Raw genomic sequence first — 103798 nt, 5'->3', positions numbered from 1 at the left:
TTTTTTTGATTATATTTTCTTTTTAGGAACCAGTCTTTTTCTTTTTATTTTTTATAGGACACTAGTGGTTTAAAATATATTTTTTACTAAGAACAAAAGATAAACAACTATCCTAAATTAAAAATCCTTGTTTGACTTGAAATAACTACAGTTCTATTATTATTCATACTTGTTTATTGGAGGAGAAATACCAAATCATTTCTTTTCTAAGCGCTATTTAACTAATATTTTTTTTTCAATTAACAGCCAACAGAAACCAGGTAATTATGGAGCGTAAACCATTCTTTTTGAATTGTTACGACTAATCTTATGTTGAGCATCATGTGTGGTGAGGGCGATGAATCTGCCCAGATAGACCTGACAAAAACAGAAACTGCAGGAAAGGCGCGTTCATCGAACTGGGTTACGATTTTCGTAATGGCGGTGTTGGCGCTCACCGTGCTCATCATCGCAAACACCATAGGCGGTTACGGGTATTTTCGGGATGAGCTCTATTATATCGCTTGCAGTAAACATCTCGATGCGGGATATGTTGATCAACCGCCTCTATCGATTTTCGTCTTAGCAGTAGCGTGCAGTCTCTTCGGTGATTCAGTGTTTGCCATTCGCCTCGTACCTGCTATTCTCTTCGGCGTGTCCGTTGCTCTAACGGGCATCCTCGCCCGGCGAATGGGAGGAGGCCGCGCCTCGATCGTACTGGCTTCGCTGGCGTTATTGGCCGCTCCGCAGATGCTGAGTCTCCACACTTACTTCTCGATGAACAGCCTCGACGTCATGTTCTGGCTTTTGGCGGTCCATGCGCTTATCGGAGCAGCTGAAAGCGCCAGGTTCAAGGCATGGATCTGGCTTGGATTTGTTCTTGGCCTGGGACTTCTCAATAAGACAAGCGTTCTATGGCTTGGAGCAGGCGTTTCCGCTGTAATTTTATTCGACAGGCGATTGCGCTTTCAGCTCAAGACCCCTGGGCCATACGCGGCGGCAGCTGTTGCTCTCGCGATTTTCTCACCCTTTGTGATCTGGAATGCCCTGAACGGCTGGCCACACATCGAGTTCATGCGGAACGCTTTGGAGCAGAAGTATTCATCACTCACCCGGTGGCGCTTTGTCGTCGATCAGTTCTGGGGAATGAATCCGTTTACGTACTTGGTTTCACTGCCGGGTCTCGTGTGGTGTTTTACTCATAAAGATGAACGTTCGCGACGGCTCATCGGTATAATGTTCCTCACTGTGTTTGGAGTACTTATCGCCAACTCTCATACAAAATCGGAGTACATCGTTGCAGCCTACCCGATGATATTTGCTTGTGGCGGTGTCTGCCTCGGCACGGCTAAATTCCCATGGCGCTGGGGCGTTCCAACGATCCTCGTCCTATCGGGAGCGGTTCTCGCGCCGTTTGCTATTCCGATCCTGCCCGTGAATTTGTACCTGAGTTACTCAAAAGCGCTTGGTGTAGCGCCGAACACGCCGGAAAACCAGGAACTCGGGGATCTTCCGCAGTTCTTCGCCGACATGCACGGGTGGGAGGAGCTTGCGCAGAATGTATCGAAGGCTTATGTCTCTATTCCAGATACCGAACGGGCCACGACGGTTGTCTTCGTCACGAATTACGGCGAGGCAGGTGCGCTGGAGTTGTACGCGCACAAATATCTTCTGCCGCGTGTGATATGCAACCACAACTCTTACTGGTTTTGGGGTGTCGGCCCAATGCCGGTGACGACATTTATCCGGCTGGGTGGAAACCGGGAAGATTACTTCGAGTCCTACGGCGACGTCATGCAGGCCGGTCTGCACACGTGCATGCATTGCATGCCAGAGGAGAATAATCTGAAGATATTTATCGTACGCGACCGGCATGTCCCGATCGACCGCGCCTGGGCGGAGTACAAGCACTTTGAATGAGAGGAATCACGATCCTCCTCTTTTAGATTTTGCCGGTGCAGGCGTTGTGCGGACGCGCTGTCGCGTGCTCAAAGAATAATTGAATTACTTGAATGGAGAATGCAATGCAGTATCATCCAAAGCGTTTACGTAATGAAATTCTGGATCAAAGTGAAATAAACAAAATAATAAAAATTGGAAATCATATTTCACTTGCATTGTCAGTAAATGATAATCCCTATATTGTAACTTTGAGTTATGGTTTTGATAAAAACAGGAATTGCTTCTATTTTCACTGCGCGAATAAAGGCGATAAACTTGATTATATAAAAATGAACAGCAAAGTATGCGGAACAATAATAGAGGATAAAGGCTATTTGGAAACTCAATGTGATCATGATTATTCTTCACTTATAGTACGCGGCAATATATTTATTGTTTCAGACCTGGAAGAAAAGAAACATGGACTCCAGATTTTATTGAACCATCTTGAAAAAGATCCAAAGCCGATATTTGAAAGAAACATAAAGAATGATGAATCGTATAATAAAGTGACAATACTGAGATTGGATATTGAATCTATTATAGGAAAGAAATATATTGGTTAAATTGCGCAACAACCGTTTCAAACCGGAATCATCCAGAGATAGCGACCTCAGCTTGAGAGAAAATAACTATCTCTGAAGTTGTTTAAAATATTTTTCATCGTTCAATTTTTAGAATGAATAGTGCAAATGCTTGACTCGAAGAATTTAATGTCATTGCATTAGATTAAATCCAAATAATGAAACAGAAAAAATAGACTGAAAAAGAATAATTCAGAATTTGACAACAACTCTTCACGGTTTTAATATAAAATAACAAACCTCACTGAAGGGGAAATGCAAGAACCTGCCTTAGGAACATCCTGTCTCGTAAACATAATTTTCCAGTAAAAGAATGATGAACTCAAGGGATACAAAAGCTTCAATGACAGAAAACAGTTTAGACCTGTCAATCGTACTCTCTGGTCAGGCCGGCCAGGGTATACAAACCCTCGAACGTCTTTTATTGAGGATGTTTAAAATTTCAGGAAGATATATTTTTTCATACAGTGAATTTATGTCGCGGATTAGAGGAGGCAACAACTCAACGTTAATTCGAGTTTCTTCACAAAGAAAAACCGCATTTACCGACAGAATAGATATATTTATTCCATTCGGTGAAGGGGCTATGGACCGGTTCAAAGAGAGAATCGGTTCCGATACAGTTATCATTGGTGAAGCAGTCTTTATTAATGATATTTACAAAAATGAAAATTATACTTTTATAGATATTCCTTTTACAGAAATGGCGAAAGAGTCCGGAGGGAAACAATACCTGAACCTTTTAATAATGGGACTATTCGCCGCCCTTTTTAAAATTGATCGTTATATGCTTATAGATCAGGTGCAATCCTATTTCTCATCTGCCGCCTCCGATAAAATTGATAGTAACATTAATGCAGCTTCCGCGGGATTTGAAAAAGGGCAGGAATTATTCAACAACCGGCAGGTAATCCGGATTCCGGATCCAGCTCCGGCGCTTTCACAGGAAATACTGTTGAATGGTGCAGAGACAATAACCTACGGGTCCATTGCCGGAGGATGCAACTTCATTTCTTCTTATCCGATGTCGCCCTCGACTGATGTTCTTGTAAATTTCGCGAAACATTCAACAGAATTGAATATAGCCGTTGAACAGGCTGAAGATGAAATTTCCGCGATCAATATGGCAATCGCGTCCTGGTATGCAGGAGGCCGCGCAATGGTCACCACATCGGGAGGAGGCTTCGCGCTGATGGCAGAGGGCTTAAGTCTCGCGGGCGCCACCGAATCCCCTGTGGTAATTCACATCGGACAAAGACCCGGACCCGCAACAGGATTACCGACGAGAACCGAACAAAGCGATCTCCTCTTCACACTTTTCGCCGGTCATGGCGAATTTCCACGGGTAATATACGCTCCGGGAAACTTCCGTCAGGGTTTATTTCTTGCCGCGAGATCCTTTCACATTGCCGATAAATATCAGGTGCCGGTCATTATCCTGACAGATCAGTACTATCTTGACTCATACACCACCATCCCTGAAATAAAAATGGATGAATTTTCTAACGAAAACATTATTGTTGAAACTGATGATAAATATCAGCGATACACAATTTCAGACACCGGAATTTCACCCAGAGGAATTCCCGGATACGGCACAGGGATAGTCTGTGTTGACAGCGATGAACACGATGAAGGAGGATACATAACAGAAAGTTTTTCTGTCAGAACTGCTCAGGTAAACAAAAGAATGGGGAAAATTAAAGCTATGGAACCAGATATTATAGCTCCCGATCTTTATGGCCCAGAAAACTACACAACACTCATTGTTTCGTGGGGTTCGACACTTGAAACGGTACTTGAAGCACTCATATCTTCGGGTGCAAAGGATACGGCTCTCCTGCATTTCACCCAGCTTTTCCCTTTACACAGGCAGACAGAAATATATTTAAAAAAAGCGAGCAAAACCATAATCGTCGAAAATAATTTCTCGTCACAATTCGCCCTGCTTATACGGATGCTTACAAGCTTTGAATTCGACAGGAAGATTACTAAATATAATGGAATGCCTTTCAGCGTGGAAGAACTGACACAAGAATTCATAAACCCGGCAGAGAGGTAAATTCATGTCATCCATTTTTGATTTTAATAGGGAAATTGATATCGCGTGGTGCCCGGGATGCGGCAACTTTGATATACTCAAAGCGCTAAAAGGGGCTCTTGATGACCTGAAGATTCAAAGAGATCAGCTTGTTATGGTTTCTGGCATAGGTCAGGCCGCGAAAATGCCTCAATATATTAATGTTAGTTTCTTCAACGGTCTTCACGGCAGATCACTGCCGGCGGCGACAGCCATAAAGGCGACTGATCCCAAACTGACTGTTATTGCTGAAAGCGGCGACGGATGCACTTACGGCGAGGGTGGAAATCATTTTCTGGCAACAATCCGCAGAAATCCGGATATAACCAACCTTGTTCATAACAATATGGTTTACGGCCTCACAAAAGGGCAGGCTTCTCCGACAAGTAAACGTGGCTTCAAAACTCCCGTTCAGACTGCCGGTGTATATCTTGAACCGTTTAATCCTGCCGCTGTTGCTGTAGCAATGGGCGCTTCATTTGTCGCCAGGGCTTTTTCCGGGGATGTTGATAAAACCAGAGAGATTATAAAAAAAGCGATAATCCATAAAGGATATTCTTTGGTTGACATACTGCAACCCTGCGTTTCATTCAATAAAGAAAATAATTTTCGCTGGTATCGAGACAATACATACTATCTGGATGAATCCTGGGATTCAACAGACAGAGACAAGGCAATGCGCAATGCACTTGAAAACAATAAATTTTCTCTCGGAGTTATTTATAACACTACAGAAAATACTGTTTTCGAAGAAAACCTTTTTCCGCAACGAAAAGAATCCGTACCTCTTTATAAAACAAAACCCGGCATAGATAAACTGAAGAAAATACTGGATTCAAAAAAAGTGTAATACTGTGGCATAAGTTACAGCTCTATATCAACTTCTTTCGTAACCAGCCGAAATATTATTGTTGAGAAAAATATTGTCTCTGAAGTTTTTGAATCATTTTTTTTACTCGGTTTTCATGTAGAATGGCTCAAAATATGGACTTAACGAATTTAAGCCATTACATTAGAATAAATCCAAAAAATGAAATAGAAAATATAGACTGAAAAGAAATGATTCAGTATTTGACAGCTCCCATATGCAATTTTAATATTGAGATACAAAACCACTGAAGGGGTAAGGACCAATTATTTCTTTACTGCGGGTCATTCACCAAAATAAATCTTCAATTAGCATTCAACTTAGGATAGACAATGATTGAAAGCAACGCATGCTTTGTCATTAGTAATCCTAATCTTATGCCGGGTCTGTGACAAAAACACAATCAGGAGATATTAAAAATGATGAAACTGGAAGAAATCAAGAGACAAATCGCACAAATCGTTGATATTAACAAATTCTTTCTACTTTGCAATGAAAACACAAATCCGCCAACCAAAAATTGGCTTTTTGCGACCCTACCCCTGGAGAAATCTTTCGATACGTTCATGCAGCAACTTGCCGAACTCGACCGAAGTACAGCTATCCTGTTCGCAACCTTCTTCGCACGCTATGCGTGGGATTATGTTTTTGAAAACCATCTTGTTCAAGTCAAAGACCTCGGTTTTGCCTTTCTAGAAACCGACCCATGTCTCGATGGGGAGACTATTGAGAAACAACTCAAGAATGTTGAAGCCTGGCTGAAAGAACCCACGCAAGAAAATACACAAGTTGTGAAGAAGGGAATCGATCACAGCCGACAGGTGGAGGTTTGGGAAGAAGACCTTTTCCCTCCTGATGATCAAATGTGGTTATGGATCATTGAAAACACGCAACTGCTTTCAATGGCCGTTGTTGCAGGAGACTTGGAAATCAATGATGATGACCCTGCTCAAAGTCCATACAGTTGGTCCTATAAGGCTTGTATAGCGAGAAGTGCTCTTTGTTCATTGAAGTCTATTGCTGCTGAGAAGCGGAATCTGGAAGAAGACCTAATCAGTTTATTTGGAAAAGTAAGAGAAGAGTGGTGAGGCAAATAGATTCAGTTGAACAGGCAGTGGAATCATTCAGCAGAGAAATTTATGCAGAATGAGAAAATATACGGCGAAAGAATAAAGCAGTTTATAGAAAGACTCGGCAAAAAAGTCTATTTTGATGCCATTCCCTTAAAAGCTTTCTACATTAATACCAAAAATATCCCGGTGAGTTATGAAAAGATGCAGACCATGGATTTTCAGCAGATTCAAACCGGAGAAAAATGGGGGGAGGTCTGGGATTGCGGGTGGTTTAAGTTTTACGGAACAATACCAAAAGAATGGCAGAACTCCGATTTCGGTGTCTATCTCGACACTGACGGAGAATCGTGCGTCTTTGAAAACAAGATTCCGGTCGCCGGACTTACAAACAAAATACATTGGGATCTCAGGGCAGGAAAATACTATTACCCCTTAATAAAACCGGCAGGGGATAAATTTGAACTTATTCTTGAGACTTCGGCCAATTCGCTTTTCGGAGAAGCAGGCAAAAAGGATTATTTTTTGAATGGGTCTGATCTTGTCCGTTTTGACAAGAAAATTTTTGAATTATGGATGGATATGCGGGTGCTCTACGAGATCGCTGAAAACCAGAAAAACGGTTCGGTCCGCAGAAAAAGAATTTTCTCGGAGCTCAACAAAATTTTAAATCTGCCGGATGAAAACTGTTTTATAGAAAATTCCCTGAATATTACCAAATCTCTTCTGGCTGTGCCGGCATCCTGGTCGGCTCTGACAGTCTATTCCATAGGTCATGCCCATCTTGACATGGCATGGCTCTGGCCGGTCAGAGAAACCAGACGGAAAGGGATTAGAACATTTGCAACGGCTTTGCAGATGATGGAAGAATATCCCCTGTACAAATTCGGAGCCAGTCAGCCTCAGCTCTACGAATGGGTCAAGCAGGATCAGCCCCTGCTTTTTGAGAAAATCCGCAGAGCCGTCGAGGAAGGCTGCTGGGAATTACAGGGAGCCATGTGGGTGGAGCCGGATATGAATCTTTCCGGTTCGGAATCTCTGGTCAGACAATGTCTATACGGAAAAAGGTTTTTCAGGGATGAGTTCGGAAAGGAAATCAACAATCTTTGGCTGCCCGACGTTTTCGGTTACAGCGCCGCCTTGCCCCAGATTCTAAAAAAGTGCGGAGTTGACTATTTTATGACAATGAAGATATCCTGGAATGAAACCAACCGCTTTCCGCATCATCTTTTCAACTGGCAGGGCATTGACGGAAGTTCTGTCATTGCGCACTTTTTGCCGACTGACGACTACAATGTTGCCAACACTCCCAAAGAACTTATTAAAGGTGAAGAAAAATTTTCTCAGAGCGACATTGCCGACGCTTTTTTGAATCTCTACGGAAACGGAGACGGCGGCGGCGGACCGGGAAGAGAACATATTGAATACGGCCTGCGCCAGCAGAACACCGACGGTGTACCCCGGTTCAAGTTTGCTTTTGCACAGGATTTTTTCAAAAAAATCAGCGAAATTGATAAAAACATCCTGCCGGTTTGGGTGGGAGAGCTTTATCTTGAACTGCACAGGGGAACTTATACTACACAGGCCCTGATGAAAAAATATAACCGCAGACTTGAGCAAAGACTCAGAGATATAGAATTTCTTTCGGCGATAAACGGAGGAATTTTTGTAAAAGAACTGGAGAAAATCTGGAAAAACACTCTGCTCAATCAGTTTCACGATATTCTGCCCGGTTCCTCAATAAAACAGGTCTATGAAGACGCTCATGCTCTCAGTGAGAAAAATTTATCTCTATTGGATGAAATTCAGACCCAAATATTGAGTGAATTTTATGATGAGGAAACTTCCGGCAAGTATCATGTTTTTATGAATACCCTCAACTGGGAACGCAGGGAGACAGTTGAACTTCCGGTTGATAAAGAACAAAACGAGGTTTTTACAGAGACAGGAGAAAGGTTTTTTGCCGAAAGGCAGGATGACAAGCTGATCTTTTGCCTCGATTTGCCTCCAATGGCAATGATCGCCGTGACAACGGGAACCACGGAACTCAAAAAAGATACATTTAACGAACTATCTTTTAAAGACAATGTACTGGAAAACAGCTTGGTCAGAATCAGACTGGAAGACGATGGAAGCATTGGATCCTTTTTTCATAAAGAATATGATTACGAATTTCTGAGCGGACCGGCAAACCAGTTTTTGTTGTATGACGATGAACCGCTCAAATGGGAAGCATGGGACATCAACCATTATTACCGGGAAAAGCCTCCGATAAAACCAAAACTCCTGGAACGAAATGTTATTGAAATCAACCGATTCAGAATTAAAATACTGCAAAAGCTTAAAATTGCGGAGAGTCTCATAGAACAGGATATAACTCTTGAAGAGGGATCCTCTCTTTTGAGGTTTGACAATACTGTTCATTGGCAGGAAAAGAGAAAAATGCTGAGGTTGTCAGCCGAAACGTCAGTTCTCTGCAATGATTCCATATCGGAAATTCAGTTTGGTTCAATCAGCCGTCCCAATAATAATAACACAAGCTGGGATACCGCACGTTTTGAAATCTGCGCTCACCGTTATGCAGGATTGAGCAACCACAGCTACGGTTTTGCCGTGCTCAACGACTGCAAATACGGTCATTATATTAAAGGTTCGACTATTGACCTAAATCTTCTGCGCTCTCCCGTCATGCCTGACGGCAATATTGCCGATCAGGGAATCCATGGATTTGCTTTTGCTTACTATGTTCACAAAAACCGGATAGAGGTGAGCGACACCTGGAAAAAGGCTCATGAATTCAATACTCCACTTCTCAGGTTTTCAGCCAAAATAATTCCTGACTTTCAAAACCCTATGACAATTATTGGTGACAGCGGAAATATTAAAATAGAGGCAATTAAACCGGCTGAGAAAGGGAAAGGAATTGTCCTGAGATTTTACGAGACCTGCGGTCGCAACGGCGAGTTTATCTTTCAGCCCAAAGCTAATTATAAAAATTGTTCTGAAACCGATCTCCTGGAAAATATAACTGAGCAACTCGACTTTGAAAATTGCGGATCAATCAGCTTGAAATTCAAACCATTTGAGATTAAAACCATAAAATTGAATTAGAGTAAAAATATTTTTAAATTTTAGACCCTACCGGCAACAAAGGATATGTGATTTTTATTCATGACTTTTCCATAATCGATGTTTGAAGGTTTAGTTAAAATATTGACAGAATCTATACCATGATATATACTGTTGCCGGAGGTGAGAAAATGAAAAACGCAAAACTTTTTATAAATGGCAGAAGTCAGGCCGTTCGTTTACCCAAGGAATTCCAGTTTTCAGGGAAAGATGTTCTAATCCAGAAAATTGGTGACGCCGTTATTCTTCTCCCGCACGATAAATTATGGGAAGTATTCCTTCAAGGTTTGAATGGTTTCACTGATGATTTTATGAAAGAAGGCCGTAATCAAGGGAAAAATCAAATACGAGAAGAGTTTTGATGTATCTGCTGGATACGAATATTTGTATCTATATCATAAAGAAAAAGCCTGCAGATGTTTTAAAGACATTAAAAATAAAATCTAAAAAAGATATTTATATATCAGCAATAACAATTGCTGAATTAGAATTTGGAGTTTCAAAAAGCCAATTCCCTGAAAAGAATAAAATAGCTTTGATTGAGTTTTTATCAATCTTCAATATTTTAGCATTTGACGACAAAGATGCAGTTAATTTTGGGATTATTAAAACAGATTTGGAAAAAAAAGGTAAAATAATAGGTCAAATGGATTTATTGTTGGCAGCTCAGGCAAAAACGAAAAAGCTCATCCTTGTCACAAATAACATAAAAGAGTTTGAAAGAGTAGATGGAATAAGAATTGAGAATTGGGTAAAAGAATAAATATAAACAAGCAAAGTATATTAATTTAGGAAAATTGTCATACATTGTACAAATATAGATAAGAAATTTAAAAGACAGGAATTCAGTTAATTATGGAAAAAATCATTGAGAAAATAAGAACAGAACTGAGAAAAAACATTGATGAAAAAACTGAGTTAACCAGTCAGAAATTTTTTAAGGAAAAGATAAAGTTTTACGGGGTAAAGGTTCCAATTGTAAATAAAATAAGCAGGGAATATTTCAAATTTATCGAATCAAAGACAAAATCTGAAATATTTGACATTTGCGAAAGGTTATGGCAATCCGGATTTATTGAAGAATCGTTCATTGCCTGCCATTGGTCTTATTATATCCATAAGAAATTCGAACCTGAAGACTTTCAAATTTTCGAGAAATGGGTAGACAAATATGTCGATAACTGGGCTTCATGCGATACTCTTTGCAATCATACGGTTGGAGAATTCATTGTAATGTATCCCAAGTATTTATGCAGATTAAAAGACATGGCCAAATCAAAAAACAGATGGATGCGCCGAGCGTCGTCCGTGTCATTGATTATACCGGCAAGAAAGGGAAAATTTCTAAAGGAAATTTTAGAAATTGCTGATATTCTGCTTTTGGATAAAGATGATTTGGTTCAAAAAGGTTACGGCTGGATGCTCAAAGCTGCTAGTGAAGCCCGTCAAAAAGAGGTGTTTGATTATGTAATAAAAAACAAGAGTCAAATGCCACGAACCGCTTTACGGTACGCCATTGAAAAAATACCGAAAGATTTAAAAATAAAAGCTATGGAGAGGTAAATTTAATTCATGACAAAGATGAAAATGAAAAGCATAGTAATATTTGACGAAACGAGGAGTAAATAAAATGAATAATGATTTACTTGATTGGTTTATGAAAGGCGATCCCTCAGTAATTTATCAAGTTAAAAGAGACCTGCTCGATTTCGAAGAGATTGAACTCACACAGGACAGATCCAAAATATTAAAAAAAGGGTGGGGGAAAGCGTTTATGGATCTGCGTGATGATAATAGCTGTACATGGGGAAACGGTATTTATTCTCCGAAGTGGATTTCGACGACTTATACTTTGCTGGATTTGATCAACATGGCTCCCCCTCAGGACAAAAGGATATTCCAAAGCAGTAAACTGTTGTTGGAAAAATTGTGGAGAATACCGGAAAAGAAAAAAGAACGATATTTGGACCTTTGTATTTGCGGCATGCTGTTGTTTATTTGCTGTTATGTTGAATTGAATGACAGCAGACTATCGGAAATAATTGATTTCATTCTTGAAAAACAGTTTCCAGACAGCGGTTGGAATTGCCGCTGGGAGTTTGACACAAACCACAGCTCTCTTCACACGACAATAAATATCTTAGAGGGATTAAAGATGTATATCGACAATAATTATATGTATAGAATAAAAGAAATAAAAAAATCAATAATACAGTCGCACGAGTTTATTCTTATGCATAAATTATACAAGTCTGATAAAACCGGAAAAGTAATAGACAGAAAAATGACAATGCTTTCATATCCGACGAGATGGAGATACGATATTCTTTGGTGTCTGGACTATTTTCAAAGCGTCGGTCAAAAATTTGACGACAGAATGGAAGACGCGTTAGAAATAATAATGTCTAAAAAACTAAAAAATAATACTTGGCCCGTTCAGCAAAAACATCCCGGACTGATTCATTTTGACATGGAAGAGACCGGAAAGAGCAGTACATGGAATACGCTGAGGGCTTTACGAGTATTAAAAAAATACAAAAAATCCATATACACTCAACTGTTTCAATAACCTTTGCCCGTTTCTCCAACTTCGGTCGCTTAATCCTAATTGGCATTTATGATATAATATTTGCGGTTGTTATCCAACTGTTGAGACCCGGTATTGGGAAAAATAAAAATCCACAGATAATATTGAAAATCTGGGAAAAATAAAAAAGACGGTTTTGATGCTGACTCATTTATTGAGAGTATTCATAGGACAACAGTTAAAACTTTACCTGTTTAAAAAAGCCACGGGTTTTTTACCTGATTTCAACGATCGCGATGTCGGATTATATGTTCATGTACCATTTTGCAAAGCATTGTGCGATTTTTGCCCCTATTACAAGGAAACCTTTGAAAAAGACAAGTTTAGTGCATACTTAAAAGCGCTTTCTGTTGAAATTGATATTGCCGGTAGAATTATCGGGAATTCTGAAAACAAATTTACAACTCTCTATTTTGGAGGTGGAAGCCCGGCCCTGGCAGTTGATTATCTTGAAAATATTCGCAGAGAATTAGATGACAGATATGTAATTAAGGGATTGGCAGGAATAGAATTACATCCACAAGATATTGAAAAAGATACGTCAAAAAAACTTTTGGGCGCGAACATTGATATGGTAAGCGTCGGGATTCAGTCGTTTGACGAACAACTGCTGAACAATCTGGGTAGAGAATATACAGACGGTGCCAAACAGTTAAAAAAACTATGTTCTCAGAAGTTCAAAGCCGTTGATATAGACCTAATATTCGGAATCCCGGGTCAGACTAGACAAAATATTCAAGAAGATTTTTCCCGCGCAGTAGATCTTGGCGCAACACAAATATCAGCATATCCGTTTATTGATTTCAGTTATGCTAATAATCGGAACAAACCCTTGGGAAACAGCCAGAAAAAGGATTTGCTCGATGGTTTGTTGGAGATTGCCTGGGCCAGAAATTTTATAAGAACGTCTGTCTGGACGTTCGGGAAAAAGGACTCTCCGAGATACTCTTCCGTGACCCGTGATTGTTTTTTGGGGTTTGGGCCAAGCGCCGCTTCTCTAGGAAATGATGCTTTTAAAATGAACACCTTTTCTGTTGATTCGTATATTGATTCGCTGAATAAGGGCAGGATTCCGACCGTGTTGAAAATGGAGTTTACGCCGAGGACAAGAAGAGCGTATTGGTTGTTCTGGAACTGTTATAATGGCGTGTTAAATGAAGATTCTTATTTTAAATTATTTGAGACAAGATTGAAAAATGATTTTTCTTTCTACTTGAAATTGGGGGAGAAATTAAAATTGTTTAAGCGAACAAGTAATGGGTGGGAATTGACGATGTCAGGAAGTTACTATTTTCATATTGTCGAGCAATCGTATACACATCAATACATCGATAAGACATGGCGTGCATCCATGGAAACCCCTTGGCCCAAGGAAATCAGGCTCTATTGATTTCATTCTTGGGTTATTTGACATTAATATTTTTCAGATATAAAATACTAAAAACCTCATAGAAGGGGAAAAGCCTGAAATCATCTCTGTGCCCAAACATTTCGAAATATTTTTTCAATCAACAATTTATTGACAACAAAAAAGTTCTTTCTCGCCGGTGAAGGATGAGGGTGGACAGGGAAATTTTTTCAAGATTAACTCTTAACCAATAATTAATGAAGGAAAACCACTGCTTTTTAATTAACTACTTGTTAATGTTAATGGTCGTTATTGTGTCGTATTTTGCATACACTCTGATGATGTGAAAAAGAAAAATCATTGATCAGTTGGATTGAAAATGTTTGAACCGAATCATGGAATCCGAAATTTCGTCATAAAGCCGTGCAACCGAGTTTTTTATTGTGGTTAAGAAAATTTAAATAGGAAGAAATGACATGAACCGGTTAAATTTAATTTATTGAGATCAAGTGATGAAAGAAAATCAGATTGAAATACGAACGGGTACAATAGAAGACGTTGCGGTTATCACTGATCTTATCAGGAATATGGTTCTTGAGATGGAAAATTACAGCGGCCATAGAGTTGATAAATCTAATTCAGTATGGATAGCAATGGAAAAAAATGTCAGGTCAAATATTTACAGTATAGAACATATATTTCTCATCGCTTATCACGAGTCGCAAAAAGACGATGTAATCGGTATGGTTTCAGCGGACATCGAACCTTTGGACAGCATATTTGTTGAAAAAAAGCGTTTGCATCTGAGCGCTGTATATGTTGAACCTAATGCACGTCGAAAAGGAGTTGCGGAGCAACTGATTGGGAAGATGTTGGAATGGGGTCAACAGATGAACGTGGAAGAGGTCGATCTTAACGTATTAGTGTCAAATCCCGCCAAGCAATTGTACGAAAAGCTTGGTTTTAAACCGAATGAAATATCACTGGTAAAGAAAATGGGAAAATGACTATATGAAAATCAGTTGTCCAGGCAGTGAGTTAAGTCAACTTTTTTTGATCAAAGATTTTGACACTTTTTACACTGACCATGAATTGAATCCATTGATTTACCAATTGAAGTAAAGTGAATAGACTTACCCTAAATCTTCTATGTTGTACGCGCTGTAAAGGAAAGCTGGACGAAAAGCGAATACGGGTCCGGAAAAATGAATTGATTTCAGGGAGTCTTTGCTGTAAAAAATGCTCTGAAAAATTTCCCATATTCCACGGCAGGCCAATACTTTTGTCCGATGATAAAGTTCACGATTGGATTGCTCCGATTGACGAAGTGCTGTCTCCGGGAGAGATACGTAAACCCGATGGTCCCTTCTCACTTTATCGTCTCAAAGGGCTGGGGATTGAAAACGCAATAAAATTAATTAAAAAACCTGAGGGAAAAACTGCTGTCCCATCACGGGATATACTTCCGGACCTGAAAAAGCAGGAAGGCAGGATCAGGTATATCCAAAGAGGTCGTTGGCTGTCTGCCCGGAACAGAAAAAAGAAATTTTTAGAAGTCCTCAAATATCCGGCAGAACCGGTACAAGAATTCATTAGGTCCATTGTATCCCTAAAACCCAGAACTCTGCTTGATTTTGCTTCAGGAAGCGGCAGTTCCGTGACGTCATTGGCTCATAATCTCTCCGCAGGTACGCGCATATTCGCCGTAGAGAGAGACCTGAAATGTCTCTGGATCATCCAGGAGAAGTTCAGAATGATAGGTCGCTCTTCAAATTGTGAGGCAATAGGCGGGGACGTGCGGGGAATGCCTTTTCCGGACGAATCAATGGACGTTGTCAGTTCGGTGATGGCACTTCAGGAGATCACCGGAATCAGCTCTCTATTAAGAGAGGTCAAACGTGTATTGAGTAAAGATGGATCCTACTTCGCGCTTTTGAACAGAGAACCGTGGTTGAACCATATCATTTCTCTCGATGAATACAAGGCGTTTGCGGAAGCTGCAGATCTTTTTTCCGGGATAGATGCTCTGTCAATTCTTGCCGGAAAAACCGGGTTGACAGTTTCAGATCTTAGGGAATTTAAAGACGGAGAAAAGGATCTATGCCTTGTCGAAATGAGGAAAATATAGTTATAAGGGTTGCTGACAATGGATTTGAATAAAAGGTTATTAAAAATGAGTATTGATTTGAAAAGAAAACAATAGGAGTACAACATGGAACGTACGTTAAAATTCCTTAAAGGCGCCGGTGTTTTTTATGTCGCGACTGTCGACGGGGATAAACCCCGAGTAAGACCTTTCGGAGCTTTATGCAGACATAAGGACCGTCTTTATATCTGCACAAATAACAAGAAAGACTGCTATAAACAAATGATAAATAATTCGAATATTGAAATATCTGCTATGAATGACAAGGCATGGATTCGGGTGAGCGGAAAAATTGCGAAAGATGACTCGGAAGACGCGAGGAAGGTAATGCTGGAAAATAATCCCATTTTAAAAGGCACGTACAAAAGTAACGATGGATTGTTCGAAGTCCTGTATTTTAAAGAAGGTGTGTCAAAGTTTTATTGCTTTGGCAAAGAACCGGAAGAAGAAAAATTATAGAATTGATTTAATGTTTGTGTATCATGTGATGTTATTCTGAGTGCAAAAGAGAAGAGAAATTATCACAGCGGGTAACCACAGGGAGTTCGGAATATTATTACCGGCGGTAATAATCTGAAAGAGTATGAAGATCCAGGCTTGTATGACTGTGAGAACAACAGTTTTGAACCTGACGGGCCGTTTTACCTTGCTATCGCCAAAAAGCTTGGCGGAGCGGCGCTCGAACTTGGATGCGGCACCGGCAGAATAACAATCCCTCTGGCCCAGTATGGAATTGACATTACTGGTCCGGACATTGTACCTGGAATGCTGGAACGAGCCAAAAAAAGCTGACGGCCTGCCCATCCGATGGATTGAAGCATGAGTCCATATTTGTTTGGTATTCTCCTGGGTAATTGGAAAATCAGATCGGATCCAAAGCAAATGATTGAACTCATAAAAAATCATTTTACAATTACCCGGTTTTATGTTCCCGATTTTGTTATTTCCAACCGGCAAATAATCAGATAAACTTACCGGCTTTGCAAAACGAATATGATAATTGTTGATGCAAATATTTATTAATATCATCAAGACAACAGGAATGGATGAACCCTTCTTATAAAATGTAAAAAGGATTAAAGGAAATGGGAAAATTGCTAATAACAACTGAACGGCTTAAAATACGACACCTCGAAATGAAAGACCTCTATGACTTTCACTTTTATCGTTCAAATCCGGAAGTTACAAAGTATCAGGGATTTGATACAATGACGACAGAACAGGCTGAATTGTTTATTACTGAAAATTCAACCAGGTATTTTGGAAAAGCCGGAGAGTGGGTACAATACGGAATTGAAAACATTGAATTAAAAAAGCTTATAGGTGATTGTGCAATCAAACTTGACCGGAACGACATAAGGATTGCGGAAATTGGAATTACCGTTTCACACCTTGAACAAAAAAAGGGATATGCGAAGGAAACTTTATTGGGAATTTTGACTTTCCTGTTTGACACAAAAAAAATTCATCGGGTCCAGGAAATTGTCGATGCTGAAAACATTGCTTCAATCAACTTGCTGAAAAGTACAGGATTCAGGCGGGAAGGACACTTTATTGAGAATGTATTTTTCAAGGGAAAATGGGGAAGTGAATTTCAGTATGCTTTGTTGAAACGGGAATGGGACGAAAGAAAATAGAAATATTTTTATAAGATGATACTCTTGACAATATGAAGAATATTCAATATTAAAGGATAATGAAACACTTTCAAATACTTTTAATTCTGTTAATCCTGCTTTTTGATAGTTCCTGCAAAGAAAATCCGCATAACAGAGAAATGATTCCGTATCCTGAAAAATATGAGCACGACGGATATTCACAACTGCCGGATTCCTTAAAACCTGTTTTCATTCCGGACACTTCCATAGGCGGAATAAGTTTGATGAATTCTGAAAACATTTCAGAATATTTGGGTGATGACGTTTTGGATAAGTTGAACCAAAATGCACTGTTCTCTGTCGAAGTCTTGTCAAATGACAGAAATCAGCGGATGAAGGTTTATTTTCATACCACTGCTGATAGAGCAGATATTTCCGGTTTTGAGATAAAATACAACGACGGCAGCGGGAGAGAATTACAAACAAGCCGCGAAAGCGAGTTTAAAACAGAAAACGGCATCAAACTGGGAATCTCTATAGGAGATCTGAGGGCAATAAAAGGTGAACCGGACAGTGTCGTTTTCGATGAGACAAGTATCTATTTGTATAAAATAGATGAATCCAACGGTTCCGGATTTCTTGAAAGATACAACGTGCCTCAATATAACGCCGTTTACGAATTTGACAACGGATATCTGATTCGGTTCAGATTCGGATTTGAAAACCCTTGATTTTTGAGGATTCGTCGTGATTATTCAAAAATATGACAAAAAATGGCCCTATCAGTTCGAACAAATCAGAATTGAAATACAGGAATATGTCAAATCAAATCACCGGATGTATCACGTGGGCAGTACATCAATACCCGGAATGTACGCAAAACCTGTAATAGACATAGACATGGAAATAGACGACGTTCAAAGTTTTGATGCCGTTAAACGGGAACTTGAAATGATAGGTTATAACCACAACGGAGATCAGGGGATCGAAGGAAGAGAAGCTTTTAAAAGAAAAGGCGGAGCCTGCAATGAAATTCTGGACTCGATCAGACACCATCTCTATGTGTGCGTAAAAGGAGCGAGAGAACTCACCCGTCACATTTTGTTCAGGGATTATCTTATAAAGCACGTAGAATATGTTGAAAAATACAACTTGATCAAGATGCAAATATTAAAAAATTTTTGTGACGACAACTTGGAAAAATATGTAGATGTTAAAGAAAATGAATACAAATGGTTTTTTGAAGATGTAATCAGAAAAAGCGCGGAGGAAAATGGAACACAAGTAATATACAAGATTCAAACATGCGCAAAACATCAGCAAAAACCCTGAAAATACTCAAAACAGTTCTTTATTATTTTCTTGTATTCTGCAGTTATATTTTGTTCACTTACACCGGATACGATATTTCTTTAATAGGCTCGTTTCTAATAATAGGGTTGACGCTTCTTTTTTGGCAGAAAAAATGGGCATATAAACTCGGTTTAAAGCTGAAATTCACTGACTTGGTTGTATTCATAGTAATTTTTTTACTAGTTTTCATTTCATCGTATTTCATTATAATGTCAATTTGCCATCAGAAAGACTTGCTTTTCAACAGAAAAATATCCATACATTTTTCAATAATTCAAACGATCGGCCAAACGTTCAACGAAGAACTGGTTTACGGAGCGTTGCTGTTTTTGCCAATAATAAGAAGATTTCCAAAAAAATATTCCATATCAGCATCTTTAATAATGGCAGTTGTTTTTGCTTTGTTTCATCTTCTTTTTTACAGGATTTGTATTGGTCAAAACAGAGGCTATCTGTCGTTTTTAACGATTTTTAATTTGTTTTTGGCTGGATTCATCCGGAACAATTTAATAATATATTCAGGTCATATTTACTGGGCCTGGGCGCTGCATCTTGCCTGGAACATGTTGTTTTTTGGATATTACATCGTTCACGGATTCAACGAGCCTGAATTGTTCAATAATTTTGTCGGAACAATACAGATGTTGGTTTTTCTCGGTGGCTTGTCAATAATTAGTTTTATATTGATAAATTCACAATCTAAAAGAATGTTATCGGAGCATCAATGAAACTTTTTTCTTCCATAATTCTGGCGTTTATACTATTTTCACCTACCGTTGAGTCTTCCGTACCAGATTTGTCTCTTGAAAACCGGCATAGCCGGGTGCGCCTGTCCCTTTTATATGATCCAAACCTGACTATGATAAGTGGATGTGAAAACATTGGAGCCGTTCATTTTGCGATAACGAGAACTGAAGATGAATTAATAAAAGTCAAATGGTTTGACGAGAATACAATTCCGGGTAAATCAGCAGGATTGCTGGTTCGGTTCGCCAAATACGCGATACTCGACGTTCCAGTGGATTATTTTTCGGTGGTGTTTGCTCATGAATTTTTCGGACACGGTGCACGCTATCGAGAATTCGGCATCGACAATGTCCATTATGCATACGATGCGCCTCCCCCTTACGGCAAGGGCGGAGGAGAAGCTTCGGTCAGTATTTCCGGAAACATCATCAGCCAGCACGAGCTGCTGGGAATATGGCAGGGGGGAATCGAAGCGCACAGCATCTTGAACCGGAATCTCGGACTAAGATGGATGGCGACGAAGTCAATTCACTATCGTGAGGCGATGCAATATTTCTGGTCATGGCAGATTAAGTTCAGATATATTCAAGACGCAGAAAATGATTTAACCAAGAATGTACAGGATACAGACCCGCGTGCTTATGTACGAATTCTCAACGAAGTTATGGGCTATTCCGATCCCGCTGTTCCGCTGTTTACTGTCGAGAAACTGAAATCCATGTCCCGGCTCGACATGATCAATCCTTTTGTCGTTTTTGCTCTCTTCATCGGATTGAAGACATATCTGTGGGACGGTAATGTTTCAAGCGGTTTTCCGGCCATCCGTTTCGGAAAAATCGAGTATGTTCCTGTCGTCAGAACAGGATTGACTCCTTTTGGTCTTGAATACCATCTGGAAAACTATCTCAGTATCGGACACAGAATTTTATTGATGGATTTGAGAATTGGAGACCACACATTTTACAAATCTTGGGGAGGCTTCGGAGTCGTTTTTCGGAATATCTACTCGCGCGACAGATTTTCTGCAGACTTAAATCTGGATCTTTGGAAGCAACCCGATCTCAGGTTTGACAGCATTCCGGGTATTGAAAAAGGCGGAGGCGTCGGTGGAGCGTTTTCTGTTAGAGGCTATTATGACTTTACGGAAACAGACTACCCTATTTCAGCAGTTCTAGAACTTGGATACAAATCCGTAGGTTTTATGGAAGGTTATCAGCTGGACGCAACTGTTCTGTTCAGGACAGGCATAGGAATTAAAATATAAGTTATGAAAATATCGAAATCTAAATACATCATTGCTTATGATGATTTTCAAAAGACGTGAAAGAACTCGAACAGATATATTTTCCCGATAAAATTGCCTTTCTGAATTGGCTTAAAAAATATTACGACAATAGCCCGGGCGTCTGGATCATTTTCTATAAAAAGCACACAAATATGGAATGTATAGAATACAGGGATGCACTCGAAACTGCTCTCTGCTGGGGATGGATTGACAGCATTGTCAAAAGAATCGACGAAGAAAAATATGTAAGAAAATTCACTCCGAGGACAAACACGGCTAATTGGTCTTCAGTCAACAAAAAGATGGTAGCCTCTCTAATAGACAGAGGTGAAATGACAGAGGCCGGTCTGAGAAAAATAGAATCGTTCATAAAAGGCGGCAAAGTCATTTTGAAAAGTAAGAAAACATCTGAAAAACCCCGAAATGAATTTTCCGCGCCTGTTTTTGTCGTTGAAGAGTTCAAGAAAAACCAGCCGGCTCTGGAGAATTTCACCAAACTTGCCCCGACATATCAAAGAAATTTCATATATTGGATAACAAGCGCAAAAAAGGAAGATACCAGGCGTAAAAGATTAAAAGAATCCGTACAATTGTTGAAAGAAAACAAAAAACTTGGCCTGAAATGATGATAATAAAAACGTTTGCGAGATAAAACGATTTGTGCAAAATCTATATTGCCGGCTGAACAAATAAAAGAGGCAACTGTGATAATAAATAATTTCAGGAGGACTCAATGAAAAATGCTGAAGAGACAATTGGTAACATAATTGATAAATCCAGCGTCACAATTATCGGTTCGATAGACAAAGATGGTTTTCCGAACATGAAAGCCATGCTGTCTCCTAGAAAAAGAAAAGGTATTAAGGAAATATATCTGACTACGAATACATCTTCCATGAGAGTGGAACAGTATACATCAAATCCCAAGGCGTGTGTTTATTTTTATGATAAAAAGTTTTATAAAGGCGTCATGCTAATAGGAGAAATGAAGGTTATGCATGATTCCAGAAGCAAAAAGATGATTTGGAGAGAAGGCGATGAGATCTATTATTCAAAAGGAGTTTCAGATCCGGATTATTGTGTGCTGAAATTTACCGCCCATAAAGGGCGATATTACAGCAATTTTAAATCAGAAACTTTTTTGATAGAATAATGAATCGTAAGAACACTAATTGGACAAACAAATTTTAATCAATCGGTATAGGTGTTGCGATTTTGGATTAAGAGGCATTAATTGAGTGTTTGAAAAAGTAAAAAAACAATCTTGAATTTATGAAAAAAAAAATCAATTCATATAATTATTTCTTTTTAGCGACGAGAAAATTTTTTACAAAGGATTTTCCTCCTGATTTATATTTGCTGTGCAAAACTCTAACTGTCTTGATTACCGTCTTTCTTGGAGAGAGAAGAAGAAGAAAGAAACAAGAGGCTTATAATACACCAGTTCCTCACGTGTGCATTTTATCCGTGACATGGAAGTGCAATTTGAACTGTCTTGGATGTTACGCCAGGCATTATCCCAAAGAAAACCAAATCGAAATGAATGATGTTGAAAGAATTCTGGAACAAGCGAAAGACCTGGGAATTTACATATTTATCGTCGTTGGAGGAGAGCCTTTGTTGTTTCCGAGCTTGGTTGAGAAGCTGTCTGAAAAGAAAGACATTCTGTTTTTTCTTTTTACAAACGGATCGCTGTTAGATCGTGAAAAGACGATTAGAATAAAGAAAGCAAGAAATATTATACCTGTTCTCTCCTGGGACGGAGATGATTCATATATAGATCACAGAAGAGGTTTTGGTATGGGTGAGAAAGTGTCAAAAGCCTTGTCTCTTTTCAAAGAGAATAATGTCGCTTTCGGCTTCTCTTGCATGATTACACATAAAAATTTGAATGATGTTCTGTCATATAAATATGCGGATTCTCTTCTAAGGTTCGGCGCGAAATTTGGATTTATTATAGATTATATTCCTATGCCGAAGACGTTTCGCGGGGAATTGATACTTGATGAAGACGATATAAAAATAAAGAGAATGAAGATACAGAAGCTTAATAAAAGGGCGGGGATTACTTTTTTCAGTTTCCCGGAAGACGAGTACAAAAAACCGGGGTGCATGTCAGCCGGAAACGGTTTCATTCACATAAACGCAAATGGCAATGTCGAACCATGCCCGTTTTCACACTATGCCGTTGACAATATAAGGGATAAATCCATTCTTGATATATTAAATTCTGAATTTTTCAAACAGTTGAGGAATACTTTTCACGATAAAGAAAACCCTCTAAAGAACTGTATGCTCTTTCAACACGATGACATTGTCAGAAAAATTGCATGGCAGACAAATGCTTTTTGCACGGAAAGACAGTGATTGTCAGGTTTAATACATTTAATAAGGCGGTTTTTTGAAAAATATTCTCAATACAACAGGCCATGAACTGTTGTTTAAAAATATAGTGAGGGCTGAGAATTGTTCGGTTTTCGATTCCCATGGAAACAGATATTTGGATCTCGAATCCGGTATCTGGTGCATGCCGCTTGGACACTGTCATCCGGATATTACAAAAATCATCTCCGAACAGGCGGGTAAAATTATTCACACGGGTTACTGCTATCTCGATCCAGTAATAGATCAAACAGCAGGAAAAATACTTGAAATAACAAAACTTAATTCCGGAAAATGCGTGTTTCTAAGTTCAGGAAGCGAAGCGGTCGAGTTTTCAGTTAAACTAGCCAAAAGCATATCGAATAAACCGTATTTACTTACGATGAAGAATTGCTACCTGTCGGCATTTGGAACAACAGGAGAGAGATGTTCAAAACAATGGATAAATTTCGATTGGATGAACGGTCAAAAAATTGATGAAATTGATTTCGGAAAAATATCCGCTTTTGTATTTGAACCGGGCAGTTCAATGGGACTGGTCGGTTTCCCGCCAAACGAACTGATATCAGAAATAACATCTAAGGTGAGGGAAAACGGCGGGATGGTAATAGCAAATGAGGTCACCACAGGAATTGGAAGAACCGGTTATTGGTTTGGTTGTGAACACTACGGAATAGTCCCCGATATAGTCGCCATGGGCAAGGGTCTCGGAAACGGATATCCCGTAAGCAGTGTTGCGATTTCCGATGAAATTATAAAAAGGATCGATTTAAAAAGCTTTCATCATTCCCAGTCTCATCAAAACGACCCGCTCGGAGCGGCAGTGGCAGGCAAAGTGATTGAAGTTATTGAAAATGAAGACCTTTTATCAAGGAGCAGATCCATTGGAAAGAAGATAAAAGATGAAATTGACGTCATTAAGTTCAGGCATGGAAAGATAAAAGAGGTCAGGGGAAGAGGATTGATGATTGCTGTTGAATTTGAAGAAAGGCACTTTTACGCAAATCATGTTTTTGAAAAATTGATAGAGAAAAAAATAATTCTCGTAAAAAGGCCGGACTTTGAAGTTTTGAGGCTGGACCCTGCCCTGACAATCACCTTAGATGATGTGGATTTTTTTCTTCAAAGCATGGATGAAGCCCTGACAGTAATATGAAGAGGGCGAATGATAAAGATATTTAATTTTGAAATTTCTATGAAATGTGAAAAGGTTCAGGTAGATTTATACATGTCACCTGTTAAAGAGAGGTTTTTATGAAAGCGCTGAGAATATTTTCGGTTATTGTTTTTGTTTTAGCCTTCATGAAAGTTAATTTGAATTCTAACACGCTCGGCAACAGTGAAATAATTATAGACGAACGTCAATATACTTTGAAGACAGATTCAATTGATTGGTCGTTTTGGAGTGGAGAAATTTTGAAATGGCAGGCAAAAGGAGCATGCCAGGCTCAAACAATGGAAGATGCCGGACGTGATTTCACAACAGATGGAGTCCTAACTCTGATAGCCCAGTGGCAGTGCCCGGGCAATGTTTTTTCTGCTGGACAATTGCGTGTATACGACCTCAACAGCGACGGACAGGATAATCTTGTCTACAGCAATTGGGGCGAAACGACATACGTCTATAAGTCACTGTCCGACAATCAGTTTGAATGCGCATTCGTATATCCGAACCCGGTGGGATCATATTTTACATATTTTTTATGTGCTGGCGACGGAGATGAAGACGGAAAACCGGAAATGGTCTTTGGAACAGGAACAAGCGGCGTACCCCGGGATCTGTTTTTTGTAGAGTCCCGCGGAGCCGGATTATACCCTGATTCTGTCGTTCTGGTTTTGCCTGAAAACAACATCGGTGTCAATTACATGTTGATGGATGATCTCGACGAGGATGGCTACAGGGAATATATAGGCGTGAGTCAGGGAAACCACGATTGTCTTCTGTCCATTTGGGAAAACAACGGAGACAACAGTTTTGTACAGGTTTATACGCTTAGCTATGGGTATTACGATGTATGCGGTCAGTTTGCAACGGGAGATTTTGACGGGGACGGGAATAGAGAAATAGTGCTGGTCGTAGCAGGCGACAATGTCGGATCCATTCATGTAATAGAATGTACGGGTGACAATCAATACCAGGAAGTATGGAGCGATTACAGTATTCCGACCAACAATCTTTATTGGGTGACTTCAGGCCCGGACCTCGACAGAGACGGAAAAGGGGATTTTGTAGTCGCGGGAGGAGAAGGGTTCCCTACAGCGGTGTGGTCTTTTTTGGTGTACGAGTCGGCGGGCAATGATTCTTTTCAGCTCGTTTGGACACATCAACGAACATCCGGAATCGTCAATGGCGGAGTTGTGACGGGAGACATAGACGGCGACGGCTTTAACGAGCTGATGTGCCAGGTACCCAACTATACACAGATATTCCAGTACGCAGGCGACGACAGCCTCGAAATTTACTGGGAGTTGGGAACTACTGCCGTGGGTCAAAGCGGCTTAAGACTTCTCGGATCAGATTTCGATAGCGACGGAAAAGGTGAAGCTGTATGGTGGACGACAAGCGATCCGGGCAATCTGGTGATATTTGAAAATGTCTCGACAGATGTCGAGGAAGAGCCTGTATTGTCTGAAGGTATTTTGGATTTTGAAAGCTTTCCGAATCCTCTCAGAGAAAAGGCAGTGATAAGGTTCTGTCTGTCCGAAATCTCATCGGTCGGTTTGAGTTTGTACGATCTTACGGGCAGGGAAGTAAGACGTCTCTTGAACGGACAGATATACGGTCCCGGAAGTCATGAAACGATTATTGACGGCTCCGATCTTCCTCCCGGCCAGTACGTCTGCCGTTTGACTTGCGGAATAGAGACACGGAATTATTTGCTGGTTCTGACAAAATAACGGCAACAACAAATTTCAGTGTTAAAACTTTAAAATAAATATGCCGAAATCGAAAATTCACAGATTTCCCAAGACGAGAATAGCCACGATAGACATATGTTCGGTCGGCCTGCAGAAGCACCACATTGCTGCACTCATCGAAGTTGACGTCACGGCGGGAAGAGAGAAAATCAAAAAGTATAAACGGGAAAGAGGTAGAATCTCTTTCACGGCATGGTTGATAAAAGTGATATCCAAGACGATAAAAGAATACGAACTGGCTGCTTCATATTTGGAAGGAAAATGCAGTGCCCGGATTTTTGAAGATATAAATGTCTCTTTAATAGTCGAGAAGGAAATCTTAGGACAAAAAGTTCCGGTTCCTTTGATAATTGAAAAGGCAGATAAAAGGAACGTCGAATCCATAACCGAGCAGATAAGCGAAGCGAAAGATAGAATAGTTACTGAAAAAGACATCGTCCTACAGAGAAAGACAAGTTTCTATGAACGCATTTACTATGTCCTGCCGGGTTTTGCCCGAAGGTTTTTCTGGAATTACGTTTTAAAGCATCCCAAAACTGCTTACTCGAAAATGGGGAACGTCGCTTTCACTTCGATAGGTATGATGGGAAATGTAACGGGATGGTTCATTCCCGTATCGGTGCATCCGATTTGCTTCGGAATAAGCACTATTACAAAGAAACCGGTCGTAGTAGGCGACAATATCCAAATAAGAGAAATTCTCAACATGACGATTCTCATGGATCACGACGTTATAGACGGTTCACCAATGGCGAGGTTTCTGAGCGACATATCGCAGAACATTCAAAAGGGATCATTCATTGATGAATAATTAGGTAACAAAATGCATATATTAAGCAGGAGTCAACATGAAATTTAAAAATATCGATGGTTTTAGCGGAGAAGACCTTTTGAGAGAAATTGCAGCCGGAGGGAAATTTCTTGTTTTTCAGTACTGCGTATCCATCGTTATTCTAACGTTTAAACGAGTGTCGGCGATTTATTTCGTCAGGGGAAACGAAAAGAAAATAAAATATTCTTTCAAGTATTCACTGTTGACCTGGCTTTTCGGCTGGTGGGGAATTCCGTGGGGGCCGATTTACACAATACAAAGCCTGTATCTGAACGGCAAAGGCGGTAAAGACGTAACAAAAGAAGTTATTTCCGCTGTTTCAAAGCTCAATAAAAAACAATGATTTTTGAACTGAAAGAAAGAGAAAAGATTCTCGCCTATTAATTTCAGAATGTTAAACTTTTTCTCAACTTTTGCAAAATATGGAAACTAAGTTTTGTAAATTATGATTGGTAAAGACAAAAATCTATATAAGCTTATACCAGATGCATCAATATTTATTATCGGAAGCCTGCTTCAATATATAACCATTTACCTGGCTGTTCCGATTTTGAGCGAACGCAAAGTCAATAATCTTTGTGCGTGGATGATTTTATCCGTACCCATGATATTTGTACCTGTTATTACAGGAGGAATACTGATTTTACTGTCGGAAAGAAAAGTGCAAAACTTAAAGGAGAGGCTGAGGATTCGAAAACTTACAAAATATGATTTGAAACAGACGTTTTTCGGATTTTTGGGGATCATTGTAGGCAGTGGAATTGCATTTACGTTTTGCCGTTTACTGAAACTGGATACCAATCCCCCTTTTGCGAGGAACGCGGAGGCATGGACGAATGGGCATTTATGGATGTTCGCTCTTTGGGCTTTATACTGGCCCGTAAATATTCTGGGTGAAAATTTTGTCTGGCGCGGAGTCGTTCTGCCGAGGATGGAAAGAAAAATTGGAAAATCCGCTTGGTTGCTCAATGCGTTTTTGTGGGGTTTATTTCATCTTGCTTTCGGATTAGGAAATTTGATCATTCTTTTACCAACATTAATAATCGTTCCTTTTATTGCTCAAAAAACACATAATACATGGACGGCAATAATATTGCATGCATGTTTATCCGGTCCAGGTTTTATCGCTTTGGCATTTGGATTGATGAAATAAAAAATAGCATGTGAAGTAAGAAGGGTGTAGGAAGTATGCATATAACAGCGTTTCAGTTGCCGTGTACTTCGCTGAAGCGGCCCTGGCGCCAGGCTTTCGTCGTATTGCTCCGCAACAAAACGAGCTACATTGCAGTTGTTAAATTAAAATAATGATGTAAAGTCAATGATAGTATGAATAAAAAAATTTAGATATAGTTGAAACGATGGAAAATTTCATCAATCGCATCCGGCCAAAGGAAGAAATTCGCGACAGGATTGATATCGCTTATAAAATTGAAAAACAAAGCATAATAATTTTTGAAATTCGATCTTCTTTGCGTGATCCTATGCTGAAAATTGAACACCCGATTGCAAAGACGGTCCACGTAAAATCAAAAAATCAATGGAAAATATATTGGATGAAAAGAGACTTGAAATGGCATCCTTACGATCCGGAACCTGTTGTTAAGACCTTGAAAAAGTTTCTCAAAATCGTAACAGAGGATGAGAAAGGCTGCTTTTGGGGGTAAGTAACTGATAGATGAACGAAACCATTTTACAATGCGGAGTGTTATAAAAGAATTGTTGACAAAACGATAGAATTTTCTTACACTGCTACCCAAAAAATTGCCGTTACAGACGCCGAAATTCATGAAAACGGCCATGAATACGGGGGACCCAATTTTAGGGGCGTATTCCTGAAACAGGATAGGGTACTTCCAAACCCGAGCCCGTCAGCTAACCTCGCAGGCTTTTGGAAGGGCAAGAATACCCAAACATAACCGTTTTTGCGGTCTTGTTTATCCTTGCCCTGAAAAAGTAAGGATAGACATGGAAAAACGCAGTATATATCGTCAAAAACTACATCCGTACGAAGTATTGGTCGCGGGTTATTTCATTATAACTTTAATCGGTGCTTTTCTACTCGGATCTCCCCCGGCGATGAAAAACGGGCAATGGCAGAGTTTCATAGATTCGTTTTTTATGGCTTCATCCGGAATAAGTACGACAGGTCTTTCGGTGGTTGATATTGGGAGAGATTATACTTTGTTCGGGCAAATTGTTTTACTCGCTATTTTTCAAATTGGTGGCCTTGGCTACATGACTTTTATCATTTTTTTTATGTATATCTTGGGTGTTAAATCTGACCTGTGGACTCAAATTGTTGCAAAAGAATCGCTGTCTGGAACGAATCTCAGAATACTCGGGAAATTATTTTTCTCTGCAATGATTTTAACGATTATATCCGAGTTTATCGGGGCACTAATTTTATCTCTGTTTTGGATTGGCAGGTTCAGCATTCTCAGTTCACTGTATTTTGGTACGTTTCATTCAGTGTCCGCTTTTTGCACGGCGGGTTTTTGCTTGTTCCCTGACAGTTTGATTGGATATCAAAACAGCGTCATTGTCAACCTGACCATAAGCATTCTTTCCCTGTTAGGAGGAATAGGATTTGTTGTTTTGTTCGATTTGTTATCGTATTTTAAAAATAAATCATCAAAAATAGGCAACCGGCAATTAACTGTGCACACCAAGTTCGTATTGCTTGTCACTACGGTCATAATTTGCGTCAGCGCAATTTTTTTGATCGCAGCAGGAAAATGGGGCTCGGAAACCACTCTAGGGCAAAGATTTCAATACTCTTTTTTTCAAGTTATCTCGGCATCAACTACGGACGGATTCAACACGATTAATATTAAAGAAATGAATAATGTAAGTATGGTCTTGATAATGATTCTCATGTTCATAGGCGCCTCGCCGGGAAGTACGGGTGGAGGCATTAAAACAAGCACTGCCGGTGTTATATGTCTTTTTGTTTTATCTATCATAAATGGAGGTGAAAATGTTACGGTCAATGTTCTTAAACGGAAAATATCCAACGATGCTGTAAACAAATCAATGGGTGTGTTTATGCTTTTTATACTTTTCATTGTAGTGAATCTGTTGATTCTGACTATAACTGAGAAAGGAACGTTTCTTCAGATCTTATTTGAAATTGTATCCGCTCTGGGAAACGCGGGTCTTTCTACCGGTATTACTTGTGGTTTGAGCAATACCGGTAAGATAGTATTATCTGTAACCATGTTTGTCGGACGCATCGGTCCGCTGACTCTCGGTTTTTTGATAATGAGCAGGAAAAAACCACGTTCATTGAAATGTCCTGAAGAAGAAATATACATAGGATAGGAGCATTAACGTGAATAAATATGCAGTCATAGGGTTAGGAAGCTTCGGTATGAATATTGCTGTTAGCCTAGCAAAAAATGGTCATGGCGTTGTTGCCGTTGATTCAGACAAGGAAAAAATAGACGTCATTAAAGATCGCATAACATTGGCTTTTCAAGCGGACGTGACGAATATAAAAGTCTTGAGGGATTTAAACATTAAAGAGTTCGACGGTGTAATTGTCAGCGTAGGACCCAGAATTGAAACGAGCGTTCTTATTGTTCAATATTTAAAGACTCTTGACGTTAAAAATATATTAGTCAAGGCTTTATCCGATGACCATTACAATCTGCTTCAGACAATCGGCGTCAAAAGGATTGTTTATCCTGAAAAGGATGAGGCGCAGCGACTTTCTTTCCTCTTAAGCATGAAAAATGTTCGCGAATACATTCCTTTTTCGGAGGAGTTCGTACTTCAGGAAGTGATTTGTCCTTTGTCTTTGACGGGGAAAACGCTTCAAAAACTTGACATCAGAAAAAAATTTCAGATTCTTATAATAGGTGTCAGAAACGAAAACAAAGACAATATAATTGAAATACCCGATTCACAAACGGTTTTAAATCAGGGAGATTCATTGTTTATAATCGGAAAAAAAAGTGATTCGAATAAATTCTCGAAAATGAAATCTTAAGAAAGTGAATTCCAAGGAGAGGACTGAAAACAGAAAGGAATTTCGGGATGAAGTCATTCCGGTGTTCGGCTCATGTGTTTATAATGGGTATAAAATGTGTTTACAAAAAATTACTAACGAAGCTATCATTAGGGACCCGTCTTCAAGGAGGAATGATTTTATGGATAGTGATTGTAGCGGCTGTCGGTCTAAAAATATTTGATTGTTGCCTCCGAATAAATATTGTTTTACTCACAAATCTTTTTGGAGGCGATAAGCCGGAAGGATTGCAAGGAGTGAACAATGATAAAATTCTACAAAATTTTCAACGAAAAAGATATCAAGGAAATCGGCGAATTCCAGGAAAATTGCTGGATCAATGTTGTTGATCCGGATGAATCAGAAAAATCATGGCTCATTGAAAAATTCGAAATTGACGGAGAAAACATATCAGACATACTCGATATTGACGAACAGTCGAGATACGAAAAAGACGAGAATTACACATTGTTTATAATGAGGGGTCCCGCCTTCGATAAAAACAGGGACGTATCATATTTTACCGTTCCTATAGGCGTCATTTTTCATGAAAAATGCCTGATAACCATATGCCTTCAGGACAATATCGTGATAAGAAATGTATTGTTTAGCAAAATGAAAAATATAAGGATTACAACAAAAAACATTTTTCTTTTGACGTTATTTTTAAGGTCATCAATAAATTTTCTTATCTTTTTGAAAGCATTGAACAAAGAGACTTCTTTGATAGAAAAGGACCTGAAAAAATCAATAAAAAACACGGAATTGTACGATCTGTTGACAATAGAAAAATCACTCGTATTTTTCACGACTGCATTGAGATCAAATGAACTGTTGCTTGAAAAGATTCAAAAAGGAGTCGTACTGAAATTGTACGAAGACGAAATTGAGGCGCTTGAAGACGCTATGACCGAAAACAAGCAGGCGATTGAGATGGCGAACATACACAGCAATATATTGAGCGGGATGATGGACGCTTTCGCTTCGATAATTTCTAACAATCTCAACGTCGTGGTAAAAAAACTGACTGCTATTTCCCTGGTTCTCATGATACCGACACTTATTGCGAGTATTTACGGCATGAACGTGGGACTGCCCTTTCAGCACAGTGTCTATGCATTTCTAATTGTAATTCTGGGATCCGTTCTTTTATCTGCGGGAGCTCTGATATTCTTTGTCCTCAAGAAATTCTTGTAAAGAATAATCAATCGTTTTACATTAATTTTAATTCTGATAAAGAACATAAACGAACCGGGAAAGGAAATTTGTGCTCTTGACCGTTGTATTACTTGTTTTGGGAATAATCTTTCTCACGGGAGGAGCAGAATTTCTGGTCAGAGGAAGTTCAGGACTGGCAAAAAGGTTGGGGATTTCTCCTCTGGTCGTTGGGCTGACGGTTGTCTCGTTCGGAACGAGCAGTCCGGAACTTGTTGTCGGTGTAAAATCAGCTCTATCAGGATATGCGGGCCTTGCCGTAGGAAATGTTCTGGGGTCGAACATCGTGAACATAGCTTTAATTCTCGGCATAGCTTCTCTCATAAATCCGCTGAGAGTACACCTCAAGGCGGTAAAACGGGATTCTCCATTTCTCGTAATTATGTCGGCGCTGGCCTTTGTGTTTCTATTCGACAGGAAACTTTTCAGAGTGGAAGCTGTAATACTGGTATTTTTCTGCGCCATGTACATTGCTTTTACCATTTTCATGGCTGTGCGGGAAAAAGACGCCGAAAAAGAAGACAGGAAAATCTGCAGAACTCCCTGGTTTTTACTTGTAATTTCGATGGCAGGCGGTCTGTCTGCTTTGCTGATAGGGGCGAATCTGCTGATTAAGGGAGGAATCGATCTCGCTCGGTTTTTCGGAGTCAGCGAGGAAATAATAGGTATTTCCATTGTCGCTGTCGGCACAAGCCTGCCCGAACTGGCGTCGTCCGTAATCGCTTCTATAAGAAAAGAGGCGGACCTTGCCATTGGCAACATAATCGGCGCGTGTACTTTGAATTTAGGTTTCGTCCTCGGGATTTCAGGAACCATTTCATCTTTTTCGTTTCCTCTATTAAAGATAGACGATCTTTTGGTCATGTTTCTCGTCGGATTGTTACTCTTCCCGTTTCTGAAATCAAATTTCAGGCTGTCCCGTAAGGAAGGCGCAGTCTTCGTCATGATTTATATTGTCTATATTTTCTTTTTGTGGTTGTGACGACAAATTCTTTAAAAGGTTTTGTCTTCAACCTATTGGTTGTAAAGAAATGCTCCATATAATTCTTTCGTATTTGACAATTTAGTATTTTTTTACATAATTTTGAAAAGGTCAACAACCTTCTCCGCTATAATTTCGACAAATACAGGAAAAACGGCAATATACCTTAGCCCCGCAGGGAATATGCCCACGTCAATCCTTGGTTCCGCCAACCAATGCACAGGTTCGGCGTCTGGGGGGGAAGCATAATAATCGCCGTTGCGTGCCTTGAAGGCTTCTTGGACCAGACAGTGGAAAACTCGAAAATTATGATAAAACCGGAAAAAGCTGTGACAGAGCGGTCCGACTAAGACGGTTTTGCCAAAACCCTCGCCTTTGTCGGTTACTTTATTGACCTGAGCAAAAATGAGTGTCAGAAAATTTAACCGACGAAAAGTTGACATAAACCTTAAAGAGTCTTAAAATCCTGTGTTAATAGAAACGGGGAAATATGTTTTATAAGGAAAATCCGTTAAATTGATGAGAACGGAAACGGTAATCACAACAAAACTAACAACAGGTATATTGAAAAGACGTTAAAGTTTAATATTTATAATCAAGATGTTTGTGAAAAATTCATTTCACCAGATAAATTTTCGATAACACTTTCCTGGGATTCGGGAGCACACACCCTCTGTAAGCAGATACAATACTAAGAAGGAACAGTTTATGAATCAAAGTATGCCAATATTAAAAATAGGAAATCTTGAAGCAAAGATACCGATAATTCAGGGGGGTATGGGAGTCGGTATTTCGCTTTCGGGTCTGGCAGCCGCGGTGGCAAAAGAGGGTGGGATTGGTGTCATTGCCACAGCGGGAATCGGCATGCTTGAACCCGATTTCCTGACAAATTACAAAGAAGCGAACATAAGAGTTTTAAAAAACGAAATCAGAAAAGCGAGAAAACAGACAAACGGCCTCATAGGCGTCAACGTCATGCTGGCTCTTTCGGATTTTGATGATTTGGTACTTACTGCGGTAGATGAGGGAATTGATTTGGTTTTAATGGGAGCGGGACTTCTGTTAAAAATACCTGAAACACTGACGCTTGAAAGAATTAAAAATATTCCGACAAAATTTATACCAATAGTGTCATCGGCAAATGTCGCTAAAATAATATTTCACCATTGGGCTAAAAAATACAATCATGTTCCTGATGCGGTGGTCGTCGAAGGGCCTTTGGCCGGAGGACACCTCGGTTTCAAAAAAGATCACATCTTCGACCCGGATTATCAATTGGAAAAGATATTACCTGAAGTATTATCTGTATTAAAAGTATACGAACAGCAGTTCAGTAAAAAAATCCCAGTGATCGCCGCCGGCGGTATTTACACGGGAGCGGATATTCATAAGTTTATTCGAATGGGAGCCCAGGGAGTGCAGATGGCGACAAGATTTGTCGCAACCCATGAGTGTGACGCGTCTGACGAATTTAAAGAGGCTTACATAAATTGCAAAGAAGAAGACATTGTCATAATAGACAGTCCTGTTGGTTTGCCGGGAAGAGCCATCAGAAACAAGTTTATAAAAGACGTATTGGACGGCCATAAAAAACCCTTCAAATGCCCGTGGACGTGTTTGAGAACGTGCGATTTCAACAAAGTGTCTTATTGCATAGCTCTGGCCCTTACAAACGCCAAAAAAGGCAACCTCGATGACGGATTCGTTTTTGCGGGAGCTAATGCCTACAGAGTAAATAAAATCATTTCTGTTAAAGAATTAATTGGAACCCTTGTAGATGAATATGAAAAGCAGGAACGCTCAGATCCGACCGTTGTCTGATGAAAAACGCATTCCAATAGCAAATATTATTCTTGACCCCATGCCTCCCGGTTTAAAATAAATTTTCCCGCGCTGTTTGTTTTTATGTCACTGAAGGCTTTATCAAAGTTTAGAAATCAAAAGATATAAAATATCGAATGATTCATGTCTGCATTTGAAGTATGATTTCATCGATGATTCTGAAAATTATTCCTCCCCGACTTATAAATTGATGTAAAAGGGAAACATTACATGAAAGACATGACAAGCGGAAGCGTCACAAAAAATATTCTGATTTTCAGCGTGCCTATGCTTCTCGGAAATGTATTTCAGCAGTTTTACAATGTTGTCGATTCTATTGTAGTCGGTCGGTTCATAGGAAAAGGGGCGCTGGGCGCTGTCGGTGTTTGTTTTCCCATAATATTTTTCATTGTAGCCCTGATCATGGGAGCTACCATGGGTTCTATGGTTCTCGTCGCGCAGTTTTTCGGAGCAAAAAATTATGAAAAACTCAGGGCGACAGTAGACACGACATACATTGTCATGTTTTTGACGGCCTTGCTCATGACCTTCATAGGACTTTTGACGAGCGGGTATATACTCAGGCTTTTAGGCACTCCCGCCGATGTCATAAAAGACGCTAAAACTTATCTCGATATAATATTTGCCGGACTCATATCAATTTTCGGATACAACGGGCTCAGCGCTATAATGAGAGGAGTCGGCGATTCCAAAACGCCTCTGTATCTGCTCATTGTTTCAAGCTTGATAAACGTAGCTCTCGACCTTATTTTTGTGCTGGTTTTCAGATGGGGAGTCGCCGGAGTCGCTTGGGCGACGGTGATAGCTCAGACGATTTCGTTCGTGCTCGGAGTCGTCATATTAAATATGAAAAATCCGCTGCTGTCCCTGAGGATAAGAAACTGCAGATTTGACAAAAAAATATTCACGGAGAGCATAAGAATCGGAATCCCGTCTGGTGTACAGCAGATGTTCGTATCCCTCGGCATGATGGCTTTGACTAAAATAGTCAACGGTTTCGGAACTAACGCCCTGACAGCTTTCACGGCAGCGGGTAGAATTGACTCCTTTGCGATGATGCCCGCCATGAATTTTTCTATGGCTCTTTCGACTTTTACAGGCCAGAACATAGGAGCGAAAAAAATGCAAAGAGTCTCCAAGGGCTTAAAAAGTACGCTTTTAATGTCGATAATATATTCGCTTGCAGTGACTCTGCTAATTTATTTCAAGGGCGGAGACTTGATCAGGATTTTTAACACCGATCCGGAAGTCGTCAGCATAGGAAGAGAATATTTGTTGATAGTCAGCTCTTTTTATATCGCCTTTTCCGTTATGTTCGCTTCAAACGGGCTTCTCAGAGGCGCCGGCGACACATTGATACCGATGATAATCACCCTTTTCTCTCTCTGGGCGTTCAGAGTTCCGCTTTCATATTTTTTGTCGAGGTTTATAGGTACATCAGGCATTTGGTGGGGGATACCTGTCGCATGGTGTTTCGGAGCGTTCGCCTCGCTCCTCTATTACAAAAGCGGCAACTGGAGAAAGAGAATTGCCATTAAAAGTTTTGACGCAAGCAAAGTAGTAGAACAGGAAATAATCAACGAAGTTGAATGCGAAGATTTGGAGAAAAAGGAATTCAGACCGTAAACTTTGAAAGTTATAAAGGCAAAAGGAAGGGCGACATGAAAGACGGCTCGATAATAATCATCGGAGCGGGATTCGCCGGAATGTCCGCAGGCATATATGCTCAAATGAACGGATACAAGACAGAAATATTCGAATCGCACAATCTGCCCGGAGGTCTTTGCACCGCCTGGAAAAGGAAGGGATACACCATTGACGGGTGCGTCCACTGGCTCGTAGGTTCTTCTCCCAAAAGCGGCATGTACAGATTTTGGCAAGAAGTCGGAATAACCGGAGGAAGCAAATTCATAGATTTGGATGAATTCATGCGCTACGAGTATGCTGACGGAAGAAAACTGATTTTCTACTCAGACGTGGATAAATTCGAAAAACAATTGCTTGAATTTTCTCCTGAGGACGAAAAACCGATTAAAGATTTCACAAACAGCATTAGAATGTGCCTCGGTTTTGACAAACCTTCCGACGCCGATCCCTTTTTCAAGAAATTGGTGAACTATGCAAGAATGGGTCTTCTCTTTGTTACAAAGGGAAGAAAAATAAAACATTTGATGAATGTCAGCACGGAGGAATTTATAGAAAACTTCAAAAATCCGGCTCTTCGCGAAGCTTTTCGTCATATCTGGATACCTGAATTTTCAATGTTTTTCATGGTTTTTACGTTCGCTTTTCTTCACAACAAAAATGCCGGATATCCTGTCGGCGGTTCAATGCCTTTGTCGCGAGCGCTTGAAAAGAGATACAAAGATTTGGGCGGAGTCATTCATTACGGAAAGCGAGTGGATAAAATCTTGACAGAAAATGACAAAGCGGTCGGAGTGAAGTTATCAGACGGGACAGAACATAGAGCGGAAAAATTTATTTCGGCGGCAGACGGGCATACTACGATATTTAAAATGCTGGACGGCAAATATACGGACGAGAAAATCCGGGAAACCTACGAAAAGTGGAAAATTTTTCCTCCTCTGGTATATGTCGGATTGGGAGTGAACAAGTCGTTTGAAAACGAACCGAAAACGGTCTCTGGTATTTGCTTTCAATTGAAAAAACCCGTTGAAATTGGCGGTTCGATGATTAAATGCCTTTCCGTTCATATATTCAATCAGGATGCTACCATGGCTCCCGCCGGCAAGACTTGTCTCACCGTCATGCTGTCGAGCAGTTACGAATACTGGAAGGAAATCGCCAGGGATAAAACGGCTTATCAGCAGAAAAAAGAGCAGATAACAAAAATTGTCATCGAAGCGCTCGAAGAACGATTTGCCGGAATATCAAACCAGATAGAGATGTCCGACGTCGCTACACCTCTGACTTTTGAAAGATTTACGGGTAATTGGAAAGGCAGTTTCGAAGGCTGGCTGATAACGCCTGAAAATTCCCATGTTGTCATGAAACCTATGAGCCAGACGTTACCCGGATTGGCCGATTTTTACATGTGCGGACAGTGGGTAGAACCGGGAGGCGGTCTGCCGACCGGTGTCATGTCGGGGAGAAGACTTTTGAAAGCGATTTGTAAAAAAGACAGAAAGAAATTTAAATCAACAATTGCGTAAATTATACCTGAGGTAAAAAATGAGTATTCGTGAATGGCGCGATGAAGATCTTTCGGACCTGATGAATCTATTGAAAGAATTGTCGGAATCCATAGATTGTAATTTTCACAATGATTTTCAAGTCTTAAAAAAAAATTCGACGAGATGTATACGAGATCAGAGATTTATAAAGCATTTGTGTACGAAAAAGAAGGAAAGGTAATCGGTATCTGAATTCGGGAATTTGACTGATTTTAATATTCTTTTCGTGTATATTTTATGTCTGCAAAAACAGGAAGGTATGACATGAGCATTAAAATTTACAATACTTTAAGCAGGTCTTTGGAAGAATTCAGGCCAGAAGATTCAAACAACGTAAAACTTTATGCCTGCGGTGTGACCGTTTACGACGAAGCTCACATCGGTCACGCCAGCCAGGCAGTTTTTTTTGACGTCATAAGAAGTTATCTCGAATACAGAGGCTTTAAGGTTTTTTATGTAAGAAATTTTACAGACATAGACGATAAAATAATAAATAAAGCTTTTGAGACAGGTAAATCCGCGTCTGAAATCAGCAGTCATTACATTGAAGAGACCCGGAATGATTTACAAAAGATAAAAGTCAGATCCGCGACGGCAGAACCAAAAGTCACCGACCACGTCAAAGACATTATAAAATTTATAGAAGAATTGATTGAAAAAGGTTTCGCATACGAATCGCGGGGAGACGTTCTTTTTTCAGTAGATAAATTCAAAGGATACGGAAAACTGTCAAACAGGAAAACCGAGGAATTGCTCGAGCAGGAACCTTCTGAAAGCAAGAAAAATCCGGCAGATTTCGCCCTGTGGAAAGCCGCTAAACCGGGCGAGCCGTCATGGGAATCCCCCTGGGGAAAAGGAAGGCCGGGCTGGCACATCGAGTGCTCGGTCATGGCCCGTGAACTTTTGGGAGATACGCTGGATATACACGGCGGAGGAGTTGACCTGCTTTTCCCTCATCATGAAAATGAAATAGCTCAAAGCGAGAGTTTGACGGGAAAACCGTTTTCCCGCTACTGGATACACAACGGCCTGGTGATGGTCAACAACCAGAAAATGAGCAAGAGCCTCGGAAATTTCTATACAATAAAGGAAGCTCTCGAAAAATTCGAACCCGATGTGATCAGATACATTATCCTGTCGCATCATTATTCTTCAAACATCGATTTTTCCGAGGACGCATTCAAAAACGCAGAGAAGAGAGTTTTCTATTTTTACAAATCGCTCCTTTCTGTAAACCGTTTTCTGGAAAGCGCTTCAGATATTAAAAGGCCTGAGCTGCAATCAAAAGGCAATGGATTGAAAGAACTATTTGAACAGGGCATGGACGACAATTTCAACACGGCAAAGGTCATTGCCGAATTATCAAACGCCTTCAGCGAAGCAAACAGGATATTGTCGGACAAAAAAACGAGTGAAGAGGAAAAAGTGAAAATAATTTCGCTTTTCAAAAAAGACTTCGAAGTCATTTCAAAAGTGCTTAATTTATTAAACGACGACCCCCGTGATGTGGTTGAAAAAATAAAATTAAAGTATTTAAACAGGTTGAATCTAAAGCAGGAAGAACTCCAAAAAACAATCGACGCCCGGAATGAGTTCAAGAAAACAAAAGATTACACTTCAGCCGACGGCATAAGGGCTGAATTAATGAGCAAAGGAATCAAGCTTCTCGATTATCCGAACAGAACTGATTGGGAACTTTTGATATGATAATCGAAAAGCAGTGTTTTAAAGTATTAATGAGTATAAATGTCTTCGGTGGAGATTTTAAAAGTTGTTATGAGGGAGTATAGATGTCTGTTTTCTACGAAGATTCATATTGCGGTCTTTTCTGCGGAGCTTGTGAAATTTTACTCGCTTACAAAAGAACTTCGGAAGAAGGCCGGTGTTTTGAGTGGGCTGATTTTCCCGAACCGATTAAAAACCACATAAGTCCAGCCAGGATTGAGTGCAGGGGTTGTAAGTCTGATCTGGTTTTTGAGGGCTGTAAAAAATGTAAAATGCGGGAATGCGCTAAAAACAAACAGGTTCAATTCTGTTTTGAATGCCCGGATTTTCCCTGTACTCTCTTAAAAGAGATGAAGGTGGCTGTTGATTCGTTAAAAGTCTCACTGCCTCATGTAAGATTCATAATAAACAATATGATGGATATAAAAAGACTAGGCAAGGACGAATGGTTGAAGTCTCAAAATGAATACTGGAAGTGCAGAAAATGCGGAAAGAGGATGGGCTGGTATGATGAGGCATGCCGTTCGTGCGGAGAAAAAATCCCTCGAAGATATTAAAAAACATGAAATTACGGGGTGAGACTAATGAATAAAAAAAAATGGTATGAAGCTTTGTTCGAAAATTACGGAGACACTTACGACAAAGAGACTTTTACAAGAGGAACCATCGGTGAGTGCGATTTTATTGAAAAGGAGTTGAACAAAGATAAATCGGTCAAAATTCTCGATGTCGGATGCGGGACAGGAAGGCATTCAATCGAGTTGACCAGAAGAGGTTACAAAGTCAAAGGAATAGACATGTCTGAATCCATGCTCGTAAAAGCGAGAGAAAAAGCCGAAAAATCGGGTCTCAGGATTGATTTTTCGAAGCACGACGCGAGAAATCTTCCTTTTGAAGCAGAATTTGAATCAGTCATAATGCTCTGTGAAGGCGGTTTCCCTCTGATGGAGACCGACGAAATGAACTATGAAATTCTTAAAAGTGCTACGAAGTCTCTTAAAAACGGTGGGAAATTGATATTCACGACATTAAACGGACTTTTTCCTCTGTATCATTCTGTCGAAGAGTTTTGTGCCAAAGATTCGGCGCAGGGCAACGCGACATACAGGAGCAACACTTTCGATCTCATGACATTCAGAGACCACAACATAACTGAACTGGAAAACGACGAAGGAGCGAAAATATCCCTGGAGTGCGACGAAAGGTATTACGTACCGAGCGAGATAACGTGGCTTTTAAAGACCCTGGGGTACAAAAAAATCGATATATTCGGCGCGAAACTCGGCGCTTTTTCGAGAGATGACAAACTGACGACGGAAGATTTTGAAATGCTCGTTGTGGCTGAAAAATAGATAATTTGTTTCTATATATTTTTTTTGTAAAAACTTTTCAAAGCTTGATCGAGGATGTTTAATGATAACTAAAGCACTGATAACTGCAAAAGAAATATTCAGAAAAATAGTAATAGAAAAGAATCTTATGGATTGTAATATCTCGATACTTGTTAAAACCCTGTCACCGGAAGAAGCCATAGGTTCGCCGGGAAGGAGGGATTTCCCTATCCTGATCGGTAAAGAAAGAGTAATTGAGGCTGATTTTGTCGGGTCAAAAGCGCACGTATTTACTGACACGCCAAGGGAATTTACAGGAAAGTTGAAAGATGTGTTAGAAATGTCGCTTTCTGACAACAGCAGACGTGCTTTGTTTATCGCCGCAATGAACTCTGTTTTGAAACATCTTTCAATTGTGAAAAACACCATCCACTGCAAAGACGAGGATCCGGAAGAATGTGCTCAGGAAATATCTTCATTCATTAATAATGAGTTTTCTTCTTCCGTCGTTGGCCTCATAGGATTGAATCCCGCCATACTGGATTCCCTCCGCAGAAATTTCGGAACCGGGAACATAAGAGCAACCGATCTAAATCCTGCGAATATAGGAGTGGAAAAGTATGGAACAATAATTTGGGACGGCGAAACCGAAACTGAAAGACTCATCAGGGAATCTGACGTTGTTCTTCTCACAGGTACAACTTTTGTAAATGACTCGTTTGACGGTATCTGGGAAAAAATATGCCGACACAATAAAAAGTATATAATTTTCGGTGTCACATGCGCAGGAATATGCGAATTGTTGGGATTGAACAGAATATGCCCGCGGAGCAGAGAAAAGGCGTCAACATGAAAATTCTCAAAGAAATAATATCCGACCTTGAAAAGGGAGTGAAAGTAAGCGCAATAAGAAAAGGCTCTCTTTGGACGGGCGTTGTCAGCAGGCGATGCGGATTATCTTCTGCTTTAAACGGAAGAAATTGCGGGAAATACGGACATGAAAACTTTGCCGATAAATATTCGGACATGTCCGCCGATAAACTCGCTTCATTATCTCTTTCGGACGATATTGCCGAAGCATCACTCGGTATGGCCGCGATAAATTCTGTCATTGACATTGATATTGAATCTTGTGAGGAATTTAATTCCAAGGATTTCATTATAAAATCAGGAAAAGGGAAAAACGTGTCTGTCGTAGGTCATTTTCCTTTTGTCGATGAACTCAGGAATGTCACTAAAAATCTGTGGGTTATTGAAAAAAAGCCTAAGCCGGGAGACTTTCAGGAAGGCGACAGCAAGACATATTTACCCGAGTCGGACATCATTGCCATAACGAGCACAACTTTTATAAATCACACTTTATCGAATCTTCTAAAGCTTTGCCCGGATGAAAGCGTTAAAATTTTATTAGGGCCGACCACTCCATTGACGAAAATTCTTTTCGATTATGGTATAGACGTTATTTCCGGTTCGTATGTCACTGATACTGATCTCGTTCTTGAAAATATAAAAAAAGGTATGAGCTTCAGTGCGATGAAAAAATGCGGAGGTATAAAGCTTGTTAATCTTGTAAGGTGTCAAACAAAAATATTCCCGACAAGCGATTGATTTCTACGTATGCAGGATCAATGTGAACATTTAAACAAGTACCCCAAATAAAGACAACATTTTCGAATCATTTATTCTGTAAAAAAAATTATTTTTTTAATTCTCATAATAAAAGTATTCTTGTATAATATGCCGTCTTTTTTCAAAATAAATTTTTATTTACGTACGCTGAACTTGGTGGAAAGCAAACAGTAAAGGAAAAGGCATGAAAACAGAGACGAAAGAGAATTTTGAGAAAATAACCGGCAAATATCCGAAGCCGGAATCGGCTTTGTTGCCGGTTATGCAGCATTTACAGAAAAAAAACGGCAATTACATGAGTCCGGCGTTGATTGAAAAAATATCACGTATTACCGGAGTGAGCAAAAGCCGTGTTTTCAGCATCGCCACATATTATTCGATGTTCAATACGGTTCCGGTGGGGAAATATCACCTTCAGGTTGATACTTGTGTTCCCGGCTATCTTCACGGTGCAGATAAAATAGTAAAATATCTCAGTTCAAAACTCGGAATAAATGTCGGTGAAACCACAAAAAACGGAATGTTCACATTGTCCACGGTTCAGGACCTGGCTTCATGCGCAACGGGTCCGGTGATACAGGTCAACGACAGGTATTTCGAAAATATGACAGTAAGTAAAACTGAAAAGCTTATTGAATCTCTGAAAAAAGGCAAAATACCGGAAAAAAGCTCAAAGATGAGAGTCGTTTCGGAGTGCAATATACTTTTGAACGATCGTTCCAAAAAGGATTGCCGCACTTTATCATATTATAAGTCCAACGGCGGGTACGAAGCGCTGACAAAAGCCCTGAATATGAGGCCCGAAGAAGTTGTAAATGAAGTTAAAGAGGCTCAAATCCGCGGAAGAGGAGGAGCCGGTTTTCCTGCAGGAACCAAGTGGTCATTTCTTCCAAAAAATGATCCGCGCCCTGTTTACCTTATTTGCAATGCCGACGAAGGGGAACCCGGAACCTTCAAAGACAGGCAGATCATGGAATTTAATCCCCATTTGCTTATTGAGGGTATAGCCATCTGCGTTCACGCGATTAAAGCGGCCAAAGCATTTGTCTACATAAGAGGGGAATTTTCCTGGATAGCCGATATCCTCGAAACGGCAATTGAAGAAGCCAAAAATGACGGTCAGATAAAACACATAGACATAGTGGTTCACAGAGGCGCAGGTTCATACGTGTGCGGAGACGAAACCGCACAGATTGAATCATTGGAGGGGAAAAGAGGAAATCCGAGATCCAAGCCGCCTTTCCCTGCGAACTTCGGTCTCTACGGATGCCCGACAGTTGTCAACAATGTCGAAACTTTATCTTGTGTTCCATACATTGTCGGAAAAGGAGCGGCCGAATTTAAAAAAATCGGAACAAAAGACAACTACGGACCCAAAATATTCGGAGTTTCCGGACACGTCAGCAATCCCGGCGTGTTCGAATATCCTCTTGGCACAAAACTCAGCGTTATTCTCAAGGCGGCGGGAGGAGTGAAAGGGAAAATGAAAGCGATAATCGTCGGAGGACTTTCTGTGCCTGTTCTCACAGCCAAAGAGGCAAAGAACCTTTTGCTCGATTACGATTCATGCGCTAAAGCCGGGACTGCTTTGGGTTCGGGCGGAATAATAGTGATTAACGACACTGTGTCTATACCTGCTTTAGCCCTGAGAACCATGGAGTTTTATCACCACGAATCCTGCGGACAGTGTACGCCCTGCAGAGAAGGTTCTCTCGTAATTGTCAACAAACTGCGCGACATAGTCGAAGGCAGAGGGTCAAAATCAGACATAGACCTTATTGTTAATCTTTGTTCGAACATAAAAGGGCTGACTCTTTGCCCAACCGGTGAAGCGTTTTCCTTACCCATAAAAGCCATGGTAGAAAAATTCAGGTCAGAGTTTGAGGCTCTGGTGAATAATTGAAAAAGGAGAATCTCTGATGAGCAAAAAAATGATTATCGACGGAAGAGAGATAACCTTTGAAGGTGATAAAACAATACTTCAGGTTGCGAGGGAGAATGATATTTACATTCCATCGCTCTGTTATCATACCAAAATCGGTCCTGCGAGCATGTGCAGAATATGCGTTGTAGAGGTAGAGGGCATGAGAGGACTGCAGACCTCATGTTCGCTGGCGGCGGCAGACCAGATGAAAATCAGGACGAATACTGAAACAATTATTGAATCTCGCAAGATGATAGTCAACCTGCTTTTAGCCAACGGGAATCACAACTGTCTGTCGTGCGAGCGCAACGGAGACTGCGAACTTCAGGACGCCGCTTATCATCTTGGAATTGAAGTACCTGCTTTTTTGGTCGAACAGAAAGAGGAGAAGGACGAAAGCGCCGCGTTCATAATGAGAGATTTCGGCAAGTGTATTCAGTGCGGACGCTGTATAGAGGGATGTAACAATCTTGTGGTCAATGAAGTTCTTGATTTTGGATACAGGGGCGGACACACAAAAGTAGTTTGCGATGAGGACAGTCCGATGGGAGATTCAACGTGCGTTCAGTGCGGGGAATGCGTTCAGTTATGCCCTGTAGGAGCCCTGGTGGACAAAAAAGGCATGGGAAAAGCGCGGGCCTGGGAGATAGAAAAAGTACGAACTACATGTCCATACTGCGGTGTGGGCTGTCAGCTTGAGTTGTGGGTTAAAGGGGATCAGATTGTAAGAGTCAAAGGAGTTGATGAAGCGAAACCGAATCAAGGGCATCTTTGTGTCAAAGGGCGCTACGGTTACGACTTCATTTATGATAAAGACAGACTTACGACTCCTCTGATAAGGGAAAAAGACGGCAAGTTCAGGGAAGCAGACTGGGACGAAGCTCTTTGTCTGGTCGCTGACAAATTCAAGCAGATTTTGAAAGAATCCGGTCCCGATGCTCTCGCTGCTGTCAGCTGTGCGAGGAGCATAAACGAAGACTCCTACAACATGCAGAAGCTTTTCAGGAGCGTCGTAGGCACAAACAACATTGACCATTGCGCACGAACTTGACACGCTCCGACAGTTGCCGGTCTGGCAACTACCTTCGGTTCCGGTGCGATGACAAATTCTTTCGGTGAATTTGAAAACGCCAAGATGTTTTTCCTGATCGGCACAAACATGACGGAAGCGCATCCCGTGGCTTCGTATTTCGTCAAACGCGCAAAGAAAAAAGGCGCAAAGCTTATCGTAGCCGATCCCAGAAAACACGATCTGGCTAAGAAGGCGGACATTTTTGCACAGATAAAGGTGGGTTCGGACATTGCTTTTCTCAATGGCATCATGAATGTTCTGATAACCGAGAATCTCTACGACAAGAAGTTTGTCGAGGAAAACTGCGAGAATTTTGAGGAACTTAAAAAAACGGTCATGAACTATCCGCCCGAAAAAGCCTCAATTATATCCGGTGTTCCCACCGAGAAAATCATAGAAATAGCCAAAACGATGGCGTCTGTCAAACCCGCCATGCTCTGTTACACGCTCGGCATAACAGAACACACATGCGGAAAAAACAACGTCATGTCTACCGCCAACCTCCAGATGCTTTTAGGAAACATGGGCAAAGAAAGCGGCGGAGTGAACCCGCTTCGCGGTCAGAACAATGTCCAGGGCGCCTGCGACATGGCGGCTCTACCGAATGTTTATCCTGGATACCAGGCGGTTACCGATCCGAAAAATAAAGAAAAGTTCGAAAAGTTCTGGAACGTTTCAAATCTTTCTGACAAAGTGGGACTGATGCTTCCCGATATGATGGCCGGACTTCCGACAAATAAAGTCAGGGCTTTCTATATATTCGGCGAGAATCTCGCAAATTCTGAACCTAACATCACACATGTCGAGCATGAACTCTCTTCCGCAGAGTTTATTGTATGCAACGACATATTCCCGACTGAGACCACACGGTTTGCCCACGTCATACTTCCAGCGGCGGCCTGGTGTGAAGACGAAGGAACATTCACAAATAGCGAAAGACGTGTCAACCGCGTGCGCAAAATCAAGGAAGCTCCCGGAAAATCAAAACCGAACTGGTGGATTTTCAAGGAGATTGCAAAACGCATGGGGCATGACTGGCAGTCCAACAGCGCGCAGGAAATCTGGGACAACGAAATCTCGGTGTGCGCCCCTGCTTACGGCGGGATAAAATATAACCGAATAGAAAAAGACGGACTTCAGTGGCCATGCCCGACAGTGGAACATCCCGGAACGAAGTTTCTCCATAAAGAAGGAAAATTTTCCCGGGGTAAAGGACTGTTCAAAGGTGTCGAATGGACGCCGCCTGCGGAGGTCGAAGATGCTGAATATCCCTTCGTTCTCAGCACTGGGCGCCGACTGTTCCACTATCACACGAGAACACAGACCAAAAGAGTGGGGCTGGACAAGATCCTGCCTGAAGAAACAGCCGACATTTCACTTGAAGACGCAAAAAAAATGAAAATCAAAGACGGTGAGTACATAAAAGTAAGCTCCCGCCGTGGATCGGTGAAAGTCAGGGCGAAAGTGACGGAAAAAATTCCACCCGGTCTGGTCTGGATGGCTTTTCATTTCAGGGAAGGAAATGCGAACTGGCTGACAAACAACGTGTTTGATCCTGACACGAAAACCGCCGAATACAAAGCTTGCGCGGTAAAAATAGAAAAAATCTGAGCTTTTAAGAGATATGATATCCGGGCTCAAAAATGCCCGGATATTATATTGGTTTGTGAGTTTTTTTATGCCTTAAATGTTATGTGACAAATATCGGAGACGCTATAAAATGAAATTAAAATCGTTATTTTTTGTATTTTCAATTGTCAGTATTTCTGTTCTATCATTTACCGGTTGTGAAAAAAAAACTGAAAGTATTCAGGTCGCGGTCGCGGCAAACTACACTCAGCCCTTCGGTGAGATTGAAGCCGCTTTTGAGAAAGAGACCGGTATAGAAATAGAGGCGACGTTCACATCCTCAGGAAACCTTTATAATCAGATAATCAACGGTGCTCCTTACGACATTTTTTTCTCTGCCGACGAAGAAAGACCGGAATCTCTTTTCAGCGCAGGGCTTTCGGAAAAACCTTTTATATATGCCCGCGGCAAAGTAGTGCTCTGGTCGGCTGACGCGAATTTCGCGGATTCCGGAGACTGGAAATCAGCCATGGCAAGGGAAAATATATCAAAAATTGCTTTGGCCAATCCTGAAACTGCTCCATACGGGACTTCTGCTTTGATAGCTTTGGAATCTGCAGGATTAGCCGAAACTGTGTCAGATAGAATTGTAACTGCCCAGACGATCGCCCAGGCCTTTCAGTACGCATCCACTGAAGCAGTGGACGCCGGTTTCTGCGCTTACTCTTCTGTTTTTTCCTCCGAAGGAGAGAAGGGAAGTTATTTCTTCGTTGAAGAAGCTCCTCCCGTCATACAATCCGCCTGTTTGCTTGTCAGAACTGAAAACAGAAGAGCGGTCGAAGAGTTTATTAAATTTTTGTCGTCGAATGAAGTAAATCAAATAAATGTCAGATACGGTTACGAATAGATGGATCTACTGCCTCTATACGTCACACTGAAGCTTGCGTTTACAACAACTGCCGTTTTGATGGTCTTAGGAGCTCCTCTCGCTTATTTTTTGGCTTTCAACAGATTCAAAGGAAAACCGTTCATTGAATCGTTTCTTTATCTTCCGACCGCTTTGCCCCCGACAGTGATAGGATTTTATCTGATAATGGCAATGGGGCCGAAAGGTTTTATAGGCCGTATCTGGGAAAAAGCGACGGGAAGTACTCTTCTTTTTACTTTTATTGCAATTACAATAGCCACTGTGATATACAGCTTGCCTTTCGCGGTTCAGCCGATGAAAGCTGCGTTTCAAAAAATCGACACGAGGCTCATTGAAAGCGCAAAAGTGCTCGGTTTGTCGGAACCGAAAGTTTTTTTCAAAGTTGTCCTGCCGAACAGCATCAGCGGAATCGTCGCTGCAGCAGTCCTTGTTTTCATTCACACAATGGGAGCTTTCGGGGTAATAGTCATGGTCGGAGGAAGCATAAGAGGCGTCACGAAGGTTGCATCTATAGCTATTTACGAAGCGGTTGAAAAGATGGATTACTCGACCGCGGGAATTTTGTCTTTGAGCATGATCCCGATAAGTTTTGTGTTTTTACTGGTTGTCAATAAACTTACTGAAAAAAGAATATGTCATTAAGCGTATCTTTAAAGAAGAAACTTTACCATTATGTAATTGACTTATCTTTTTCCTGCGAAGAAGGCAAGATAGCAGTGTTGATTGGACCTTCCGGCAGCGGCAAGACAACTGTCGTTCGAATGCTCGCAGGACTCGAAAAACCGGACACGGGAAAAATATCCGTAAGCGATGATGTATGGTTCGATTCTTCCGCCAAGCGGTTTTTATCTCCGCAGAAAAGAAGAACCGGATATGTGTTCCAGGATTACACACTTTTCCCGCACCTCAGTTTATTTGATAATGCTGCGTTTGCCGCCGTCGATAAAAAAGAGGTTTACGACCTTTTTGATGCGTTTAAAATAAGCCATATTTCAGACAGAAAACCTTATCAGGTGTCTGGCGGCGAAAGACAGAGATGCGCCTTCTGTCAGGCGCTCGCGAGAAAACCGAAGATTCTTCTTCTGGACGAGCCGTTCTCTGCCCTGGATTTTGTCACGCGCCGCAGTCTCAGAGAGGAATTGAAAAAATTAAAGCAAAGTCTTTCTGTTCCGATAGTTTATGTCACTCACGACATTAACGAAGCATTGTTCCTCGCGGATGAGATGTTGCCGATTGTTGACGGGAAAATTGACAAGGAATGGGATCAGCAATTATTAAATACAGAAGCAGACGAGGGAAAAGTAAACAAAGCGGCGAGGGAGCCGAAACTGGCATTGGCATACTGAAAATGGAGATTTCAGGCAAGTGAACATAGGGAAATACTCATACGAAGAATATATCAGACTGGTCGAATCTTTTCACGGCAGTCTGGCTCCCGGTTTGCTGATAGGCGGCTTTATTATTGATTTAGCCATGAAAAATCTTCCCGAAGGAGATTTTTTTGACGCCATTTGCGAAACTCAGTCATGTCTTCCCGACGCCGTTCAGATACTCACTCCTTGTACAATAGGCAACGGATGGCTGAAAGTTTTTGATTTTGGAAAATTTGCCGTTACATTATATGAAAAAAAATCCGGCAACGGCGTGAGAGTTTATCTTGATGCGGAAAAATTGATAAATTGGCCTGAAATCAACAGTTGGTTTTTTAAGCTTAAACCAAAAAAAGATCAAGACAAAGATCTTTTGCTGTTTCAGATCAAAGAAGCCGGCCAAAATATTCTAAGCCGGCAAAATGTGCTTGTCGATTCGAAAAAATTGACAAGAGAAAGAGGCGGTCCCTCAGGAATTTGCCCGGTTTGTAAAGAAGCATATCCCGTCAAACACGGAGACAAATGCAAAAATTGCTCCGGTGAATCACCGTATTTAAAAGTATATCCCCGAAAAGACATATAGAAACTTACACACTGAGTTCAGGAAGCAAATGATTGTCAAATTATTGAGAAATTTTGCTTGTAGCAGAAAAACAGACAATCAGTCCTGTTGAGATGACGCTTATCCTGTTTTAGTGAATTCCTCCTATAAAGCACCAAGCGACAGTTTCAATGTTTCTTGAAAGCAGAATGTGAGGAAATTCAGAATTAAAAACAAGCGTGTGTTTCTCAAATCCTCCGTATTTAGTAAAGGCTATAACTGATATTTCAACTGAATTTTCAGTCATTATAATTGAAGGAGTAAGGTCGGTCTCGCGCGCTGTTTTAAGTGCGTCCGGCGGAATCTGGAATCCTTCGGACAAAAGGGTGTTGATAAGTTCATCGAGACCACTTTGGCTGCAGATGATGACATCGTCTAACTCCAGGGAATGCCAGAAAAGGCAGAAATGATTGCCCATAATTCCGAGAATGGCTAGCTGGAAAAAGGCTTCCGGTGAACCGTCGGTTCGAATGTGTTCAAAGAATTTATCGTAAGCCGCGTTATTTTGCCATTCTTCCTCTGTAAATATATCTCTGAATTTATCAGCGAATTCATCGATGGACTGTGATACAGGTATCGAAACCAGAACAGGTTGCCCGCCTCCGGCGACAGGCATGTAAAGGAAATCCAGGCGATAGCCGCTGTCCATGGAAAGGAGGTCGAGGACTAGTAAGAAATTTGTAACGTCAAATCGTTTGTCCGGATCAGTTTCCTCGTAACAAAAATACGGCTTAATAAGTTGATTAAATTCGTCTACTTTATTTTGACAGTAATTGCTGTCAAGATTTGCTTTTTGAAGGTTGGAACAGGCTGACAAAGAAACAAAAATAAGAGCAAAACAATTCAAGGCACTCATAAAAACTTAATCCTTTATTAGAGTGTTGAATAATAATCTCATTAATTATAACAAGAATGACGATTCAAACAAACATCATTAGATTAGGCTTCATAGTTGCTTATGGCTTTGAAATAAACATTTTAAAAAACGGATATGACCTCTCAATGAAATTATTACCCGTGATTGTTTTTGTTTAACTGGCGATAATGGGGGAGGATTAAATAAGATCTTTTTAAATTGAATAAAGTCGTTTGTCATAGTCCGTGCATTAAAATTTTGTAATTTGTCTTTCCGGCAAATTTGTCGTATATAATTCAATTGTCAGTGTATTTAAACTTTAATTTGGAGGATTGTTATGTATTTAGCAAGAGCCTTCTTTTCATATCTGTCATTTGTGGTTCTAACCTGCAGCGGCACAGCATCTGCATGGTCCGGAAAAATTGAAATGGTGGCGACTTTTTCTGATTACAAGAGAGAAGAAATCAAAATATTTTATACGGGTGAAGACGGAGAAGATTATGTGCAGACATACGATGTCGTGACAATGAGAATTAGTGACATTTCAGAATTTGAAGGATTCGATTTTTTTATTAAATTAACAGAAAAACCAGCAAGAAATGAATTCACGAAAACCGGCGAACAGACAATATTGATAGAAGAAAGTGCTCTCGAGGAATACATTAACGAGAATTCCGACGGTTTTATTAATTCCAGCGAAATTGACTTTAAATGAATTAATTGGATTTTCAATTTATTTTTGGAGAAAATTATCTGTAAAAATATATTTTAAAGACTGATAAAAAGGGTATATGCAGGAAGAAAAAAAGGAAGAGTTACAAAACGGTTTTCCCGACATAGAAAAGCTAAAAATCAAATATTTTGACCGTTACGAAAAAATGAAAGATTTTTCTACAGAAAGGAACGGCCTGAATTTTGAATTTATAAAAGGCGCCGAAAGCCACGTTTTATCCAAAGTGTTGGCTTTTTTTCTTGTATTCCTTTCCGCATTGAGCGTCTTTTTTATTTTTCCCCGAACTGGATTCAATCCCAACTTTTTTTTAAAGATACTTATATTTTTAATCATGACGGTCTTGAGCGGAATGCTTTCTTTTTTATTCAATGTAGTTTTGATAAATTTGCACAAAAAGAAAATTGTCAAAGCCGTAGACTTTTTTCTGAGTGCGGTTTTAACCGGTTCAAAAAACTCCGAATTAGAAGTCGCCGCCTTGAAAACATGGAGCAGAAGAAATAAAGACGATTATTTTCTTGAGACAGTGAAAGAGAGGATAAAGCTATTTTCGAAAGGTATTAAAATTGACAGAAAACTGCTTTCTGAATGCGAAGAGTACATAAACCGGATTACAAAAATAGATTTAGAAGAAAGAAGGAAAGCTGAAGCGGCTGAAAACGCGCGGGATAAAGCCGACTGGGAAGCCAGGCTAAAGGACAAAGAACAAGCAAGAGAGGCACTGAGACAAAAAGCGTATCGCCTGGATCAATTCGACAAGTCTTACGACAGGTTAAAGCTGAAATCGGAGCTTATACCTTTCGCGGAGAATCTTTCACAATTTAAACTGATATTCCAGCAGATTTCATACGCGCCGAGGGAGAATGACACCAATCCCTTGAACGGCGATTTATTTATGGCGGTCTCGCCGAATTTTATTGTACTTCTTCTGGGCATAGGCGCACAGACAGGTCCGGACAAAGCAGAGTTTTTATTGGATCACAATCGGACATACCCCGGAAACGTATTGTACATAATTCCTCCGGAGTTCATTGTCAATCTGAAGCGTGAAGCCGGCGGAAAAACGTATATCAGCTTCGCCGAACCACTCAATGGAATTCCGGTGACGATTCTCACGGTCGGAACTCATGCAGTGACGCATCAGAAAATAAAAACGATTACGAGAACATACACGGGTCCGCTCAAAGAGATCAGAGTGAAATTTGATGAAATACTGAGAAGTATGCTCGACCCCAATTTGGATATGCTCGCTCCGAAAACAGCTCTAGATCCAGTCTGCCCTATATGTAAAAAATTCTCTCACGTGCAGAAGACGGGCGGAAAAGACACGGCTCCAGGTTATACATGCACTTCCTGCGGAACTCGATACAGGTGGGGAGTCGATTATTTACGCCGAATAATACTTTTCCCGGTGAAAAACAACGAGAAAAACGCGACGCCTGAAAAATGGATTTGAAATAACCCTGCGAAAATAACACATATATTATGCCGGTTTAGCGACACGAGTTGCGAAATGAATTGAATTTTCTTCAAATCCTGCAGGATAAATGTTAAATTTCACTTGCGACACAAGATTTATTTGACTTCAAAGAAGGCGGTGTCTTGGGCGGAGTTCACTTTCTTGACGAAAGTCATATTCTCCTGTTTCTTTTACAGATTTTTGTTCTTCTTTCTTCGGCGAAATTATTAGGTCTTATTTTTTCCCGCTTGAAACAACCTACGGTTACTGCGGATATACTTGTAGGTATAATTTGGGGGCCGACTATAATAGGACGCTTGTTCCCAAATTTTTTCGGCGCTTTGTTCCCTGACGACATAATACAACGCAACATGCTTGAGACTATCGCGTGGACGGGAATTCTTTTACTTCTTCTTTCTACAGGACTCGAAGTGAACTTTTCAAGTATTTGGAAACAAAAGAAAAAAGCGGCGAAGATTTCTTCGTTCGACATCTTTCTTCCGATGATAATAAGCGGGATTTTCATATATTTTCTGCCGTCGAAATATCTGGTTGATCCGGACAACAGGATTCTGTTCACGGTTTTTTTGAGCACTATTATGACAATAAGCGCTTTGCCCGTAGCAATAAGAGCTATGAAGGACATGAACCTGCTGAAGACGGACATGGGATTTCTAGTCATCTCCTGCCTTTCAATTAACGACATCATCGGCTGGATGATATTCACCATTGTCCTCGGAATATTTTCTCACGGATCGTTCGACATTGTTTTTACGCTGAAAATAGCCGGCGCGACACTATTGTTCACTGTTGCCGCTTTGACTGCCGGCAGGCACGTCATTTCTTTTATAGTTACGCAGATAAAGAAAAGAACACACGATAATTCAGGCTATGCCTTGACTGCTGTCGTCCTCACAGGACTCGCTTTCGGCGCAATGACGCAAAGAATAGGAATTCACGCTCTTTTCGGTTTTTTTATAGCCGGAATGATAGCGGGAGAGGCTAAAGATCTTTCGGAAAAGACGAGGACGACTATATCGCACATAGTTCACGCAGTTTTTGTGCCCCTGTTTTTTGTCAACATAGGCTTGAAATTCGATATACTTGCAAATCTCGATTTATTTCTCGTCGCATTTATGTCTCTCATCGGTATAATCGCTAGATTTTTGGCGGCATACATTGGGACCATTTTCGCCAGAACACCAAGGCAAAACAGAGCCACCATAGCGGTTCTCCACACACCTGGCGGAGAGATGCACATTGTAATAAGCACTCTGGCCGTGGAGCTCGGTCTTATAACGCAAAGCGTCTATGTAGCTATAATTGCCGGTGCGATCATTTCTTCAATAATTTTAGGGCCATGGCTGTCGTTTGTAGTCGGAAAAAGATACAGAGGACAAGGCGTTTTAAAATTTTCAAGAAAAGGCATCATCGAAGACCTTGGCGTAGAGGAAAAATTCAAAGCTCTTGAAATACTATGTGCGTCCGCTTCGGATATCTGCGGACTTGAAAAATCATTGATACTGAATGAAGTCTCTGCCCGAGAAGAACTTGTCAGTACGGCTTTAGAGGAGGGTATAGCAGTTCCGCACGCGAGAATGAAAGAATTGAAGAAGCCTGTAGTTGTTTTCGGTAAAAGTGAAACCGGCATAGACTGGGATTCCCCAGACGGAAAACCTTCTCAGCTCGTTTTCCTTATCCTGACGCCTCAGGACGACGTCGACATGCAGATACAAATCCTTTCTTTTATAGCAAGATCAATGTCCAAAGTCGGTATAAGGGAGTTAATTCTGAAAATCAAGGATTACGCGACCACAAAAGAAATTCTTGAGGACGTGTTCAAAGATCTTATTGTAGAGAGATCTGTATTAGACAATAAACTGGCTGAATAAATTTGTGTGTCACGGCGAAAGTGTCATTGTCGTCGGGAAAAAGTGCCTGCCGGTTATTTATGTTTTACTTGAATATTAATAAGGGTGGTAAACAATGAAGAATTTGGTCAAAATAGTAAATGTCGACGGAAAAAACTACAAAGAATATCCTGAAATAATTTGCTTTATCAATCCTAAACACAGCTCGCACCCTTTGAAAACCGGATGGCTGAAAAAACGATTCTCTGAGGGATTGAGAATTAAACTTTTATTTCCTGAAAATCAAAAAAGACCTGCCGGTTTCATCGAGTACGTTCCCGGAGAGAATGCCTGGCGCGCTGTATCAGCCCAGGAATACATGTTCATTCACTGCCTTTATGTCTACCCTAATAAAAACAAGGGTCGCGGATATGGATCTAAGTTAATAGAAGAGTGTCTTCAGGATGCAAAAAAATCGGGATGCCCGGGTGTTGCTGTCGTGACAAGTTCCGGACCTTTTATGGCTGATAAAAGGCTTTTTATTAAAAACGGCTTCATAGAAACTGAAAAGGACGGTTCCTCGAATGAATTGCTGGTGCGTTCTTTTAAAGGAGCTCCGCTTCCAAGATTTAATGACTGGAAAAAACAGCTGTTAAAATATAAGGGCATTAACATAGTATATTCAAAGCAGTGTCCATGGGTGGCGAGGCTTATTCAGGAAATACACGCATCCGGACTTGACGAGAATATAAAAATTAAAGAACTTAAAACCCCCGCCGAAGCCCAGAAGGCGCCTTCTTTGTACGCGACGTTCAACCTGATTTACGACGGACAACTTCTCGCAGACAGATACGTGTCCATGACAAGATTGAAAAACATTTTAAAAAAAGAAAATATTTTATGAACTAGTCGCTCTCATTGCAATTCGGAATTTTTTAATCATCGCCGATTTTATGATGTTGAATATAGTTACAAGAAATAATATCATGGATAAAAATGTCCAAAAACAAAAATAACCCAAAACAAGATCGCGGAAGTTTATTGTTTAAATTGACACTTGAACTTTTAGTGGTTTTTCTTGGCGTAACAGCCGGCTTTGTTCTTAATAACTGGAGATCGGATTTTCAGGAGAGACAGTTGGAAAAAAAATATATCGCCGGTTTTCTTCAGGACATACAATTCAATATAGAGGAACTGGAGACACAAATAGAGAAAGACAGCACCTGGCTCGAAAGAGCGTCTCCTCTGGTTTTATCTATGGCCGATGGTTTTTCTCAGAGGATTCTGCGTTAGCGGTGATTAATTTAATGGGAACATTATCCCGGATAAATCTGCAAAAAAGCACGTATGAGGATATGACCGGCAGCGGAAATATTGGTGTCATAAGAGATTTTGAAAAAAGGAAGAGTATTGTTGATTATCACACGGGTATAGACGGACTAAGATTTGTCGAAGAACACTTCGACAGATATTTCAACGATTTTGTTCTTCCGTTTATTATTCAGAAAGTCAATTGCTTCGATGGAATCATTCTTTTCGATTATTGTACTTCCGATGAATTCTATAACATATTTTCAGTCTATTTTTCAATGTTTAAACAAAGAGATAAGGCTTACAGGGATTTCCTCGAGATGAGCATTGAGTTGAAAGAGAGATTGAATGCAGGAGATGAATTAGGTGACAAATAAGCACAAAAGGAGGGCATAGATGAATGATGTACTTCAGACTATAAAGAGAAGAAGAAGTATAAGAGCTTATAAAAAAGAACAGATAAAGCAGGAGGAACTTGACCGGATTATAGAGGCCGGCATGTACGCTCCTTCAGGTCACAATACTCAACCCTGGTATTTCACTGTAATTCAGGACAGAAAAATAATTGATCTGATAAATGTTGAAGCAAAAAAGTTCATGTCGTCTCTTGACAATGAATGGATTAAAAATGCCGGTAAAAATCCTGAATATGACATTACTTACAAAGCGCCGACGCTAATTGTGATTTCGGGGAAAAAAGACGCCATAACATATAAAATTGACTGTTGTGCTGCAACGCAGAACATGTTGATAGCGGCTGAAAGCCTCAATATAGGTTCAATTTGGCTGGGATTTGTGCTTTTCGGTTTAAAAGATGAAGTTAATAAAAAAATCTGCATTCCGGAAGGATACGAACCGCTTTATTCAATCGCTCTCGGATACAAAGCAATGGATACACAACCGGAAGCGCCGAAAAGGAATCTTGACCTTGTCAATTATATTCGCTAGAGAAAAGGTCGAACCAAGCGACAGAAAAAAGGGAGGTGAACGTGAAACTCTATAATGAACTCTCCAAGTGGTGGCCCGTGTTGTCCGCTCCCGAGGATTACGAGGAAGAATCCGGACTTTATATAAAAATAATTGAAAAATACAAGAAAGATATAAAATGCGCTCTTGAACTTGGATGCGGAGGAGGCAGTAACGCATCGTTCTTTAAGAAACATTACAACATGACTTTAGTCGACATCTCTCCGGGTATGCTTGAGGTCAGCAAGTTATTAAATCCCGAATGCAGACATTTTGAAGGCGACATGAGGGTAGTAAGGCTTGGAGAAAAATTCGACCTTGTTTTCATTCACGACGCAATAATGTATATGACAACGGAAGAAGATCTTTTCAAAACTTTCATCACGGCCATGGAACACCTGAAAAAAGACGGAATTTTGTTCATGGCACCGGATTACTTCAAGGAAACTTTCAAGCCTCAAACGAGCCATGGAGGACACGACAGAAAAGAAAGAAGCATGAGATATTTGGAATGGATGAAAGATGACGACCCGGACGATAATCTGACAGAAACTTATTTCGCGTATATTCTGATGAACGAAAAAGGTGAAATACGGTTCGAGGACGATCTTTCAATAAACGGAATTTTTCATCAAAAGACCTGGCAGGATCTCCTTGAACAAGCAGGTTATAATGTTTTTTTTGAGACAATAGAGCATTCTGAATTAGAAAAGGGTCAATACATCGGTATTGTAAGTTTGATAAAATGAATTGTAAAATATAAAAATTCATACTTTTATAAGCCTTTTATGTAGAAAAAACACGGAAATGGCTGCGCGCTGTTCATATTTTACAGAAACTGATTCATTTTTACCTTTACCTTGACAATATTTTACATGCATGTTATGATATAATATATATTTGATGTTGTTTTTCTTTAATAAACTCTTAAAAAATTTCAAAAAATCAATAAAATGGAGAGTAAATTGCTTGAACATGTAAAGTGTTTCCTAACAGTGCTTTATGTCAGTGATCAGAAAAGGAGCGCTGAATTTTACAAAAATATTTTCAGGAAGGAACCTGATCTTGATGTCCCGGGGATGACAGAATTCGATGTCTTTGAAAACTTAAGATTAGGCATTATGCCAAATGACGGTATTGCGTCTATATTAAAAGAAAAAACTCTTCATCCGTCAAAAGGAAACGGTATTCCGAGGTGCGAATTATACCTATATGTCGAAGATCTTGAATTTGAATACGAAAACGCCAAAAAAACAGGAGCTGTAGAGATTAGCCCGATAGAGAAAAGAAACTGGGGTGACAGAACTTGTTACTTTTCGGATCCGGACGGTCATGTTTTGGCTTTCGCAGAGAAAATTCACAGTTCAAAGACTTGACGGCAGGATTTTATATTGAGATTTTGAAAGCTCTATCTCAATCCTTATGTATATGAAAGGAGTTATATCATGGCAGAAATAAAAATTTACAGACCGGATAACAAGCCGGCTCCCATTGAAAAAAGTAAAATTGTCGATTTTCTTTTTGAAAATTTAGACAAATACGGAGACCCTAAACCAGCGATTGAAAAAGCGGTCGATTACGCATTGAAAAATATAGAATCATTCGGTGGATTTGTCATTACATACAATTCCGAAAACGATATTCTGGGCGCGGTTGTCGTCAACAGGACCGGAATGAAAGACTACATTCCTGAAAATATTCTCGTCTATATAGCCACAAAGAGAGAGAACAGGGGAAAAGGAATAGGCAAAGAACTGCTGAGAAATACTATTGAAAAAGCGGATGGAAACATTAAGCTTCATGTCGAACCTGACAATCCGGCGAGATTCCTCTATGAAAAATCCGGTTTCACAAACAAGTATCTCGAAATGAGACTTGCCAAATAGTGATATGGCCAAAATAACATTAAACAGCTCAAAATTAAGGTCTAACTACAAATATCTCGACAAGATATTTAAAAAACACGAAATAAAATGGGCCGTAGTCACTAAACTTCTCTGCGGAAACAGAGAATATCTCGAAGAAGTGCTGAAATTAAACGTAGATCAGGTCTGCGACTCGAGACTTTCGAGCTTGAAGATGGTTAAAAGTATAGATCCCGGCGTTGAAACGATTTACATAAAACCCCCGCCACAGAAATCAATTCCAAGTGTCGTAAAATATGCAGATATTAGTCTTAATACAGAATTGAAAACCGTTGGCCTTTTATCCAAAGAAGCCCAGTGTCAGAACAAAATACATAAGATTATTATTATGATTGAGATGGGGGAGCTTAGAGAAGGTGTCATGAGAGACAGATTGATGGATTTTTATTTAAAAATATTCGAACTTCCAAATATAGAAGTTGTTGGAATTGGGACAAACCTTGCTTGTTTGAATGGAGTGCTTCCGAATCATGATAAACTAATACAGTTAAGTTTATATAAGCAATTAATTGAAGCTAAATTCGGAAAAAGGATTCCGCTTGTTTCAGGGGGAGCCTCTGTTACCATACCTTTAATTTTTCAAAATCTTTTGCCCAGGGGAATAAATCATTTCAGAGTGGGAGAATCTCTGTTTTTGGGAACGGATGTCTACAACGGAGCGCCGTTAAAAGACCTTCATCCTGACGTTTTTAAACTATACTGCGAAATAATCGAACTTAAAAATAAACCGAGTATACCAATAGGCGATATGGGGACTAACATTGAGGGAGAAAGTCAAAGACATGATATAAACGAAGCTAATAAAAATTCACATCGGGCTATAATTGACATAGGTATACTCGATGTAGATAAAAACCATGTTTTCCCTGCCGACGACTCATATTCAATAATTGGAGCCAGTTCAGATATGTTTGTGATTGATCTTGGAGACAATCCCAAAAATTACAAAACCGGAGATTTTCTTGAATTTAAATTGGATTATCTCGGGGTATTGAGGATTATGAATTCTAAATTCATTGATAAAAGATTTGAAATTGAAAACAAATAAGGCGTTGTTAAATCTCATAGATACGGAATATAACAAAAGGATATAAAATTGGAAAGAATCAGATCAATCGCTGTCATAGGAAATTACCTTCCGCGGATGTGCGGAATAGCGACTTTTACTACAGACCTTGTCACGGCGATTTCTAATGTCGGAAATGAAATTGATTGCTGGACCCTGGCGATGAACGACAGATCTGAAGGATACAAATATCCAAAAGAAGTCCGTTTTGAGATAAATCAGAACAGATCGAGCGAATATGTACTTGCTTCTGATTACCTGAACATCAGCCAAATTGATGCTGTGTCGCTTCAACACGAATTCGGAATTTTCGGAGGCGAAACGGGAACATACATTCTTTCACTGATTCGCCGGTTGAGAATGCCGGTAGTGACGACTTTGCACACTGTGCTTAAAGAGCCGTCAGACAAGCAGAGAAAAACGCTGATTGATATAGCTTCCCTTTCATCGAGGCTGGTCGTCATGTCAGAGACTGCTTGCTGTTTTTTGAAAGATATATACGATATCCCGGAAGAAAAGATTACTTTAATACACCACGGAATTCCTGACATGCCCTTTGTCGATCCAAATTTTTACAAAGACCAGTTCGGCGTGGAAGGAAAAAAAGTAATCCTCACCTTCGGTCTTCTGTCTCCAAACAAAGGGATCGAATTTATGATAGAGGCTCTGCCGATAATTGTTAAAAAACACCCGGACGCAGTTTATATAGTTGTAGGAGCCACTCATCCCAACATAAAAAAAACGCAGGGTGAAGAATACAGGCAAAACCTTGTCAGGCGTGCAAAAGCAATCGGTGTAGATCAGAATATTATGTTTTTTAACCGCTTTGTCGACAGAAAGGAACTTTGTGAATTCCTTGGCGCATGCGACGTATATGTAACTCCGTATCTTTCAGAAGCGCAGATAGTATCCGGAACACTCGCTTACGCCATGGGTGTGGGTAAAGCCTCTGTATCGACTCCTTATTGGTACGCCAAGGAAATGATGGCGGATGACAGGGGTATTTTGGTGAATTTCAGGGATTCAGACGGATTGGCTGATTCTGTAATAGAACTTCTCGAAGACGACAATAAACGAAACGCCATGAGAAAACGGGCTTACACGTATCTTCGAAAAGCAGTTTGGAATCAGGTCGCCGTGGATTACTTGGCTGTTTTTAACGAAGTCAAGGATGAAAGAGTCAAAAAAGCGCGAGTGTTTTTCAACACGAAAACACTCGATCAGGACAAGACAAGCCTGCCCGAAATTGATTTCAGGCACATTTTACTAATGACTGATGATACAGGAATAATACAGCACGCCACTTATTCGATACCTGATTACAATCACGGTTACTGTATGGATGACAACTCGAGAGCTCTTATTGCATCGGTGATGGCTCAAAGTCTGACTCCGGAAGATCCTCAATTTTTCAGATTTCAAAAAAAGTATCTCGCGTTCATCCAGCACGCTTTCAATGAAAAGAACGGATGGTTCAGAAACTTCATGTCTTTTGACAGAACCTGGCTCGAAGAAAAAGGTTCCGAAGACAGCCAGGGCAGAGCAATATGGGGTCTCGGTGTGAGTGCGGCCCTGTCAAAAGACAGGGGTTGTGTTGCTTTGAGCACGACTCTTTTTCACAAAACCATTAAATTGATGGAAGAACTCAGGCATCCGCGTTCAGTTTCGTTTGCTTTGGTCGGAATACACGCGTACCTGGCAAGATTTTCCGGTGACAGCGAAGTTCGCAGGATACGCGAAAAATTGGCAAATTATCTTTTTGAAAAAATTAAAAACCGGCCGGATGAAAAATGGCCGTGGTTCGACGACGAGCTGTTTTATGCAAACGCGAAAGTGCCTCAGGCGCTCTTGTTGTCAGGACAATGGATGCAGCGCAACGACATGACAGAAACAGGATACAAACTTTTGAATTGGCTGATAGAACTGCAGATAGAAAAGAATTATTTCTGTCCGGTCGGCAACAGAGACTGGCTGAGAAAAGGCAAGACAAAATCCATGTTCGATCAACAGCCTATTGAAGCTCAATCAATGCTCGAAACATGTCTTCTGGCATACAACATGACGGGAAACGAGCTTTACAGCAACACGGCGCATCTTGCTTTCAACTGGTTTTTGGGCCAGAATGTTTTGAATGAACCTCTTTACGATTACACGACGGGCGGGTGCAAAGACGGCTTGACTCCCGATGGACCCAACTTGAATCAGGGGGCCGAATCGACACTCGCATGGCTCTTGTCTCTGCTTTCAATGCATGGATTCAATGCGGAACAGAAAAAATTGCAGTACATAAATCCTATAGAGGAATAAAATAGTGAAAAATTTGCATCTTGAAAAAAAGAACATAATATTAAAACCCTCTCACGAAAGAGTTCTAATAAGAGAGTTTATCCCGGAAGATGAAAGCAGAAGAGAAAAGATTATCGGAAGGGTTATGAGCCTTAGCGAAAAACAGACAAAAGAGGTGCTGGAAAAAGTTATGACGGATTTTAAAACCCGTCACCAGGATATAAAAAAAGTATTATTGAGAAATTTTGAAAATGTTCGGCGCTGGACGATAACGGACAATGCACTTTCTGACGAGAGAAAACTTCTAATCGGAGCGTATTTCACGCAGGAATATTCTCTCGAATCAGCCGCCCTTTTCAATCCGTGCATTGTTCCGCACCCCGATCAATCCGGTCTCCCCGAAGGTTCAATTAAATTCATATTAAGTCTGAGAGCTACAGGAGAAGGACACATTTCGTCGATAGTATTCAGAGAAGGAACGATATCGGATGATTTTCAGATTGAGATCAAACAGCCGACTCCTTTTGTAACTCAACCGGTCATGAAACCGAATCAAATATATGAGAAAAACCTTTTTTCGAGGAAATTAACTGAACTGAATTTTCAAAACGAATTCAGCAAAAATGTTTTATCACTGCTTCCGGAAAATTTTACTTTGTCGGAATTAAAGGAAAATATTAACCGAACTAAAAATAGATTTCAACACTCCGGAGGAGATATAGAATTAACCGCTCAGAACATTCTTGTGCTCGCTTATTCAAATTATGAAGTCACTTTTGGAATTGATCAAAAAACCTCAGAAAAAGCGATCTTTCCTTTCGCTCCCAGTCATCGCAACGGGATTGAAGATGCAAGATTTGTATTGTTTTCAGAAGAAAACGGGACCCGCCTTTATTATGCGACATATACAGCGTTTGACGGTAAAACGATTCTCCCCCAAATGATTGAGACAAAAGATTTTGTTTCTTTTACGTTCATCACTCTGAACGGACCAGCGGCAAAAAACAAGGGGCTTGCTCTTTTTCCGAAGAAAATCAACGGTTTATACACGATGCTTTCGAGACAGGACAACGAAAATTTGTTCATTATGTATTCTGAAAATATTCATTTCTGGTTTGAACCCCAAATAATTATCCGCCCTACTTTTACATGGGAATTTGTCCAGATCGGAAACTGCGGTTCTCCGATAGAAACCGATGAAGGATGGATTGTCCTGAGCCACGGAGTCGGGCCGATGAGAAAATACTGTATTGGTGCTTTTCTCCTCGACAGGGACGATCCTTCAAAAGTCATCGGACGCCTTAAAAAACCTTTGATTGAACCGGACGAAAATGAAAGGGAAGGTTACGTTCCGAATGTTGTTTACACCTGCGGAGCTTTGAAACATAAAAATAAACTTATAATTCCTTACGCGATGTCGGATTATGCAACCGGTTTTGCCGTTGTTGATACAAAAGATTTATTAGACGCTATGACCTGACCAAAACCGGCTCTCAGATGCAATGAAAATAGCAATGCTCGCTCCTATAGCCTGGCGTACACCGCCAAGGCATTACGGACCGTGGGAAAGGGTTACATCTCTTCTTACAGAAGAACTTGTCAGAATGGGAATGGACGTAACTCTTTTCGCAACGGGCGATTCAGTTACATGCGCAAAACTCCTGTCCGTCTGCCCGAAAGGTTATGAAGAGGACAAAAAAGTAGATCCGAAAGTCCGGGAATGCCTGCACATATCAAACTGCTTTGAAAAGGCTTCCGATTTCGACATAATTCACAATAATTTCGACTTCTTGCCTTTGACATATTCAAAACTGGTCCAGACTCCTGTTTTGACGACAATACACGGATTTTCTTCTGAAAAAATTATCGAGGTTTATAAAAAATACGATGAGGTGACATATTATGTCTCTATAAGCGATTCTGACAGGTCTCCTCTGCTGTCCTACGAAAAGACCATACACCATGGAATTGATCTTGAGAATTTCACTTACAGAGAAAATCCAAAAGGGGATTACCTGTTGTTTTTCGGAAGATTCCATCCGGACAAGGGAGCCAAAGAAGCGGTGGAGATATCGAGAATGACAGGGAAAAAACTGCTGATGGCTGGAATTGTACAGGACAAGGAATATTTTCATAAATATATTGAGCCGTTTGTCAAATCAGGGGAAATAAATTATCTTGGCAGTGTCGCCCCCCAGGAACGGAACGAATTACTCGGCAATGCTGAGGCTCTGTTACATCCGATAAATTTTGAAGAACCTTTTGGTCTCTCGGTTGTTGAGGCTATGGCTTGCGGGACTCCGGTAATAGCTTTCAAAAAAGGAAGCATGCAGGAAATAATAGAAGATAAAAAATCAGGTTTTCTCGTTTCATCCGTTAAGGAGGCGGCGGACTGCGTAGAAAAGATAAGTGAAATCAAAAGAAGTGATTGCAGAAAAACAATAGAAAACAAATTTACAAAAGAACGAATGGCACGGGAATATATAGAAGTTTATAATGAAATATTATTGAATTCTGAAGGTGCGTTAAAAAGGTGAAAAAAGAAATTGTCCGCAGATACAAACAAAATCCGATACTGACGAAGGATGACGTCCCGTATCAGGTTGAAACCGTCCACAACGCCGGTGCAGTAAAACACGCCGGAAAATATGTCATGCTTTTTCGTTCACACAAAAGAAACGGCAGATCCATAATCGGTATAGCCGAAAGCGAAGACGGATATAATTTTATAGTCAGGGAAAAACCTTTTATTGTCCCCGCCGAAAAAGGTGTTTTTGCAGAATACGAAGAATACGGAGTTGAAGACTGCAGAATCTGTGAAATCGAGGGGGAATTTCTTTTAACTTACAGCGCTTATTCCAGACACGGAGTAAGAACCGCCTTGGCCAAAACCGAGGATTTTTTTAACATTGAACGAATCGCTTTAATCACCGTGGCTGACAGCAGGAATGTCGTAATTTTTCCGGAGAAAATTGACGGAAGATACGCGAGACTCGACAGGCCTCATTCTGAAATTTCACCCTGGTCTATCTGGATTTCATATTCTCCCGACCTGATCTATTGGGGTGATTCAAAAGTAATAATGAAACCCGGACAGTACAGATGGGACGAGATGAAAATAGGTCCCGGGGCGACACCTATTAAGACAGATGAAGGCTGGTTAAATATCTATCACGGAGTTTTTAAAACTATGGACGGAGCCGTATACAGACTTGGAGCAGCTCTCCACGATATAAAAGATCCCTCAAAAATCCTCGGCATATCAGATGACTGGATTTTACAACCGCAGGATCCCTGGGAAATTACAGGTTATGTACACAATGTCGTATTTACTTGCGGGGCGGTACCTGAACCGGACAAAACCGTGAAAATCTATTGGGGCGGCGCAGACACGGTGATGTGCGTGGGAGAAGCCGACATAAAAGATTTGACAGGTCTTTGCCTGACGAAGTCGGGAAAAGAGAATCATCTGATATAAAAATATTCTTCAAACGGCGAGATAAATGGACTGTTACTTTTTGGATAATATTACTGTTTTCGGTAAAACAGTTATTTTTTGGCGTCTATATGAGAAAAACTCCCTGATAACAGGTTTTTCATTAAAGGACGGAGGAACATTAAAAAGAGCGGATTGCGAGAAAAAAAGCTGCGACCAGATTGATGATACCGCTTACAAAATCCAGGCTTTTCTAAAGGGATGGGAAGTTACATTCAACCTTGATTTGCTCGATTTTAGTGTCTGCTCGGAATTTCAAAATAAGGTGCTTGCGGCGGAAAGTAAAACTCCGAGAGGTTTTGTTACGACATATAAAATAATCTCCGAATACCTCGGTTTGAAAAACGGCGCGAGGTCTGTTGGAAATGCTTTGTCCAAAAATCCTTTTCCACTGTTGATTCCCTGCCACAGAACAGTGAGGTCTGACGGGTCATTGGGAGGATTTCAGGGAGGCTCAGACATGAAACGAAGGCTTCTCGAAATGGAAGGCATTGAATTCGATTCTAAAAATAAAGTTGTTTTGAATAAATTTTTATATGAATTTTAATATTATAGAAAGATTGTCGGATAAAGAAGCAGAAAGTCTGAAAAAGCTTCAGCCGGAAGGGTGGGGTGATATTGTCCCCGTTTTTATGTATTATGCTTCAAAACATTTTTGCACACCCATAAAGGTTTTCATGGGCGAGGACATAATTGGTGTCGGAACTGCTATCGTTTTCGGAAAAACCGCCTGGCTCGCGCATATAATAGTAAGACAGGACCACCGGAACAGAGGACTCGGTAAAGAGATTGTCAGAAAATTACTGGAGATTACAAACACTTCGAAATGCGAGACAGTCTCTCTCATAGCGACGGAACTTGGTTGCCCGGTGTACGAAAAAGCAGGATTCAGAATTCAGACTGAATATGTATTTTTTGATTTGGAAAATGAAGAAGATATTAGAGCGAAACACATCGAACCCTTGACGCCGGAAAATGTTTTACTTGTGATGAAAATGGATGAAAAAGTCTCGGGAGAGAAAAGAAACTGCATTCTTTCCGATAAAATTAACGACGGATTTGTTTATAAAAAAAATGCAAGAATTCAGGGTTTTTTTCTTCCTAAAATGGGAGAAGGTCTTGTCGTTGCTGAAAATGCTGAAGCAGGCATAGAATTGATGAAAAAAAAGCAGACAATGAAAAATAAAGCGGTCTTACCCGCTGATAATCTTGAAGGGATTAAATTCCTTAAGTCCATTGGGTGTGCAGAAAAAAAACGGGCGAAAAGAATGATTCTTGGAAAAGAATTTCCCTGGCAACCCGATAAACTTTACGGAAGAATCGGAGGAAATTTCGGATGAAAGATTGCATTAATCTTGTTTTACCGGAATCTTTGGAAAACAGAAGAATTGAATTTGAAGGTTATATAGACAACGCCCGGAAAAGAGTAAGTGCTTTTGCGAAAAAATTCGGCTGGGAAGAGCATGCCCAAAAACCTTTCATGAATGAAGTCCGAATTTTTAACGACAAGAAAAAGTTCAATTCTGAACTTGCCTCATTGGCGGAGATAGTACCGGAATTCGAATTACCCGACACGTATTGCGCAGCTCTTGAGAAAGGTGTTTTGACGGCAATGACTCCTGAATTTTATGCCGTGGTTTATCCCGAAGGTATAGAAGACTCGAGTTACGAAAAACTTCTGGCTCATGAAATCGCGCACAGATTGCATATAAGGATTCTCAACGGAGACGAAGACGCCATGGGTCCTGTCTGGTTTTTTGAAGGATTTGCAATCTTCGCCGCTGATCAGCTGAGGTCGGACGGATTGTTTTTGTCAAAAAATGAGATAATTGAAATTGTAGACAATCCGGACAGAGGCAGTTACAAGAACTACGCTCATGTCTTCAGGCTGTTCTTAAGTATAATTTCCTTGAAAGAATTGCTGTTTAATGCAGGTAAACCGGATTTTAACAAATGGATAAAAAATAATTTGATCAGTGTTGACTAATAGTTCTCTGGGAATTATTTTACCTTGAGCATTATAATAAAAAGGGCTGTCGCATAAAAAACAGCCCTTTATTGTTTATAAAAAGATTATTATCTTATTATAAGCACTTTCTCTGTAATGTTTATTTCACCTGAATTGACGTGAACGAATAAAACGCCTTCCGACGCGGGTGATATCTGAATTCTGTCGTCGCCGGAAAGGTTCTGATATCTGTAATTGCCTACCTGTCTTCCCGTTACGTCGAAAATGTTCACGCTCATATCCTGACCGGAGGGTAAACTGTATCTTATCTCGATGTTTTTGGAATTGTTGAATACGGAAATATTTCCGGCAAAAACCTGGACCGGTTCTTCCACAGAGTTTCCCTGAACGATGATCGTTTTACCCGTGTTGGAATAATTGCCCCAGCCTCTCGTATTGTGGCCGCGGACTCGGAAATAACTTTCACCTAGAGGAAGGCTTGTCGCCGTATAAAAAGTGTCACAGATTATGCTGTCCAGAACCTCGATTTGATTGAAATGAGCGACAGGCGATATGTCATCAACATAGAAATTCTCGTTCAGTGTTCCGTCGTCAGTTATGGTTCTGAACCTGAAGTAAACTGCTTTTCCCTGCCACGGGGCAAGGGAGTATTTTTTCTGAGTCCAGGTCTGCTGGCTTCCTGTGTACCTCGTGTCGAGCTGATTCCAGGCCAGTCCGTCTTCCGAGATTTCCACAATAGTGACGTCATAATTGTTCTCGGAGTAGTTCCAGCACCAGAACGAGAAAGTGTCGTTGGGCTGGACGATGTATGGATATCTCGTCTGTGCGGTGTTGGCGATGTTGTTCTGTGAACCTGAATAAAGACTGTAGGTTCCAGCGTGTTTTCTAGCAGTGCTCTGAGTGAAACCCGAGAGAATCCAGTTCGCGGTTCCGGATTCAATACCGTCAGATGTAAACGAATAGCCTGAAAGCCTGTCCAACTGCCATAGATCGGGAGTGTTATAAGTGGCGAAGACAGGAGCCCATGTTATGAGGCAGGAATTTGAAACTGCTGTGTCGGGAGCAGATATATCAGAAGACGGAACTCTCGATGGATAATTCTGCCGTATGGTCGCCGCCTGTTGGGCGAAATAAAGCGCTCCTTCCCAGTTTTCGTGGGCTATCTGATCGAGATTGTTGACGTTCTGGTAGAATGCAGTTCCGACTTCAATTGTGTAGGAAAAACAGGGAAAACCATGGATGAAGTAATGATATCCGTAAACGAAATCATCTGTAGAGCCCGAAGTAGGATAAAGACTCGATGAGGCTACGTAATTTCCTCCGTTGACCTTTTGAATTCTTGAAGCCATCTGGTTGGCTATATTTACGATTGCCGTGTTGTCGGGAGGAAGCACGGTGCTCGTGTGTCCCCATGGCCACAGGATTTCCTGGGCGTAGCTGTGGTAAGTTATGTTCGCGTTTATTTCGTGAGTTTTGTGAAAATTTACCATTGCTGAAATTTCTTCAGACCATCCGCTGTATGCTCCGCAGAAAGTCTCCTGGCTGGGGTAATGGGACATCGAAGCGTCCGGAGGTATGGCTCCCCAGTCGCCGAAGGGATCGCCCATGAAACAACCTTGATAGTTTCTGTTCGGGTCTGTTCCGGTTGATCCGCCGAAAGGTTTTCTCGTCTTTCTCCACCATTCCTGACCGGGGTAGTCATAGACATAACCGTCGACGTTGACCATCGGAATAAGCCATATTTCGTTGTCGTTGATGAGAGAAGTCAATACGGGGTCGTTGTTGTATCCCCTGCAGAGGGTGTCGGCGTAGAAAAGAACGACCTCAATTGTCGCCCATTCTCTTGAGTGATGGAGCGCGTCGAAGAGGATCCCCGGTTCGTCGGGATCTTCGTACGAAGGATTGTCTGATATTTTAAGGGCGTAAATCCATCTGTTTTCGTAACTTTTTCCTATCGAATCGAGTTTACAGATAGACGAATATGTCGAAGCGTAGTTTCGCATAATAGCGACGACCTGATCGTAGCTGTGATATTGACCCCTGACCTGATCTTTCAAACCTTCGATGTTTTGGGAAACAATCTCGTACGGCAAACCGGACGCGATTACAGAATTGAATTTTTGCGGCGTGACGACTATGTCCCAGTATTCGCCGTACTCTCTTCCGGCTATATCGAGTCCTTTTTCGTCTATAGTCCTTAAAATTCTGTAGTCGTCTACAAAAATTCTGACCAGCATCTGTCTTTCCTGGATTTGGTTTGTAAATGAGAAGAACAGGAGGAAAAATAGGGAAAACATAATCTCTCCTTGTAAAAATTAAATCTAAATATATCAATAATTTGTAAAAAGCGCAATTTTTTTAGGAAAAATTTAGAAAAACAAACCAAATATGACAAACAGGGCATTGCCGGCGGAGTGGAAAACAACAGGAATAATAATAGATTTACCTGTCAAAAAAGCCCATGAAAGAAAATATCCCCCAAGAATATTGTCAATTGCGGGGTTTCCGTATATGAAATGTAAAAAGGCGAAAAGAGTACCCGAAATGAAAATTGTCGTTTTATAACCCGCGACAGAACGGAGAGAAGCGCACAACACGACGCGGTATATTGTTTCTTCTATTAAAGGGATTTCAAAGGCGAAATATTTCAACTGTCTGAAAAGGAATTCTTTAGGAATTGTCGCCGTATTTTGTCTTCCTGAAAAAAACAGGTAAGATCCGTAAATTGAAAGAAAAAAAACGGTGACAAAAAAAGCTACGAGAGAAGTGATCAACCAAAATTTTTTACAGGGATAAAAATTTATTGAAAAGCCGTTGGACGGTAAATTTCCTTTCGACAAGACCAAAATTAATATCAGCGAACCTATAGCGAGGATTTTTCTCGGTGCATCATTATAAATACCGTGGCCGGATAAATAAAAATCAAATATAACTGTGAGAAAGGCTATCAATACAGCCGTATATTTTATTTTGCTGGTTGTCAGCCCGTGGCCGATATATGGAGGGCTGTCTCTCCAAAGCACAGTCAGGCTTCGTCTCCATGATCTTTGATAAATTTCAATATGGATTCTTTTATTTTGTCTTTGAGACTTCTGACCAAATTAATAACATCCTCGTGATTCCCTTTAAAAGCCGAAGGATCCTCGAAACTCCAATGAAGCCTTTCTGACACCCCGGGGAAAAGCGGACATTTTTCTCCCTCGGTTTCACTGCAGACTGTCACTACATAGTTGTATTTTTTTCCTTGTTTAAAAAAAGCAAACACGCTGTTCGTCTTTTTTTTCGTAACGTCAATACCTTCTTCTTTTAATATTTCAACGACGTAAGGATTTATTTCACCGGGTTCCAAGCCGGCGCTTTCCGCTTCAAACATGTCCGGCGCGAATTTTTTAAGAAGCTCTTCTGCAATCTGGCTTCTTGCCGAATTGTGAACGCAGACGAACAGAACTTTTTTCACTATTTTCTCCTTTTTAATTTCAATATAAGTTTAAAAAATAAATGTTAAAAATTTATAAATACGCTTTAGTAAAATTTTGGATGCTCTGAATTGTTTTCGATTTTTTGTTAAAAATAAAGTTATATTTTTGTAATGACATATAAAGACAATCATATTTGAAAATAAATTTACTTGACTATAATTATTTTTTGTAATACATTACTATATGTAGGGTTATATATATTTCGAGTCACAAGATGGTGGTTATATCACCTAAAAGAGGAGGACTCATGGCAAAGACAGCTGGAAGCGGTAAAGGGAAAAAGATGGATGGAACGAAAAAGAAACCCTGCGGAAAGGGAAAAAGCGGTACGAGCGATAAAAAGAAAAAATAGACTGCCATGTAATGGTTTCTAACAGAAAATTCAAAAAGATAAATACATGGGAGCGCGGCCTAAGCCGCGCTTTTGCTTTTTAATAGATTTTTCATAATAGATGTTCTGTTTTGAAGCGACTTTAGATAATAGAATCTATAAACAATAATATTCTTTTGACAAAACAGTGAAATACATATAAAGTTAACACTAAATTAATTCAGTCATCACTTAATTATGAAAATTGAAGAAAAGAAAATAAGGGCTTTGTTAGACCCTACGAGAGCTAAAATAATGTCGCTGATATCTTCGGGAAATCTCTGCGGAAAAGCCGTTTCAAAAATCACCGGAATATCCGAATCCGCTGTTTCTCAGCACCTGAAAATATTGAGGGAAGCCGGTTTCGTGAAAGCGATAAAAACCGGGTATTTCGCGCATTATTCAGTCGAAAAAGAACAGGTGGAAATTTTTTTAAAAGAGTATCATGACTATTTATTGAAAACCCAAAAAAGGAGCCACAGATGTGTAAGAAAAAACACTGCGAAAAAGATGTCAAACCCGGAGAATGCTCAAAAGAACAGATAAAAGAATGCCACGGCGAAAATTCCAAGCATCCCTGCGAGAAAAAAGGATGCTGTGAAAAAGAAGAGAAAAATAATTAAATTCATTTCCGCGAAAAATCTGCCGTAAAACGGCAGATTTTTTTTTAGTGAATTTGAAAAATTTTGAAACTTATATGTCACAAAATGCACTCGATTGTAATAAAAATGTGTTTGGTTGAAATCAGATCAGAAAAAACGGGAAAATTCAGATGTCTATGCCTTCCCACGTGACCTGGTTTATAAGTTTTTCGAGGTTGGTCAGTCTGTCGTAGTCGCTAAGGCTCTCGTATATGTTCCATGCGTGTTCCAAGCATTTGAGAGTCTTGAATTTGTTTTGTTTGTCTTTTTTAAACTCGTTTGTTCCGAAGCTTTCTATTGATTCGGCCAATGATTTCCTGTCATCGGCTTTCTTAAAATACGACATGCTTTTTACGTAATATTCTTTGGCTTTATCAAAGTTGTTCTGACTGCTGAGAACGTCGCCGATGAATTTAAACGATTTTCCAGCGGCAATCAAGTCACCCAGTTTTAAACGGTTTTCAAGAGACCTTTCGTAAAAAGACATAGCCTCTGCCATGTAGCCTCTCGCTCTTTCTATGTCTCCAAGTTTGTCGAGGACGTAAGATTCAAGTTTGTAGTTTTTCAGCTCGCGGGACAAACGCTGGGATTGTTCGAGAAATTTTACGGCCTTGTTGAAATCTCTCGCCTTCATGAAGACTCCGCCTATGTTGTGCAGATTTATTACCATGGTCTTGTATGAACCTATCTCTTTGCCGACGTTTAGCGACTTTATACTGTATTCCAAAGCTTTTCCGGCTTTACCTTTTTTGAAATATATCTTTGATACATTGTCGAGAACAGGTGCCATACCGGACAGATTTTTATTGTTTTCAAAAATTGTGACCGCCTTGTCGAACACTTCAAGTGCCTGGTCAAATTTCCCTTTATTCATCAAGATTGTCCCTTTGAATGAAATAATGTCTCCAAGGTGCGGTTCGACGGTTTTTTCCGGAAGTTTTTCGAAAGAATCGAGGCTTTTTTCCGCCTTTTCGAATCTGCGTGTTTCTATGAGCATAGGAACAAAAAATTTGTAAATTTCAGGCAGAAGTTCGGTTTGATTATTTTCTTCGGCAAGATTTTTCGCCTGTTCAATATACTCGAGAGCTCTGTCTTTATCGTCTTCCTTGAGAAAAGAATGAGCCCTGTAATATAGCAATTTTACGGAAGATGGTGTGTCATTCTCAGAGCGGAAATATTCATCCGCCTGTCCGTATAGTATTTCGTCTATCTGAAAAATTTTCATTTCTTTCTGAACAGAGAACATTTTCAATAATATTTCGAATTTTTTTGTCAAATCTTTCTCTATCTCATAAGCCGTCCTCAAGAGGCCAACGGATTCTTCAAGTCTGTAATTAAAGAAAGACCATTCGGCGGAATCGATATAGTATTTAACCGCCTTGACGATGTCTCCGCCTCTTTGAAAATGAAAGGCGATTTCAGTGAATCGTGTTTTATCATCTCCAAACAGAGTTTCAAGGACTTTAGCCGCTTCAAGGTGTAAGGTCGTTCTTTTTTCTTCGCTCAAGTTTTGGACTATGGATTTTCTGAGTTCTTCATTTCTAAAAAATATGTGGGTGGGCGCCGAAATTGTCCAAATCTGTTTTTTTACTCCTTCATCCAGGAGAGAGTCATAAAAGTTGATTAGTTTTGAATCTTCGATTTTCGATGGATTTGAAGCTGTGAGTGATTTTTTGTCGAAATGATTACCTAAAATCGCACAGAAAATGACAGAGTCACGTAATTTTTCCTCCCAAAAGTCAACTCTTTTGGCTGCAATCTCATTTATTTTGCTTTGTAATTTTGAATACAGTTCCTCTTTCTGTTCCTGTGCTTCCACTGCCAAAAGACACAGTTGTTCGGCTAAGTAGGGGTTTCCGGAAGAAAGAGTCGTAATTTTGTTTATTAATTTGTCTGGCGAATCTTCTCCGAGAAAGGATACTATAAATCCTTCGAGAGCTTGAATAGAAGTTTTTGCAAGTTCGATTTCGAGACTTGGGACATCTTCGTCGAGAAGCAGTTTCGGTTTTTCAGAACCTTTTTCACATCGGGCGGTTGCTATAATGAGAAGTTGACGGTTCGCGATATCGCGCGTCAGTACCTGGATGACGCTCAATGAATCCTGGTCAAAGTATTGAAAATCATCCAGTATTAAAATTAAAGGATTCATAAAAGCGACAGAGAGCATAAAATTTTTAATGGCAAAAACCGAGTTTTCAAACCTATTACACTGTTCTACGCTGTTGTAAACAGAGTTTTCCCACTCCAAACCGGTCAAAGCTGCAATAATCGTCGGAGTTCTTATCAATTCTTCATTTAAAACAACATTTCCTTCAGAAGTCGATGATTGACATTTTTTTAAAAATATTTCGTATTTCTGGATGAACGCTTCTTTCTTGTCCTGAGCGCTTTCTTCTTTGAAAAAAAAATCATTGAAAAAATCCTTGAACGGCTTCAAAGATTCGTTGAAAATTGGGTTTCCGTGAAGAAGAAAAACTGAAGATTTCAATTTTTTTGAAAGCTCGTTTGCAAAAAATGTTTTTCCGGAGCCCTGGTCGCCGTAAATATAAATTATTCCAGGAAAATTTTTTTCAAGAAACGGTTTTACGAACTTTAGACATTTTTCTCCGTAAACGATCCTCTCTTTAAAAAGCCCTTTTGCGGGTTCGGTAGTCTTTTTATTGACAACCTTGAAAATCCTCGTTTCTTTGATGGATCCTTTTTCGACGAACGAAGAATGAGGCAGAGTATTTACCGAATCTTTAATTTTCTCGTTTATCTCTTCTGTTATCAAAATTCCTTTTTCAGTTGTTTGAGTCAAAATCATTTCTGCTGTGTTTATTGAACGGCTAATACAAACGAAATCTTTATAATATTGTGTGTCGAGGAAGCCAACGTAAGAGATACCTCTCGTCATTACGGTCCGAGTTGAAATTTTAAATTCTTTTTCAGCCAGGAAAATTGATTTTACTGCGTTTTCAATATTTTGCGCATCTTCTGATTCAAAATAGAACGTCAAGTGAGGGTTGGGTTTGAAATGTATAAGTCCGCCGAAAAGCAAACCGTCTTTACGGGAGTTTTCGAAGACGAATGAAAGAAAATCGATCAATTCTTCTTCGTTGTCAAACGCTCTGTCGTCAAAAGAAGTCAGAAGCGATGTGATCTGGCTGAAATCACCGTCCTGGAGTTTTGATAGGTCCGTTCGAGTAAAGCTTTCGTCATTTACTTCCGTGTATTTTGGATCAGTGAATTCCGTTGACATCAAAGCTGAATCTACGTTTTCAGCGTAAAAGAAATTTTTCTGCCTGAAAAGCGAAGCCTTGATGTTTTCGTCAGTAATCAATTTTACCGTGGATTCGTCGAGTGTCACGCGGTTCAGAGCTCCGGCGGAAATCGACATGTAGGACTTTATGAACGAGTCGCCTTTAAAATAATAATTTTTTTCCTTTTTTCCGAAAATTCCCCAATCGGCGTTTCCAGTTCCGATGCCGATTTTACAAAAAATAAAGTAATCTCCGAATGGAGTTTTGATTCTGGCAAGATCTTTCATTTTTTTAAGTATACTGAGACTGCAAAAAATTGCATTGTCTGCTGAAGGGGACGGATTTTCATGTGGGAAAACGGCTATAAACTGGTCGCTGAAAAATTTACATACAAATCCGCTGTGGCGATATATGGTCTCGATTATTGGCGTGTAAATTTTGGTAATGTTTGCCGTGAATTCGGTAAAACCCTCGCTTTTATAATCTTTCAGTTTTTCAATGATTCCGGGAAGACCGGAAAGATTAATAGTCACTGCGGAACAAGGAAATACGCCGTATTGCTGAGAGGATTTGAAGCGTTCATGTATAAAAGATGGCGTGTTGTTTTTCATAATTATTCCCTGCTACTTAAAACGCCGTTCTCCTTTGGTCAAAAATCACCTTGTATCAATTTTAACATTATTGGACAATAAGTAAACTAAGTAAAATTTTTTAATATTCCAAACACTTGGTTTCTATAGAAACATCTTTTTTACTTTAATCTAAAATATTTTATAGTGCAATTTTGGGTAAAAGGTATAAAATTTGAAAAATAAAAGAGATCTGCAATGAAACATGTATCATCAAAAATTATATTATTTTTTTGTCTTGTCAGTTTAACTGACTGTGAACAAAATAAAATCCAAAAAATCAAATGTTACGGATTCGTCGAGGCCGACGAATTGAGGCTTGCTTTTCTTGTCGGCGGAAGAATTTCCAAAGTGAATTTTAAAGAGGGTGAACAAATTGAAACAGGCGACACTATTGCCGAATTAGAGAGGATAGAATTCGAACTGAACAGAGACTTAAGGCTGGCAGAATTGTCGGGTGCGCGGGCGTCTTTGGAAAAACTGCAAGCCGGTCTGAGAAACCAGGAAATCAGCAGAACATATTATGTTCTTAAACAAAATCAGACAAGACTTGAATTGATTAAAGAAAATCTTTTACGCATAGAGGCTCTTTATGAAGAAGGAAATGTGCCGCGGCAGGATTATGACAAAGCATTGGCTGAATTCCAGATTGCAGAGGCACAAACCAGCGCTTCATTCCAGGAATTTTCTTTGGCAAACGAAGGAAACAGGGTTGAAGATATTGAAATTGCGATTGAAAAAGTAATCGCCGCCGAGAAGTCCCTGGAACTTGCCCAGCTTCAAGTTGACAGAACATATTTAATTTCACCTGTAAAAGGTGTAGTCGAAGAATTGAATTATGCAAGCGGGGAAATTGTTGCGGCCGGGAAAGAAGTTGCGCGGATAAGTATGTTGGATACTGTGATTGTAAATTTTTGGATTAGTGAAGATCAGCTCGGAAACATCAGGTTGAATCAGAAAGTATCGATCTTTTTTGGTTCTGATGAAGACAACATTTTCGAGGGAAAAATTCTGAACATCTCAAACGAAGCAGAATTTTCACCTTCTGTTGTTTATACTGAAGATGTCAGAGCCGGTTTAGTCTATGAAATTAACGCACTTGTTCCGAATTGTGATGAGTCCCTTAAATCAGGTATGCCGGTGACAATTGAAATAATATATTAATGAGATGCATGAAGATATTATCAGAGTCGAAAAAGTTACAAAGGATTTCGGGAAAGTCAGAGCCATTGATTGTATTTCTCTAAGTGTAAAAAGCAATGAAATATACGGATTGATCGGTCCTGACGGATCTGGAAAATCCACTCTCATAAGAATATTGTCAACAGTAATGAATCCTTCTTCCGGAGTGGTTGAAATATTAGGATTAAATCCTTCAAACAATCCGGAAAAAATCAAAAATAAAATCGGTTACGTTAGTCAGAACTTCGGTTTGTACAGAGATCTAACTGTTGAGGAAAACATAAAATTTTATGCAGATATTTACGAGGTTGACAGGAAAGAATGCAGACAAAAATCTTCAAAATTTCTGGAAATGTATAATTTGTCGGAGTTTGTCAAAAGAAAAGCGGGACATCTTTCAGGGGGAATGAAACAAAAACTCTCGCTGATCTGTGCTTTGATTCACAAACCTCAAATTATATTTCTCGACGAACCGACAAACGGCGTTGATCCGGTTTCTAGAATGGAATTCTGGAAAATACTTTCCGGAGTGACTAAAGAAGGAACATCTGTATTCATTTCAACTTCATACATAGACGAAGCCGAAAAATGCGACAGCATATCTTTGATTTTCAACGGAAAAATAATCGCTCAGGGAACTCCGGACAGCATAAAAGGGATGTTTACAGGAAAAATAATAAAAATAGTGTGTAAAAAACCTGGTGAGATCGCCAGATGCTTCGACGGCATAAATGAAGTCTCGGACGTATTTGTTTACGGGGATTTTGTAAACGTCTTAACATTTAAAAATAACGTCGACGTCTCATTTATTACCGATGTTCTTGAAAGAAAAAATTCCGATTATTATGAGACATATCCCGTTGAACCCGGTTTGGAAGACGTCTTCATCAGCATGATGAAAGGTTTGCATGCCTGACGATCGTAAATATTCTGTGATTCTCCGTCAGGTGTTGAAAAAGTTTGGTGGTTTCACTGCCGTCGACTATATAAGCATGAATGTAGAAAGGGCTGAAATTTTTGGTTTTTTGGGACCGAACGGGGCCGGTAAAACAACGACAATAAAAATGTTATGCGGTCTAATTAAACCTACTTCTGGAGATTGCATCGTGGACGGTATAGATATTTTGAAACATCCTGACGATGTAAAAAAAATAACCGGATACATGAGTCAAAAATTTTCTTTATACGAAGACCTGAAGATTTCAGAAAACATAGATTTCTACGGCGGAATATACGGAGTAAAAAACAATTTATTAAAAATGAGAAAGAGATGGATACTCGATATGGCAGGTTTAACAGGAAAGGAAAACCGGCTTACTAAAACACTTTCCTTGGGCTGGAAACAAAGACTGGCCCTGGGTTGTGCAGTGGTACACAATCCGTCCATACTTTTTTTGGATGAGCCGACATCCGGAGTTGATCCTGTCACGAGAAGAAATTTTTGGAAACTGATTTATGAACTTTCAGACAGCGGCGTCACTGTATTTGTTACTACGCATTATATGCAGGAAGCCGAGTATTGTCACAAGCTGGCTCTGATTGACCGCGGATCAATAAAAGCCATAGGAAGTCCGGATGAACTTAAAAAAATGATATCACCCGAACCGATGATAGAAATCAGATGCTGTGATCCGAATTCAGTTCTTGAAGAGCTTAAAAAGACTGGATTTATTCTGGAAGGATTGATTCATAAAAATATTTTGAAACTTGTTTTGAAAGAAAAAGTTGACAAATCCAAAATCGAATCATTGCTTAAAAGCAGAAATTACAGCTTCAGCCTGGTGAAAACAATAGTTCCATCACTTGAAGATGTTTTTATAAGAGTTACGGATAGTTAAAGCATGAATAATAGAAGAGTGTTTGCCCTGGCTCGGAAGGAAATTATTCACGTCATTAGGGATTCGAGAAGTCTGGGTATGGGGATAGCAATTCCTTTGCTTCTTCTTGTGTTTTTTGGTTTCGCTCTATCGCTTGATGTCAAAAATATTCCACTTGGAGTATATGACAGGAGTTCATCAAGTATGAGCCGAGCGTTTTTGGCTGGTATGACGGCTTCAGGAACTTTTAAAGTCGTGTCGAACGCGGATAGTTATAGCCAGTTGATGAATCTTATGGACAGAAACATGATTCGGGCGGCAATTATCATTCCTGAGAATTTTTCTGGAGCCGATTCTCCTGAAATTCAGCTGATTTTAGACGGATCGGACGCTTATTTCGCGAGGATATCTCTAAATTATGCCAAAAACGCAACTGAAGTATTCAACAGAACAGTACTTATGGCTGATTACTTTAAATTAATAAACGCAGCAAATCAGGGTGTCTCTGTAAAAATTCTTTATAATCCGGAACTCTCAACCCGTATAGGAGTTATACCGGGTTTGCTGGCGGTTATAATTATGATTATCGCGGCAATGCTCACTTCTCTGACCGTGGCAAGAGAATGGGAAAATGGATCTTTGGAGCTTCTTATTTCGACACCTGTGAAATCACTGGAAATAATTGTAGGAAAACTGACACCGTATTTATTAATAGGAATCTTTGATGTAGTCGTAGCTGTATTGGCGGCAAAATTCATATTCGGTATTCCGATAAAGGGAGACTTTTTGTTTTTTTCATTTTCCAGTATTCTTTTTCTTTTCGGAGCCTTCATGATGGGAATGACTATAAGCATAGTAACAAAAAACCAGCTTTTGGCATGTCAATTGTCATTGGTTTCAACATTTCTTCCAGCGTTTCTTCTTTCGGGATTCGTGTATGATGTTTCCAACATGCCTTTGCCAGTGCGTCTGATAAGCCATTTTGTTCCGGCAAAATATTTTATATCAATAATCAAAGCAGTTTTTTTAAAAGGCGGAAGTATTACTACTCTGTGGATTGAGTTTATTTTTATGATTGTATATGCATTCCTGTCTCTTGCGGTGGCGGTTAAAAGTTTCCGTCTAAAAATGTAGGGCGTAAAAATTGCTTAACAGAATAAAGCACATGCTGAAAAAGGAATTTATTCAGGCTTTTCGGGATCCCCGAATGAGGACCGTCATACTTTTAGTACCAATAATCCAGACATTTCTTTTTGGTTACGCAGTGACTACAGACGTGAAAAACATAGGAACGGTAATCGTCGATGGAGATAAAAGTTCTCTGAGCAGAAAGTTCGTGAACGCATTCATGTCCACAGATCACTTCAGGCTTTCCGGCACAGGAGACAATTATGATTACGCAGTGCAAATGATTGACTGCGGAGAAGCGGATTTCGGATTGATAATATCCCCGGAATTCTGCAAAACCGCCAGCAAAAATTTCGAAATTTCCGTTCAGATCATAGTCGACGGATCAAATGCAATGAAAGCCGGGACAGTCCTGGGTTATGCCAGCGATATTATTTCGAAATTCAACAAAGAGACTGTTCTCAGAGGATTGGATCTCAATTCAGTGAACGTAAAGCAGGTAAAACTTTCAGAAAGAATTCTTTTCAATCCGAATCTTCATAGTAAAAATTTTTATTTACCGGGAGTCATTGCCGCCATGGTAATGATAATAACATTGATGCTGTCAGGTATGTCCATTGTCAGAGAAAAAGAAATGGGAACCATAGAACAGATATTAGTGACGCCTATAAGTAAATTTGAATTCATTGTCGGAAAAACTTTTCCATTCGCAATAATTGGCATGATAGATGTGATTTTAGTGACAACAGTGGCAATATTCTGGTTTAAGATACCGTTCAGAGGTAATTTGCTTTTGCTGTTTTTTGCCAATTCGCTTTTTTTGCTGAGCACTCTTGGAGTCGGGTTGCTGATATCGACTCTTTGCTCAACTCAGCAACAGGCGATGCTCAGCACATTCTTTTTCGTAATACCGGCTCTCCTTCTTTCGGGGTTCATTTTTCCGGTGTCTAACATGCCCGTGTGGATTCAGTATTTGACTTATTTAAATCCTCTCAAGTATATGATAGTTATTCTGCGGGGATTGTTTTTAAAAGGCAGTTCTTTACAGGTCCTTTGGCCGAATTTTGCATCTTTGACTGTCTTGGGTTTAATATTTCTATACGGGGCGATTCTGAGGTTTAGAAAAACAATATAGTTCCGCCGAAAGAAAGTTAAAATCGGATTTCAAATTCGCAGGTTTCGTCTCCGTATAACAATGACTTTATGACTTTAACTTTTACCGGTCTATCAAGAATTCCTTCCCATATCCCTTTATACCATCCGGCGCTGCAATGACAGATAGGCTTTGGAAAAGGTACATTTCCGTCTCTTACTAGAGGACAGAAACAAGCTGCAAGTTTTCTCTCTTCGCCCGTCTTTGCCGATGCGTATGCAACTGGATCTCTCGGTTTCCTTTTTTCCCTTACGACGCCGTTTTCGTAAACAGTGTGGGCAAATTTACCGGGATGCTGTTTCATCCGTTCTACCACTTTTTCTATTTTGACGGTATTTTTATATATCTCACGAAGTTCGAGTATTAATTCATCTCCGAATTCCTCAGTAAAAACGCACGAACAGGCCGATAAAATATTTTCTCTCGTTTCTTCGTCAGGGATTTCAAGTTCAAGCTTATTCAATGTTTTTTCGAAATATTCGGCTCTTTCTTTTTCTGAGGCTTCTTTTAATATATCCGAACCGGCCATTATTTTTGCTGAAGTATAGGGATCCGTGTAGCGTTCTATGTTTTGCTTCCATTTGTCGATTTTGTTTTCAAGCCACGTCATTATTAGCCTCTCAATTTAATTGTTTTACTGGCATTTCAAATGCGCTCATTAAACAAAAAAAACTGTTATTTTTTTATGCGTTTGTATTATCATTACTTTAAATCATTTTCCGCAGGAGGCAACATGAAATTTTCAACCGCTGTTTTCCTGATTTTTTGTTCGGGATTGATCAACGGGCAAGGGATCATAATTGACCACTCTTATGTTCATCCTGAAAGTATCCCGCAGATCTGGATAGATTCTGTGAAGACAAACTGTAAATGGCATTACGCGCACACGTCTCACGGAGGTCAGTTGACCATAGGATTGAATGATTATGAAGATCTGAATCCCTTTTTCAACGTGGCCATTGGTTCCTGTAACCTGCCTAATGTTCCGGGCGCTCTTTGTATCCACGACGGGCAGGTCAATCAGACCTACATCACTCCGGATCTGTATTGGCAGTCAACGGACGGCATGAACGCCACGAGAGCTGTACTGAGCGGAAATCCCTCTCTCAATTTTTCAGCGTGGTCGTGGTGCACGCAGATTGACGGATACAACGAAAGTCAGATTCAGGAATATTTGGACTCGATAACTCAACTCGAACTGGAATTTCCCGGAGTCACTTTTATTTACATGACAGGAAACGCTCAGGCGACAGGATCGAGCGGATACAACAGGTTTTTGAGAAACAATCAGATCAGGCAATATTGCATAGATAACAACAAGGTGCTGTTTGACTTCGCAGATCTCGATTGCTGGTGGTACAACGACACGACAGGTCTTTGGGAGCATAATGTTTACGTATACGACACACACCTCATTCCCGTCGAACACCCGGCATTCAACGGCAGTTACGGCGGGCACACGACCTATGCCAGCTGTCAGCAGAAAGGATATGCGGTCTGGTACATGTTCGCCGTTTTGAACGGATGGGAACCTTCTTCGGTTGAAGAGGGAGTTTTGTCTCCAGTAAACGATTTCCTGCAATGCAGAGTATTTCCGAATCCTTTTACGGATTATGCCGAGATCTCTTTTAATCTGAAAAAATCGGAATTCGTCGAAATTAAAATATTCAATGTTCTCGGGCGCTTTGTTCAAAGCATTTTCGAAGGATCTCTCGGAGAAGGAGATCATAGTTTTTCGTGGGACGGCACTTGCTCGGAATTGAAACCTGCTGAAAATGGAGTGTATTTTTATAAAATATTTGTATCAGGAAATGAAAGTTCTTTCGGAGAACTTATATATTTAAAGTAAATTTTCGAAAAATGAATTGTCAGTACCGGACCTCGTAAAGGAGTTCATTATGGGAAATGTTTTGATAATCAAAGGAACCTACAAAAAAGACGGTATGACTTCGGCACTCGTGGATAATTTCGCGAGAGGAATTAAAAGCGCAGATGAAAACGCCGAAGTCAAAATTGTCGATCTTCTCGATGCAAATGTCGCTTTCTGCCGCGGCTGCGAAGAGTGCATGAAGACCGAAGGGAAAATCGGCATTTGCTCTATAGATGACGACACGAAGGGAATCCTTGAAGACATGCTCGAATGCGATGTTCTGGTTTTTGCCACTCCGGTTTATGAAATGGGACCTACCGCCCTGATGAAAAGATTTTTAGAGAGAAATTATGCCGTACTGAAACCGGGCAAGGGATGGCCAAAAGGAAGGAACCCGAAAAGGAAAGATAAAAGAGGTGTCATCCTGCTTTCTTCCGGAGCGCCTTATCCTGTAAACGTAATATTCGGCATAACCGGTCACTCCATAAAAACACTAAAGTGGATTTGCAAACTATGGTCGTGCGGCAAAGTATGCTCACTTAAAGCCGGCGGAATGGAAAACAACGAAAAAACTAAAAACAAATTTACTGAAAAAGCATTCCAACTGGGTCGCAAGATCCAGAAAACGAGAAAAACCGCAGTCGTTTAAAGCGGGGACATCAAGCGCTTTTTTTAATCCTGAGGATTTGCTGCGTCGCTTCTTCTGTTGCGGCTGAATAGTGCTGGAACGCCATTGAATAACTCGCCCTTCCGCTGGTTTGATTGCGTAAGACCGTTGTGAAACCGAAAAGTTCCGACAAGGGCGCCTCGCAGGAAACGACGTTCAAACTGCCCTGAATATCTATTCCGTTTATTTTGCCTCTTTTTGAACCTACAAGTCCCGCAATAGAACCTACAAACTCTTCAGGCGTGTTTATTTCAATAAGCATTATCGGTTCGAGCAGGATTGGAGAGCACTTTCTGAAAGCGCTTTTAAAACACTCTCGGCCGGCCACTCTGAATGACATGTCAGATGAATCCACGGAATGGTAAGATCCGTCAATCAGTTCTGCTTTGACGTCCACGACAGGATATCCTGCCAATACTCCGTTTTGGAGAGCGTCTATGACCCCCTTTTCAATGGACGGGATGAACTCTTTCGGTATCCTTCCTTCTTTTATTTTGTTTATGAACTCGAAACCGCAACCCGGACCCGTCGGAGAAACTTTCATTTTTACGTGCGCGTATTGGCCCTTGCCTCCCGTCTGCTTGGAATATTTCAATTCTTCTACGATAGATTGAAGAATCGTCTCTCTGTATGCGACTTTTGGTTCGCCGGTCTCGATTTCAATACCGAACTCGTGTTTAAGCCTGTCTATTAAAACTTCAAGATGCAATTCTCCCATACCTGATATTACAACGTCTTTTGTTTCTTCATCAGTTTTGTAAATAAAAGACGGGTCTTCTTCGGCGAGTTTTGTCAATGACCTGGTAAGTGCATCGGTCTGGCTTTTTTCACTGTTCTTAATGGAAATTGACATTACCGGTGAAGGAAATTCTATTGATTCGAGAAGTATCGGATTTTCAGATTCTGAAAGAGTGTCTCCTGTGAAGGTGTCAGACAGCCCGACAGCCGCAGCAATATCGCCCGCGTATAAACAATCTACGCTTTCTCTCTGATTTGCATGCATCTGGAGTATTCTGCTCAGCCTTTCGCGCTTGTTGCGTGAGGAGTTGTAAATGTACGATCCCGCTTTCACAGAACCGGAATAAACTCTGAAATAGACGAGCTTTCCGACGTGCTTGTCTATTTGGATCTTGAACGCAAGGGCAGAAAAAGGTTCATCATCGTCGTTGTTTCTGAAAACTTCATTCCCTTCTCTGTCTGTTCCTTTTAAAGCAGGCATGTCTTTGGGGGAAGGTAGAAACATGTTTACTGCGTCGAGGAGCTTTCTCACTCCTTTGTTTTTGAAGGCGGATCCGCAAAGGGCGGGAACTATCTTGTTTGTGACGGTGGATTTTCGTATGGCCGAGATTATCTCTTCTTTTGTGAGGGAATCTTCATCGTGGAAATATTTGTCGAGAAGTATTTCGTCGTTTTCAACCGCTTTCTCGAGCATTATTTTTCTGTATTTGTTGGCGAGAGAAATCAAATCCTGTGGAATTTGTTCGACTTCGTATCTTTTGGCGTCTTTTTCGTCGGTGTAATAATACGCTTTCATTTCGACGAGGTCGACTACTCCTTTGAATTCAGATTCGGCTCCAATGGGTATCTGCAGAGGGATAACGTTAGCTTCCAACTGGTTTTCTATCTCTTCAATCACTTTGAAAAAATCTGCACCGATTCTGTCCATTTTGTTTACGAACGCAAGTTTCGGCACATTGTGTTTTTGAGATTGATGCCAAACCGCTTCGGATTGAGGTTCAACGCCGCCGACCGCGCAAAAAACTGCTATTGCTCCGTCGAGAACACGAAGGCTCCTTTCCACTTCTACAGTAAAATCTACATGACCCGGCGTATCTATGATGTTTATCCAATGATCTTCCCAGTGACAATGAGTAGAGGCTGCCGTTATGGTTATGCCTCTCTCCTGTTCCTGTTTCATCCAGTCCATGAGGGCTTCCCCGTTGTGGACTTCCCCAATTTTGTGAGATCTCCCCGTGTAAAAGAGAATTCTTTCAGTTAAGGTAGTCTTTCCGGCGTCTATGTGAGCCATTATGCCTATATTTCTTACTTTTTCCAACGCTATTATATCTGACATTTTATATACACCTTTCCGATGGCTGAGATTTAGAAAATACTGTGTGAGAAAATATTTTCGCAGGATCTTAATTCGTCCGGTTTTTTATCATAAAAAGAGAACAATTTCAAGTGCTTAAAAATAATAATTATTTATCCCGACTTATGCATTAAGTAACGCACCTTTTTCGAACTTGATAACTTATTCCCGAAACTATATTATTTTTGTTATAAACTCAGCGGAGGCGATATGCCTGAAATACCGGAAATTATATCAAGGGCAAAAGAGATGAACAGCGCTATTTGCGGAAGAAAAATTTTGTCCGCGGAAATATTCCAGCCTAAATGTCTCAATATGAATAAAGCAGAATTCCGAAGAAAATTAAAAAACGCCAATGTCATTAGAGTTTATCAAAGAGGCAAGTGGATATTCACTGAAACTGACAGAGGGTATCTTTTGATAAATCTCGGAATGGGCGGAGAAATTCTTTTGACTGAAGCAGACAAAATACCTTTGAAAAAACGAGCCGTTTTCGTGTTCTCCGGAGGAGTTTGCATTTCAGTGAATTTTTGGTGGTTTGGGTATATTCATTACGCAAAAAATGGAAAATTGTATAAACATAAAGAGACGGCAAAGCTGGGAATTGATGCGGATAAAATAACTTTTTCAGAGTTAAAAACTCGGCTCGAAGGAAGAAGAGGAAACATCAAATCATTTTTACTGGATCAGAAAAATATAGCCGGTATAGGGAATGCCTATATTCATGATATTTTGTTTTTTGCAAAATTGCATCCGAAAAATAATGTTCAAGTCCTTGACGAAATCCAAATAAAACATCTTCACGAAGGCATCAAAAAAGGACTAAAAAAAAGTATAAGAAAAGGTGGTGCTTTTTATGAAACAGACATCTTCGGAAAACCCGGCGGTTTTAAAAGAAAAGACATCGCCATAGGATACAGAAAAGGTGAAAAATGCCCTGTTTGCGGAGCGGCTATAGAAAAGATTAAAACAGGCTCGAACAGCTCTTTCATCTGTCCTGAATGCCAAAAAGAGTAAATGAAATATTTAATACCAAGGTTTATTGTCCGGCAAAACAAAGAGGGGCTTTGTTTCGGTGAATTTAATGCCGCCGCCATGTTTTTGGATGTAAAAGGATTCACTTCGATTTCTGAAAAACTTATGAAAGCCGGTAAAGAAGGAGCGGAAATTCTTTCGACCCTTCTTGAATCCATATTCAAACCGGTGACCAGAATGATATACGAAAGCGGAGGCTTCGTGACAGGTTTTGCCGGGGATGGTATAACGGCGGTATTCCCTGAAAATGAATGCTCTGTTTCAGCGGTTTTAGTTTGCGCTGAAAACATTAAAGGATTTGTCGTCGACAACGGACATGTGAGTACAAAATTTGGCGATTTTGAGTTTTCGATGAAAATCGGAATTTCACGGGGTAAAGTGGAATGGGGGACAATTGGAACTGTTTCAAACAGGACTTATTATTTCCGCGGAAATGCGATAGAAGGATGCGCCGATTCCGAAAAAAAGTGCAAACATACCGAATGTGTAATAGACAGAAACGTCTACGACGTTCTCGATAAAAACTGTATTGATACAGTTTCCTGCGGAGAAAAATATTTCGTCGTTAAAAAAGTGAATTCCGGAGTGACACCTCAAAAAGCCGAGGCGATTAAAACATTTGAAATTGAGCTGGCAAGAGAAATGTATTCGGGTTTTATTTCACGAGAACTTACAGAAATGCCTTACAGAGGAGAATTCAGGGAGATAACGGCAGTTTTTGTTTCTTTCAAAGGACAAGAGAAATACGATGAATTGAAAACTTATATAGAAGATGTACTCAAAAAGACCGAGGAATTCGGAGGCTTTTTCAGTTCTCTCGATTTCGGCGACAAGGGATGTAATTTCCTTGTGATATTCGGTGCTCCAAAATCTTTTGAAAATGACGAGAAACGGGCGATTGAATTCGCTTTATCTTTGAAAACAGATTCTACAAAAATTGGAATCAACAAAGGGACGGTATACGCGGGATTGATCGGTGATGACTTGAGGTGTAACTATTCATTTATCGGTGAGGCGGTTATTGTCGCTTCGAGGTTCATGCAAAAAGCCGAACCAGGAGGAATCCTGGTTTCAAAAAACATTCACGCTAAACTCAGCGAAGAATTTGAAATGGAATTTATCGGCGATGTCAGTTTGAAAGGGAAAATCACATTAACTGCAGCGTTCAAGCTTGTCGGAAAATTTCAAAAAAGAAAAAGAGCTGATGCAGGCGCTGAAATCGTGGGTAGAAAAGCGGAATCTGAAATTTTAATTAGGGCGTTCGATTCTCTGAAAGAAGGTAAGTTCGGAGGCGTAATCCACGTCACGGGAGAACCAGGCTCCGGAAAAACATTTCTCGTTAAGAAAATGACTGAAAATGTGAAAAAGGATGCAGACACATGGGTTTTTAACTGCGATCCCATTTTGAAAAAGGCGTTCAATCCGATCGTTTACTGCCTGAAAACCATTTTCAATCAGCTGGGTAACGAAGACGATTCATTAAAAGGTAACATCTTCGAAGACATTTTCGATTCTTTTGTCGCCAGGATCGCATCCATCGGGAAAAGACATTCGGCAGACGACATTCTGCAGGAACTGGAAAGAGGGAAAAATTTTATCGGAGCCCTTCTCAATCACACAACCGAAAACTCGGTTTATGAATTTCTCGATCCCAAACAAAGACACGAAAACACGCTTTTCGCAGTTAAATATTTATTGACGGCATTGAGCCTTCTAAAACCCGCGGTATTATTTGTTGACGATTTTCAATGGGTAGACGATGAATCTTACAGGTTTTTTGAAGTTTTAATGAGAGGGCTCGAAAGTTTTCCGATATGCGTGGTGATAGCGAGCAGACTGAATGATGACGGATCTCTGCCTCGCTTGATAGGCAAAGAAGGTTGGCCGACCCAGGAGATTAACCTGAAAGGACTTGACCCAACTGAATCCACGGAGATGATAAGGAACATACTTAAAAAAAATGTCTCTGAAAAAGCGATTGATATGATATTCGAAAAAACGCAAGGAAATCCTTTTTATCTGGATCAGTTTTGTCTTTATCTCAAAGAAAACAACTTTTTGAAGGAAGATAGAGAAGAATACACGCTCGAATCGGATGTCGCGGATGTTCCGGAAAACATCTCTTCCGTCATTGTCGCAAGAATAGACAGGCTTCCACTGAAAATCAAAGAAACGCTTCAGATTGCGAGCGTGCTTGGAAAAGAATTTGATAGAGAGATTCTTTTTTCCGTTTCCAGAGAAATAAACCAATTTGACAGGGATGATTTCGAAAATACTCTTCTTGATATCCGGAAAGAGAACCTGATTACCGATGTTCATGAAAAGAGATTTGCTTTTAAAAGTAATTTTCTCCGAGACGTAGTATACGAAATGCAATTGATATCAAGATTGAAATATATCCACGGAACCGCAGCCGATACTCTTGAGAAGATGTTCACCGGCAAGCCCGAATTTAGTTACGAAATTGCTTCCCATTATTATTATTCCGAAGAAAGATCAAAAGCGCTCGCAAATTACAGAGTGGCTTCGGATTATTTGTCAAAGGCATACAGAAACAGAGAAGCCATAGAGAGTCTGAACAAAATAATTGAATTGAGTGATAACGAAAACGAGAAAAGACTCACAGTTTTCAGCAGAGCAGAAATAGAATTTTTAGCAGGCGATTGGAAGAAACTGCTGTCTGATTTGATTTACCTGACAGAAGATGTGAAAGATAAACTTGATGCCGGCGCGTATTTAGATTCCATGAACAGGCTTGCGCAATTGTATCTTTACACGGGAAAAATCGACAGGGCTCTTGAAACAGCGGAACTTGGCCTGTCATATTGCGGCGTCAATGGAAGAGAAGACAAAAAAGAAATGTTTCTCGGAGTTTACGGACAGATATATTACCACAAAGGAGAATTCGACAAAGCGATGGGGTTTTACGAGAAGCAGAAAAAATGTCATCAAGCCTGCGAAGATAATAAAAAACTCTCTTTAGTGTCAGGAAACATCGGCTTGATCCATTGGAACAAAGGCGAGTTTGAAAAAGCAATTGATTGTTACAAAGAGCAAATTGAAATCTGTGAAAGCGAAAACGACATTTACAGTCTTAGCGTCGCATACTTGAACATGGGATCGGTATTTTTTCACAAGTCGGAAATAGATGAAGCCATGTTTTATTTTTCTAAAGCAAAAAATCTTTGCGAAAAAATGGGATACAAGAGAGTTTTGAGCGCCGCGATAGGAAACATCGGAGGCGCATACATGGAAAAGGGGAACACCGATAAAGCTTTTGAATATTATGCCAGAAAGAAAAAAATGTCGGTTGAACTTGGAGAAAAATCCGGGATAGGCCTGTCCGTGGGAAATATGGGCTGTATTTATATGGAGAAAGGCGAGTACGAAAAAGCGCTGGATTGTTTCAATGAAAAGCAGAAGGTTTGCGAAGAACTGGCAGACAGAAAAGGATTTGGATACGCTTTGGGTTTCAAAGGCGATCTGTACAGAAGGATTGGCAAATGGGACAAAGCCGCCGAATGCTACGATAACGTAATCAAAATGTGCTCAGAACTCGGATTTAAAATGGGCATTTTGTCCGGGATAGCCGGCGTCGGATACGTTTTAACAGAGAAAAAAGATTATTATAAAGCCCTGGAAAAGCTTAAAGAAGCGCTCTCATTGGAAAAAGAAATCGGGACAAAAATCTACCCTCTTTATTATTACGCGGGAATCTGTATTTCAGAACTTGATTCGTGCTGCGATTTAAAAAACGAGATAGACTCTTTGACCGGTTTAGGACTCGATCCGAAAGCGTATTTTGAATACTCGCTTGAACACATGAAAAAAGATTTTGATACGGTAGAATATGCGACGGCTTTGTCTAAATACGGCACATATTTAAAATCATTGGGAATTGCTGAAAAGGGAGAGGATTGTCAGAAAAGAGCTGAAGAAATAATATGTAAACTGCAGAAGAATTCATAGGACAAAGATAACGATGAAAATAATAACCAGATAAATCCTAATGAATTGTAAAAATGTTTTTATTATTAAAATATTGTGTAAATTATTTCTACACGAGTCTTGAAAAGAAGATAAAATTCTATTGTCGAAAAGAGTTACAACTGCGGAATTCCGCAATAATTTTATAGGATTGCAGTGAACATTATAAAGGTATATTTAACATAGAAACAGGAGGCTCGAATGAAAATAATATTATCTGCAACATTTATCTTCGCCGTCGTTGCCTCGATTTTTTCCATATATAGTGAAGGAATAACTGATGTGGTCGTAGAATATTCGGACCCGCACTTGCTGATCCTTAACGCACAAGTTGGAAGCATTGAAATAGGACAGAAAACAGCTGAAGGAAGGCTGTTTTCAACCGTTTTGATCCCATGCACTCATTCGTCAGGTGCAGTCGGAGAACCGTATATTCCTGTAATAAGAAAAATCGTTGAAGTGCCGCTGGGGGCGCAATGGTCAGTAACTGCATGGTCGGGAAATCAAAAACAAATATATCCTGATAACCAATTATATCCGGTTCAACCGTCACAAATAAAACTGATGCATTCAATCATTGATTTTACCATAGATGAAAGCGCTTATTTGCCTGATCGAATGTTCGGAGAAGCATTAGTGAGGGTTTCAGACAGTGGTTTTATTCGAGGACACAGATTTATAACAATAGAAGTGTTTCCTGTGTCTTATAATCCGGGAAAGAATGAAATAATTTACAGAAATGACATTGAGATTGTGATTGACCTGAGAGACAGCGATTTAACTTCAACTATTGAATCATACAGGAGATATGATAATCACCAATCGAGGAAATTTCTCGAATCATTCATGCTCAACTTCGGGGCATACGGTTTCGGTACAAAATTGCCCGAGAATCCTATAGGGTATCTGATAATCGCTCCGGATGAATATTTGCCTTATTTAGAAGAGTTCGTGGACTGGAAAAGACAAAAAGGCTACTTTGTGACGCTGACGGCCTTATCGTGTGTAGGTAAAACGGCAAATGAAATAAAATTGTATATTCAAAATGCCTATGATTATTGGGCGATACCTCCTCAATATGTACTGCTCGTCGGCGATGATTCCATTCCGGCTTTCACGGGTACTGTGACCGGAACAATAACGGATCATCCGTATTCCCTTATGAAGGGACAGGACATGATGCCTGATGTATGGACAGGCAGATGGCCTGTATCGTCAGTAGTTCAATTGAAAGCAATAGTTGATAAAACGCTGTTTTATGAAAATCCGGATTTATGGAATTCTGACAGTTCTTGGTGCAAACGGGTGGTTTTTATGGCAAGCACCGACAACCACACGATTTCTGAAGGAAGTCATCGTTGGGTGATTAACAATTATCTGGGACCGGATAATTTCATTTGTGATACTCTTTGGCACTATTACGGCGCAACCACGAGTCAGGTCAGCGACGCCTTCAACGGAGGGCGTTGTTTAGCAGTGTTTTCAGGACATGGAGGCGTATACGCCTGGTCGGATGGCCCCCCATTCACGCAGACGAATGTCAGTAATTTGACAAACATCAACCATTATCCGATCGTTCAGAGTTATGCTTGCACAAACGGGCAATGGTCTGCATCGGAATGTTTTGCGGAAACCTGGATTCGGGCTCAAGGAAAAGGAGCCGTGAGTTTTTGGGCGTCTTCTCCGGGATCTCTTTGGGCTGAAGACGACACGCTTGAAAGGTGGGTTTTTAAAGGTCTTTACGATTTGTCTCTGACGTCGGAAAAGGCTTTTTACGATTATGGCCTCCTTGGCGTTTATACATATGGGGGAACTTACGTTCAACCAAAATATTATTACGAGGGTTATAATTTATTCGGGGATCCGTCGATTGATGCCTGGACGGGATACCCTGAAGCGCTGAGTGTATCACACCCGGCAACAATTCCTGCAGGAAATCAAACGGTTCACGTGACTGTCATGAAGGAAGGGACGCCTTGCCAGAACGCTTTGGTTGCTTTGTCTGACGATAATTCAGTGTGGGCTGAATACACGGACGCCGCTGGAACGGTTGATATACAGGTGTCGGCTCTTAATTCGGTTTTATTGAACCTAATGGTATCCGGGCACAATCTTCATCCTTACTTTGGCAGTATTGAGGTGGCTGGTTCTTCAGTAGAGGAACAGCCGTCTCCTTGTGCCTGGAAGATGTCTGTATGCGGATCGGAAAGGTTAAAAATTTCTTACAGCATTGGAAACGAAGTGTTTGTGAATCTGTCTGTATTCGATGTTTCAGGAAGAGAGGTCAGGCAATTGGTCGATGAACGGCAATCCGCCGGAGATTATATTGTCAATTGGAATTATAACAGTGGATACTACACGAGTGTTTCGACAGGATTTTATTTTATTGTTTTAAAAGCCGGAGAATTCAGACTTACAGAAAAAGTTTTATTGATAAAATAGCATTTTGAACAGTAAAAGAAAACCAGGCAAACAAGGGATGTTATTTAGGATGTTTTTATGAAAGTGGTTTTTATTCACGGCAGGTCTCAGGAAAATAAAGATCCTGAGAAATTGAAAATAACGTGGATAAAAGCGCTGAAAAACGGACTGAAAAAAACAGGACTAAGTCTTCCGAAAGATGTCCTTTTTGAATTTCCTTACTATGGAAAAATTCTTGAAAAACATACATTAAGAAAAACAGTTCTGTCACGCCGTGAAAATTTATTGATAAAGGAAATCCTGTTTGAAATGGCGGAATTATCCGGTTTAATTGACTTTGTAAACACTGAAGAACCGCGGGATGATATTCAACAGAAAAGCATTTTTGCGAGTGAAACGGTCCAAAAGTTATTGAGGCTGTTTGAAAGAAATGTCGAAATAAGTTCTCTGATGCTTGATATTTTCACTCGTGATGTCGCCGCCTATCTTTCCGTGAGAAAATTAAGGGACGAAATTGACAATTTTGTTATGGAAATAATTGATTCGGACACAAAAACCGTAATAGGTCATTCTCTCGGCTCCGTGATAGGTTATGAAGCATTAAGGAAAAAGGGTAAAAATCACAGAAGTATTAGCCTTTTCGTAACCGTCGGCTCCCCTCTGGGTTTATCATCAATAAAAAAATGTCTCTCAAAACCGCTTAAAATGCCGGATTGCGTTGAAAAATGGCTTAATGTTTACGACGAACGTGATTTTATAGCACTGAAGAAACTTGACAAGTACGTTTTTCCGATAACACCGGAAATAATGAACCTGTCCGAAGTAAAAAACGACAGCGGTAATCATCATGGAATTGAGGAATATCTCAACGATAAAACCGTGGCAGAACAAATTTTCAAATCCCTTGTTTGATGCGATTGAAATTATAAATTTGAATTTATGATTGATATTGTAGGCATTTGTAGTATAATCCGGCAGATAAATTTTAGGGACAAAGAAGATATTATTCCTTTTTGTTAATTTCCATAAAAATCCAATCCAGAGGGAAAAATGCAGAGATTGAAAAAATTCAGGCAACTCGGGCTTTCCGAGGAAACAATTGAAGCGATAATTCAGAAAGGCTTCGAAGAACCGACAGAGATTCAAATCCTTACGATACCTAAATTGCTGTCGGGAGACAAGGATCTGGTCGGACAGGCGCAGACTGGGACGGGAAAGACGGCGGCTTTCGGCCTGCCTATAATAGAGAAGATAAGATGCGATAAAACAGTACAGGCTCTCGTGGTCACGCCGACGAGAGAGCTCGCTCTTCAGGTGTCAGAAGAATTGAGTTCGCTCAAGGGCAAAAAGAAAATTGCCGTGGTTCCCATTTACGGAGGCCAGTCAATAGAAGAACAGTTCAGACGCCTCAGAAAGGGAGCCGAGATAATCGTCGGAACGCCCGGAAGGATAATCGATCATCTTAAAAGAAAAACAATCGACCTGTCCGAAATCGAGTTGCTCGTCATAGATGAAGCTGATGAAATGCTTAATATGGGTTTTGCCGACGAAATGGAAGAGATACTGAAACACACAAATCCCGGTAAAAGAACGCTTATGTTTTCAGCGACTATGCCTGACAGGATAATGAATGTAGTCAACTCCTACATGAAAGATCATGAAATTATAAGAATTAAAAAGGACCAGCTTACAACGAGCCTTGCCGATCAGATATATTTTGAGGTGAGGGAAGCCGACAAAGTTGAAGCGCTTTGCAGAATTATTGATTTTGAAGAGGAGTTTTACGGACTGATCTTCTGCAGAACGAAAAAGGACGTCGATTTTCTGACGTCACGCCTCAATGACAGAGGGTACGACGCGGAAGGCCTCCACGGGGATATATCGCAGGCACAGAGAGAAAAGATTCTCGCCAGGTTCAAGCGTCGTCAGATAAATCTTCTCGTTGCCTCGGACGTCGCTGCGAGGGGTTTGGACGTTTTCAACATCACACACGTAATAAATTTTTCTCTGCCTCAGGACCCTGAATCTTATGTACACAGAATCGGCAGAACAGGAAGAGCGGGAAACAGGGGAACTGCGATAACGTTCGTGACTCCGTATGAATACAGGAAGCTTGTGTTTATTAAAAAGATTGCCAAAACACAAATACGCAAAGCCGAAATACCCAAAGTTGACGAGGTGATGAAGGAAAAGCAAAAGAGAATAAGAAAAGAACTTGAAAAAGCAATCCAAAAAGATACCGACGGAACTTACTTCAGTTGGGCGGAAGAGTTGATTTCCAAGCACGGTGCTTCAAAAACTGTGTCCGCGCTTCTCAAATTGTCTTTTAACGAGAAGCTCGACCCGAGTGTCTATTCCAATATCGATGAAAAACAGACAGGAAAAAGATCAAAAGATTACTCCGTTGACGATCAGGGCACTACAAGGTTGTTTGTTTCAATCGGGAAAAAAGACGGAATTACGCCAAAGAAACTTGTGCAAATTCTGAAAAAAACTGTAAATATTCACGACAGGAACATAAACGACGTCGAAGTTTTCGAAAGTTTTTCATTTGTCACTGTGCCGTTTTCTTCTGCGGAGGAGATAGTCAGGAAGTTTTCAGTTAAAATAAAAGGAAGAAAAGCTTCAGTCTCTCATGCCAAAGACAAAAAATCTGTTTAAAGTAGTTTTTCCCGGAGTATTGTCCTTAAAGTCCCTTTCTTATATACTACTCATTTATAACGGAAATCCGAAAACTGCGAATTAAAATCTAACAGGAAAAGAAAATGGATAAAAACCGTCTTATATTGGTAGTCAACACCGGATCGACGACCACTAAATGCTCTCTTTTCAAACAAAATGGTGACGCGATAGAAATTGAGACAGCATCAGTCTTTGAGCATTCCGATGATATCATCCACAAGTATCCGACAATTTCCGCACAAGTAGACTTCAGAGAAGAGCTGGTACGAAAATTCGTAGATGGATCCCTGGCTGAAAATGAATCCGTGGCGGCAGTAGGCGCTATAGGAGGCATGCTTCCGCCTGTTCCGAGCGGAGTGATAGAATTAAACGCCGAACTCGCCGATTTCAGCCTCAACCGCCCCGTCTATCAGCACGCTTCTAATCTCGCGGCTCCGATTGCGCACAGATTGTCGTTGTCTTTAAAATCACCTTCTTATGTAGTAGACCCGGTGGGTGTCGATGAAATAAACCCGATTGCGAGGATTTCAGGATGCCCTGAATTTCCCCGTTTTTCATTTGTGCACGCTTTAAACATAAGGGCAACAGTGAGGAAACTGGCGAAAGAACTTGACAAAGAGTTCAACGAAATGAGATGCGTCGTGTGCCATCTCGGAGGCGGTTTTTCCATAGCGCCTCTCGAGGGGGGTAAAATTATTGACAGTGACAACAGGATGGAAGGAGCTCCATTCACGCCTGAAAGGGCGGGTGGAATCCCTCCAATTCCTCTTCTCGAAGCTTGTTTTTCAGGTAAATACACAAGAGATCAGCTTCATAAAAAATTATACGGAGCCGGAGGTATATACGCTTACCTCGGGACAAAAGACATCAGGGAAGTTGTCAGAAGGATAAATGATGGCGACGAGTTCGCAAAATTCATTTACGACGCGATGATCTATCAGATTTGCAAAGAAATAGGCTCGATGGCGTCTGTTCTCGATTTTGATCTCAACGGAATAATAGTCACGGGCGGAGTCGCGAAAGAATGCTATCTAACGAGTGAAGTGACCCGCAAATGTTCGAAACTCGGGAGAGTTTATGTTTATCCCGGAGAGAACGAAAACAAGGCGATAGCGACTAGCGTTTTCCTCGTGCTGACCGGAAAAGATAAATCTATGAAATGGCCCCAATGTATTATTAAAAACGAAGACACTGATCCTATGATAACATTCAAAAAATCGAATCAATAATTTCCGGAGGAGTGTTTTGAGTATAAAAAATTTCAATGAACTTGGAGAGGCTGTCGGTAAACTGCCTCCCGTGGCGTTAGCCGTCGCGGCAGCGCAGGACGAGGAGGTCATAGGCAGTCTCAAAATTGCCGTGGAAAAAGGATTTGTAGGTAAGTGTTTTCTCGCGGGCGACAAAATGAATATAGAAAAACGCCTCGTTAAAGTCTTTACCGCAATGAAGAACATCGAGTTGATGGAAGCTTCCAGCGACAAAGAAGCGGCGGTTCTCGCCGTGAAGGCAGTCAGGGAAGAAGGGGCGGAAATCCTCGTCAAAGGCAGTCTTAAATCGGAATTGTATTTGAAAGCAATACTTGACAAAGAAACAGGTATAAAAGCTTCTTCAGTTCTGTCCAACCTCAGCCTTTTCGAAATGGAAAGTTACCATAAATTCTTCGCTGTCAGCGACAACGCAATTGTCATTTGTCCATCGCTCGAAGAAAAAAAAGCCATAATAGAAAACACAAAACGACTTTGGGATTCCCTGGGTGTGAAAGAAGTCAAAGTTGCGGCGCTCGCCGCTGTAGAAACAGTCAATTCTAAAATGCAGGCGACACTCGACGCCGCGGTGCTACAGGTAATGTCCGCAAGGGGACAACTGAAAGGTTTTGTCGTGGAGGGGCCTCTCGGCTACGACGCCGCCATAAACAGAGAATGCGCCATACACAAGGGATTGAAGGATTCGGTGGTGTGCGGTGATCTTGATTTCATTCTCGCCCCAAATCTCGAAACGGCAAATTCCCTCGGTAAAAGCTACAAGTTTCACGGAGGAGCGACATGGGGGGGGATGGTTTTCGGAGCAAAAGTACCGTGTGTTTTGAATTCGAGATCTGATGACGAACAAAACCGTTTCAATTCGCTTCTCATCGCGAGAGCTATAGTACACGGAGAGTCTCTTTTCAATCTTAAGGAGAAAAAATGAGTATTTACGCGCTGATCATTCTGATTTATTTTGTGATCATTGTATTGATAGGCCTTTTGACGAAAAAAGTCGCGAGCAAATCCATGGCCGACTTTCTGGTTGCGGGTAGAAATCTCGGATTGATTGTCTGCGCCGTTGTCGTCGCCGCCGAGTGGCTAGGAGGAATGAGTACGATAGGCGTCAGCGAAAAAGCATTTAAAACCGGTTCTCTTCAACCGATATTTTATAACATCGCTACTGCCGCAGGAATGATAATAATCGGTTTTACCGTAGCCGTACATTACAGAAGGAAAAGCGTGCACACGGTCAGCGAGATGATAGATTCTCTTTTCGGATCTCAAGCGCGAACAGTTTCGGCTATAGCTTTCCTAATAGCATATATTATTCTGACTTATGTTCAGCTTCAAACCTGTTCGAGCGTCATGGCTCCTCTTTTCGGAATTGACTGGATATGGGCTGTACTTATCTCATCGGTCATCATAACAATTTACACCTATTTCGGAGGAATGCATGCTTTGGCCGTAACCGGAATAGTTTACCTCGTGACAATGTTCGGAGGTCTGGGAACCGCGTTTGTCATAGGACTTGTTAAAGTAGGCGGCCTGGTGAATCTTCACGACACACTGGTGGCTGGAGGCGCTCCCAACAACTTGTACAATCCTTTCAGCGCCGGTGTCAGCGACGCTTTTGCTCTGCTCCTCGGAGGAGTGCTAGGCGGAATGGCCGCGCAGGCGAGTATCCAGCCGATATTCGCAGCGAGGAATGTAAAAACAGCCAGATGGGCTTCGGTCCTGGCGGGATTTATTGTGGCGCCTTTCGGAATAATGGCGGCATTTTTGGCTCTTTACGCTAAAACCGGAGCGTTTTTCGACACGAGCACTGTAAAAGCCAATGAAATACTGCCGACACTTCTGCAAACACCAGCTTTCATCCATCCTGTCCTCGGCGGAATCGCTTTAGCCGGTGTAATCGCGGCCATCCTTTCAACAGTCGGTCCTGTTAATTTTGCAGTTGTCACTATCGCGGCAAAAGACATATATCACGGAATAATAAACAAAAAGGCCGACGATAAAAAAGTCGTTTCGACTGCGAGAAAACTCGTCATACTCGTGAATCTGATAACAGTTCCCCTGGCAATTCTTTTAAGGGGCGCGATCCTCGATACGGCTTACATTTCCTATGCTATAAGAGCGATAGGAGCCATCGTCATTCTGATGGGGCTTTACATGAGGGGATGGATCACGCCGTTGGGAGTAAAACTGTCGTTCATCATTGGAACCTTCGTGATCTTTCTGACCCTTCTGGCAAAACAATTGAACTGGTTTACTGTGGATAAAACATACAGCGCCGTCGTTACGACTATAGTCATAATAATTTTATGCACTGCTTTCGATAAAATATTCGGCGGCGGGAAAAAAGCTGCGAAGTGAGGCGGATATGAAGGAACAACGGAAAACAGCGAAAAGACATTTTATTGACGGATCGAGAATTATTATCGAGTCGGTTGTCAGAACGGGCGCAGACGTATTCGTCGGATATCCGATAACTCCAGCAAATCTTCTGTATTTATATTCGAGCAGACGTTTTCCGACAGTTCTTCCCGCACCGGACGAAATCACGACTCTGCAGTGGATGTCAGGTTTTTCTTCAACCGGAAAGCTTCCCGTAACTGCTACTTCCTATCCGGGACTCGCTCTAATGGTCGAATCAATTGGGATGGCTTTCATGATGGAATTGCCTATGGTGATAATGCTCGTTCAGAGACTCGGCCCCGCGACTGGTTCAGCAACTTGCGGAGCGCAGGGGGACCTGCTTCTTCTCAACGGAATAAATTCTGGCGGATATCCGGTTCCGACTTTCTGTATTTCAAGTCTCGAAGACTGCTGGTCGCTTCCTTCTGAAGCTGTAAAAACGGCTTTGAAACTGAGAACGCCGGTTGTCCTTCTCACGTCGAAAGAAATGGTTATGACCTTGCAGGACTTCGATGTCAGTTCACTGCAGGATATTGACCTTATAAAAAAAGAATATTACCAGGGCAAAGATGAATACATGCCGTATATGCCGAAAGATGACCTGGTTCCGCACTTTCTGAGCGTTGGAAACACTGACCATCAGGTGAGGATCACTGCTTCTACGCACGATCGCAAAGCGGCCCTTCAGCACTCCACTCCTGAGGCGATCTCAAACACTAAACGGTTGAGAGAGAAAACAGTCATTAATTTAAAGAGCTACACCCATTACGAATACGAAGAGGACGGAGAAGAGAGCCTCGTTTTTGCCTTCGACATCACTTCTTTTGCTGCGAGAGAGGCGGTCAAAACGCTTAGATCGCTCGGAAGAAAGGTCTCACTCCTCGTGGCCAAGACTCTTTTTCCGGTTCCGGATGAATACATTGAAATCATCCAAAAGCATAAAAAAACTGTCATCGCGGAGGAAAATCTTGCGGGCCAATACAGAGAAGTGCTTTTTGGCAGGGCTGGAAGAAAGGGGGTTACGGGAGTAAACGCCATAGGAAGGATGATAACTCCCGACGAAATCGTTGAAGAGGTGTCAAGATGAACAAAGAATTCATATCGACTGAGAACATGCCGTTCTGTAAAGGATGCGGGCACGGCACCGTCGCGGGAAACATTGAAAAGGCTTTCGGAAGAATGGAAGGCTTAAACCCTCTCGATGTTGTGGTGGTTACTGATATCGGTTGTATTGGTATTATAGACAAACAGTTCAGGACTCACACAGTCCACGGGCTTCACGGAAGATCCCCTGCTCTAGCCGCAGGCATTGCCATGGGTCTTTCCGGTAAAAAGAAGAAGGTTTTGGCTCTTCTGGGGGATGGAGGCGCGACTATAGGACTCCAACATATTATAGAAGCGGCGCACAGGAACATAAACATGACCGTGATCGTGCACAACAACATGCTCTATGGCATGACAGGCGGTCAGCCCTCGGGATTGACTCCCTGCGGTTTCAAGACTCCGATTATGCCTGATGGGAAGCCGATGAAAGGCCTAGACTTGTGCAAACTCGTGCACGAAGCGGGAGCTCCTTACGCGAGAAGGCTGATAGCCATAGGAGATTTTTCCGACGCTATTTCCGAAGCGTTCAACGTAAAAGGATTTTCTTTCATAGAAGCGATGGAAATTTGTCCGAGTTACGGATTGAAATACAATCCGACGAGAAAACTGCAGGAAATAGCCAAAGAAGCCGGACTTGAAATAAAGCTTTATGAAAATAAACCGGAGTTTTCAGAAAATGTCTACGCAGTCAGGAAAAACCTTGGGTCCCTTTTCGACGAAGAGAAACCCGTCGCCGTGACTCATGAATCAGGTCTCAAAAAAAGGTTTTCTGTAATTTTATCGGGCTCGGCGGGAGAGGGAATTCAATCCGCCGCCGAACTTCTTGCCAAAGCCGCTATGTCCTGCGGACTTTCTTCGACGAAAAAAGGGACTTATCCTGTGACTGTTGGAGTCGGGTTTTCCACCTCCGAAGTGATAATTTCGCCCGAACGGATACTTTTTACCGGCATTCCAACCCCTGATGCGGTCATCGCCGTATCCAGGGACGGATTGACGAAAGTAAAAAGCGTCATTGAATCTATGAAAGGCGGGAATGTGTTTTTAGACTCCAGCCTGACAGCGCCGAAGACAGAGGCGGAAGTTATGACAAAAGATTTCAGGACTCCTTTCGGCGCAAAAAGCGCCGTTCTTTACGCTTTATTTTATTTTCTCAGTGACAGCAAGATTATTCCTTTGGAAGCATTGTCCGACCAGGTAAATGTGACGGGTTTAAGCAAGAAAATAGATACGGAAAAAATTATTTCAACTTTGACGAAATAAGATTTACGCGTGTTTTATGTGTTGATAAACCTCCTTGTTTGGAAGTAAAATAAATTATAAAAACAAGGAGGTTTTCATGAAATCAAAAATGTCTTTTGTATTGTTCTTTGCGGTATGCTTTTCTCTGACGGCACAGATCACAATTGATTATTCCGAGATTCCCATGAACGCAGGACTTTCATGGGCGACTTGCGGCGACGATTCGGCAACGGTGACCGTCGGAACTCTTGGAGGTCCTCAGACTTGGAATTTTACTTACCTGGCTACCATGGATTTGGCACATCATAGGTTGATAACACCTTCTTCTGCTCCTTCTTTTTCTCTATTCCCAACGGCTACGAAAGTCGAGTTCATTCAGGATGAATTATACTCATCGGATTCGGAGTTCATATATTTTGAAATAATACCTTCCAGTTTCAGAACACTCGGCTTTGAATATATCGATCCAACGGAACACATAGTGATGTCGATAGATCAAATGCAGTTTGACTTGCCTTTAGACTACCTCGATTCGACAAATTTTTACAATTTTGACACGATGTTTGACTCAGGTCCAATGGTCACGACGATGGAGACCAGAATAAGGGCTATTGTCGACGCCTATGGGACTGTCATAATCCCGATGGGGTCATATCCATGTCTAAGAATCAGGCAAATGGAAACGACAATAAGCACAATGTATTTCAACAGCGTCCCTGTATATGTAGACACCAGTTATTCAATAATTTATACGTGGTTGAGTGAAAATCTTCCGGAACTCGTGAATATAACTTCCTGCGAAAACGACACAAACCTTTATTTCACGGTTGCTGATTACACCGACATGTTCGCACAGTTCACGGGTGTTGAAGAAGAGCCCGTGGAAGAGACTATCTCGGCCTGCTTCCTGAGCAGAGGTCAGGGCAATAACTATGTTCTCGCATTTGAGAATGCAGAAAACGCATTGTTTGAACTCGTTGACCTTTCGGGCAGAAAGATAAAAGAACAGAGGATATCCGGATCAGGTTCTTTGAGAATCGATACGGAGTCATCGGGAGTGTTCTTCGTCAGAGTCAGGGGAAAGAATATAGACTTTTCAGGCAAAATCAATTTGTTTTAAAACTGTTTATTTCTGTCTTTCGTGAAATGCTAAATCACTTTCAGTGAATTAGCAGCGCAGCGATTATTCTCGGCTTTTCGTGGTGGATATATTTTCTTCTTTTATTTCTGAATCTAATTAAAGACCAA

The 103798-nt window shown here is 40.7% G+C and carries 91 protein-coding genes; 84 read left to right on the top strand and 7 right to left on the bottom strand.

Annotated features, from left to right (window positions below; all coding sequences use genetic code 11):
- Nucleotides 1–309: 309 nt before the first annotated feature.
- The 47 genes from JXL83_01090 (at nt 310) to JXL83_00860 (ending at nt 50221) form a co-directional block, all read left to right on the top strand.
- Entirely contained in the window at nt 310–1899 is a 1590-nt protein-coding gene (locus JXL83_01090; GenBank protein MBN2362708.1) for a glycosyltransferase family 39 protein, read from the top strand.
- Nucleotides 1900–1991: 92 nt separating this feature from the next.
- The gene (locus tag JXL83_01085) at nt 1992–2486 is read left to right on the top strand and encodes a pyridoxamine 5'-phosphate oxidase family protein (GenBank protein ID MBN2362707.1); all 495 of its coding nucleotides are present in this window, start codon (nt 1992–1994) and stop codon (nt 2484–2486) included.
- 361 nt (nt 2487–2847) lie between these two features.
- Nucleotides 2848–4566, top strand: coding sequence for a 2-oxoacid:acceptor oxidoreductase subunit alpha (locus JXL83_01080; protein MBN2362706.1), 1719 nt, complete (start codon nt 2848–2850; stop codon nt 4564–4566).
- Between the two features lie 4 nt (nt 4567–4570).
- Complete coding sequence (locus tag JXL83_01075; GenBank protein MBN2362705.1) at nt 4571–5434, top strand: 2-oxoacid ferredoxin oxidoreductase; 864 nt, start codon at nt 4571–4573, stop codon at nt 5432–5434.
- Between the two features lie 437 nt (nt 5435–5871).
- Nucleotides 5872–6540, top strand: a complete 669-nt coding sequence (locus JXL83_01070) for a hypothetical protein (protein ID MBN2362704.1) — start codon at nt 5872–5874, stop codon at nt 6538–6540.
- 51 nt (nt 6541–6591) lie between these two features.
- Nucleotides 6592–9633, top strand: coding sequence for an alpha-mannosidase (locus JXL83_01065; protein ID MBN2362703.1), 3042 nt, complete (start codon nt 6592–6594; stop codon nt 9631–9633).
- A 149-nt stretch (nt 9634–9782) separates the two neighbouring features.
- The gene (locus JXL83_01060) at nt 9783–10013 is read left to right on the top strand and encodes an antitoxin (GenBank protein ID MBN2362702.1); all 231 of its coding nucleotides are present in this window, start codon (nt 9783–9785) and stop codon (nt 10011–10013) included.
- Complete coding sequence (locus JXL83_01055; protein ID MBN2362701.1) at nt 10013–10414, top strand: type II toxin-antitoxin system VapC family toxin; 402 nt, start codon at nt 10013–10015, stop codon at nt 10412–10414. The genes JXL83_01060 and JXL83_01055 overlap by 1 nt, the downstream gene beginning before the upstream one ends.
- 92 nt (nt 10415–10506) lie before the next feature.
- A complete protein-coding gene (locus JXL83_01050; protein ID MBN2362700.1) occupies nt 10507–11214 on the top strand; it encodes a DNA alkylation repair protein in 708 nt (235 codons plus the stop codon).
- Between the two features lie 67 nt (nt 11215–11281).
- Complete coding sequence (locus JXL83_01045) at nt 11282–12220, top strand: hypothetical protein (protein MBN2362699.1); 939 nt, start codon at nt 11282–11284, stop codon at nt 12218–12220.
- A gap of 157 nt (nt 12221–12377) precedes the next feature.
- Nucleotides 12378–13628 carry a radical SAM protein gene (locus JXL83_01040; protein ID MBN2362698.1) on the top strand — a complete coding sequence of 417 codons (1251 nt, stop codon included), beginning with the start codon at nt 12378–12380 and terminating at the stop codon, nt 13626–13628.
- 470 nt (nt 13629–14098) lie between these two features.
- On the top strand, nt 14099–14593 hold the full coding sequence (locus JXL83_01035; GenBank protein MBN2362697.1) for a GNAT family N-acetyltransferase: 495 nt from the start codon (nt 14099–14101) through the stop codon (nt 14591–14593).
- A 116-nt stretch (nt 14594–14709) separates the two neighbouring features.
- A complete protein-coding gene (locus JXL83_01030) occupies nt 14710–15714 on the top strand; it encodes a methyltransferase domain-containing protein (GenBank protein MBN2362696.1) in 1005 nt (334 codons plus the stop codon).
- An 84-nt stretch (nt 15715–15798) separates the two neighbouring features.
- Complete coding sequence (locus JXL83_01025; GenBank protein MBN2362695.1) at nt 15799–16191, top strand: pyridoxamine 5'-phosphate oxidase family protein; 393 nt, start codon at nt 15799–15801, stop codon at nt 16189–16191.
- Nucleotides 16192–16329: 138 nt separating this feature from the next.
- Nucleotides 16330–16524: a class I SAM-dependent methyltransferase gene (locus tag JXL83_01020; GenBank protein MBN2362694.1), complete on the top strand. Its 195-nt coding sequence runs from the start codon at nt 16330–16332 to the stop codon at nt 16522–16524.
- Nucleotides 16525–16817: 293 nt separating this feature from the next.
- Nucleotides 16818–17369, top strand: coding sequence for a GNAT family N-acetyltransferase (locus JXL83_01015; GenBank protein ID MBN2362693.1), 552 nt, complete (start codon nt 16818–16820; stop codon nt 17367–17369).
- A gap of 59 nt (nt 17370–17428) precedes the next feature.
- Nucleotides 17429–18061 (top strand): hypothetical protein, encoded by a 633-nt coding sequence (locus JXL83_01010; GenBank protein ID MBN2362692.1) that lies wholly within the window; start codon nt 17429–17431, stop codon nt 18059–18061.
- 16 nt (nt 18062–18077) lie between these two features.
- Entirely contained in the window at nt 18078–18662 is a 585-nt protein-coding gene (locus JXL83_01005; GenBank protein ID MBN2362691.1) for a GrpB family protein, read from the top strand.
- Nucleotides 18635–19411 carry a CPBP family intramembrane metalloprotease gene (locus tag JXL83_01000; GenBank protein MBN2362690.1) on the top strand — a complete coding sequence of 259 codons (777 nt, stop codon included), beginning with the start codon at nt 18635–18637 and terminating at the stop codon, nt 19409–19411. Before JXL83_01005 ends, JXL83_01000 begins: the two co-directional genes overlap by 28 nt.
- Nucleotides 19408–20694: a hypothetical protein gene (locus tag JXL83_00995; protein MBN2362689.1), complete on the top strand. Its 1287-nt coding sequence runs from the start codon at nt 19408–19410 to the stop codon at nt 20692–20694. The genes JXL83_01000 and JXL83_00995 overlap by 4 nt, the downstream gene beginning before the upstream one ends.
- Before the next feature lie 56 nt (nt 20695–20750).
- The gene (locus tag JXL83_00990; protein MBN2362688.1) at nt 20751–21341 is read left to right on the top strand and encodes a YdeI/OmpD-associated family protein; all 591 of its coding nucleotides are present in this window, start codon (nt 20751–20753) and stop codon (nt 21339–21341) included.
- 107 nt (nt 21342–21448) lie between these two features.
- Nucleotides 21449–21868 carry a pyridoxamine 5'-phosphate oxidase family protein gene (locus JXL83_00985; GenBank protein ID MBN2362687.1) on the top strand — a complete coding sequence of 140 codons (420 nt, stop codon included), beginning with the start codon at nt 21449–21451 and terminating at the stop codon, nt 21866–21868.
- Nucleotides 21869–21987: 119 nt separating this feature from the next.
- A complete protein-coding gene (locus tag JXL83_00980) occupies nt 21988–23082 on the top strand; it encodes a radical SAM protein (protein ID MBN2362686.1) in 1095 nt (364 codons plus the stop codon).
- A gap of 34 nt (nt 23083–23116) precedes the next feature.
- A complete protein-coding gene (locus tag JXL83_00975) occupies nt 23117–24253 on the top strand; it encodes an aspartate aminotransferase family protein (GenBank protein ID MBN2362685.1) in 1137 nt (378 codons plus the stop codon).
- A 98-nt stretch (nt 24254–24351) separates the two neighbouring features.
- Complete coding sequence (locus JXL83_00970) at nt 24352–25995, top strand: T9SS type A sorting domain-containing protein (GenBank protein ID MBN2362684.1); 1644 nt, start codon at nt 24352–24354, stop codon at nt 25993–25995.
- 40 nt (nt 25996–26035) lie between these two features.
- Complete coding sequence (locus JXL83_00965; GenBank protein ID MBN2362683.1) at nt 26036–26827, top strand: 2-oxo acid dehydrogenase subunit E2; 792 nt, start codon at nt 26036–26038, stop codon at nt 26825–26827.
- A gap of 37 nt (nt 26828–26864) precedes the next feature.
- The gene (locus tag JXL83_00960; GenBank protein ID MBN2362682.1) at nt 26865–27191 is read left to right on the top strand and encodes a hypothetical protein; all 327 of its coding nucleotides are present in this window, start codon (nt 26865–26867) and stop codon (nt 27189–27191) included.
- A 207-nt stretch (nt 27192–27398) separates the two neighbouring features.
- Nucleotides 27399–28001 carry a CPBP family intramembrane metalloprotease gene (locus tag JXL83_00955; protein ID MBN2362681.1) on the top strand — a complete coding sequence of 201 codons (603 nt, stop codon included), beginning with the start codon at nt 27399–27401 and terminating at the stop codon, nt 27999–28001.
- Nucleotides 28002–28206: 205 nt separating this feature from the next.
- The gene (locus JXL83_00950; protein ID MBN2362680.1) at nt 28207–28512 is read left to right on the top strand and encodes a DUF3024 domain-containing protein; all 306 of its coding nucleotides are present in this window, start codon (nt 28207–28209) and stop codon (nt 28510–28512) included.
- 301 nt (nt 28513–28813) lie between these two features.
- The gene (locus JXL83_00945) at nt 28814–30169 is read left to right on the top strand and encodes a hypothetical protein (protein MBN2362679.1); all 1356 of its coding nucleotides are present in this window, start codon (nt 28814–28816) and stop codon (nt 30167–30169) included.
- A gap of 10 nt (nt 30170–30179) precedes the next feature.
- A complete protein-coding gene (locus tag JXL83_00940) occupies nt 30180–30839 on the top strand; it encodes a TrkA family potassium uptake protein (protein MBN2362678.1) in 660 nt (219 codons plus the stop codon).
- Between the two features lie 282 nt (nt 30840–31121).
- Nucleotides 31122–32054, top strand: a complete 933-nt coding sequence (locus JXL83_00935) for a magnesium transporter CorA family protein (GenBank protein MBN2362677.1) — start codon at nt 31122–31124, stop codon at nt 32052–32054.
- Between the two features lie 70 nt (nt 32055–32124).
- A complete protein-coding gene (locus JXL83_00930) occupies nt 32125–33054 on the top strand; it encodes a calcium/sodium antiporter (GenBank protein MBN2362676.1) in 930 nt (309 codons plus the stop codon).
- Nucleotides 33055–33762: 708 nt separating this feature from the next.
- Complete coding sequence (locus JXL83_00925; protein ID MBN2362675.1) at nt 33763–34875, top strand: nitronate monooxygenase; 1113 nt, start codon at nt 33763–33765, stop codon at nt 34873–34875.
- Between the two features lie 231 nt (nt 34876–35106).
- On the top strand, nt 35107–36522 hold the full coding sequence (locus JXL83_00920) for an MATE family efflux transporter (protein ID MBN2362674.1): 1416 nt from the start codon (nt 35107–35109) through the stop codon (nt 36520–36522).
- 35 nt (nt 36523–36557) lie between these two features.
- Complete coding sequence (locus JXL83_00915) at nt 36558–38069, top strand: NAD(P)/FAD-dependent oxidoreductase (GenBank protein MBN2362673.1); 1512 nt, start codon at nt 36558–36560, stop codon at nt 38067–38069.
- 285 nt (nt 38070–38354) lie between these two features.
- Nucleotides 38355–39797, top strand: coding sequence for a cysteine--tRNA ligase (locus tag JXL83_00910; protein ID MBN2362672.1), 1443 nt, complete (start codon nt 38355–38357; stop codon nt 39795–39797).
- Nucleotides 39798–39880: 83 nt separating this feature from the next.
- Nucleotides 39881–40372, top strand: coding sequence for a DUF3795 domain-containing protein (locus tag JXL83_00905; GenBank protein ID MBN2362671.1), 492 nt, complete (start codon nt 39881–39883; stop codon nt 40370–40372).
- 27 nt (nt 40373–40399) lie between these two features.
- The gene (locus JXL83_00900; protein ID MBN2362670.1) at nt 40400–41167 is read left to right on the top strand and encodes a class I SAM-dependent methyltransferase; all 768 of its coding nucleotides are present in this window, start codon (nt 40400–40402) and stop codon (nt 41165–41167) included.
- A 61-nt stretch (nt 41168–41228) separates the two neighbouring features.
- A complete protein-coding gene (locus tag JXL83_00895; protein ID MBN2362669.1) occupies nt 41229–41999 on the top strand; it encodes a hypothetical protein in 771 nt (256 codons plus the stop codon).
- Nucleotides 41996–42754 carry a DUF364 domain-containing protein gene (locus JXL83_00890; protein ID MBN2362668.1) on the top strand — a complete coding sequence of 253 codons (759 nt, stop codon included), beginning with the start codon at nt 41996–41998 and terminating at the stop codon, nt 42752–42754. The genes JXL83_00895 and JXL83_00890 overlap by 4 nt, the downstream gene beginning before the upstream one ends.
- Nucleotides 42755–42959: 205 nt before the next feature.
- A complete protein-coding gene (gene nuoF, locus JXL83_00885) occupies nt 42960–44678 on the top strand; it encodes an NADH-quinone oxidoreductase subunit NuoF (protein ID MBN2362667.1) in 1719 nt (572 codons plus the stop codon).
- Between the two features lie 16 nt (nt 44679–44694).
- Nucleotides 44695–47382, top strand: a complete 2688-nt coding sequence (gene fdhF / locus JXL83_00880) for a formate dehydrogenase subunit alpha (GenBank protein MBN2362666.1) — start codon at nt 44695–44697, stop codon at nt 47380–47382.
- A 109-nt stretch (nt 47383–47491) separates the two neighbouring features.
- Complete coding sequence (modA, locus tag JXL83_00875) at nt 47492–48247, top strand: molybdate ABC transporter substrate-binding protein (protein MBN2362665.1); 756 nt, start codon at nt 47492–47494, stop codon at nt 48245–48247.
- Nucleotides 48248–48910 carry a molybdate ABC transporter permease subunit gene (gene modB / locus JXL83_00870; GenBank protein MBN2362664.1) on the top strand — a complete coding sequence of 221 codons (663 nt, stop codon included), beginning with the start codon at nt 48248–48250 and terminating at the stop codon, nt 48908–48910.
- Nucleotides 48901–49614 (top strand): ATP-binding cassette domain-containing protein, encoded by a 714-nt coding sequence (locus tag JXL83_00865; GenBank protein ID MBN2362663.1) that lies wholly within the window; start codon nt 48901–48903, stop codon nt 49612–49614. Before modB ends, JXL83_00865 begins: the two co-directional genes overlap by 10 nt.
- A gap of 19 nt (nt 49615–49633) precedes the next feature.
- On the top strand, nt 49634–50221 hold the full coding sequence (locus JXL83_00860; protein MBN2362662.1) for a formylmethanofuran dehydrogenase subunit E family protein: 588 nt from the start codon (nt 49634–49636) through the stop codon (nt 50219–50221).
- 109 nt (nt 50222–50330) lie between these two features.
- Here the strand turns inward: JXL83_00860 and JXL83_00855 are convergent, their stop codons facing one another.
- Nucleotides 50331–51095, bottom strand: a complete 765-nt coding sequence (locus JXL83_00855; protein MBN2362661.1) for a hypothetical protein — start codon at nt 51093–51095, stop codon at nt 50331–50333.
- A 337-nt stretch (nt 51096–51432) separates the two neighbouring features.
- Here JXL83_00855 and JXL83_00850 point away from each other — a divergent pair, with 337 nt between their 5' ends.
- From JXL83_00850 to JXL83_00765, 18 genes are all read left to right on the top strand, one after another.
- Nucleotides 51433–51810 (top strand): hypothetical protein, encoded by a 378-nt coding sequence (locus tag JXL83_00850; protein MBN2362660.1) that lies wholly within the window; start codon nt 51433–51435, stop codon nt 51808–51810.
- 76 nt (nt 51811–51886) lie between these two features.
- Complete coding sequence (locus JXL83_00845) at nt 51887–53281, top strand: hypothetical protein (protein ID MBN2362659.1); 1395 nt, start codon at nt 51887–51889, stop codon at nt 53279–53281.
- 146 nt (nt 53282–53427) lie between these two features.
- A complete protein-coding gene (locus JXL83_00840; GenBank protein ID MBN2362658.1) occupies nt 53428–55176 on the top strand; it encodes a cation:proton antiporter in 1749 nt (582 codons plus the stop codon).
- A 94-nt stretch (nt 55177–55270) separates the two neighbouring features.
- Nucleotides 55271–56038: a GNAT family N-acetyltransferase gene (locus tag JXL83_00835; GenBank protein ID MBN2362657.1), complete on the top strand. Its 768-nt coding sequence runs from the start codon at nt 55271–55273 to the stop codon at nt 56036–56038.
- A gap of 137 nt (nt 56039–56175) precedes the next feature.
- Nucleotides 56176–56427 carry a hypothetical protein gene (locus tag JXL83_00830; GenBank protein MBN2362656.1) on the top strand — a complete coding sequence of 84 codons (252 nt, stop codon included), beginning with the start codon at nt 56176–56178 and terminating at the stop codon, nt 56425–56427.
- A gap of 62 nt (nt 56428–56489) precedes the next feature.
- Entirely contained in the window at nt 56490–56822 is a 333-nt protein-coding gene (locus JXL83_00825) for a hypothetical protein (GenBank protein ID MBN2362655.1), read from the top strand.
- Nucleotides 56823–56841: 19 nt separating this feature from the next.
- A complete protein-coding gene (locus JXL83_00820) occupies nt 56842–57393 on the top strand; it encodes a nitroreductase family protein (GenBank protein ID MBN2362654.1) in 552 nt (183 codons plus the stop codon).
- Between the two features lie 41 nt (nt 57394–57434).
- Complete coding sequence (locus JXL83_00815; protein ID MBN2362653.1) at nt 57435–58160, top strand: class I SAM-dependent methyltransferase; 726 nt, start codon at nt 57435–57437, stop codon at nt 58158–58160.
- A 204-nt stretch (nt 58161–58364) separates the two neighbouring features.
- A complete protein-coding gene (locus JXL83_00810; protein MBN2362652.1) occupies nt 58365–58787 on the top strand; it encodes a VOC family protein in 423 nt (140 codons plus the stop codon).
- Nucleotides 58788–58856: 69 nt separating this feature from the next.
- Nucleotides 58857–59297 (top strand): GNAT family N-acetyltransferase, encoded by a 441-nt coding sequence (locus JXL83_00805; protein ID MBN2362651.1) that lies wholly within the window; start codon nt 58857–58859, stop codon nt 59295–59297.
- A 4-nt stretch (nt 59298–59301) separates the two neighbouring features.
- Nucleotides 59302–60384: an alanine racemase gene (locus tag JXL83_00800; protein MBN2362650.1), complete on the top strand. Its 1083-nt coding sequence runs from the start codon at nt 59302–59304 to the stop codon at nt 60382–60384.
- Nucleotides 60385–60432: 48 nt separating this feature from the next.
- A complete protein-coding gene (locus JXL83_00795; protein ID MBN2362649.1) occupies nt 60433–62709 on the top strand; it encodes a glycosyltransferase family 4 protein in 2277 nt (758 codons plus the stop codon).
- A gap of 13 nt (nt 62710–62722) precedes the next feature.
- Entirely contained in the window at nt 62723–64168 is a 1446-nt protein-coding gene (locus tag JXL83_00790; GenBank protein MBN2362648.1) for a glycoside hydrolase family 130 protein, read from the top strand.
- Between the two features lie 22 nt (nt 64169–64190).
- Nucleotides 64191–65225 (top strand): glycosyltransferase family 4 protein, encoded by a 1035-nt coding sequence (locus tag JXL83_00785; GenBank protein MBN2362647.1) that lies wholly within the window; start codon nt 64191–64193, stop codon nt 65223–65225.
- On the top strand, nt 65222–66166 hold the full coding sequence (locus JXL83_00780) for a glycoside hydrolase family 130 protein (GenBank protein MBN2362646.1): 945 nt from the start codon (nt 65222–65224) through the stop codon (nt 66164–66166). Before JXL83_00785 ends, JXL83_00780 begins: the two co-directional genes overlap by 4 nt.
- Nucleotides 66167–66191: 25 nt before the next feature.
- Nucleotides 66192–66731, top strand: coding sequence for an MGMT family protein (locus tag JXL83_00775; GenBank protein ID MBN2362645.1), 540 nt, complete (start codon nt 66192–66194; stop codon nt 66729–66731).
- The gene (locus tag JXL83_00770) at nt 66721–67524 is read left to right on the top strand and encodes a GNAT family N-acetyltransferase (GenBank protein MBN2362644.1); all 804 of its coding nucleotides are present in this window, start codon (nt 66721–66723) and stop codon (nt 67522–67524) included. The genes JXL83_00775 and JXL83_00770 overlap by 11 nt, the downstream gene beginning before the upstream one ends.
- Nucleotides 67521–68171, top strand: a complete 651-nt coding sequence (locus JXL83_00765; GenBank protein MBN2362643.1) for a hypothetical protein — start codon at nt 67521–67523, stop codon at nt 68169–68171. Before JXL83_00770 ends, JXL83_00765 begins: the two co-directional genes overlap by 4 nt.
- Before the next feature lie 89 nt (nt 68172–68260).
- Here JXL83_00765 and JXL83_00760 read toward each other — a convergent pair whose 3' ends face one another.
- From JXL83_00760 to JXL83_00750, 3 genes are all read right to left on the bottom strand, one after another.
- A complete protein-coding gene (locus JXL83_00760; protein MBN2362642.1) occupies nt 68261–70390 on the bottom strand; it encodes an immune inhibitor A in 2130 nt (709 codons plus the stop codon).
- Between the two features lie 132 nt (nt 70391–70522).
- Entirely contained in the window at nt 70523–71176 is a 654-nt protein-coding gene (locus JXL83_00755) for a CPBP family intramembrane metalloprotease (GenBank protein MBN2362641.1), read from the bottom strand.
- A gap of 2 nt (nt 71177–71178) precedes the next feature.
- Nucleotides 71179–71610, bottom strand: coding sequence for an arsenate reductase ArsC (locus JXL83_00750; protein ID MBN2362640.1), 432 nt, complete (start codon nt 71608–71610; stop codon nt 71179–71181).
- 590 nt (nt 71611–72200) lie between these two features.
- Here JXL83_00750 and JXL83_00745 point away from each other — a divergent pair.
- On the top strand, nt 72201–72548 hold the full coding sequence (locus tag JXL83_00745; GenBank protein ID MBN2362639.1) for a winged helix-turn-helix transcriptional regulator: 348 nt from the start codon (nt 72201–72203) through the stop codon (nt 72546–72548).
- A 222-nt stretch (nt 72549–72770) separates the two neighbouring features.
- Here the strand turns inward: JXL83_00745 and JXL83_00740 are convergent, their stop codons facing one another.
- Complete coding sequence (locus tag JXL83_00740; GenBank protein ID MBN2362638.1) at nt 72771–76496, bottom strand: AAA family ATPase; 3726 nt, start codon at nt 76494–76496, stop codon at nt 72771–72773.
- A 216-nt stretch (nt 76497–76712) separates the two neighbouring features.
- Between JXL83_00740 and JXL83_00735 the strand changes: the two genes are divergently transcribed.
- From JXL83_00735 to JXL83_00715, 5 genes are read left to right on the top strand one after another with little or no spacing between them, the layout of a single operon-like run.
- Nucleotides 76713–77678 (top strand): HlyD family efflux transporter periplasmic adaptor subunit, encoded by a 966-nt coding sequence (locus JXL83_00735; GenBank protein MBN2362637.1) that lies wholly within the window; start codon nt 76713–76715, stop codon nt 77676–77678.
- 4 nt (nt 77679–77682) lie between these two features.
- Nucleotides 77683–78612 carry an ABC transporter ATP-binding protein gene (locus JXL83_00730; protein ID MBN2362636.1) on the top strand — a complete coding sequence of 310 codons (930 nt, stop codon included), beginning with the start codon at nt 77683–77685 and terminating at the stop codon, nt 78610–78612.
- Nucleotides 78605–79534, top strand: coding sequence for an ABC transporter ATP-binding protein (locus JXL83_00725; GenBank protein ID MBN2362635.1), 930 nt, complete (start codon nt 78605–78607; stop codon nt 79532–79534). Before JXL83_00730 ends, JXL83_00725 begins: the two co-directional genes overlap by 8 nt.
- Before the next feature lie 3 nt (nt 79535–79537).
- The gene (locus tag JXL83_00720) at nt 79538–80647 is read left to right on the top strand and encodes an ABC transporter permease (GenBank protein ID MBN2362634.1); all 1110 of its coding nucleotides are present in this window, start codon (nt 79538–79540) and stop codon (nt 80645–80647) included.
- Between the two features lie 10 nt (nt 80648–80657).
- A complete protein-coding gene (locus JXL83_00715; GenBank protein MBN2362633.1) occupies nt 80658–81776 on the top strand; it encodes an ABC transporter permease in 1119 nt (372 codons plus the stop codon).
- Nucleotides 81777–81792: 16 nt separating this feature from the next.
- Here JXL83_00715 and JXL83_00710 read toward each other — a convergent pair whose 3' ends face one another.
- Entirely contained in the window at nt 81793–82404 is a 612-nt protein-coding gene (locus JXL83_00710; GenBank protein MBN2362632.1) for a hypothetical protein, read from the bottom strand.
- Nucleotides 82405–82527: 123 nt separating this feature from the next.
- On the opposite strand from JXL83_00710, the gene JXL83_00705 reads away from it, so the two are divergent.
- Nucleotides 82528–83643 carry a T9SS type A sorting domain-containing protein gene (locus tag JXL83_00705; GenBank protein MBN2362631.1) on the top strand — a complete coding sequence of 372 codons (1116 nt, stop codon included), beginning with the start codon at nt 82528–82530 and terminating at the stop codon, nt 83641–83643.
- 49 nt (nt 83644–83692) lie between these two features.
- On the top strand, nt 83693–84313 hold the full coding sequence (locus JXL83_00700) for a flavodoxin family protein (GenBank protein MBN2362630.1): 621 nt from the start codon (nt 83693–83695) through the stop codon (nt 84311–84313).
- A gap of 10 nt (nt 84314–84323) precedes the next feature.
- On the opposite strand, the gene fusA is transcribed toward JXL83_00700, so the two are convergent.
- Nucleotides 84324–86405, bottom strand: coding sequence for an elongation factor G (fusA, locus tag JXL83_00695; protein ID MBN2362629.1), 2082 nt, complete (start codon nt 86403–86405; stop codon nt 84324–84326).
- 228 nt (nt 86406–86633) lie between these two features.
- Between fusA and JXL83_00690 the strand changes: the two genes are divergently transcribed.
- The 11 genes from JXL83_00690 to JXL83_00640 all read left to right on the top strand — a co-directional run bounded on the left by JXL83_00690 (nt 86634) and on the right by JXL83_00640 (nt 103670).
- The gene (locus JXL83_00690; GenBank protein MBN2362628.1) at nt 86634–87440 is read left to right on the top strand and encodes an Fpg/Nei family DNA glycosylase; all 807 of its coding nucleotides are present in this window, start codon (nt 86634–86636) and stop codon (nt 87438–87440) included.
- Complete coding sequence (locus tag JXL83_00685; protein MBN2362627.1) at nt 87441–91427, top strand: tetratricopeptide repeat protein; 3987 nt, start codon at nt 87441–87443, stop codon at nt 91425–91427.
- Between the two features lie 219 nt (nt 91428–91646).
- The gene (locus JXL83_00680) at nt 91647–93887 is read left to right on the top strand and encodes a hypothetical protein (protein ID MBN2362626.1); all 2241 of its coding nucleotides are present in this window, start codon (nt 91647–91649) and stop codon (nt 93885–93887) included.
- Nucleotides 93888–93944: 57 nt separating this feature from the next.
- Nucleotides 93945–94778 (top strand): hypothetical protein, encoded by an 834-nt coding sequence (locus tag JXL83_00675; GenBank protein ID MBN2362625.1) that lies wholly within the window; start codon nt 93945–93947, stop codon nt 94776–94778.
- Between the two features lie 138 nt (nt 94779–94916).
- A complete protein-coding gene (locus JXL83_00670; protein ID MBN2362624.1) occupies nt 94917–96527 on the top strand; it encodes a DEAD/DEAH box helicase in 1611 nt (536 codons plus the stop codon).
- 104 nt (nt 96528–96631) lie between these two features.
- Nucleotides 96632–97777 carry a butyrate kinase gene (gene buk / locus JXL83_00665; GenBank protein MBN2362623.1) on the top strand — a complete coding sequence of 382 codons (1146 nt, stop codon included), beginning with the start codon at nt 96632–96634 and terminating at the stop codon, nt 97775–97777.
- Between the two features lie 16 nt (nt 97778–97793).
- Nucleotides 97794–98735, top strand: a complete 942-nt coding sequence (locus JXL83_00660; GenBank protein MBN2362622.1) for a phosphate butyryltransferase — start codon at nt 97794–97796, stop codon at nt 98733–98735.
- Nucleotides 98732–100165: a sodium:solute symporter family protein gene (locus JXL83_00655; GenBank protein MBN2362621.1), complete on the top strand. Its 1434-nt coding sequence runs from the start codon at nt 98732–98734 to the stop codon at nt 100163–100165. Before JXL83_00660 ends, JXL83_00655 begins: the two co-directional genes overlap by 4 nt.
- Nucleotides 100166–100172: 7 nt before the next feature.
- Nucleotides 100173–101294, top strand: a complete 1122-nt coding sequence (locus tag JXL83_00650) for a hypothetical protein (protein ID MBN2362620.1) — start codon at nt 100173–100175, stop codon at nt 101292–101294.
- The gene (locus JXL83_00645) at nt 101291–102571 is read left to right on the top strand and encodes a 2-oxoacid:acceptor oxidoreductase family protein (protein ID MBN2362619.1); all 1281 of its coding nucleotides are present in this window, start codon (nt 101291–101293) and stop codon (nt 102569–102571) included. The genes JXL83_00650 and JXL83_00645 overlap by 4 nt, the downstream gene beginning before the upstream one ends.
- A gap of 76 nt (nt 102572–102647) precedes the next feature.
- Nucleotides 102648–103670: a T9SS type A sorting domain-containing protein gene (locus JXL83_00640; protein MBN2362618.1), complete on the top strand. Its 1023-nt coding sequence runs from the start codon at nt 102648–102650 to the stop codon at nt 103668–103670.
- Nucleotides 103671–103798 lie beyond the last annotated feature (128 nt).

The organism is candidate division WOR-3 bacterium, assembly GCA_016934535.1.
Lineage (GTDB): Bacteria > SDB-A > SDB-A > SDB-A > SDB-A > JAFGIG01.
Note: the sequence above shows the minus strand (reverse complement) of the source record. Positions and strands in the feature narration are given on the sequence as shown.

Coding starts and splice junctions, on each gene's coding strand:
- JXL83_01035 (MBN2362697.1), top strand. CDS start 14,099: ATGAAAGAAAATCAGATTGAAATACGAACGGGTACAATAGAAGACGTT.
- JXL83_00925 (MBN2362675.1), top strand. CDS start 33,763: ATGAATCAAAGTATGCCAATATTAAAAATAGGAAATCTTGAAGCAAAG.
- JXL83_00770 (MBN2362644.1), top strand. CDS start 66,721: ATGAATTTTAATATTATAGAAAGATTGTCGGATAAAGAAGCAGAAAGT.
- JXL83_00805 (MBN2362651.1), top strand. CDS start 58,857: ATGGCAGAAATAAAAATTTACAGACCGGATAACAAGCCGGCTCCCATT.
- JXL83_00905 (MBN2362671.1), top strand. CDS start 39,881: ATGTCTGTTTTCTACGAAGATTCATATTGCGGTCTTTTCTGCGGAGCT.
- JXL83_00895 (MBN2362669.1), top strand. CDS start 41,229: ATGATAACTAAAGCACTGATAACTGCAAAAGAAATATTCAGAAAAATA.
- JXL83_00950 (MBN2362680.1), top strand. CDS start 28,207: ATGGAAAATTTCATCAATCGCATCCGGCCAAAGGAAGAAATTCGCGAC.
- JXL83_00785 (MBN2362647.1), top strand. CDS start 64,191: ATGAAAATAGCAATGCTCGCTCCTATAGCCTGGCGTACACCGCCAAGG.
- JXL83_00865 (MBN2362663.1), top strand. CDS start 48,901: ATGTCATTAAGCGTATCTTTAAAGAAGAAACTTTACCATTATGTAATT.
- JXL83_00765 (MBN2362643.1), top strand. CDS start 67,521: ATGAAAGATTGCATTAATCTTGTTTTACCGGAATCTTTGGAAAACAGA.
- JXL83_00845 (MBN2362659.1), top strand. CDS start 51,887: ATGCAGGAAGAAAAAAAGGAAGAGTTACAAAACGGTTTTCCCGACATA.
- JXL83_01075 (MBN2362705.1), top strand. CDS start 4,571: ATGTCATCCATTTTTGATTTTAATAGGGAAATTGATATCGCGTGGTGC.
- JXL83_01085 (MBN2362707.1), top strand. CDS start 1,992: ATGGAGAATGCAATGCAGTATCATCCAAAGCGTTTACGTAATGAAATT.
- fusA (MBN2362629.1), bottom strand. CDS start 86,405: ATGTCAGATATAATAGCGTTGGAAAAAGTAAGAAATATAGGCATAATG.
- JXL83_00995 (MBN2362689.1), top strand. CDS start 19,408: ATGAAACTTTTTTCTTCCATAATTCTGGCGTTTATACTATTTTCACCT.
- JXL83_01060 (MBN2362702.1), top strand. CDS start 9,783: ATGAAAAACGCAAAACTTTTTATAAATGGCAGAAGTCAGGCCGTTCGT.
- JXL83_00745 (MBN2362639.1), top strand. CDS start 72,201: ATGAAAATTGAAGAAAAGAAAATAAGGGCTTTGTTAGACCCTACGAGA.
- JXL83_01090 (MBN2362708.1), top strand. CDS start 310: ATGTTGAGCATCATGTGTGGTGAGGGCGATGAATCTGCCCAGATAGAC.
- JXL83_00700 (MBN2362630.1), top strand. CDS start 83,693: ATGGGAAATGTTTTGATAATCAAAGGAACCTACAAAAAAGACGGTATG.
- JXL83_01015 (MBN2362693.1), top strand. CDS start 16,818: ATGGGAAAATTGCTAATAACAACTGAACGGCTTAAAATACGACACCTC.
- JXL83_00710 (MBN2362632.1), bottom strand. CDS start 82,404: ATGACGTGGCTTGAAAACAAAATCGACAAATGGAAGCAAAACATAGAA.
- JXL83_00650 (MBN2362620.1), top strand. CDS start 100,173: ATGAAGGAACAACGGAAAACAGCGAAAAGACATTTTATTGACGGATCG.
- JXL83_01080 (MBN2362706.1), top strand. CDS start 2,848: ATGACAGAAAACAGTTTAGACCTGTCAATCGTACTCTCTGGTCAGGCC.
- JXL83_00740 (MBN2362638.1), bottom strand. CDS start 76,496: ATGAAAAACAACACGCCATCTTTTATACATGAACGCTTCAAATCCTCT.
- JXL83_00680 (MBN2362626.1), top strand. CDS start 91,647: ATGAAAATAATATTATCTGCAACATTTATCTTCGCCGTCGTTGCCTCG.
- JXL83_01065 (MBN2362703.1), top strand. CDS start 6,592: ATGCAGAATGAGAAAATATACGGCGAAAGAATAAAGCAGTTTATAGAA.
- JXL83_00850 (MBN2362660.1), top strand. CDS start 51,433: ATGTATTTAGCAAGAGCCTTCTTTTCATATCTGTCATTTGTGGTTCTA.
- JXL83_00900 (MBN2362670.1), top strand. CDS start 40,400: ATGAATAAAAAAAAATGGTATGAAGCTTTGTTCGAAAATTACGGAGAC.
- nuoF (MBN2362667.1), top strand. CDS start 42,960: ATGAAAACAGAGACGAAAGAGAATTTTGAGAAAATAACCGGCAAATAT.
- JXL83_00810 (MBN2362652.1), top strand. CDS start 58,365: ATGGAGAGTAAATTGCTTGAACATGTAAAGTGTTTCCTAACAGTGCTT.
- JXL83_01000 (MBN2362690.1), top strand. CDS start 18,635: ATGCGCAAAACATCAGCAAAAACCCTGAAAATACTCAAAACAGTTCTT.
- JXL83_00945 (MBN2362679.1), top strand. CDS start 28,814: ATGGAAAAACGCAGTATATATCGTCAAAAACTACATCCGTACGAAGTA.
- JXL83_00640 (MBN2362618.1), top strand. CDS start 102,648: ATGAAATCAAAAATGTCTTTTGTATTGTTCTTTGCGGTATGCTTTTCT.
- JXL83_00720 (MBN2362634.1), top strand. CDS start 79,538: ATGAATAATAGAAGAGTGTTTGCCCTGGCTCGGAAGGAAATTATTCAC.
- JXL83_00725 (MBN2362635.1), top strand. CDS start 78,605: ATGCCTGACGATCGTAAATATTCTGTGATTCTCCGTCAGGTGTTGAAA.
- JXL83_00915 (MBN2362673.1), top strand. CDS start 36,558: ATGAAAGACGGCTCGATAATAATCATCGGAGCGGGATTCGCCGGAATG.
- JXL83_01045 (MBN2362699.1), top strand. CDS start 11,282: ATGAATAATGATTTACTTGATTGGTTTATGAAAGGCGATCCCTCAGTA.
- JXL83_00965 (MBN2362683.1), top strand. CDS start 26,036: ATGCCGAAATCGAAAATTCACAGATTTCCCAAGACGAGAATAGCCACG.
- JXL83_01055 (MBN2362701.1), top strand. CDS start 10,013: ATGTATCTGCTGGATACGAATATTTGTATCTATATCATAAAGAAAAAG.
- JXL83_01025 (MBN2362695.1), top strand. CDS start 15,799: ATGGAACGTACGTTAAAATTCCTTAAAGGCGCCGGTGTTTTTTATGTC.
- JXL83_00645 (MBN2362619.1), top strand. CDS start 101,291: ATGAACAAAGAATTCATATCGACTGAGAACATGCCGTTCTGTAAAGGA.
- JXL83_00655 (MBN2362621.1), top strand. CDS start 98,732: ATGAGTATTTACGCGCTGATCATTCTGATTTATTTTGTGATCATTGTA.
- modB (MBN2362664.1), top strand. CDS start 48,248: ATGGATCTACTGCCTCTATACGTCACACTGAAGCTTGCGTTTACAACA.
- JXL83_01040 (MBN2362698.1), top strand. CDS start 12,378: ATGCTGACTCATTTATTGAGAGTATTCATAGGACAACAGTTAAAACTT.
- JXL83_00820 (MBN2362654.1), top strand. CDS start 56,842: ATGAATGATGTACTTCAGACTATAAAGAGAAGAAGAAGTATAAGAGCT.
- JXL83_00735 (MBN2362637.1), top strand. CDS start 76,713: ATGAAACATGTATCATCAAAAATTATATTATTTTTTTGTCTTGTCAGT.
- JXL83_00685 (MBN2362627.1), top strand. CDS start 87,441: ATGAAATATTTAATACCAAGGTTTATTGTCCGGCAAAACAAAGAGGGG.
- JXL83_00910 (MBN2362672.1), top strand. CDS start 38,355: ATGAGCATTAAAATTTACAATACTTTAAGCAGGTCTTTGGAAGAATTC.
- JXL83_00670 (MBN2362624.1), top strand. CDS start 94,917: ATGCAGAGATTGAAAAAATTCAGGCAACTCGGGCTTTCCGAGGAAACA.
- JXL83_00970 (MBN2362684.1), top strand. CDS start 24,352: ATGAAAGCGCTGAGAATATTTTCGGTTATTGTTTTTGTTTTAGCCTTC.
- JXL83_00825 (MBN2362655.1), top strand. CDS start 56,490: ATGACCGGCAGCGGAAATATTGGTGTCATAAGAGATTTTGAAAAAAGG.
- JXL83_00980 (MBN2362686.1), top strand. CDS start 21,988: ATGAAAAAAAAAATCAATTCATATAATTATTTCTTTTTAGCGACGAGA.
- modA (MBN2362665.1), top strand. CDS start 47,492: ATGAAATTAAAATCGTTATTTTTTGTATTTTCAATTGTCAGTATTTCT.
- JXL83_00675 (MBN2362625.1), top strand. CDS start 93,945: ATGAAAGTGGTTTTTATTCACGGCAGGTCTCAGGAAAATAAAGATCCT.
- buk (MBN2362623.1), top strand. CDS start 96,632: ATGGATAAAAACCGTCTTATATTGGTAGTCAACACCGGATCGACGACC.
- JXL83_00920 (MBN2362674.1), top strand. CDS start 35,107: ATGAAAGACATGACAAGCGGAAGCGTCACAAAAAATATTCTGATTTTC.
- JXL83_00960 (MBN2362682.1), top strand. CDS start 26,865: ATGAAATTTAAAAATATCGATGGTTTTAGCGGAGAAGACCTTTTGAGA.
- JXL83_01070 (MBN2362704.1), top strand. CDS start 5,872: ATGATGAAACTGGAAGAAATCAAGAGACAAATCGCACAAATCGTTGAT.
- JXL83_00760 (MBN2362642.1), bottom strand. CDS start 70,390: ATGCTGGTCAGAATTTTTGTAGACGACTACAGAATTTTAAGGACTATA.
- JXL83_00855 (MBN2362661.1), bottom strand. CDS start 51,095: ATGAGTGCCTTGAATTGTTTTGCTCTTATTTTTGTTTCTTTGTCAGCC.
- JXL83_00690 (MBN2362628.1), top strand. CDS start 86,634: ATGCCTGAAATACCGGAAATTATATCAAGGGCAAAAGAGATGAACAGC.
- JXL83_00890 (MBN2362668.1), top strand. CDS start 41,996: ATGAAAATTCTCAAAGAAATAATATCCGACCTTGAAAAGGGAGTGAAA.
- JXL83_00935 (MBN2362677.1), top strand. CDS start 31,122: ATGATAAAATTCTACAAAATTTTCAACGAAAAAGATATCAAGGAAATC.
- JXL83_00705 (MBN2362631.1), top strand. CDS start 82,528: ATGAAATTTTCAACCGCTGTTTTCCTGATTTTTTGTTCGGGATTGATC.
- JXL83_00985 (MBN2362687.1), top strand. CDS start 21,449: ATGAAAAATGCTGAAGAGACAATTGGTAACATAATTGATAAATCCAGC.
- JXL83_00835 (MBN2362657.1), top strand. CDS start 55,271: ATGAAGAATTTGGTCAAAATAGTAAATGTCGACGGAAAAAACTACAAA.
- JXL83_00800 (MBN2362650.1), top strand. CDS start 59,302: ATGGCCAAAATAACATTAAACAGCTCAAAATTAAGGTCTAACTACAAA.
- JXL83_00775 (MBN2362645.1), top strand. CDS start 66,192: ATGGACTGTTACTTTTTGGATAATATTACTGTTTTCGGTAAAACAGTT.
- JXL83_01010 (MBN2362692.1), top strand. CDS start 17,429: ATGAAACACTTTCAAATACTTTTAATTCTGTTAATCCTGCTTTTTGAT.
- JXL83_00730 (MBN2362636.1), top strand. CDS start 77,683: ATGCATGAAGATATTATCAGAGTCGAAAAAGTTACAAAGGATTTCGGG.
- JXL83_01050 (MBN2362700.1), top strand. CDS start 10,507: ATGGAAAAAATCATTGAGAAAATAAGAACAGAACTGAGAAAAAACATT.